This is a genomic window from Streptomyces sp. Ru62 (assembly GCF_002920615.1).
Lineage (GTDB): Bacteria > Actinomycetota > Actinomycetes > Streptomycetales > Streptomycetaceae > Streptomyces.
The window spans coordinates 115,343-198,940 of record NZ_PQSU01000019.1; the positions used below are offsets into that span (position 1 = coordinate 115,343).

Annotated in this window: 67 protein-coding genes and 2 pseudogenes (1 of these 69 running past the window's edge); 39 read left to right on the forward strand and 30 right to left on the reverse strand. The window is 72.0% G+C overall.

Features of this window, described 5'->3' with window-relative positions:
• Together C3492_RS25590 and C3492_RS25595 are read right to left on the reverse strand one after the other, a co-directional pair.
• A protein-coding gene (locus C3492_RS25590; protein ID WP_103814421.1) for a bifunctional salicylyl-CoA 5-hydroxylase/oxidoreductase crosses the window boundary here: on the reverse strand, nucleotides 1–902 show its 5' end (the start). Its footprint begins 1,366 nt before the window's first position; the window shows 902 of its 2,268 coding nt (coding positions 1–902); its start codon is at nucleotides 900–902; its stop codon lies beyond the left edge, outside the window.
• A 6-nt stretch (nucleotides 903–908) separates the two neighbouring features.
• A complete protein-coding gene (locus tag C3492_RS25595; RefSeq protein WP_103814423.1) occupies nucleotides 909–1,736 on the reverse strand; it encodes an enoyl-CoA hydratase family protein in 828 nt (275 codons plus the stop codon).
• A 310-nt stretch (nucleotides 1,737–2,046) separates the two neighbouring features.
• Between C3492_RS25595 and C3492_RS25600 the strand changes: the two genes are divergently transcribed.
• A complete protein-coding gene (locus C3492_RS25600) occupies nucleotides 2,047–2,499 on the forward strand; it encodes an ATP-binding protein (protein ID WP_103814425.1) in 453 nt (150 codons plus the stop codon).
• On the opposite strand, the gene C3492_RS25605 is transcribed toward C3492_RS25600, so the two are convergent.
• From C3492_RS25605 to C3492_RS25620, 4 genes are all read right to left on the reverse strand, one after another.
• Nucleotides 2,459–3,904, reverse strand: a complete 1,446-nt coding sequence (locus C3492_RS25605) for an amino acid permease (RefSeq protein WP_103814426.1) — start codon at nucleotides 3,902–3,904, stop codon at nucleotides 2,459–2,461. The genes C3492_RS25600 and C3492_RS25605 overlap by 41 nt on opposite strands.
• A gap of 111 nt (nucleotides 3,905–4,015) precedes the next feature.
• Entirely contained in the window at nucleotides 4,016–5,038 is a 1,023-nt protein-coding gene (gene argF, locus C3492_RS25610; protein ID WP_103814428.1) for an ornithine carbamoyltransferase, read from the reverse strand.
• A gap of 98 nt (nucleotides 5,039–5,136) precedes the next feature.
• Nucleotides 5,137–6,360, reverse strand: coding sequence for an arginine deiminase (locus C3492_RS25615; RefSeq protein ID WP_103814430.1), 1,224 nt, complete (start codon nucleotides 6,358–6,360; stop codon nucleotides 5,137–5,139).
• Between the two features lie 166 nt (nucleotides 6,361–6,526).
• Nucleotides 6,527–7,888: a macro domain-containing protein gene (locus C3492_RS25620; protein WP_258055885.1), complete on the reverse strand. Its 1,362-nt coding sequence runs from the start codon at nucleotides 7,886–7,888 to the stop codon at nucleotides 6,527–6,529.
• Between the two features lie 101 nt (nucleotides 7,889–7,989).
• Between C3492_RS25620 and C3492_RS25625 the strand changes: the two genes are divergently transcribed.
• Nucleotides 7,990–8,904, forward strand: coding sequence for a macro domain-containing protein (locus C3492_RS25625; RefSeq protein ID WP_258055886.1), 915 nt, complete (start codon nucleotides 7,990–7,992; stop codon nucleotides 8,902–8,904).
• Nucleotides 8,905–8,994: 90 nt separating this feature from the next.
• On the opposite strand, the gene C3492_RS25630 is transcribed toward C3492_RS25625, so the two are convergent.
• The 8 genes from C3492_RS25630 to C3492_RS25665 all read right to left on the reverse strand — a co-directional run bounded on the left by C3492_RS25630 (nucleotide 8,995) and on the right by C3492_RS25665 (nucleotide 19,785).
• Nucleotides 8,995–9,735, reverse strand: coding sequence for a TIR domain-containing protein (locus C3492_RS25630; protein ID WP_103814432.1), 741 nt, complete (start codon nucleotides 9,733–9,735; stop codon nucleotides 8,995–8,997).
• On the reverse strand, nucleotides 9,732–11,309 hold the full coding sequence (locus tag C3492_RS25635) for a hypothetical protein (RefSeq protein ID WP_103814434.1): 1,578 nt from the start codon (nucleotides 11,307–11,309) through the stop codon (nucleotides 9,732–9,734). The genes C3492_RS25630 and C3492_RS25635 overlap by 4 nt, the downstream gene beginning before the upstream one ends.
• Nucleotides 11,310–11,330: 21 nt before the next feature.
• Complete coding sequence (locus tag C3492_RS25640; RefSeq protein WP_103814436.1) at nucleotides 11,331–11,945, reverse strand: hypothetical protein; 615 nt, start codon at nucleotides 11,943–11,945, stop codon at nucleotides 11,331–11,333.
• Between the two features lie 156 nt (nucleotides 11,946–12,101).
• The gene (locus C3492_RS25645; protein ID WP_258055887.1) at nucleotides 12,102–12,668 is read right to left on the reverse strand and encodes a DUF5825 family protein; all 567 of its coding nucleotides are present in this window, start codon (nucleotides 12,666–12,668) and stop codon (nucleotides 12,102–12,104) included.
• Entirely contained in the window at nucleotides 12,665–14,512 is a 1,848-nt protein-coding gene (locus C3492_RS25650) for a RiPP maturation radical SAM C-methyltransferase (protein WP_103814438.1), read from the reverse strand. Before C3492_RS25650 ends, C3492_RS25645 begins: the two co-directional genes overlap by 4 nt.
• Before the next feature lie 193 nt (nucleotides 14,513–14,705).
• The gene (locus C3492_RS25655) at nucleotides 14,706–17,249 is read right to left on the reverse strand and encodes a polynucleotide kinase-phosphatase (RefSeq protein ID WP_103814440.1); all 2,544 of its coding nucleotides are present in this window, start codon (nucleotides 17,247–17,249) and stop codon (nucleotides 14,706–14,708) included.
• Nucleotides 17,246–18,718, reverse strand: coding sequence for a 3' terminal RNA ribose 2'-O-methyltransferase Hen1 (locus tag C3492_RS25660; protein WP_103814441.1), 1,473 nt, complete (start codon nucleotides 18,716–18,718; stop codon nucleotides 17,246–17,248). Before C3492_RS25660 ends, C3492_RS25655 begins: the two co-directional genes overlap by 4 nt.
• A gap of 125 nt (nucleotides 18,719–18,843) precedes the next feature.
• A complete protein-coding gene (locus C3492_RS25665) occupies nucleotides 18,844–19,785 on the reverse strand; it encodes a hypothetical protein (RefSeq protein WP_103814443.1) in 942 nt (313 codons plus the stop codon).
• Nucleotides 19,786–19,947: 162 nt separating this feature from the next.
• Between C3492_RS25665 and C3492_RS25670 the strand changes: the two genes are divergently transcribed.
• Together C3492_RS25670 and C3492_RS25675 are read left to right on the forward strand one after the other, a co-directional pair.
• Nucleotides 19,948–20,904 (forward strand): D-alanyl-D-alanine carboxypeptidase family protein, encoded by a 957-nt coding sequence (locus C3492_RS25670; RefSeq protein ID WP_103814445.1) that lies wholly within the window; start codon nucleotides 19,948–19,950, stop codon nucleotides 20,902–20,904.
• A 144-nt stretch (nucleotides 20,905–21,048) separates the two neighbouring features.
• The gene (locus tag C3492_RS25675; protein WP_258055888.1) at nucleotides 21,049–21,693 is read left to right on the forward strand and encodes a hypothetical protein; all 645 of its coding nucleotides are present in this window, start codon (nucleotides 21,049–21,051) and stop codon (nucleotides 21,691–21,693) included.
• Here C3492_RS25675 and C3492_RS25680 read toward each other — a convergent pair.
• Together C3492_RS25680 and C3492_RS25685 are read right to left on the reverse strand one after the other, a co-directional pair.
• Nucleotides 21,653–22,180, reverse strand: a complete 528-nt coding sequence (locus C3492_RS25680; protein ID WP_103814448.1) for a hypothetical protein — start codon at nucleotides 22,178–22,180, stop codon at nucleotides 21,653–21,655. The genes C3492_RS25675 and C3492_RS25680 overlap by 41 nt on opposite strands.
• Before the next feature lie 393 nt (nucleotides 22,181–22,573).
• Nucleotides 22,574–23,497, reverse strand: coding sequence for an LLM class F420-dependent oxidoreductase (locus C3492_RS25685; protein ID WP_103814450.1), 924 nt, complete (start codon nucleotides 23,495–23,497; stop codon nucleotides 22,574–22,576).
• 205 nt (nucleotides 23,498–23,702) lie between these two features.
• Here C3492_RS25685 and C3492_RS25690 point away from each other — a divergent pair, with 205 nt between their 5' ends.
• Nucleotides 23,703–23,885, forward strand: coding sequence for a hypothetical protein (locus tag C3492_RS25690; RefSeq protein ID WP_103814451.1), 183 nt, complete (start codon nucleotides 23,703–23,705; stop codon nucleotides 23,883–23,885).
• A 107-nt stretch (nucleotides 23,886–23,992) separates the two neighbouring features.
• On the opposite strand, the gene C3492_RS25695 is transcribed toward C3492_RS25690, so the two are convergent.
• From C3492_RS25695 to C3492_RS25705, 3 genes are all read right to left on the reverse strand, one after another.
• Nucleotides 23,993–24,478, reverse strand: coding sequence for a DUF6099 family protein (locus C3492_RS25695; protein ID WP_181140546.1), 486 nt, complete (start codon nucleotides 24,476–24,478; stop codon nucleotides 23,993–23,995).
• 167 nt (nucleotides 24,479–24,645) lie between these two features.
• The gene (locus C3492_RS25700; RefSeq protein ID WP_258055889.1) at nucleotides 24,646–25,059 is read right to left on the reverse strand and encodes a nucleotide pyrophosphohydrolase; all 414 of its coding nucleotides are present in this window, start codon (nucleotides 25,057–25,059) and stop codon (nucleotides 24,646–24,648) included.
• On the reverse strand, nucleotides 25,056–26,252 hold the full coding sequence (locus tag C3492_RS25705; protein ID WP_103814453.1) for an AAA family ATPase: 1,197 nt from the start codon (nucleotides 26,250–26,252) through the stop codon (nucleotides 25,056–25,058). Before C3492_RS25705 ends, C3492_RS25700 begins: the two co-directional genes overlap by 4 nt.
• A gap of 162 nt (nucleotides 26,253–26,414) precedes the next feature.
• Here C3492_RS25705 and C3492_RS25710 point away from each other — a divergent pair, with 162 nt between their 5' ends.
• The 3 genes from C3492_RS25710 to C3492_RS25720 are packed head-to-tail and all read left to right on the forward strand — an operon-like array spanning nucleotide 26,415 to nucleotide 30,938.
• Nucleotides 26,415–28,085, forward strand: coding sequence for a hypothetical protein (locus tag C3492_RS25710; protein WP_103814455.1), 1,671 nt, complete (start codon nucleotides 26,415–26,417; stop codon nucleotides 28,083–28,085).
• A 58-nt stretch (nucleotides 28,086–28,143) separates the two neighbouring features.
• Nucleotides 28,144–28,917 carry a hypothetical protein gene (locus C3492_RS25715; RefSeq protein WP_103814456.1) on the forward strand — a complete coding sequence of 258 codons (774 nt, stop codon included), beginning with the start codon at nucleotides 28,144–28,146 and terminating at the stop codon, nucleotides 28,915–28,917.
• Nucleotides 28,914–30,938 (forward strand): Hsp70 family protein, encoded by a 2,025-nt coding sequence (locus tag C3492_RS25720; protein WP_103814458.1) that lies wholly within the window; start codon nucleotides 28,914–28,916, stop codon nucleotides 30,936–30,938. The genes C3492_RS25715 and C3492_RS25720 overlap by 4 nt, the downstream gene beginning before the upstream one ends.
• Nucleotides 30,939–31,161: 223 nt before the next feature.
• Here the strand turns inward: C3492_RS25720 and C3492_RS25725 are convergent, their stop codons facing one another.
• Nucleotides 31,162–31,551 carry a cell division protein SepF gene (locus C3492_RS25725; RefSeq protein ID WP_014675566.1) on the reverse strand — a complete coding sequence of 130 codons (390 nt, stop codon included), beginning with the start codon at nucleotides 31,549–31,551 and terminating at the stop codon, nucleotides 31,162–31,164.
• A gap of 276 nt (nucleotides 31,552–31,827) precedes the next feature.
• On the opposite strand from C3492_RS25725, the gene C3492_RS25730 reads away from it, so the two are divergent.
• Nucleotides 31,828–33,567, forward strand: coding sequence for a hypothetical protein (locus C3492_RS25730; protein ID WP_103814459.1), 1,740 nt, complete (start codon nucleotides 31,828–31,830; stop codon nucleotides 33,565–33,567).
• On the opposite strand, the gene C3492_RS25735 is transcribed toward C3492_RS25730, so the two are convergent.
• Complete coding sequence (locus tag C3492_RS25735) at nucleotides 33,530–34,045, reverse strand: YceI family protein (protein WP_103814460.1); 516 nt, start codon at nucleotides 34,043–34,045, stop codon at nucleotides 33,530–33,532. The genes C3492_RS25730 and C3492_RS25735 overlap by 38 nt on opposite strands.
• A 125-nt stretch (nucleotides 34,046–34,170) precedes the next feature.
• On the opposite strand from C3492_RS25735, the gene C3492_RS25740 reads away from it, so the two are divergent.
• From C3492_RS25740 to C3492_RS25860, 25 genes are all read left to right on the forward strand, one after another.
• The gene (locus C3492_RS25740; protein ID WP_103814462.1) at nucleotides 34,171–34,668 is read left to right on the forward strand and encodes a MarR family winged helix-turn-helix transcriptional regulator; all 498 of its coding nucleotides are present in this window, start codon (nucleotides 34,171–34,173) and stop codon (nucleotides 34,666–34,668) included.
• A gap of 100 nt (nucleotides 34,669–34,768) precedes the next feature.
• Complete coding sequence (locus C3492_RS25745; protein WP_103814463.1) at nucleotides 34,769–36,583, forward strand: methylmalonyl-CoA mutase family protein; 1,815 nt, start codon at nucleotides 34,769–34,771, stop codon at nucleotides 36,581–36,583.
• Entirely contained in the window at nucleotides 36,583–38,757 is a 2,175-nt protein-coding gene (scpA, locus tag C3492_RS25750) for a methylmalonyl-CoA mutase (RefSeq protein WP_103814464.1), read from the forward strand. Before C3492_RS25745 ends, scpA begins: the two co-directional genes overlap by 1 nt.
• Nucleotides 38,758–38,763: 6 nt before the next feature.
• Nucleotides 38,764–39,771: a methylmalonyl Co-A mutase-associated GTPase MeaB gene (gene meaB / locus C3492_RS25755; protein ID WP_103814466.1), complete on the forward strand. Its 1,008-nt coding sequence runs from the start codon at nucleotides 38,764–38,766 to the stop codon at nucleotides 39,769–39,771.
• A 662-nt stretch (nucleotides 39,772–40,433) separates the two neighbouring features.
• Nucleotides 40,434–41,912 (forward strand): sugar transferase, encoded by a 1,479-nt coding sequence (locus C3492_RS25760; RefSeq protein WP_181140547.1) that lies wholly within the window; start codon nucleotides 40,434–40,436, stop codon nucleotides 41,910–41,912.
• Nucleotides 41,913–41,985: 73 nt separating this feature from the next.
• Nucleotides 41,986–43,311, forward strand: a complete 1,326-nt coding sequence (locus tag C3492_RS25765) for a nucleotide sugar dehydrogenase (protein WP_103814470.1) — start codon at nucleotides 41,986–41,988, stop codon at nucleotides 43,309–43,311.
• A complete protein-coding gene (locus C3492_RS25770; protein WP_103814546.1) occupies nucleotides 43,301–44,566 on the forward strand; it encodes a glycosyltransferase family 4 protein in 1,266 nt (421 codons plus the stop codon). Before C3492_RS25765 ends, C3492_RS25770 begins: the two co-directional genes overlap by 11 nt.
• Nucleotides 44,563–45,933: a polysaccharide biosynthesis protein gene (locus tag C3492_RS25775; protein WP_103814472.1), complete on the forward strand. Its 1,371-nt coding sequence runs from the start codon at nucleotides 44,563–44,565 to the stop codon at nucleotides 45,931–45,933. Before C3492_RS25770 ends, C3492_RS25775 begins: the two co-directional genes overlap by 4 nt.
• Nucleotides 45,930–47,450, forward strand: coding sequence for a Wzz/FepE/Etk N-terminal domain-containing protein (locus C3492_RS25780; RefSeq protein WP_103814474.1), 1,521 nt, complete (start codon nucleotides 45,930–45,932; stop codon nucleotides 47,448–47,450). Before C3492_RS25775 ends, C3492_RS25780 begins: the two co-directional genes overlap by 4 nt.
• 3 nt (nucleotides 47,451–47,453) lie before the next feature.
• A complete protein-coding gene (gene asnB / locus C3492_RS25785; protein WP_103814476.1) occupies nucleotides 47,454–49,409 on the forward strand; it encodes an asparagine synthase (glutamine-hydrolyzing) in 1,956 nt (651 codons plus the stop codon).
• Nucleotides 49,406–51,586 carry a bi-domain-containing oxidoreductase gene (locus tag C3492_RS25790; protein ID WP_103814478.1) on the forward strand — a complete coding sequence of 727 codons (2,181 nt, stop codon included), beginning with the start codon at nucleotides 49,406–49,408 and terminating at the stop codon, nucleotides 51,584–51,586. The genes asnB and C3492_RS25790 overlap by 4 nt, the downstream gene beginning before the upstream one ends.
• Nucleotides 51,583–53,526 carry an alginate lyase family protein gene (locus tag C3492_RS25795; RefSeq protein WP_103814480.1) on the forward strand — a complete coding sequence of 648 codons (1,944 nt, stop codon included), beginning with the start codon at nucleotides 51,583–51,585 and terminating at the stop codon, nucleotides 53,524–53,526. Before C3492_RS25790 ends, C3492_RS25795 begins: the two co-directional genes overlap by 4 nt.
• 14 nt (nucleotides 53,527–53,540) lie before the next feature.
• On the forward strand, nucleotides 53,541–55,076 hold the full coding sequence (locus C3492_RS25800) for a right-handed parallel beta-helix repeat-containing protein (protein WP_103814483.1): 1,536 nt from the start codon (nucleotides 53,541–53,543) through the stop codon (nucleotides 55,074–55,076).
• 1 nt (nucleotide 55,077) lies between these two features.
• Nucleotides 55,078–56,316 (forward strand): hypothetical protein, encoded by a 1,239-nt coding sequence (locus tag C3492_RS25805; RefSeq protein ID WP_103814485.1) that lies wholly within the window; start codon nucleotides 55,078–55,080, stop codon nucleotides 56,314–56,316.
• A gap of 2 nt (nucleotides 56,317–56,318) precedes the next feature.
• Complete coding sequence (locus tag C3492_RS25810) at nucleotides 56,319–57,542, forward strand: glycosyltransferase (RefSeq protein WP_103814486.1); 1,224 nt, start codon at nucleotides 56,319–56,321, stop codon at nucleotides 57,540–57,542.
• Nucleotides 57,543–58,802 (forward strand): class I SAM-dependent methyltransferase, encoded by a 1,260-nt coding sequence (locus tag C3492_RS25815; RefSeq protein WP_103814488.1) that lies wholly within the window; start codon nucleotides 57,543–57,545, stop codon nucleotides 58,800–58,802.
• Nucleotides 58,799–59,593, forward strand: coding sequence for a glucose-1-phosphate cytidylyltransferase (locus C3492_RS25820; protein WP_103814490.1), 795 nt, complete (start codon nucleotides 58,799–58,801; stop codon nucleotides 59,591–59,593). Before C3492_RS25815 ends, C3492_RS25820 begins: the two co-directional genes overlap by 4 nt.
• Nucleotides 59,590–60,237: a PIG-L deacetylase family protein gene (locus C3492_RS25825; protein ID WP_103814492.1), complete on the forward strand. Its 648-nt coding sequence runs from the start codon at nucleotides 59,590–59,592 to the stop codon at nucleotides 60,235–60,237. The genes C3492_RS25820 and C3492_RS25825 overlap by 4 nt, the downstream gene beginning before the upstream one ends.
• Nucleotides 60,238–60,240: 3 nt before the next feature.
• Nucleotides 60,241–61,266 carry an NAD(P)-dependent oxidoreductase gene (locus tag C3492_RS25830; RefSeq protein WP_103814494.1) on the forward strand — a complete coding sequence of 342 codons (1,026 nt, stop codon included), beginning with the start codon at nucleotides 60,241–60,243 and terminating at the stop codon, nucleotides 61,264–61,266.
• The gene (locus C3492_RS25835) at nucleotides 61,254–62,537 is read left to right on the forward strand and encodes a DUF4910 domain-containing protein (protein WP_103814496.1); all 1,284 of its coding nucleotides are present in this window, start codon (nucleotides 61,254–61,256) and stop codon (nucleotides 62,535–62,537) included. Before C3492_RS25830 ends, C3492_RS25835 begins: the two co-directional genes overlap by 13 nt.
• Nucleotides 62,534–63,862: a hypothetical protein gene (locus C3492_RS25840; protein ID WP_103814498.1), complete on the forward strand. Its 1,329-nt coding sequence runs from the start codon at nucleotides 62,534–62,536 to the stop codon at nucleotides 63,860–63,862. The genes C3492_RS25835 and C3492_RS25840 overlap by 4 nt, the downstream gene beginning before the upstream one ends.
• On the forward strand, nucleotides 63,859–64,806 hold the full coding sequence (locus C3492_RS25845; protein ID WP_103814500.1) for a glycosyltransferase family 2 protein: 948 nt from the start codon (nucleotides 63,859–63,861) through the stop codon (nucleotides 64,804–64,806). The genes C3492_RS25840 and C3492_RS25845 overlap by 4 nt, the downstream gene beginning before the upstream one ends.
• Nucleotides 64,803–66,026 carry a polysaccharide pyruvyl transferase family protein gene (locus C3492_RS25850; RefSeq protein WP_181140548.1) on the forward strand — a complete coding sequence of 408 codons (1,224 nt, stop codon included), beginning with the start codon at nucleotides 64,803–64,805 and terminating at the stop codon, nucleotides 66,024–66,026. Before C3492_RS25845 ends, C3492_RS25850 begins: the two co-directional genes overlap by 4 nt.
• Nucleotides 66,023–66,574: a dTDP-4-dehydrorhamnose 3,5-epimerase family protein gene (locus tag C3492_RS25855; RefSeq protein ID WP_103814501.1), complete on the forward strand. Its 552-nt coding sequence runs from the start codon at nucleotides 66,023–66,025 to the stop codon at nucleotides 66,572–66,574. Before C3492_RS25850 ends, C3492_RS25855 begins: the two co-directional genes overlap by 4 nt.
• A 7-nt stretch (nucleotides 66,575–66,581) precedes the next feature.
• Nucleotides 66,582–67,907 (forward strand): glutamate-1-semialdehyde 2,1-aminomutase, encoded by a 1,326-nt coding sequence (locus tag C3492_RS25860; RefSeq protein WP_103814503.1) that lies wholly within the window; start codon nucleotides 66,582–66,584, stop codon nucleotides 67,905–67,907.
• Between the two features lie 7 nt (nucleotides 67,908–67,914).
• On the opposite strand, the gene C3492_RS25865 is transcribed toward C3492_RS25860, so the two are convergent.
• The gene (locus C3492_RS25865; protein WP_103814505.1) at nucleotides 67,915–68,598 is read right to left on the reverse strand and encodes a phosphatase PAP2 family protein; all 684 of its coding nucleotides are present in this window, start codon (nucleotides 68,596–68,598) and stop codon (nucleotides 67,915–67,917) included.
• Between the two features lie 125 nt (nucleotides 68,599–68,723).
• The gene (locus tag C3492_RS25870) at nucleotides 68,724–71,216 is read right to left on the reverse strand and encodes a phosphatidylserine/phosphatidylglycerophosphate/cardiolipin synthase family protein (protein WP_103814507.1); all 2,493 of its coding nucleotides are present in this window, start codon (nucleotides 71,214–71,216) and stop codon (nucleotides 68,724–68,726) included.
• A 514-nt stretch (nucleotides 71,217–71,730) separates the two neighbouring features.
• On the opposite strand from C3492_RS25870, the gene C3492_RS25875 reads away from it, so the two are divergent.
• Nucleotides 71,731–72,468, forward strand: a complete 738-nt coding sequence (locus tag C3492_RS25875) for a hypothetical protein (protein WP_103814508.1) — start codon at nucleotides 71,731–71,733, stop codon at nucleotides 72,466–72,468.
• Between the two features lie 542 nt (nucleotides 72,469–73,010).
• On the opposite strand, the gene C3492_RS25880 is transcribed toward C3492_RS25875, so the two are convergent.
• The 5 genes and pseudogenes from C3492_RS25880 to C3492_RS44745 all read right to left on the reverse strand — a co-directional run.
• The gene (locus C3492_RS25880; protein ID WP_258055890.1) at nucleotides 73,011–73,436 is read right to left on the reverse strand and encodes a hypothetical protein; all 426 of its coding nucleotides are present in this window, start codon (nucleotides 73,434–73,436) and stop codon (nucleotides 73,011–73,013) included.
• Between the two features lie 67 nt (nucleotides 73,437–73,503).
• The gene (locus C3492_RS25885; protein ID WP_181140549.1) at nucleotides 73,504–74,193 is read right to left on the reverse strand and encodes a hypothetical protein; all 690 of its coding nucleotides are present in this window, start codon (nucleotides 74,191–74,193) and stop codon (nucleotides 73,504–73,506) included.
• 29 nt (nucleotides 74,194–74,222) lie between these two features.
• A complete protein-coding gene (locus C3492_RS25890; RefSeq protein ID WP_103814510.1) occupies nucleotides 74,223–76,574 on the reverse strand; it encodes a hypothetical protein in 2,352 nt (783 codons plus the stop codon).
• Nucleotides 76,575–76,595: 21 nt separating this feature from the next.
• A complete protein-coding gene (locus C3492_RS25895; protein ID WP_103814552.1) occupies nucleotides 76,596–77,024 on the reverse strand; it encodes a hypothetical protein in 429 nt (142 codons plus the stop codon).
• A gap of 257 nt (nucleotides 77,025–77,281) precedes the next feature.
• A pseudogene (locus C3492_RS44745) lies at nucleotides 77,282–77,419 on the reverse strand (IS5/IS1182 family transposase); the annotation flags it as partial.
• On the opposite strand from C3492_RS44745, the gene C3492_RS25900 reads away from it, so the two are divergent.
• Nucleotides 77,409–77,729 (forward strand): NIPSNAP family protein, encoded by a 321-nt coding sequence (locus C3492_RS25900; protein ID WP_181140550.1) that lies wholly within the window; start codon nucleotides 77,409–77,411, stop codon nucleotides 77,727–77,729. The pseudogene C3492_RS44745 and the gene C3492_RS25900 overlap by 11 nt on opposite strands.
• A gap of 67 nt (nucleotides 77,730–77,796) precedes the next feature.
• Nucleotides 77,797–78,108 carry an ATP-binding protein gene (locus C3492_RS44750; protein ID WP_103814514.1) on the forward strand — a complete coding sequence of 104 codons (312 nt, stop codon included), beginning with the start codon at nucleotides 77,797–77,799 and terminating at the stop codon, nucleotides 78,106–78,108.
• 83 nt (nucleotides 78,109–78,191) lie between these two features.
• On the opposite strand, the pseudogene C3492_RS25910 reads toward C3492_RS44750, so the two are convergent.
• Together C3492_RS25910 and C3492_RS25915 are read right to left on the reverse strand one after the other, a co-directional pair.
• Nucleotides 78,192–78,671: pseudogene (locus tag C3492_RS25910) on the reverse strand (MFS transporter); the annotation flags it as partial.
• Between the two features lie 394 nt (nucleotides 78,672–79,065).
• Nucleotides 79,066–79,719, reverse strand: a complete 654-nt coding sequence (locus tag C3492_RS25915; protein WP_258055891.1) for a TetR/AcrR family transcriptional regulator — start codon at nucleotides 79,717–79,719, stop codon at nucleotides 79,066–79,068.
• 245 nt (nucleotides 79,720–79,964) lie between these two features.
• Here C3492_RS25915 and C3492_RS25920 point away from each other — a divergent pair, with 245 nt between their 5' ends.
• Together C3492_RS25920 and C3492_RS25925 are read left to right on the forward strand one after the other, a co-directional pair.
• Nucleotides 79,965–83,186 (forward strand): bifunctional cytochrome P450/NADPH--P450 reductase, encoded by a 3,222-nt coding sequence (locus tag C3492_RS25920; RefSeq protein WP_103814517.1) that lies wholly within the window; start codon nucleotides 79,965–79,967, stop codon nucleotides 83,184–83,186.
• Nucleotides 83,187–83,302: 116 nt separating this feature from the next.
• Nucleotides 83,303–83,598, forward strand: a 296-nt coding sequence (locus C3492_RS25925) for an alcohol dehydrogenase catalytic domain-containing protein (protein ID WP_181140551.1), incomplete at its 3' end; no start/stop codon positions are given.

Consider the following 83,598-nt stretch of genomic DNA (forward strand, 5'->3'; position numbering starts at 1 on the left):
GGCACGTCCGGCTGTTCCGTCAGACAGGCGGCCAGGGCGAGGGCGTCCTCGACGGCGAGCTTTGTGCCGGAGCCGATGGAGAAGTGGGCGGTGTGGGCGGCGTCGCCGAGGAGGACGACGTTGCCGTGCGACCAGCGCTCGTTGACCACGGTGCGGAAGGTGGTCCAGGCGGACTTGCCGGAGCGCAGGGGGCGCCCGCCGAGCGCGTCGGCGAAGACCTTGGCGCAGCGTTCGACGGACTCCTGCGGCGTGAGTTCGTCGTATCCCGCCGCCCGCCAGACCTCCTCGCGCATCTCGATGATCACGGTGGAAGAGTCTGCCGCATAGGGATAGCCGTGCAGCTGCATCACGCCGTGTTCCGTCTCGGCGATCTCGAAGCGGAAGGCATCGAAGGGGAAGTCGGCGGCGAGCCAGATGTAGCGGCAGTGGTGATCGGTCACCTGGGGGCGGAACACATGGGAGTAGGTCTCGCGGGTGGTGCTGTGCACACCGTCGGCGGCGATGACGAGGTCGTGGTCCGCCGAGAGCCGGTCGACGGGTGGCGCCTCGGTGGAGAACCGCAGCTCCACGCCCAGGGAGCGGCAGCGCGTGTGGAGGATCTCCAGCAGCCGGTGCCGGCCGAGCGCGGCGAACCCGTGGCCGCCGGAGCGGTGCCGTGTGCCGCGGCGCACTATGTCGATGTCGTCCCAGCGCACGAAGTCGCGCCGCAGGGCTTCGTGGACGACGGGGTCGGCGTGTTCGATGCCGCCGAGGGTCTCGTCGGAGAGGACCACGCCGAAGCCGAAGGTCTCATCGGGGGCGTTGCGTTCCCAGACGGTGACGTCGCGGGCGGGGTCGAGGCGTTTCAGCAGGGCGGCGGCGTAGAGTCCGCCGGGGCCGCCGCCGATGATCGCCACGCGCACCGGGCCTCACCTCCCCCGCCACTTCGGCGGGCGCTTCTCCGTGAAGGCCGCGTGGAACTCCGCGTAGTCCTCGCCGTTCATCAGCAGGGCCTGGGTCGAGGCGTCCAGTTCCACCGCGGCCGCCAGGGGCATGTCCAGCTCGGCCGTGAGCAGCGCCTTGGTCTGGGCGTGGGCGAGGGCCGGGCCCTCGGCCAGGCGGCGGGCCAGCTCGGCGGCCGTCTGGTCCGCCCGGCCCTCCTCCGCGAGCTCGCTGATCAGGCCGATGCGCTCGGCCTCGGGGGCCCGCACCGGCTCGCCCAGCATCAGCAGCCGGGTGGCGTGACCGAGGCCGACGACCCGGGGCAGCAGGTAGGCCGCGCCCATGTCGCCGCCGGACAGGCCGACCCGGGTGAAGAGGAAGGCGAAGCGGGCCGAGGGGTCGGCGATCCGGAAGTCGGCCGCCAGGGCGAGGACCGCGCCCGCGCCGGCCGCCACGCCGTGCACCGCCGCGATCACCGGGAACGGGCATTCGCGGATCGCCCGGACGACCTGGCCGGTCATCCGGTTGAAGTCGAGCAGCTGGGCCGTGTCCATGGCCAGCGTGGCGCCGATGATCTCGTCGACGTCACCGCCGGAGCAGAAGCCGCGGCCCTCGCCGGCCAGGACGAGGGCGCGCACCGCGCGCTCCCGGGACAGCTCGGCGAGCAGGTCGCGCAGATCGGCGTAGGCGCCGAAGGTGAGCGCGTTGAGTTTCTCGGGGCGGGCGAGGGTGACGGTGGCCACCCCGTCGGCGATCCCGACCCGCAGGTGTGCCCAGTCGGCGGTGCGGGGGGCGGAGCCGGTGAAGGGACTCATGACGTGCGGCCTCCTAGCGCGGCGGTGCCGTACGTTGCTCTACCCCACGAAGTTATCACCTGTTCGTGACTGTCGTCACCAGAACGCGACATGCCCGTCGGCGCGCTGCCGCGACCGGCCGCGTCCCGTCGCATCGGTCACCGGTTGTCGACAGCGCCGTAACAGTGCGGACGCGCGGGCGAGGCGGGCCGTTCGCCTGGGTAGGTCGCCCGGTGCCGGGGCCCGAGGGGTCCCGGACGCAGCCCGGCGACGGCCTTCAGTGGCCGGGCCCGTACCATTCCTACAGTCGGAAAGCAGGACAGCCTGCTCCATGAACGGACTCGCCTTGCACGAACGCCCCGCCGAATCGGCCTCCTGGCGCATCGCGCTGCCGCACACCGCGGCGGCGGTGCCCGTGGCGCGCGCCCTGGTGCGCACGGCCCTCACCGAGGTGGAGCACGTGACCGACTGCGACACGGCGGAGCTGCTCACGGCCGAGCTGGTGGCCAACGCGGTGGAGCACACCGCCGGGCGCGGCCCGATAGAGCTGGTGGTGGAGCTGGCGCCGACCGGTTGCCAGGTCGAGGTGCACGACCCGGACCCGGCGCCGCCCGGGCACCTGACCCGGCCCGTGATCGAGGAGCCCGACGTCTGGCAGGAGGGCGGGCGCGGGCTGCTGCTGATCCGCGCCCTCAGCTCGTCCTGCGGGCACCGCCCCACCCCGTCGGGCAAGGCGGTGTGGTTCAGACTGCCTGTGGTTCCCGCTCAGCGCCGGCCGGCGTGACCTCGGCGGCCGGCCGCGCCAGCGTGGAGTGCCGGCGGCCGTAGCCGGCGTAGACCAGCAGGCCCACCCCGAGGAACACGGCGAACTGGATCCAGGTCCGCCAGCCGGTCTCGTACATCAGGTACAGGCAGAAGGCGACGCCGAGCAGCGGGGCCACCGGGTAGAGCGGCACCCGGAAGCTTCGGGAGAGGCCCGGTTCGCGGCGGCGCAGGGCGATCACCACGATGTTGACGACGGCCATGATGGCGAGCGTGCCGATGGTGCACAGGTTCATCACGGCGTCCAGGGAGGCGAAGGCCGCCGGGAGCGCGAAGACGACCGCGACGATCAGGGTGCCGGCGACCGGTGTGGAGGTCTTCGGGCTGACCTTCTCGAAGACGCGCGGGATCAGGCCGTCCCGGGACATCGACATCAGGATGCGGGTCTGGCCGTACATCACGGCGAGGACCACGGAGGCGATGGCGACGACCGCGCCGAAGGCGATGACACCGCCGCCGACGGCGGAGCCGGTGACCTCGTTGACGACGTAGGAGAGGGCGGCGGGCCGGCCGGCGACCTGGTCGCCGCCGATGGCGCCGATCGCGGCGAGCGCGACCGCGCAGTACAGCAGCGTCACGAGCCCCATGCACACCATGATCGCGACCGGGATGTCCCGGCGCGGGTTCTTCGCCTCCTCGCCGGCGGTGGTGATCGCGTCGAAGCCGATGTAGGAGAAGAACGCGGCGGTGGTGCCCGCGCCGATGCCGCCGAGGCCGGCCGGGGAGAACGGCGTGAGGTTGCCGTGCTTGAAGGCGCTGTAGCCGATGGCGCAGAAGGCGAGGAGGATCGCGAGCTTCACCGCGGCCATGGCGGCGGTGGCCCGGGCGCTCTCGCGCACCCCGCGCACCAGCAGCACGGAGGCCATGGCGATGACGAGCACGGCGGGGAGGTTGACGAGGCCGCCGTCGCCGGGTCCCGCGGACAGGGCGGCCGGGAGCTGGAGGCCGGTGAGGCTGTGCAGCAGCTCGTTGACGTACTCGCTCCAGCCGACCGCGACGGCCGAGATGGAGATGCCGTACTCCAGCAGCAGGCACCAGCCGACCAGGAAGGCGGTGGACTCGCCGAGGCCGGCGTAGGCGAAGGAGTACGAGGAGCCGGAGACCGGGATGGCACCGCCCAGCTCCGCGAAGGAGAAGGCGGTGAAGACGCAGGTCAGCGCGGCGAGGACGAAGGAGATGACGACGGCGGGGCCGGCCTGTGCCACGGAGTCGGACAGACCGACGAAGATGCCGGTGCCGACGATGGCGCCGACGCCGAAGCAGATGAGCTGGAAGAGGCCCATGGTGCGCTTCAGGCCGTGTCCCTCGCGGTCGGCTCCGGATTCGGCGACGAGCAGGTGCGGGGACTTGATGCGGGGAGCGGGCATGCGGGTGGTGCTCGTTTCTGGTGGTGCGGGCGCCCGTCATAGGGGCGCGGCGTCGGCTCCGAGAAGGGGTGGCTCGGGGCCGCCGGTCAGGATAAGGCCTGGTGAGGCGGGTCAGGCAAGGGTTTCCCGGCCGAGTGTGGCGACCAGCACCGCCTTGATGGTGTGCAGGCGGTTCTCGGCCTCGTCGAAGACGATCGAGTGGGCGGACTCGAAGACCTCGTCCGTCACCTCCAGCGACGCCAGGCCGTGGGTCTCGTGGATCTGCTGCCCCACCGTGGTGCCGAGGTCGTGGAAGGCCGGCAGGCAGTGCAGGAACTTCACGTCCGGGTTGCCGGTGGCGTGGAGCACGTCCATGGTCACGGCGTAGGGGGCGAGGGCCGTGATCCGCTCGTCCCACACCTCCTTGGGCTCTCCCATGGAGACCCAGACGTCGGTGGCGACGAAGTCCGCACCCAGGACGCCCTCGGTGATGTCCTCGGTGAGGGTGACGCGGGCACCACTGGTCGCGGCGAGCTCGTGGGCGCGGTCGACGATCTCCTGGGCGGGCCAGTAGGCCTTCGGGGCGACGATCCGTACGTCCATGCCGAGCAGGGCACCGGTGACCAGGTACGAGTTGCCCATGTTGAAGCGGGCGTCGCCGAGGTAGGCGAAGGCGATCTTCCGCAGCGGCTTGGCGCTGTGCTCGGTCATGGTGAGCACGTCGGCGAGCATCTGGGTGGGGTGCCAGTCGTCGGTGAGGCCGTTGTAGACGGGCACGCCGGCGTAGGCGGCCAGTTCCTCGATCTTGGCCTGGCTGTCGCCCCGGTACTCGATGCCGTCGAACATCCGGCCCAGCACGCGCGCGGTGTCCCTGACCGACTCCTTGTGCCCGATCTGCGAGCCCGAGGGGTCGAGGTAGGTGGTGTGGGCGCCCTGGTCGGCGGCGGCGACCTCGAACGCGCAGCGGGTGCGCGTCGAGGTCTTCTCGAAGATCAGCGCGATGTTCCTGCCCCGCAGGCAGGGGGTCTCGGTCCCGGCCTTCTTGGCGGCCTTCAGCTCGGCGGCCAGCTCGACCAGGCCGCGGAACTCCTCCTCGGTGAAGTCGAGCTCCTTGAGGAAGTGGCGGCCGGCGAGGGCGGTCGGGACTGTCGCCATGGGGGGCGCTCCAGATGTATGACTACAGGGGACGTTGGAAGTCTATACGACCCTTCACATTTCTATGCGATCTCATACTTCGATCTCATACCGCGATCTCATACGGGGTCCCGCTCCACCGGACAGCTCATGCACCGGGGGCCGCCCCTGCCCCGGCCCAGCTCGCTGCCCGGGATCTCGATCACCTCGATGCCCTGCTTGCGCAGATGCGTGTTGGTGGTGGAGTTCCGCTCGTAGGCGACCACGACGCCGGGTTCGACGGCGAGGACGTTGCAGCCGTCGTCCCACTGCTCGCGCTCGGCGGCGTGCACGTCCTGCGTGGCGGTCAGCACCCTGATCTCGCCGAGGCCGAGCGCGGCGGCGATCGCGCGGTGCATGTGCTCCGCCGGATGGTCGGTGACCTTCAGCTCGCGCTCGCCGACGCCCGGCTCGATGGTGTACGAGCGGAGCATGCCGAGGCCGGCGTACTGGGTGAAGGTGTCGCCGTCGACCATGGTCATCACCGTGTCGAGATGCATGAAGGCGCGCCGCTTCGGCATGTCGAGCGCGACGATCGTACGGGCGGAACCGGCCGCGAACAGCTTGTGCGCCAGCATCTCCACGGCCTGCGGGGTGGTGCGCTCGCTCATGCCGATCAGCACGGCGCCGTTGCCGATCACCAGGACGTCGCCGCCCTCGATGGTGGAGGGGTAGTCCGCCTGCCCCCGGGACCACACATGGAACGTTTCGTCACGGAACAGCGGGTGGTGGCGGTAGATCGCCTCGAAGTGGACGGTCTCCCGCTGCCGGGCCGGCCAGCGCATGGCGTTGATGGAGACGCCGTCGTAGATCCACGCCGAGGTGTCGCGGGTGAAGAGGTGGTTGGGCAGCGGGCGGAGCAGGAAGTCGTCCAGCTCCATGACGTGGAAGCGGACCGAGGTCGGTTCCGCGTGCTCCGCCAGGAACTCCCGCTTGGTCATGCCGCCGACCAGGGCCTCGGCCAGCTCGCCCGGGGTCATCCGGTCGAAGGCGGCGCGCAGGTGGTCGGTGGCGAGCGGGCCGTACTCCTTCTCGTCGAAGACCCGGTCCAGGACGAGCGCGCGGGCCTCGGGGAGCGCCAGGGTCTCGGCGAGCAGGTCCCCGAAGAGGTGCACCTCGACCCCCCGGTCGCGCAGTACGTCGGCGAAGCCGTCGTGCTCGGCGCGCGCCCGGCGCACCCAGAGCACGTCGTCGAAGAGCAGGGCGTCCTTGTTGCTGGGGGTGAGCCTCTTGAGCTCCAGATCCGGCCGGTGCAGGATGACGCGGCGCAGCCGCCCGGCCTCGGAGTCGACATGGAATCCCATGCCTCCATCCTGACCACCGGGGCCCCGCTTCACCCGCCCCTCGGCGGTTTCCGCGCCCGCCGGTTTCCGCGCCCGGTACCGGCCGGCGACTCCCGGAAGCGTTCCGGAAGCGGACGGTGACTGTCGGCGGAAGCGGGTGCGGGGCTTCGCTGGGGGTGTGAACAGCTCAGACCGTGCCGGCCGGCGGGAGCACCGGGCCCCGCTCGTCCGCGTCCCGCAGGAACGCCTCGACCGCCGAGAGGTCGGTCCGCTCCAGCTCCTCGTCCCGGACGACGATCCGCAGCTCGGGGCAGACGGCCGGGTCCTGGCGCAGGCTCTCGGTGAAGGTCTCGACGATCAGCGACAGCAGCTGGGTGTGGTCGAGTTCGACCAGGCGGGACAGGCCGGCGCCGATGAGCGGTATCGCCACCGGCCTGAACAGGCCGTGCCGGGCGACCGACGGCCACAGGCGTTCCAGGCTCAGCCGCAGGTCGGCCGGGGCGGACCGGGCACGCAGGTCGTTGCCCAGCCGGGAGTAGGCGAGGGCGAAGACCCGGCGTTTGCCCACCGGGACCGGCACGGCCGTGCCGATCGGGTAGCGGGTGCGCCGGCCGCGCGGCTTGGCCCGGACGCTCTCGGTGGCCAGCGGGGTGACCTCCCTCAGCCCCCGGCGCAGCTGGTCGTCGAGCAGCCGGTGCCGCCCTTCGAAGAGGCGGTCGACGAGCTGCCCCTGCACGCTCTCCCGGCTGATGACGATGTCGTCGGTGGAGGTGTCGAAGGTGTCGGAGAACCCCACGACCAGGTTGGCGTCCTCCTGGTCGAACAGGTCGCCGCGCACCACGACGACGTCCACCCGCAGCCCGCGCAGCGTGTGGCGCAGCAGTTCGTCGCCGTGCCGCTCGCGCAGCCGGGCGTTCAGACGGGCGAGGGCCGCGGCGGCCTCCGGGTCGTCCGGGCGTTCCCGGGCGGCCTGTTCGGCCACCGGCAGGGCGAGGTCGTAGCGGCCCAGCGCGGTGTGGCCGGCGATCAGTTCCCGCAGCGCGGTCTCCCTGAGCTGGGTCAGCCGCCGGACCGGCGCGCGCGCGAACTGCTCGTCCCGCACCTCGGTCAGCGGCCGGCCGCGCCACAGCCGCAGGGCGTCGGTGAGCAGCCGGACGGCCGAGGCCGGTGCCGCGCGCAGCGCGTCGCCCACCAGGCGTGTGAACTGCGCGCTGTCCAGTTCGTCGTCGGCGAGGTCGAGCCGGTAGGTGCTCTCGGCGCCGCGCGCGGTGGGCAGCCGGCCGGTGCGCACGACCCGGGCGCCGTGTCCGGGGCCGGCGCGGTCGAACGCGCGCCGCAGCTCCAGGATCCGTTTCTGCACCTCGTTGCGGTTGCGCAGGTCCTGGTGCGGCAGTTCCACGGTCGGCTGCCAGACGTCCAGGTACAGCCGGCGGGCGGTGATCGCCTCGCCGTCGGCGGCGACCAGCCGGAGCAGCAGCCGGGCGGTGAGCGGGGTGAGGCGCACGGCGGCGCCGTTCACGTCCAGCCGGACGGGGCCCAGAACGCTCACCCGTATGCACGGTGCACGGGTCTGCACGCGCCTCGCCCCCTCCGCCGCGTGACGTCCCGTCAACAGTGCGGTCAGCGTACCAAGGTGCCCCGGAGGCAAGCATGCGATTGACCGGTCCCCGCCCGTCGCCGCGGGCCGCGCGGCCGCGCCTCCTGCGCTCGTGGCGCGAACGGCGGGTGTTCGCGGGCAGCGTGCTGGCGGCCTTCGGCGGGGTGTCGGCCGTCGTGCAGTTCGCCGGCCAGCTGTTCCCGGACGTCGTGTCCCGGCCCGGGCTGGTGCTGGCCGGCTCCGTGACCCTGTGCCTGGCCTGGGGGCTCGCCCGGGCGCGTCCCCAGGCCGCCGTACGGCAGGAGTTCACCCGCCCCGGGATGACGGTGGTGGTCGAGGAGGGCGACCTCTTCGAGCAGCCCGGCCAGCTCGTGGTGGGGTTCACCGACACGTTCGACACCGTCGTGGACGACGGTGTCGTCATCAACGACGGCAGTGTGCAGGGGCAGTTGCTCGCCCGGCGCTACGCGGGGGACGCCCGGCGGCTGGACGCGGAACTGGCCGCCGCGCTCGCGGGGGTGACCCCGGTGGCGTGGGAGAGCGCGCGGGACAAGCCGCGGGGCAAGCGGGCCCGGTACCCGGTCGGCACGGTCGCCGTCCTCGGCACCCGGCCCGACCTCGTCTTCGCCGTCGCCTACAGCCGGATGGGCAACGACTGCGTCGCCTCCTCCAAGGTGCAGGACCTGTGGCTCGGCCTGGACCGGCTGTGGGACGCCGTCCACCGGCACGGCCAGCTCGAACGCCTCACCATGCCGTTGACCGGCGCGGGCCTGGCCCGGCTGCACGACCTGGACGAGGACAGTTTGCTGCGGCTGATCCTGCTGTCCTTCGTCGTGCACTCCTGGGAGCGGCCGGTCTGCCGCGAACTGCACGTGGTGGTCCGCCCCGGTGAGCTGGGGCGGATCGACCTGCCGGAGACCGGCGCCTTCCTGGCCGGTCTGGCGGCGGGCGCCCGGCGCCATGTCTGACGCCGGGCGACGCCCGCCCCGGTGACGGGGCGTTGAGCGGTACGGGCCCGTCCCCCGACTGTGGACGAACCACCGGGCCCGTACCGCGGCTCAGTGGGCCGGCGGTGTCGCCCGCCCGGTGCGGCCGTACGCCGCCAGATGGCGGTACGGCCAGGTCTGGAGCCAGTCGGAACGGGTGTCGTCGACCGCGCAGCCCGCCAGCTTCAGCCGCTCGGCGATCTTGCGCAGGGCGGTTTCCGTGCCGTCGAACCGGATGACGTTGCGGCCCGCGACGTCGGCGATCGGGCGCAGCTGTCCGACCTCCACCATCAGGGTGCGCTCCGGGTAGGCCATCAGCACCATGCCCAGCTCGATGAGCACGTTGGGCCGGGGCTGACCGGTGGGCTCGGTCTCGTACGGCGGCTCGTTGCGGCCGCGCAGGTCCGGGTGGAGCTGGACGACGTCGTCCGGGGTGAGCAGCACGAGGGCCGCCTGGGCCAGCTCGGGGGCCCCGGCGACGACCTCACCGAGGAACGGCGCCGTCTTGCCGGTGGCGTTGACCAGGTCCTCCCACTCCAGCGGACGCAGATCGAGCAGGCGCAGCAGGTCGAACATCCTCAGGCGCACCTCCTCGTCCCGGCCGTGGACGACGAAGACGTTGCGGCGGCGGTCCGGGGCGGGGCCGTCCTGGTCCGGGCCGGTGCCGTGGGCGGCGGCGGGAGGAGCGCCGTAGTAGTTCTGCGTGCCCGAGTTGGTGGTGTTGTTGTCGCCGGTGACGAAGCTGTTGTGGCGGCCGAAGTCGTTCCGGCTCCCGTAGTCGCTGCTGTTGCCGCCCGTGGAGGTGTGCGTCATGCGGATCCCGCCCCCTGACCGCCGTTCGGGCCGCCGAAGTTCTGCGTGCCCGAGTTGGTGGTGTTGTTGTCGCCGTGCACGAAGCTGTTGTTGTGCCCGTAGTTGTTGAGGATGTTGGTCTGGCGGGCCTCGTGCTCCGTGAGGTCCACGTTGTGCTCGTACAGGAAGTCACGGACGACGTGGAGGAACTGGCGCTCCACGATCTGCGTGTACTTGATGGTGTCGGTCTCCTGGAAGAAGACGTGGAAGTGGGGGCTGGTCGCCATCTCCCGGACGCTGGTGACCGCCCCGCGGTTGAGCAGGGCGTCCGCGTAGCGGCCGAGGCCGAACTCGCTGGTGTCGGCCGGCTGCGGCACCCGGATCTTCTCCTTGCTCCACGGCAGCCGCGGGAGCAGCTGGGCGCCCGCCGCCTTCGCCGCGGCCGACCGCACCGCGGAGTGGGGCGTGCCGCGCAGGGTGTGCCAGGCCAGCTTGAGCAGCAGCCGTTCGTCCAGGGCGGCGGGGAGCCGGTCCACCAGCTGGAAGCTCGCCCGGACCGGCGCCAGCACGTACGAGTAGAACTCGGTGTGCAGGGTGTTCCCCTTGAGGTCGAAGCCCACGAACGCCGTGGTGACCAGCTCCTGGTCCCAGGACCCCACCCGGATGCACAGATAGTCGCGCCCGGTGTCCTGGACGTCCCGCCAGTCGCCGTCGAGCTGCTCGGGGGTCGGCTCCGCCACACCCCGCAGCGTCGTGACGGCCGTGGTGAAGGTGCTGCGCTCGACGGCCAGGCCCTCGATCCGCTGCGCCGGGCGGGCCTGGGCGCGCAGCCGGGCGGTCATGCGGTCGGCGACGTAGGCGGTCAGCTCCTCGACGGTGAAGGGGACGACCTCCTTGCGCTTGGGCTCCTGGCCCAGGGCGCCGGGTGCCGCGGCCGGGCCCGCGCCGGGGCGGCCGTCGAACACCCCGAGCGGCGCGCCGATCAGCAGCTCCGCGTTGGACCAGCGGCGCACCTGCGTGCCCGCGCCGACGAACGGCTTGTAGCCGCCGTAGCGGATCACCGTGCCGTCCGAGGTCTGCTCCCGCCTGATCTTGTCGACCAGTTGGGGCGTCAGCTCCGGGTGCTCGGGGTAGGAACCGTCGAACCCCCGGCCCCGGCCTCCCTCACCGGCCGGCGGGGCGAGCCGGCGCGTCAGCGTCTGGAGGGTGACGACCCGCCGCAGGAAGGCGGTGACCCACAGCAGCCACAGCACGGCCAGCAGCGCGGTGAACCCGTTCAGCGCGCCGGCCGGTACGAGGACGAGCATGAGCGCGGCGCCCGCGGCCAGCACGGCCAGCCGGATGCGCTGGAGCCGGCGCGCCGCCAGGGCGTGCGCGAGCACGGGCACCGCGTCGTACCCGTACGACGGGGCCACCACCCGGTACCGGTGGGTCAGCAGCTCGCGGATGACACCGGCGCGGTAGACGGGGTCGAGGTAGGTGCCCGCGCAGAGCAGCCGAGTGGCGTTGCTCGTCGCGTCCGCGGCCGGGCGGGCCGCGGCCGGCCGGTCCGGTTCCGGCGACGGAGCGGGCACGGTGAGGAAGTCGCTCGCCATTGTCTTCTCGCTCCGCTCTGCTCAGCCGGTGGGGGTCATGGAGGCGTCGGTGATGACACCGTCGACCACGGTGTACCGGCCGCTGTACGACTTCTGCGTGCCGTCCGTCTGCCGGGCGAGGAGATCCACCCAGACCGTGTCGCCCTGCACGGACTCGATGGTGACGTCGTCCCGCTCGGTGGTGGCGAAGCCCGACACGAAGGAGCTGTAGGACGCGTCGAGGTTCTTGCCGCCCAGGTCCCAGGCGGTCCGGTAGTCGCGCTCGTTGATGGCCTCGAAGAAGGAGGTCACCGTGCCGGAGGGGCTGTCGCTCGCCTCGGGGCTCTCGGTGCCGGCAGGGGCGGAAGCGGTGTCCGTGGGGTCGGCGCTGTCGGTGGACGCCCAGGTCGGCGTCTCGTACGCCGTGGAGGTGTCCGGTGCCGGCGTGGCCGGGGACGGGTCGTAACCGCCGGAGTATCCGCTGGAGTAGCCGTCCGAGTAGCCGCCGGAGTAGCCGGCGTCGTCCTCCGGGCCCAGGTGGGGCGCGATGCCCATGAGCAGGATCAGCAGAAAGGGGACTCCACCGATGAGCAGTGCGTACGTCCGCTCCCTACCGCCGGCGGGTAAGAGGCTCGGCGGCTCGTAGGTGTGGTTCATGGGTCCTCGCAACTCCCGGCAGCCGGCCGGGGCCTCGCTCGTTCCGTCGGTATGACGACAGTCACTCTGCCCGACATCCGCCGGGCGGGCGCCGGTTTCACGCTTCCGATGCGCTTCCGATCCTCGACGCGCGGGGCGGGTGGGCCGGACCGGGATTCAGATCGCGGTGCAGGGCACCGGCCACTGCCGGATGCGCGGGGGCAGGGTCACGGCCCAGCCGCCGCCGGCGAGCACCAGCCGCTCGGCCGCGAGCAGTCCCAGCGCCTCCCGCGCGGTCGCGTCCAGCTCCGCGACGGGCGTGGGCTCCAGCAGCCGGAGGAACGTGGCGTGCAGCGCGGGGTGGTCCAGGGTCAGCCGGACGGCCGTGCCCCGCTGTCTGCGGTCCAGGACGGTGACGAAGTCCGGGCCGCGCCGGTGGTAGAGGATGCCGTACGCGTGAGCGGCCCGCCAGGACGGCAACACATCTGGTCCGGCGGTCAGTTCGGTGGGCGGTGGCAGGTGGTGCAGCAGACGGGGGTCGTACGACGGTGTGCCCGTCGCCCGCCAGCTCACGCCGAGGCCCAGGCCCTGGCACTCGCGCAGGAACCGCACCGCCTCCGCCGTCGCACGGCCCGTGCCGCTCATGTCGAGGGGTTCGTCGGCTGTCACCCGGCGCCCGGTGCGCCGGTGCGGAACGCGGCCGGGCAGCCCGCTCGCCCCGCCTTCCCCGGTCAGCCCGCTCATCCGGCCCCCTCGGGCAGCCGGACCGGCTCGCCCCAGGTCGGCAGGGAGACGTACGTGGCGCCGTCGCGGAACAGCAGGCCCAGGGAGAAGGCGTGGTCCACCCATGCGTCCAGGGCCCGTACCGGCACCTCGTGGCCGTCGGTGGTCAGCAGGCGGTGCAGCGCGGGAACGGTCCGGCCGTCCTCCAGCCGGCGCAGGGCCGCGGCCCGCCAGCCGGTGAAGCGGTGGGTGGCGGGCGGGCGGCCGTACCGGCGGTCGTGCACCAGCAGCTCCGCGCCGTCCTCCTCGAACAGCAGCCGGGAGTCCGCGTGCCCGGTCCGCCAGGCGGCCACGGCCTCCTTCAACCGCCGCTCGACCGGGCCCTCGATGCCCGCGGGCTCGGTGTCGAACAGGTAGACCAGATCGGTGAGTTCGTCCTCGGGCAGGTCGTAGACGTGCCGGTACATCGCGGCCGGGCGGCGTTCGCCGAAGCCGAGGCCGGGGTCGGTGAAGTGCGGGCTGAACCGTTCGAGCTGGATGCGGTGGGCGCCGCTCGGCGGCTGGAGGTGGACCAGCGCGGATACCTGATCGAGGACGGGGGTGTAGTCGTCCGCGGTCTCGCCGGGGAAGCCGTACAGCAGGTTCCAGGAGCAGGTCAGGGCGTGGTTCTCGCATTCGCGCAGGGTGCGGACGTTCCGGGCGCCGGTGACGCCCTTGTCCATGAGGTCCAGGACGCGGCTGCCCAGGCTCTCGATACCGGGCTGGATGTGCACGGTGCCGGAGGCACCGAGGAGTCCGAGCTGGGCGGGGGTGAGGTTCGACTTGACCTCGTAGTGCAGCCGCAGGTCCCAGCCGCTCGCGGTCACGCGGGGCAGGAAGTCGCGGAAGTAGGCCATGTCGATGATGTTGTCGACGGTGACCACGTCGAGGAGGCGGTGGCGGCGCACCAGCCGGTCGATCTCCGTCCACAGCCGCTCCCCCGGCTTGGCGCGGAAGGCCATGGCCGTGCCGTTCAGCCCGCAGAAGGTGCAGTGGTGCTTCTCGCCCCACCAGCAGCCCCGGGCTCCCTCCACGACGAGCTTCGGATGGATGTGCTCCTGGACCGGGGAGGCGTCCAGCGCGGCCTGCCACTGGTCGTAGTCGGGCGAGGGTATGTCGGCCGGGGCCACGGTCCGCCGGGTTTCCGTGTTGGCCCGGGACACCGTGCCGTCCCACCAGCACAGCCCGGGGATGTCCGCCGGGGCGGTCCGGGCGTCCAGGTGGCCCAGGAGCGCGGGGAAGGCGTACTCGGCCTCGCCGCGGACCACGTGGTCGACGAAGGGGTGGTTGCGGTGCAGGGCGTGACCCATCGGGCCGTCGCAGTTGCTGCCGCCGAGGACGACCGTCACCCCGGGGCGTCTTCGCTTGAGTTCGCGGGCCAGGGCGAGGGACGGCACGTTCTGCATGAAGGTGCTGGTGAACCCGACCACGTCCGGTCCGGCCGCCAGGATCTCGGTGGCGCAGGCGTCGATGAAGCCGGCCGCGTACGGGCGCATGGCGAGGGCCGTGTCGATGAACACGTCGCGGCCGGCCGCGTACTCCTTCAGCCGGGTCTCGCCCCAGCCGGGGTCGTCGTACAGGACACCGGAGAAGACCCAGTCGCCGAGGCCGTGGAAGATGGCGTCGCTGCCGACCTCGACGCAGTCACCGGGCAGGAGCCGGCCGCCGGAGCGCTCCAGCAGGTACTCCGCCCAGCGCAGCGAACCGTGGAACTCGGTCACCTCGTCGCCGGGGCGGGCCCGCCGGACGATCTCCTGGAGCAGGCCCAGTTGCAGCGAGGGCAGGTCGAGCGGGTGCCACGGCATCGTGACCAGGTGGACGCGCATGCTCAGCGGGTCGGCCGCTTCTCCAGGATCGCCGGCCGGCGGATGGTGCTCCGCTGGTCCTCGCGGACCACGGTCTTCTTGATCTCCACGCTCGCCACTCCCCTCATGGCACGCGAACGCCCTTGCGCCGCACGGCTGTCCACCATATGGACACAGGTGTGTGCGGCACAAGGGCGTCGTGTGACGGCCGTGCTCACAGGCGCGGGTCGACCGGTTCCGACTCCAGCGCCAGCACCCCGAACACCGCCTCGTGCACCCGCCACAGCGGCTCCCCGCCGGCGAGCCGGTCCAGGGCCTCCAGGCCGAGGGCGTACTCGCGCAGGGCGAGGGACCGCTTGTGGTTCAGGAACCGCTGCCGCAGCCGGGCCAGGTTGTCCGGCCGGGTGTACTCGGGACCGTAGATGATCCGCAGGTACTCCCGGCCCCGGCACTTGACGCCGGGCTGCGCCAGCCGTCCCTCGGGGGTGCGGACCAGCGCGCCGACCGGCTTGACGACCATGCCCTCACCGCCCCGGCCCGTCATCTCCAGCCACCAGTCGACACCCGCGCGGACCGACTCCGGGTCGCCGGTGTCGACGTACAGCCGCCGGGTGGTCTGCAGCAGTCCGGTGCCGTCGTGCTCCACCAGCCGGTCGATCAGGGCCAGTTGTTCGTCGTGCGGGAGCGCGGCGAGGCTGCGGCCCTGGACCGCCAGGAGCTGGAAGGGGGCCAGCCGGACCCCGTCCAGGCCCTCGGTGGTCCAGCAGTAGCGGCGGTAGGCGGCGGTGAACGCCCGCGCGTCCGCGGCGCGTTCGCGCTGCCGGGTGAGCAGGCCGCCCACGTCGGCCCCGCGCGCCGCCGCGGCCTCCAGGGCGACGAGCGCGCCCGGGAACACCGCGCCGGACGCGGCGCCGACGGCCGCGTACTGGCCGCGCAGCAGCCCCGTGGCCTTCAGCGACCACGGCATCAGCTCCGCGTCCAGCAGCAGCCAGTCCGTGTCCAGTTCGTCCCACAGACCGGCGTCGCCGATCGCCGAGCGCAGCCGCCCGAGGATCTCCTCGGTCACCTCCGTGTCGTCGAAGAACGGCCGCCCGGTGCGGGTGTAGAGCGAACCCGTGGGTCCGTCCACACCGAACCGCTTCCGTGCCGTCTCCGCGTCCCGGCAGACCAGGGCCACCGCGCGGGAGCCCATGTGCTTCTCCTCGCACACCACCCGCGCGACCCCGTCCCGCGCGTACTGCGCGAACGCCTCCTCGGGGTGCTCCAGGAAGCTCTCGATCCGCGAGGTGGCCGTCGGTGCCATGGTCGGCGGCAGGTACGGCAGCAGGCGCGGGTCGGTCGCGAAGCGGCTCATGACCTCAAGGGCCGCCGCCGCGTTCTCCTCGCGGACTGCCACCCTGCCCGCGTGCCGGGTCTCCACGGCCCGGCGGCCGTACACGTCCGCCAGGTCCAGCGGCCGGCCGTCCTGCCCGCCGGGCGCCTCGGAGTGCAGCGGCCTCACCGGCTCGTACCAGACCCGCTCGGCCGGTACGTCGACCAGCTCCCGCTCCGGCCAGCGCAGCGCGGTCAGCTTGCCGCCGAAGACGGCCCCGGTGTCCAGGCAGATGGTGTTGTTGAGCCATGTGGCCTCGGGCACGGGTGTGTGGCCGTAGACGACCGCGGCCCGGCCCCGGTAGTCCTCCGCCCACGGGTAGCGCACCGGCAGCCCGAACGCGTCGGTCTCGCCGGTGGTCTCCCCGTACAGGGCGTGCGAGCGGACCCGGCCGGAGGTGCGGCCGTGGTACTTCTCCGGCAGACCTGCGTGGCAGACCACGAGCCGGCCGCCGTCCAGGACGTAGTGGCTGACCAGTCCGTCGATGAACTCCCGTACCTCGGCGCGGAACTCCTCGCTCTCGCCCTCCATCTGCGCGATGGTCTCGGCGAGCCCGTGGGTGTGCTGGACCCTGCGGCCCTTGAGGTGGCGGCCGTACTTGTTCTCGTGGTTGCCGGGGACGCACAGGGCGTTGCCGGACTTCACCATGGACATCACCCGGCGCAGCACACCGGGGCTGTCCGGGCCGCGGTCGACCAGGTCGCCGACGAAGACGGCGGTACGGCCCTCCGGGTGCACCCCGTCCGCGTAGCCCAGCTCGGCGAGCAACGCCTCCAGTTCGGCGGAGCAGCCGTGGATGTCGCCGACGATGTCGAACGGGCCGGTGAGGTGGGTCAGGTCGTTGTAGCGCTTCTCGGTGACGACGGTCGCGTTCTCCACCTCCTCCGCACCGCGCAGCACGTGCACCTTGCGGAAGCCCTCGCGCTCCAGGTGCCGCAGCGACCGGCGCAGTTCGCGGATGTGCCGCTGGATGACCCGCCGGGGCATGTCGGCGCGGTCGGTGCGGGCCGCGTTGCGCTCGGCGCACACCTCCTCCGGCACGTCGAGCACGATGGCGATGGGCAGCACGTCGTACTGCTTGGCCAGGTCGATCAGCTGACGCCGGGAGTCCTGCTGCACGCTGGTGGCGTCCACGACCGTACGGCGGCCGGCGGCCAGCCGCTTGCCGGCGATGTAGTGCAGGACGTCGAAGGCGTCCCGGCTCGCGCTCTGGTCGTTCTCGTCGTCGGCGACCAGACCGCGGCAGAAGTCGGAGGAGATCACCTCGGTCGGCTTGAAGTGCCGCCGGGCGAACGTGGACTTGCCGGAGCCGGAGGCGCCGACGAGGACGACGAGGGACAGGTCGGTGACGGGGAGCTCCCGTCCCGGCTCGCGGCTCTCGGTCATGCGGCCTTCGCCTCCTTCTCGGTGTCGTGGCGGTGGAACACGGCCATCTGGGTGGGTGGGCCGACCTCGGGGTCGTCCGGGCCGACGGGGACGAACTCGACGTCGTAGCCGTGGCGTCCGGCCACGGTCGCCGCCCAGGCGCGGAACTCCTCGCGGGTCCACTCGAAGCGGTGGTCGCCGTGCCGGACGTGTCCGGCGGGCAGGCTCTCCCAGCGGACGTTGTACTCGACGTTCGGCGTGGTGACGACGACCGTGCGCGGGCGGGCGTGCCCGAACACGGAGTACTCCAGGGCCGGCAGCCGGGGCAGGTCGAGGTGTTCGATCACCTCGCTGAGCACGGCGGCGTCGTACCCTTTGAGCCGGTTGTCGGTGTAGGCGAGGGAGCCCTGGACGAGCTTCACGCGGGCCGCCTGCCGCTCCCCCATCCGGTCGAGCCCGATCCGCCGCGCCGCGATGGTCAGGGCCCGTACGGACACGTCGACGCCGACGATCTCGGTGAACCGGGTGTCCTTGAGCAGTGCCCGCACCAACTGGCCCTGTCCGCAGCCGAGGTCGAGGACGCGCGCGGCACCGGAGGCGTGCAGCGCGGTGAGGATCGCCGCCCGGCGCTGCTCGGCGAGCGGGGTCGGCCTCTCCTCCGCCTCGGTCTCCTGCGCGACGGCGTTGTCGATCTCCTCGACCTCGCTGTCGTCGGCCTCGGCCAGCCTCACCAGCTCCAGCCGCTCGCGCGCCTGCCGGGTCAGCGACCAGCGCCGGGACAGGTAGCGGCTGGTGATGAGCTGCTGCTCCGGGTGGCCGGCCAGCCAGCCGTCACCGGCGCGCAGCAGCTTGTCGACCTCGTCGGCGGAGACCCAGTAGTGCTTGGCGTCGTCCAGCACCGGCAGCAGGACGTACAGGTGGCGCAGCGCCTCGGCGAGGGTCAGCCGGTCCGACTCCAGCACCAGCCGGACGTACCGCGAGTCGCCCCATTCCGGGAACGCGGTGTCGAGCGGGACGGGGTCGGCGGTGACAGACCAGCCGAGCGGTTCGAACAGCCGTCGTACGAGGGCGGCTCCGCCGCGGGCGGGCAGCGCCGGGACCTCCACGCGCAGCGGCAGCGGGGCCGCCGCCCGCTCGGGGCGGGCGGTGCACACGCCGCGCAGGGCGCTGGAGAAGACGGTGCTCAGCGCGACGGCGAGGAGCGAGGAAGCCGCGTAGGGGCGGTCGTTGACGTACTGCGCGAGGGCCGCGTCGGGGGCGCCGCCGCGGCCCTTGCCCTTGCCCTTGCCCCGGCGGACCAGTGCGAGCGTGTCGGTCTCCAGCAGCAGGGCGGCCGTGCAGCGTTCGGCGTCCGCCTCGGGGTAGAAGACGTGCGCCGTGCCGTACGACGTGGAGAACGCCTGCGCCTTGTCGGGGTGCTTGTGCAGCAGGTACCCCAGGTCGGTGGCCGGGTCCGCGGCCGTGCCGGTGGTGGAGATCGTCACGAACATGCTGTCGAGTCTCCCTGGCCGGAACCTCGCTGACCACAGGTTTTCCGCGCGGCTGTGGCCGGCCGGACCCGTGCGACGGTGGTCTGCGGGCCCCGGCCCGGGGCCGCGCGGCCGGACCTGCCCGCTCAGGACTCGTCGTCGACGATCTTCCGCGCCTTCGCCATGGCCCGCTGGTCGTCGGCGCGGCGTGCGTCGAGCGCCTTCTTGTTCTTGCTGATGGCGGTCTTCTGCGCGCGGCTCTCGACGGCGTGCACGGCCTGGATGAAGCCGGTGTCGAGCTTGCACCGGGCGTCCGCGGCGGCGGTCTTCTTCTCCTTCTCCGACGGCTCGTCACCGCGGTACCAGTCGGAGTCGGTGGACGCCTGGTCCGGGTCGGAGTAGCGGAAGCCCTTGTCCTTCATGCACGTCGACCACTCGCGCTCGACCTTCTTCCAGGCGGGGTCCTTCCGCGCTTGCTTGTGCGCCTGGTACCAGTACTGCGCGGGGAGCGAGTAGTAGCCGCTGAGCCGTACGCCGCCGATCTTCGTCGGCTTGGGCTCGGGGCCGTAGATCTTCCGGACCGCCTCGCCCATGCACCCCTTCGCGGGGATGGGGTGGCCGTGCGCCTGGTGGCTGTCGCCGGACTCGAACGTGCCGGTGAGGGCCGCGTACTGGTCGGCGGGCCACTCCATGGGCTGGTCGTCGGACGCGTCCCGCACCGCGTTGTGGTAGCCGTGCTCGGCCGCCAGGTCGGGGTCGTCCACGCCGTACGGGCTGTCGTCCCCGACCTTGCTGCCGCCGGCGAGGGTGCCCTGCCGCACCGGGTAGGTCGACTCGACGGTCCTGATGTCGAGCGTCTTGAAACCGGTGAACCCGAGCCGGACCATGCACCGCTTGGCGAGGATCCACTGTGCCGTGCCGACGGCCTTGCCGTCGCGGGTCGTCGCGTCCGGTATGTAGGCGTTCAGCGGGAACGACTTCATGGTGTTGAGGCGGCGGGCCTCGTCGCCGGGGTCGTCGTCGCCGACGAACTGGCACGCCGACACGGCGAGCAGGCCGGTCAGGGCAAGGGGGAGGATTCTGCGCACGCGGTCATATGACCAGGCAGGGATCATGTGCGCTGTGATGGAAGCCACAGTTCCGGCACACGGTGTTCACAGAAGACCCCTGTGATCTCCGTTACGGCCGCCCCGGCCCCGCGTCTGATGGAGTGATCCCTCGTCAACTGACCACTGACAGAAGGGGGAACCATGACCAACGGCCAGGGAACCCGGGTACGCGGGAGAGCCGCCGTCGCCGTGGCGGCCGGTGTCGTCCTCGGGGCGAGCGTCCTCGCGACCGCTCCCGCCCAGGCGGCCACGGCGCCGGCCGCGGCCTCCGCCCAGCGCTCCGCCGCCGCGGCACCGCAGGTGTCGGCACAGGGCGCGTACGCCATGAACCCGGCGACGGGCAAACAGCTCTTCGGCAAGGCGCCGGACGGGCGGCTGCGGACCGGCTCCACGACGAAGATCATGACGGCGCTCGTGGTGCTGTCGCAGCGGAACGTCGACCTCGGGAAGAAGGTGAAAATCAAGAAGGAGTACACCGACTACGTCATCGACCCGGTGACACACGTTCAGCGCTACTCAAGCGCCAATCTGATCCTCGGCGACTCGATGAAGGTCGGCGACCTGCTGTACGGCCTGCTGCTGCCCTCGGGCTGCGACGCGGCCTACGCGCTCGCGGACACCTACGGCACGGGCTCGACGACGGCCCAGCGGACCAAGTCCTTCATCGGCAAGATGAACGCCAAGGCGCGCGAACTCGGTCTGAGGAACACCCACTTCGACTCCTTCGACGGGGTGTCCAACGGGAAGAACCACTCCTCACCGCGTGACCTGGCCAAGCTGGCCGGGGTCGCGCTGAAGAACAAGACGTTCAAGAAGGTCGTCGGCACGAAGGTCTACGACGACATGCAGTCGTACCGGCCGGGCGGCGGGACGCACGCCATGAAGCCGTGGAGCAACTCGAACAAGCTCCTCACCTCCTACCGGGGCGCGTTCGGCGTGAAGACCGGCTCCGGTCCGGAAGCGAAGTTCTGCCTGGTGTTCGCGGCCACCCGTGGTTCGAGGACGGTCGTGGGCACGATCCTCGCGGACACGTCGGCGGACCAGCGTTTCAAGGACGCGGCGAAGATCCTGGACTACGGCTTCACCCGGAGCGGCTGAGCCGGGCCGGGGGGACTCACGGGTCCCCCCGCACCCCCTGACCGGGTCAGGTCCGTCCGGACCGCGGGCAACCCTTCCGGCGCGAGGGGCCTCTCACCGAACGGACGCATCGGACAGGGACTTGAGGGGGGACTCACCGTGCTCGTGACCGACCGGAGGGGCGGGCGGCGGGCGTGGGCGGCGGCTGTACTGGCACTGCTCACGCTGCTCACGGTGTCCTGCGACACCGGCGCGCGGCGGCCGGCGTCCGCGGCGCGCCCGACCGCACCGGCCCGGGTCGCGGCATACGACGCCGGCTGGCGGACCGGCAGAGGGATCCATGACTCCGACGGCAAGGGCGCGGCGATCCGCGAAGTGGTCTGGGGCGGCTGTGTGCGCCGCTCGCTCACGGCCCGGCCGCGGGAGGTCGTGGACCGGGACCGCGGTGCCTGGGTGCTCGGCTGCCGGCACGGGGTCTCCGGCGCCCCGCACCGGCGCCCCTCCCGCCCCCTGACCCGCCGCGAGCCGGACCCCGGTCTCCTGGCCGGCTTCCGCTCCTGGGCCGCGCGGCACGGCGCGAAGGACTCCGCGTCGAGGGCGACCCGGGTCGTCCTGGTCCACCTCGGCGACCACGACTACGACGTCGAACTCACCGGCGCCTACCGTCCCGGTGACCGTGCGGCGGGCGCGGCGGACCTGGCCGACGCGTTCGCCGAGTGGTGGGACGGCGACGACGGGGAGAGCGGCACCGCCTGGAACCTGCTCGTGCTCACACGGGACGGCGAGCGTCTTCTGACCCGGGATCTGTGACCGGTCCACCCGGCTCCGGCCGGCGCTCGGAGATCGCCCCGGCGAGGACGCCGAGGGTCACGGCGGCGAGGCCGAGGCCGACGACGCCGGTGTTGACCCAGAAGTAGCCGGGGCTGCTGGGACGGGTGCTGCCGTCGGCCAGGACGCAGTCGAAGCGGAGCGGCACCCAGGACGCCTTCTGGCCGACGAGCACACCGGGCGGGAAGTCGTCGCGGCACTCGTGGGCCGGTGTGGAGTCCGCGCCGGAGGAGGACTCGTGCACGGAGAGCGCGACCGCTCCCGCGCCCAGGAAATAGAGGACGACCGCTGCCCAGCCCGCCATCCACGCCGACCAGCGCACCAGGTCCAGCCGCCAGTCCGGGCGCCTGCCGGGCATCGCCACGGACAGGAGCTTGACGATGACGGCGATCACCCAGGCGGGGATCGCCAGGACGGCCGGGAAGAGCAGAAAGCCGAAGAGGATGCCGAGCGCGGAGTCGTCGTCCATCGACTGATCCCAACAGGCCCCCGCCTCCCGGACCGTGACGGAAGCCACACCTCCGGTCACAGACTCGTCACAGGCGGGGTGAGGGGGCGGGCGCGGGGAGGGGGGCGGCTGTCGGGTGGGGCTCTGGGAGAGCGGGGGGCTACGGGCGGGGCCCGATGCCCGGGCGCCTTGGACTGGTGGGCCGATGTGCTGAACCCGCGGGCTCGGCACCGCGGCTGAGGGCGGACCGCCGGCCGGGAGCCGGGACGGGCGGGCCGATGGGCTGAAGCCCTGAGCCCGGACCGGCGGCCTGGGCCACGAGAGCGCGTGGCGTCGGCTCTCGGGGTGGCCCCAGGGCGAGGTCCCGGGGCTCATGGGGCCGGGCCCCGGGACCGGAGGCGGGTCGTCGAGTGGTTACGACAGCTGGGACTGGACCTGGCTGGAGATCAGCTCCAGGTGGTCCAGATCGCCGAGGTCCAGCACCTGGAGGTAGATCCGCTGGGAACCGATCTCTGCGTACCTGCCGATCTTGTCGACGACCTCGGCCGGGGAACCGGCCAGCCCGTTGGCCTTCAGCTCGTCCACCTGACGGCCGATCGCGGCGGCGCGCCGGGCCACCTCCTGGTCGTCCCTGCCGACGCAGACGACGAGCGCGTTGGAGTACGTCAGGTCGTCCGCGTCGCGGCCCGCCTCCACCGCGGCGGCCCGCACCCGGCCGAACTGCCGCTCACTGTCCTCGATCGAGGCGAACGGGATGTTGAACTCGTCGGCGTACCGGGCGGCGAGCCGCGGGGTCCGGGCCGCGCCATGGCCGCCGATCAGCACCGGGACCTTCTTCTGGGCGGGCTTGGGCAGCGCCGGCGAGTCGGTGAGGTCGTAGAACGTGCCGTGGAAGTCGAAGGTCTTGCCGACCTCGGTCGCCCACAGCCCGGTGACGATCGCGAGCTGCTCCTCCAGCCGCGCGAACTTCTCCTTCGGGAAGGGGATGCCGTACGCCTTGTGCTCCTCCTCGAACCAGCCCGCGCCGAGGCCGAGTTCGACCCGGCCGCCGGACATCTGGTCGACCTGGGCGACCTGGATGGCGAGCACACCGGGCAGGCGGAAGGTGCCGGCGGTCATCAGCGTGCCGAGACGGATGCGCTTGGTCTCACGGGCGAGGCCGGCCAGGGTGATCCAGGCGTCCGTGGGGCCGGGAAGGCCGTCCACGCTGCCCATGCGGAGGTAGTGGTCGGAACGGAAGAACGCGTCGAAGCCCAGGTCCTCGGTGGCCTTGGCCACGGCGAGCAGGGTGTCGTAGGTGGCCCCCTGCTGGGGCTCGGTGAAGATTCGAAGGTCCATACATCTATCCTGCACGGCGCCGCCCGCGTCAACCGCGCCGGTACCGTCCGGCACGGCGGTCCCCGGTCGGGTGAAATTGTCCCACCCCCCGCGCGGGCCCCGCTCCAGCCCAGTGACCGGCCCCGGCGGTGATCGTTGGGCCGTCGGAGCCGGACCGTCCGGCGCCCGCGCCGGCCCCGGCGGGCCGGGGGCCGAGGAGGCTGTCATGTCCGAAGAGTCCGTTCCCCGGCAGGGAGGGCCCGCCGGCCGGCCGAAGGGGCTGCTGGAGCAGATGGAGGAGCTGATGGCGGCACTGAACGCGGACCTGTCGGCCCTGGCGGACCTCCAGGCCGGGGGGCCGGCGCCGGGCACGGCCGACGAGACGGAAGGAGACGCACGGCTGAGGTGACGCGCGCGGTGACGCCGAGCCGAACGCGTCCTGCCCCGCATCGCCATCACCCGGCACCCGCCGTACGCACCGTCCCCTGGCCGCGCCGCCCCTCGCGGGGACGCCGCTCACACGCCCGACGGGCTGTCCTGGATGTCGCCCGGCAGCACCTCCTCCCGGGCCGCCAGTTTGCGCAGCATCTCCAGGACGCGGTCGCGGGACTCGTCGGCCGCGTCGATCGCCTCCATGCACTGCCAGTACGTGGTCTCGTCGGCCGCGGCGCTGGCCATGCCGACCAGGGCTATGCCGACCTCGCCGAGCAGGCCGCCGAGGCAGAGCAGGGTCTCCCGGGCGTCGTCCAGCTCGGTGAGCTGGGCGGCGCGCAGATCGCCGGGGTCGAGTTCGGGCGGGTCCAGCACTCCGCAGCCCCGGCCCGCCAGCTCCGTCAGCCCCAGTGCCTCGCCACGCAGTTCCGGCGGGCCGGAGACCGCGAGGCGGCTGCCGATCGCCTGCGCCAGGGCCTGTGCCTGCCAGACCTCCGCCATCATCTCCGCCGCGTCGGCGCCACCCGCCAGGGCCCGCCTGCTCGTGAGAATGAGCCGTACCGCGTCCATACAGTGCCCCCGTCCCTCCGCCGCGTCACCTCACACGGCTGCCCGAACTGCCTTGTTCACTACCCAGCGTGAGGGACCCTAGGTCGAAAAGCCAGAGGAAGACCGAAATCTGTGGACAACAATTCGGATTCGACCGGCGGTTTGACTTCGGAGAGTAATAACGGAGTTCATTCCTCCGATTGTTGGTCCCGGTCCCGGTCCCGGTGCCCATCCCGGTCCTGACCACCATCCGGATCCCTGTCCCCGGCACCGGGCAGCGGGAACCGGAGTTCGTTGCGGTCGATCTTCGCGGCCAGCGCGGCGAGCGGATCGACGCCGAGGACCTCGCAGAGCTGGAGCAGATAGGCCAGCACATCGGCGACCTCGTCCGTGACCCGGTGGGCCGTCCCGGGGTCGTCCATCACCCGGGCGGACTCCTCGGGCGTCAGCCACTGGAAGATCTCGACCAGTTCGGAGGCCTCCACCGAGAGGGCGGCGACGAGGTTCTTCGGCGTGTGGTAGGGCTGCCAGTTGCGCGCGGCGGCGAACTCGGCCAGTCTGCGCTGGAGTCGGGCCAGGCCGGGATCGGGATGTTCGGTCACGGGTTCAGGTGTACCACCGTGACACCGGGGGTCCCGGTGGCCCACGAGGCGTCGCTGACCGCGGCCACACAGCGGATGTGCCCCCGCTCGCCCATCAGCGCGGCCGTCCGCAGCAACTCCCCGCGCTGGCGCGGATCCAGACCGCGGTCGAAGCCGTCGGCGAGGACGGTGAGGGTCCGCAGCGCGTCGGGCACCTCGCCGGGGGTGTCCACGTCGAGCACGCCCGGCCCGGTCAGCAGCACCAGCGTCAGCGCGAGATAGCGCAGTTCGCCGTCGCCCAGCCGGGCGAGTTCGCTGCGGAAGCCGTCGCCGCGGTCGAGCAGTACCCGTACCGTGCCGTCGGCCAGCGGCTCGGCGACCAGGTCGGCCACCCGCCCGGCGCAGCCCGCGCGCAGCGTCTCGACCAGCAGGCCGTGCCGCCGGCCGCACTCCGCGCGCGTGCGCCACAGCACGTCGGCGAGGTTGTCGCAGCCGCGCAGCAGCCGGCCCGAGCCTGTGGGGACGGGGGCGCGCATGTACTCGGGGCGCGGATCGCAGGGGAAGACGGAGCGCAGGGCGACGATCATCTGCTCGGCCGCGGCGAGCACATGGCGCTGGCCGTCCGTCTTGCCGGCCACGCGCAGTGGCAGCAGGGCGGTGCCCAGGCGGTCGTCGGGGAGCGGGGCGCGGGTGACCGGGGCGGAGCCGGCGGTGTGCCAGGCGGCCTGGACGGTCCGGCGTCCGGGGTCGCGCAGGGCGGTCTCCAGCAGGACGACTCCGCGCGCGGTCAGCCGCTCCCCCACGATCCGCAGGTACGGTTCGGCCTGGACGGCGAGGTCGAGCCGGACCGGGCCCTCGGCGCCGTCGGCCGTGCAGCCGATCCGGAAGCCCCGCCGCCCCTCGGCGTCGGGGCGGGCCCGCTCCGGCACGCAGGCGACCGGGTCCGGGAACGCCTCACCGAGCGAGGCGCCGCCGCCGAGCCGTGCCAGCGCCTCGTACGCGGCGAGCGCGGTGGTCTTGCCGGCCCCGCTGGGCCCCGCGAACACGGTGACCGGGCCGAGCGGGAACCCTGCCCGCCGGTGCCCGGCGAAGGCCGACAGCCGCAGTTCGGTGATCCGGGAGCGGATGTCGAGGGGCGGACGGGAGTGCGCGGGGACGGTGGCGGCGGACGCGTCGGCCGCCGGCGGCTCAGCGGACACGGAGGGCACGGCCATATGCGGACCGTAGGACTCCGCCTGTGCGCCGAACCGTTTCACTGCCGGGACGTTCCTACGATCGGGGGACCTGACGGCAGCCGACATCCCGCGCAGACCAGGAATTTTGCAGAAGATGACGGTCTTGTGGTCGTTGTCGGTGCTCACCGTTACTCTGCCGGGGTGTACGAGGAGTTCGAGATGGGCGATCCCGCGGCGCGCAGGCGTGCGGCGATCGCCGCGGAGAAGAACCGGCTGGCCCGCGACCGTGAGCGGCGCGAGTCCCGCGACCGCACGGCGGTCAGCGGCTTCCTGCGCCGGAAGTGGGCCTGGCTGGGCGTGACCGGGGATGCCGTCACCGCCGTGCACGGCCTTCTGGACGAACTCTCGGCCGTACCGGATCTGCCCGACGAACCGCGCGCCGTGCTGCGGGCCGCGGCCGCCGGCGCCCCGGACCGCGAGGCGCTCCTCCCGGCGGTGCGCAGGGCGCTGGAACACGCGGCTCCGGAAGAAGTGCTGGCGCACATACGGGCCCTGTGGGAAGCGGACGTCCCGTGGCTGACCGACGCGGGAGCGGAACGCTGCCGGGTGATCTGCTCCAGCGCGCCGAGCCTGCTGCTGGTCAGTGGCCGGGCGCGCGGCGTCTCCGGCGGTCCGGCCTTCTCCCTCTTCGCCGCCGCCGCCACCCGTGGCGCCGTCCCCGTGCCGACGCGCCATCTGCCCGACATCCTGCCCTGGGCGCCGCTGCCCGTCCTGGACGACCTGGTGGACCACGGTGGTCTGCTGCCCGAGGACCGGCCGTGGGCGGACCGGGACCCCGACGAGGCGCTCTACCTGCGCGCGCGCCTCGTGCCGGACAAGGTCGCACCGCAGGACGTGGCCGCCCTGGAGTGGACCGAGCGCCTGCGGCGCGAGGCGTTCCTGGCCGGAGCGCGCCTGGAGCGGCTGGATCCCGCCGATCTGTGGGACCTGTTGTACGACGTCGTGGCCGACGGGGACACCACGCGGATCGACGAGCTCGACGCCCTGCTGCCCCGCGCCCAGCAGATCCAGCTCCGGGACCTCAGGTCCGGGGCGATCAACGGGGAATGGCCGCGCGAGACGGTCGCCGACACCGGGCTGTGGCTGCTGATGGCCAACCTGTGGCAGCCGCGGGAGAGCGTCAGCCCTCAACTGAGCCCGTTCCACGCGCTGGTGGCGCTGAACCGCGCGTACGACCTGCTGAAGGCGGGCCGACTGGAGGAGGCCGGGCAGCAGGCGGCACGGTTCGAGAAGGGCGGCACCGGCAGGAAGGCCGGCACCGGACTGCGCCAGGAGGCGCTCACCATCAGGGCGTACGTCGCCGCGGTGGAGGGCGACCTCGGGGAGGCCGAGGCGCTCGCGGAGGCCGCCGCCGGACTGGGTGAGCAGGCGCAGCCCAATCTGGCGCTGGTGCGCCGCTGGCGGGCCACGCCGAAGAACAGCCGCGACCGGGTCACCAACCCTTTCATCGAACTCGGCCTGGACCACGGCTCGTTCCGGTGGGAGAAGCACTGCCGGGAGCTGTTCCGCGAGGCTGAGGGCGACCACACCGAGCAGGCCCGGATCAACGACGCGGAGGAACGCATCCGCGCCGCGCAGGGCACCGAGGCCGGTCTGTCGGTCTTCTTCCGGATCCCGCTGGAGCCCGACCGCTATCTGATGCCGGACTCGGTTCCCGCCATGCTCGTACCGCCGCCGGCGGCGCTGCCCCGGCGCACGCCCGCGGTGAGCGGAGCGGAGCTGGAGGGGATCCGGGCGCGCGCCGCCGTGGAACTCCTCGACGATCTGCGCAGCACGCCACCGCGTCTCGACCGCCACGACCGACGGGCCTGATCACCGCCCGGCCGTTCTCCCCACCCGTCTCACCCTCTCTGCGAGGTAATCGTCTGCGATGTCCCCCAAGAACCCCTCTCGTTCGACCGGTTCCCGGGGCCGGTCAGCCGACCAGAAGGCCGCGCCGAGGAAGGCCGCCGCCAGGAAGAGGGTCGACAAGGCCGACCGTCCCGGGCGCATCTGCCCGGCGTGCGGCGGTGTGCAGCCCGGGGCTGAAGGGCGCGCCAAGAACCCCAAGCCCACCGGTCTGCGCATCCGCCAGGCCGGCCGCGCGGCCACCGCCCGGCCGGCACCGGCCGCGGCCACGAAACGACCGGACCCCGCCGGAGCACCCGCCGAGCCCACCGAACCGCCCGCGCCCGCCGAGGCCCCGGCGCCGGCGCCCGCCCGGGTCCCGGTGGACGCGCCCACGCTGATCAAGGGGATCGTCGAACGCGTCCCCGCCGCCCTGGCGGAGGCCGCGGCAGGCGACGCACCCCCGTCCAGCGCGCTCACCGCGGCCGTGCGCAAGGCGGTTCTGGACGAGTTCCGCACCCGCGCGGCCTTCACCGGCCGCGTGGCCGAGATGGACGCCCTGCTGTGGACACAGCCGGACCACGGTGGCCCGGCCGTCCGCACCTCGATGGCGGACCATCTGAAGGCCCTCGGGATCCGGCGGCTGGACACACCGGACCAGGCGGAGGCGTTCGTCGTCACGGAGGGGACGGGAGATGCCTTCGAGCTGCTCCGCCCCGCCTATGTCGACGAACTGACGGGCAAGGTCATCCTGGCCGGTCAGCTCCGGCGGATCGCGCCGGACGCCGCACAGCACACCACGGGAGAAGACGCATGACGGCCACCGGTATCGACTTCGGCACCACGAACTCGGTGGCCGCGCAGTGGACCGGTGGCGAGTTCGCCGAGGTGCTGGAGATCGGCGGCCACGGGCTGGACGCCACCTGGCGCCGTCCGGGCTTCGAGCGCCTGTACCCGTCCGTGGTCGGCACCAGTTCGCTGCGCGCCGGGACCCTGTTCGGCTGGGAGGCCAAGCTGCGTTCCGAGCGCGCCGTGGAAGCGTGCAAGCGGATGCTGCGCGAAGAGCCGCTCGTCACCATCGGGGGCGAGCGGTTCGCCGCCACCACCGCCGCGGCCGCGGTGTTCCGGTCGATGGTCGTCGCCGCGCAGGACGAGGCGGCCACGGACATCGACGAGGCGGTCATCACCGTACCGGCCAACGCCACCGGCGCGGCCCGGTTCCGTACCCGGGAGGCGGCCCGTGCCGCGGGCATCAGCGTGCGCGCCCTGCTGAACGAGCCGACCGCCGCGGCCATCGCCTACGCCCACTACCTGGAGGAGGAGGGCGAGTTCCTGGTCTTCGACTGGGGCGGCGGCACCATGGACGCCACCCTCCTGCTGCACGACGACGGCTTCTTCGACGAGAAGGCCAGCCGTGGTGTCAACCGGCTCGGCGGCCTGGAGATCGACGAACGGCTGCGCCGCATGGTCCTGGAGCGCTCCCCCGCGCGGCGGGCGTGGACGGAGTCGGAGAAGCGGCAGTTCCGGCTCGACATCGAGCGCAGCAAGATCCTGCTGTCCCAGCAGGAGTCGGTCAGCGTGCTGACCCCGGACGGCGCGTCGGTGGAGATCGGCCAGGACGAGTTCTCGTACGAGATCCAGGATCTGATCACCCGGGCGCTGGAGCCCGTCGAGGAGTGCCTCGCCCAGGCACAGCTCGACCCGGAGGACCTGACCGCCGTGCTGATGATCGGCGGCAGCAGCCAGATCCCCGCGGTACGCGCGGCGGTCGCCGAGGCGCTCGACCGGGATCCGGTGTCCGTGGAGGCGTTCGACCCGATGACGGCGGTTGCCGAGGGCGCGGCCATCTGCGCCGCCGCCATGGCCGGGGAGCTGAGCAGCATCATCCGGGTCGTCAACACGCACGCGCTCGGCACGGTCACGACCGGCAGCGACGGCAACAGGCGGTTCAGCACCCTGATCCCGCGCAACCTGCGGCTGCCCCAGCAGCGCGTGAAGTCGTACGAGCCCAACAAGGACAACGTCACCAAGCTGACGGTCGAGGTCTGGGAGGGGGCGCCGGACCGGCCGGTCGAGCACCCGGACAACGTCAAGCTGACCGAGCTCCAACTGACGTATCCGGAGCCCTGCCGTGACCGGAGCGAGGGTGTCTTCGACCTGGAGTTCACCTACAGCAAGGAGGGGCTGCTGTCGGTCGAGGCGACCCTCCAGCGGACCGGTGAGGTCGTGCTCAACGGTGAGGTCAAGGTGTTCGGCGACGGCGCGGTGGAGCCGGAGGTGACCAAGGAGCTCGAACGGCTGCTGGCCCTGTCCCCGGCTTCGCGGCCGGTGCCGAAGCCCACGCATCCGCAGGCCCCGGCGAGCAGGCCGCGGCAGCCCGGCGACTCGACCGAGCCGCTGGTCGTGGACGGTTCCAACCTCGCCTGGAACGGCAGGACGCCGCGTGCGCAGGGCGGCCGGCCGAGCTTCGCGGCGCTCCAGGCGGCGGTGACCGCGCTGCGGTTCAAGCATCCGCAGCGCGACATCCACGTGGTCGTGGACGCCTCCCTGCGGCACCAGGTCAGCGCGGAGGAACGGCCGCTGGTGGAGCAGGCGGTCGCGGAGCACCACGTGGTCCAGCCGCCGGCCGGCACGGAGGGCCGGGGTGACGCGTTGGTCATCAGCATCGCCGAGGAAGTGGGCGGCATCATCGTCTCCAACGACAACTTCGCCCCGTTCCAGAAGGACAACCCCTGGCTGCTGACCAAGGGACGCGTCATGGGCGCGACGCAGTCGCGCGGCGTGTGGGTGTTCACCGCCCGCACCCCGAATCCCGCGACGGGCTCGGTACGGCACTGACAACGCCCGCCTCACCGGCCCCGGCGCCACGCACCGCCGCGGCCGCGCCGCACCCCGTCGAAGCCGCATCGCGCGGCCGGGGCCACGGCGTCGCAGCCGGCGCTCCCGCGGCGCGACCGGGGCTCCCGCCGCGCGGTCGGCACTCCCACCGCGCGGTCGGCACTCCCGCGGCGAGTCCCGGTCACGGGGCGGGGGCCGCGAGGCGTAGTCGGGGGGCTGCCGTTCAGCCGCCCGAGATCGCCGCGCCCTCCATGAGTCCGCTGACCTCCGTCCCGGGCGGGGTGAGGAGGAAGACATTGCGGTCCACGCGGTGCATGCCGCTGCCCAGGCCGAAGACGACGCCCGTGCTGAAGTCGAGGACGCGCTTGGCGACGTCGCCCTCCGCGCCGGACAGGTCGAGCAGCACCGGCGCCCCGGCCATCAGGGTCTCGGCGACTTCCCGGGCGTCCGCGAAGACGTTGACACGCAGAACCACGAACCGGCGCCGGGTCTCGGTCTCGGCGTCGGGCAGCGAGCGGTGGTTCACCGCGGACGGCCAGGCGTCCCGGCCCCGCAGCGGCACGACCTGGGCGAGCCCTTCCCACTGTTCATCGGTGACGTCGTAACGGCTCACCGGCTCCCCCTGATCTGACTCGCACTCAATCCCTGCACCAGCCAATTCTTACGCCAAGTCACCCGTTCGGCCCAACAACGACACGGTGTGCGACCGGCCCGGCCGTATCTCGCGCGTCACATCCCGCGTCAGATGTACGGGTACGTCCGGTTCTTACCGGGCTCATACCCGACTCTTCATCCACCTCCGTGCCCCGCTCACTCCTCCCCGCTAGCGTCGCGTGCCGTGCACGTGGCAGAGACACACCAGGTGACACCCGGCCGGCGGACACCGTCGGTGGTGTCCGCCGATCCGGGCGTCCGCGCGGCGCCGCCGGACGGCCCCGCTCAGTGGCACCGCGTACTGACGCTCCTCGCCGCCGTGAGCCTGTTCATCGGGACGCGCTCGGTGTGGACCCAGGCGGCCACGCACCAACTGGTCCTCGCGGGGGTCATCTCGGTCTGCTACGCCTCGATCCTGGTGACCGGCGTGCTCGCCCTCACCGTCCGCCGGACGCGCTCGCTGGCCCGCCTGGACCTGGTGGTGCTGGCGACCGCCGTCACCCTCGCCCTGTGCGCCTGGGCGCTGAACCACGGCGGCGGCGACGAGGCGATCCTGACCACCCAGGCCGCGCGGGAACTCGTCGCGGGGCACCCGGTGTACGAGCAGCCCTGGCCCTGGCTGTTCCACGCCAAGGGCGTCGCGCTGACGCCGACCATGGACGGCGGGTACGACTTCACCTACGGCTATCCCCCACTGGCCCCGCTGCTCACCGCACCCCTGCTGTGGCTGGGCCACGGCGGCGCCCCGGCGACGGCGGCGGCGACGCTCGCGCTGGTCGCGGGCGCGGTGGTGCTGTGGCGGCTGCTCCCGGTGCCATGGCGCTCGGCGGCGACGATGGTCTGCCTCGGCTTCGGCTTCCTGCCGATGTACGCCCGCCAGGGTTATCCAGCGATCGTCGCTCTGGCCCTGCTGCTGCCGGTGGTGGTGCGCTGGCCCCGGCTCGGCGCGCGCGGCCGGCTGGGCGCGGCCGGGATCGCGCGGGCCGCGTGTCTCGGCGCCGCGTGTGCCGCCCAGCAACTGCCGTGGTTCGTCACACCGTTCCTGCTGGCCGGGATCTACGCCGTGCGGCGCGGGGAGCTGGGCGGCCGGGCGGCGGCGCTGGTGGTGCTGCGGATCGTGGGGACCGCGGTGCTCACCTGGCTGCTGATCAACGTGTACTTCGTCGTGAGCGAGCCCGGCCGGTGGCTGCGGGGCATCGCCCTGCCGCTGACCCAGGGTGCGGTGCTGCACGGCCAGGGACTGGTGGGCGTCTCGCTGTACTTCACCCGCGGCAGCGACCGCCTCGACTGGTACGGCCGGGCGAGCGTGCTGCTCGCCGCCGCCCTGCTGGCGGTGTTCGTGCTGTTCGTCCGGCGGCTCGGGCCGGCCGCGACCGTGCTGCCCTGGTGCGCGTTCTACCTGGCGACCCGCTCCCAGGACGGCTACTACCTGATGATGACCCCGCTGTGGCTGGCGGCGGCGGTCACCGCGCCCCTGCCGGAGTTCGCCCACGCCTGGCAGCCGCGGCCCCGCCCGTTCACCGGGCCGCGCCGCCGGACGGCACTGGCCGTGGCGGCCGTCGCGGTGATCACGCCCGCGCTGGTGAGCGCGGCCCTGGCGGCGACGGGGGCCCCGCCGCTGCGGATGGACGTCACAGCGGCCCGGCAGACCCCGGCAGGGACCCTGTCCCGGCTGACCCTGCGGATCACCAACACGGGCGGCACCGCGCTCACCCCGCACTACATGCTCAGCGCCGGCCAGGGCATGAGCCGGTACTGGTCGCTGATGCGCGGCCCGGCCACGGTTCCCGCGCACGGCACGGCGACCGTCGAACTCTGGGCGCCGTCCGGTGCCGTCCGGGTGCCGGCGAAGCCCGGTACCCGGCTCCGGCTGCGCGCCTTCACGGCGGACCCGCAGACGCTGTCCACCGAGGACGTGCGCCGGGCGGAGCTGGGCCTCAGTCCGCCGCCCGGGCGAAGCGGAGCGCGGCCGTGATCGTGGTCAGGCCGCGGATCATGCCGAGCTGGTTCCAGCCCATGCCGAACTGCCCGCGGTCGACGCCGAACTCGGTCTCCAGGGTCAGCGCGCCGGCGCTCACGCCGGTCAGGCGGGCGGTGAGGGACAGGGGCCGGCTGACACCCCGGACGGTGAGCTGTCCGGTGACCCGGACCGTGTCGCCTTCGAGCCGGTCCGCGCCGCGCACGGCGAAGGTGATCTCCGGGTGGCGGTCGGTGTCGAAGAAGTCGGCCGACCGCAGGTGCACGTCCCGCTTGGTGCTCTTCGTGTCGAGGGAGGCCGCGTCCAGGGTCACGGTGCCGGTGGCCGAGCCGTCGGGCCGGACCTCGCCGGTGCCGCCGACGCCGGTGAAGGTGCCCTTCACGGTGACCAGGCCCCACAGGGTCTTGTGGCGCAGGCCCACGGTGGACGCGGTCGGGTCGAGCTGCCAGAGGCCTGTTTCCACGGCGACGGTCATGGTCGTACTCCAGATGATTCAAATTTGGATGACTGAACGGCCTCACGCTAGCCCCTCATCCAAATTTGAACAACCCGTGTGCGGACCGCACTCGTACAAATTTGGATGACAGGTAGACTCGACCCATGTCCGCCTCCGACGCGCACACCGCCGACCAGCCCTCCTGCCCCCTCGCGCACGGCGACGGGCTGCTCCCGGACGAGCTGCGCGCCTGGATGCTCCTGCTGGCCACGACCGGCGCCGTGGAGCAGCGGCTGCGGTCGGTCGTGAAGGAGACCCTCGACGTCTCCCACGACGAGTTCCTGATCCTGTGCCTGCTGGCCGAACAGCCGCGCACCGGACTGCGGATGACCCAGGTCGCCGATCTCCTCGGCCGCCCCAAGACCCGCCTCACCTACCAGATCGCCTGCCTCCAGCGGGCCGGTCTCGTCAGCCGCAGGTCCGTGTGCGGCGACAAGCGGGGCGTGCAGGTCGCCCTCACCGACAAGGCCCGCGAGCTGCTGCGCGAGACCTCCGCCCTGCTCGCCGGAGCCGTCCGCCGGGCCCTCGCCGACTCCATGGGCCCCGAGCAGCGTGCGGCCATGTGCTCCCTCGTCCCGGACCTGGAGACCGGGACCCACTGAGCCGGCGGGCCCGGAGAGACACAGGTCACCACCGCAAGAAGAGAAACCTCACAGCCCGTGCTCCGCCCTGGCTCCGACACCCTGCCCTAGCATCCGAGCCATGACGGTCCTGCCTGACGACGGGCTCTCACTGGCCGCCGAGTTCCCTGACGCGACACATGAGCAGTGGCAACGCCTGGTCGAGGGCGTCCTGCGCAGGTCGGGCAAGGAACTGACCGGCGCGGCAGCCGAGGACGCCCTGTCCACGACGCTGGAGGACGGGCTGCGCACCCGGCCCCTGTACACCGCGCGCGACAGCGCGCCCGACCCCGGCCTGCCGGGCTTCGCCCCCTTCGTGCGGGGCAGCCGCCCGGAGGGCACCAGCACGAGCGGCTGGGACGTACGGCAGCGGCACACGGCACTCGCCGACGGCACGGCCGACGCCGTGCTCGCCGACCTGGAGAACGGCGGCACCTCCCTGTGGCTGGTGCTGGGCGAGGGCGGCATCCCGGTCTCCGAGCTGGGCCGCGCCCTCGACGGCGTCTACCTCGATCTGGCACCGGTCGCCCTGGACGCGGGCCGCGACACCGAGGCCGCCGCCGAGGCGCTGCTGCGGCTGTACGACGACAGGGGCGTCGCCCCGGAGGCCGCCCGCGGCAACCTGGGCGGCGACCCGCTCGGGTACGAGGCCCGCACGGGCACCGCCCTGGACTTCGCCCCCTTCGCCGCCCTGGCCGTCCGCTGCGCCGAGCGGTACCCGGGCGTGCGGGCGCTGACCGTGGACGCGCTGCCCTACCACGAGGCGGGCGGCTCGGCCGCGCAGGAGCTGGGCGCCTCGCTGGCCACCGGCGTGGCCTACCTGCGGGAGCTGACCGGGGCCGGGCTCGGCGTCGACCAGGCCGCCGCCCAGCTGGAGTTCCGCTACGCGGCCACCGCCGACCAGTTCCTGACCACCGCCAAGCTGCGCGCGGCCCGCCGGCTGTGGGCGCGGGTCGCCGAGGTGTGCGGAGCGCCGGCCGCGGGCGCGCAGGTGCAGCACGTGGTGACCTCGCCGGTGATGATGACCCGCCGCGACCCCTGGGTGAACATGCTGCGCACGACGGTCGCGACGCTCGCCGCGGGGGTGGGCGGCGCGGACTCCGTGACGGTGCTGCCGTTCGACCACGCGCTGGGCCTGCCGGACGCGTTCGCGCGCCGGATCGCCCGCAACACCTCCTCCATCCTGATCGAGGAGTCCCACCTGGCCCGGGTCGTCGACCCGGCGGGCGGCTCCTGGTACGTCGAGCGGCTGACGCACGAACTCGCCGAGGCCGCCTGGCAGTACTTCCGGTCGATCGAGCGCGACGGCGGCCAGGCGGCCGTCCTGCGCTCCGGCCGGCTGCGCACCGACCTGGCGACGACCTGGGCGGAGCGCTCCAAGCGGCTCGCCAAGCGACGCGAACCCATCACCGGGGTCAGCGAGTTCCCGCTGCTGGCGGAGAAGCCGGTGGAGCGCGCGCCCGCGCCCGAACCGCCGTCCGGCGGGCTGCCGCGCGTGCGCCGCGACGAGGCGTTCGAGGAGCTGCGCGCCCGCTCCGACGCCCATCTGGCGGCGACCGGCGCCCGGCCGCGGATCTTCCTCGCCACGATCGGCGCGGCCGCCGAGTACACCGCCCGCGCGTCCTTCGCCGCCAACCTCTTCCAGGCCGGCGGCATCGAGCCGGTCACCGAGGGCCGCTTCGAGGACAGCGGCGCCACCGAGGCCGTGCTGTGCTCCAGCGACGCGCTCTACGCCGAACAGGCCGAGGAGACCGCGAAGGCGCTGCGCGCGGCCGGTGCCCGGCACGTGTTCCTGGCGGGCCGGGGCGACTACACCGGCATCGACTCGTACGTCTTCGCGGGCTGTGACGCCGTGGACGTCCTGTCCGCGACCCTCGACCGCATGGGAGTGTCCTGATGGGAATCCCCGACTTCTCCGGCATCGAGCTGGGGACCCCGGTCGCCGACGCCACCGAGGGCGAGTGGCGCGCGGCCCTGAAGCGGGCCACCGGCGGGGCCGAGCCGCTGTGGGAGACCCCGGAGGGCATCGGGGTCAAGCCGCTGTACACCGGCCGTGACCTGGAGGGCCTGGACTTCCTGGGCACCTACCCGGGCATCGCGCCGTACCTGCGCGGCCCGTACCCGACGATGTACGTCAACCAGCCCTGGACGATCCGCCAGTACGCGGGCTTCTCCACCGCCGAGGAGTCCAACGCCTTCTACCGGCGCAATCTGGCGGCCGGCCAGAAGGGCCTGTCGGTCGCCTTCGACCTGCCCACGCACCGGGGTTACGACAGCGACCACCCGCGCGTGACCGGTGACGTCGGCATGGCGGGCGTGGCCATCGACTCGATCTACGACATGCGGCAGCTCTTCGACGGCATCCCGCTGGACAGGATGACCGTGTCGATGACGATGAACGGCGCCGTGCTGCCGGTGCTGGCGCTGTACATCGTGGCGGCGGAGGAACAGGGCGTACCGCCCGAGAAGCTGGCCGGAACCATTCAGAACGACATTCTGAAGGAGTTCATGGTCCGCAACACCTACATCTATCCGCCGAAGCCGTCGATGCGGATCATCTCCGACATCTTCGCGTACACCTCGCAGCGGATGCCCCGCTACAACTCCATCTCCATCTCCGGCTACCACATCCAGGAGGCGGGCGCGACGGCCGACCTGGAGCTGGCGTACACGCTCGCGGACGGAGTCGAGTACATCCGCGCCGGCCGGGAAGCGGGCCTGGACGTCGACGCGTTCGCGCCGCGGCTGTCCTTCTTCTGGGCGATCGGCATGAACTTCTTCATGGAGATCGCCAAGCTGCGCGCGGCCCGGCTGCTGTGGGCGAAGCTGGTGCGGCAGTTCGACCCGAAGAACACCAAGTCCCTCTCCCTGCGCACCCATTCGCAGACCTCGGGCTGGTCGCTGACCGCGCAGGACGTGTTCAACAACGTCACGCGTACGGCCGTGGAGGCGATGGCGGCGACCCAGGGCCACACCCAGTCGCTGCACACCAACGCCCTCGACGAGGCCCTGGCGCTGCCGACCGACTTCTCGGCGCGCATCGCCCGCAACACCCAGCTGCTCATCCAGCAGGAGTCGGGCACCACCCGGGTCATCGACCCGTGGGGCGGCAGCGCCTATGTGGAGCGGCTGACGTACGACCTCGCCCGCAAGGCGTGGGCGCACATCCAGGAGGTCGAGCAGGCGGGCGGCATGGCGCAGGCCATCGACGCGGGCATCCCCAAGCTGCGCGTGGAGGAGGCGGCGGCCCGCACCCAGGCCCGCATCGACTCCGGGCGGCAGCCGGTGATCGGCGTCAACAAGTACCGCGTCGACAGCGACGAGCAGATCGAGGTCCTCAAGGTCGACAACTCCTCGGTGCGCGCCCAGCAGATCGAGAAGCTGCGCCGGCTGCGGGCGGAGCGGGACGAGCGGGCCTGCCGGGACGCCCTGGACGCGCTCACCCGGGCGGCCGACGGCAAGGAGAACCTGCTGGAGCTGGCCGTGCGCGCGGCACGCGCCAAGGCGACGGTCGGTGAGATCTCCGACGCCCTGGAGAAGGTGTACGGGCGGCACGCGAGCCAGATCCGTACCATCTCCGGCGTGTACCGCAACGAGGCAGGACAGTCCCCGTCCGTGGACCGCACCCGGGCCCTGGTGGACGCGTTCGAGGAGGCCGAGGGGCGCCGGCCGCGCATCCTGGTCGCCAAGATGGGCCAGGACGGCCACGACCGCGGCCAGAAGGTGATCGCGACCGCCTTCGCCGACCTCGGCTTCGACGTCGACGTCGGCCCGCTGTTCCAGACGCCGGAGGAGGTCGCCCGGCAGGCCGTCGAGGCGGACGTGCACGTGGTCGGGGTGTCCTCGCTGGCCGCCGGTCACCTCACGCTCGTCCCCGCGCTGCGCGAGAAGCTCGCCGAGGAGGGCCGCGAGGACATCATGATCGTGGTCGGCGGGGTGATCCCGCCGCAGGACGTGCCGACCCTGCGGGAGATGGGCGCGGCGGAGGTGTTCCTGCCGGGGACCGTGATCCCGGACGCCGCCCACGACCTGGTGAAGCGCCTGTCGGCCGACCTCGGCCACGAGCTGTAGGCCGCGATGGCCGCGATCGATCTGGACACCTATGTGAAGGGTGTGCTCGACGGGAAGCGGGCCCTGGTGGCCCGCGCCATCACGCTCGTCGAGTCCACCCGGCCGCAACACCGGGCGCTGGCACAGCAGTTGCTCACCGAGCTGCTGCCGCACAGCGGCCGGGCGCGGCGCATCGGCATCAGCGGGGTGCCCGGTGTCGGCAAGTCGACGTTCATCGACGCGTTCGGCACGATGCTGACCTCGCTGGGCCACCGGGTGGCGGTCCTCGCCGTCGACCCCTCCTCCACCCGCACGGGCGGCTCCATCCTGGGCGACAAGACCAGGATGGAGCGCCTGGCGGTCGACCCGGCGGCCTTCGTCCGCCCCTCCCCCAGCGCGGGCACGCTGGGCGGGGTCGCGAAGGCCACCCGGGAGTCGATGGTGGTGATGGAGGCGGCGGGCTACGACGTGATCCTGGTCGAGACCGTCGGCGTCGGCCAGTCCGAGACGACGGTCGCCGAGATGGTCGACTCCTTCCTGCTGCTGACGCTGGCCCGCACCGGTGACCAGTTGCAGGGCATCAAGAAGGGCGTCCTGGAGCTGGCCGACGTGATCGCCGTCAACAAGGCGGACGGCCCGCACGAGCGCGACGCCCGGGCGGCGGCACGGGAGTTGGCGGGCGCGCTGCGCCTGATGCACGGCAAGGACGCCTTCTGGACCCCGCCGGTGCTGCACTGCAGCGCCCGCGAGTCGACCGGTCTCGACACGGTCTGGGAGCGCCTGGAGCAGCACCGCACCCTGCTCGACTCCACCGGCCGGCTTGCCGCCAAGCGCCGGGACCAGCAGGTCGGCTGGACCTGGGCGATGGTCCGCGACGAACTCCTCGGCCGGCTGCACGCCGACCCGGCGGTCCGCGCGACCGCCCCGGACCTCGAACAGCAGGTCAGGGAGGGCCGGTTGACGGCCACACTGGCGGCGGAACGCATTCTGGCGGCTTTCGAGGGCCGTACGGTGCCCATCGCCCCCACGGAATGAACTCCGTTGTTCATCCGGCGAATCAGGGGAAGGCGCAGAGCGAACAAGCGCGCGAACTTGTGAACATCAGTTCCTGAAGTTGCGTGAGGGGCCGCCGGGAACCAGTGAGGACCGGCCATACCGCGGCACGCGGATTTCGATCACGCCGGTCGGCCCCTCCCTCCCCAGCTGTTCATAGAAACCGCAGGTCAGCGGCCACAGCAAAGACGATCACGCCGCAGGGAAACCGCTTCCGGGGCCGGATGAACCGCTGGGGCGCGCGGTGGCGCAAAGGCGCCCGTGGGCGGTCACCGGTCGGCGGACCAAGCCCCAAAAGCTTGAGCACAAATTCCACACATCCTCTCTTCAGATCGGCCCCGATGGTCTAGATTGACCGTGCTTCAGCTGTTCGGACACGAGGCGACCAATAATGATCTTTAAGTCCGGCGCTACGGAAAGCCAGCAGTCGTGTCCCCGGCGCCAGACGTATTGATGATCGATTCCGGGAGCCCGAGACGGGGCCTTGGGTGCGGGGAGCACCCGCGGTTCCGAAACAGCCGGGACGGCATGCGCGGGGGGCGGGGGCCTCCCGGGGGAGGAACAGTACGGGAGGCGGGGGTCTCCCGAGGGGGCGGAACAGTGTTGGGCGAACACGTCGAACCACTGGGACCTGGGGGGGTTCTGTGCGGCAAGGGGGACTTGTCAGCCCGTTTCCGTCGGCGCGCGAGCGTCTGGCGAACGGGGCGATCAGCCGGCCCGCGAACGACTGGGAGCAGCGGTACCGCCGTACCGTGATCATCAGCGACACCCTGGCCACCGCCATGGTGGTGGCGGCGATCGGCAACTTCTTCGGGGCCCGGGACGCGGCCAACTGGCACGAGAAGTGGGGGATACTCGCCTTCGGCACCGAGCTGCTGGTGCTGGGCGCCCTCGCGGTGAGCCGGGCGTGGGCCCCGGCCGTGCTCGGTCAGGGAGCCGAGGAGTTCCGGCGGCTCGGACGCTCCCTGTTCATGGCGACCGTCGTGCTGGCGCTCGGCGGGATCGCCCTCACCTCACGCAACATCAAGCTCTGGATCTTCGTCGCGGTCCCCGCGATCGCGCTCGTCGCCATGACCGCGCGGTACCTGCTGCGGCTGTGGCTGCACAAACAGCGCAAGGAAGGACGGTGCCTGCGACCGGTGCTGGCCGCCGGGAGCGTGGCCACCGTGCGCGACCTGATCACCCGGACCCGCAAGTTCCCGCACCTCGGCTGGCGCGTGGACGCGGTGTGCACGACGGACGGTCTCGGTCTCGACGGTGACGAACTGGACGGAGTGCCGGTCGTCGGCCAACTGGCGGACGTCGCCAAGCACGTCCACCACGACGGCTACCGTGTCGTCGCGGTCACACCGGACCCGCACTGGTCACCGGACCGGCTGCAACGGCTGGCCTGGAACCTTGAGGGCAGCGACGCCGAGATGGTCGTGGCCCCCGTGCTGATGGAGGTGGCCGGCCCCCGGCTGCACGTCGACGCCGTGCTCGGCATCCCGCTGCTGCGGGTCAGCATGCCGACCTTCACCGGGGGCCGCCGGGCGGTCAAAGGGATCGTCGACCGACTGGGCGCGGCGCTCCTGCTGCTGTTGTTCGCACCGCTGATGGTGTTCGTCGGGCTGCTCGTGGTGGCGGACAGCCGGGGCGGGGCGTTCTACCGCCAGCGCAGGGTCGGCAAGGACGGCCGCGAGTTCACCATGTACAAGTTCCGGACCATGGTCGTCGGGGCCGACGGGGCACGTGCCGAGCTGGCCCACCGCAACGAGGGCGCCGGCCCGCTGTTCAAGCTCCGCCGGGATCCGCGCGTGACCCGGGTCGGAACCGTGCTGCGCCGGTACTCGCTCGACGAGCTGCCGCAGCTGTTCAACGTGCTCACCGGATCGATGTCGCTCGTCGGTCCACGGCCTCCGTTGCCGGAGGAGTGCGCCGCGTACGACCCGGACATCCGGCGGCGGCTGCTGGTCAAGCCCGGACTCACCGGGCTGTGGCAGATCAGCGGACGCAGCGACCTGTCGTGGGAGGAAGCGGTCCGCCTGGACCTGCGGTACGTGGAGGACTGGTCGCTAGCCCTGGACACAGTGATCTTGTGGAAGACGCTGCGTGCGGTGCTCTACGGGCAGGGCGCCTACTGATGCGCGGGGGCCGTCGTACGGCCGGACGCGCTGACCGCAGGCCACAGGGCCTGCCTGGGGGGAGGAACGGGTCATGAGAGTCAGCGTTTTCGGGCTCGGCTACGTGGGCTGCGTGTCGGCCGCGTGCCTGGCCAGCATGGGTCACGAGGTCATCGGGGTGGACGTCAACCAGGTGAAGGTCGACCTGGTCAACGACGGCAAGGCCCCGGTGGTCGAGGAGCGGATCGGCGAGCTCACCGCCGAGGTCGTGCGGAGCGGAGCGTTGCGCGCCACCAGCGACGTCCGCGAAGCGATCATGAACAGCGAGGTGTCGCTGGTCTGCGTGGGCACACCGTCGGAGCCCAACGGCAGCCTGTGCACCACGTACCTGGAGCGGGTCACCGAGCAGATCGGCGCGGCTCTGGCGGCTCGTCATGGGCGCAGCGGGCGGCACACCGTCGTGTTCCGCAGCACCATGCTCCCGGGCACCTGCCTGAACCTGCTGGTGCCGATCCTGGAGAAGACCGTCGGCGGCACGGCCGGGGTGGACATCGGGGTCGCGGTCAACCCGGAGTTCCTGCGCGAGGGCACGAGCGTGCGGGACTTCTTCGACCCGCCCAAGACCGTCATCGGCGAGCTCGACCCGGCGAGCGGTGACGCGGTGCTGGCGCTGTACGACGGCCTGCCCGGAGAGGTGTTCCGGGTGCCGGTCCCGACGGCCGAGGCGATCAAGTACGCGGACAACGCGTTCCACGGCCTCAAGATCGGGTTCGCGAACGAGCTGGGCGCGGTGTGCCAGGCGCTCGGGGTGGACTCGCACCAGGTGATGGACGTGTTCCTGGCCGACCGCAAGCTGAACATCAGCCCCGCCTACCTGCGGCCCGGCTTCGCCTTCGGGGGCTCCTGCCTGCCCAAGGACCTGCGCAGCCTGGTCCACGCGGCACAGCGGGCCGACGTCTCGGTGCCCATCCTCGCCCATGTGCTGCCCTCCAACTCCGACCATCTGCAACGCGCGGTGGACCTGGTCGAGCGCACCGGCAAGAGACGCATAGGCATGTTCGGGCTCTCCTTCAAGCCCGGCACCGACGACCTCCGTGAGAGCCCGCTCGTCGAGCTGGCGGAGAGGCTCTTCGGCAAGGGGTACGACCTGCGGATCTACGACGCCAACGTGAACCTCTCCCGGCTGATCGGCGCGAACCGCGAGTACATCGAGAACCGGCTGCCGCACCTCGCTCAGCTGCTCGCCAACTCCGTCGGCGAGGTGCTGGAGCACGCCGAGGTGTGCCTGGTCGGGACCCGGGACCCGGCCGTGCTGGCGGCGCTGCCCCAGGGTGGCGGCCCGGTGCTCGTCGACCTCGTCCGCCTCCCCGACGCCGAGGCGCGCCGGGCCGAACCGGGGTACGTGGGCCTTGCCTGGTGACGCGACCGGCGGCGCCGGGCCGGCCCGGCGCGCGCTGATCCTGGTGGAGAACCTGTCCGTGCCGTTCGACCGGCGGGTGTGGCAGGAGTGCACGACGCTGCGCGACGCCGGCTGGGAGGTGCACGTCATCTGCCCCCGGGGGACCAAGCGGGACACGGAGGCGGAGGCGGTGATCGACGGGGTGCGGATCCACCGCTACCCGCTGCGCGCGGCCACCGGAGGTCCGGCCGGCTACCTGAGGGAGTACGGATCGGCGCTGTGGCACACGCTCCGGCTGGCCCGCAGGGTCGGCCCGGTCGACGTGGTCCACGCCTGCAACCCGCCCGACCTGCTGTTCCTGCCCGCTCTGTGGCTGAAGCGGCGCGGGGCGCGGTTCGTGTTCGACCAGCACGACCTGGTACCCGAGCTGTACCTCTCCCGGTTCGACCGGGGCAAGGACCTGCTCTACCGCGCCGTGTGCGCGCTGGAACGGCTGACCTACCGGGCCGCGGACGTCGTGCTCGCCACGAACGAGAGCTACCGGGGCGTCGCGGTGCGCCGTGGCGGCCGGCGGCCGGAGGACGTCTTCGTGGTGCGCAGCGCGCCCGACACCGACCGGTTCCAGCCGGTGCCGCCCGAGCCGGAGCTGAAGCGCGGCAAGCCCCATCTGCTGTGCTACCTGGGCGTCATGGGCCCGCAGGACGGCGTCGACTACGCCTTGCGGGCCCTGGCGAAGCTGCGCGACGAGCTGGGGCGGACCGACTGGCACGCGGTGTTCGTCGGCGCCGGCGACACCTTCGACGCGATGGTGGAGCTGTCCCGGCGGCTCGGGCTCGCGGAGCAGGTGCAGTTCACCGGGCGCGTTCCGGACGCCGACCTGGTGCGCTACCTGTCCACCGCGGACGTGTGCCTCTCCCCCGACCCGCTCAATCCGCTCAACGACGTGTCCACCATGAACAAGGTCCTGGAGTACATGGTGATGGGCCGGCCGATCGTCTCGTTCGACCTGAAGGAGGCGCGGGTCTCCGCCGGTGACGCCGCCGTCTACGCCCGCGCCAACGACGAGGCCGAGTTCGCGGGGCTCATCGCGCTGCTGCTGGACGATCCGGAGCAGCGGGCCCGGATGGGCAAGCTCGGCCAGGAGCGGATCGGCGGGCCGCTCTCCTGGCGGAACTCACAGGCGTCGCTGCTCGCCGCGTACGACGCTGCCTGCCGTGACCACGCCCCGGTGTCGGCGGGCGACCCGGGCCGGGCAAGGAAGAGGCCGCGCCGTTGAGCGATGACACGATACGCCTGGTCACGATCGGGCGGATACTCCGTCGGCGCGGGCGGTTCCTCGCCGTCCTCGCCATGGTGGGGGCGCTCGTCGGCTACGGCGCCTCTGTGCTGTTTACGCCGCGGTACACGACGTCGGCCTCGGTCCTGCTGCCCGGACAGTGGGAAGAGCGCGAACTGCTCACCCAGGTGGACATCGCGACCAGTTCGACGGTGGTCGACCGCGCCGCGGCCGCGCTCGACTGGCCGGGCGTGAGCGGCGCCGAGCTGCGGGACCACGTGTCCGCCAAGGCCGCCGACGGGAACATCATCAAGATCTCGGGCACGGCCGACACCCCGGAGCGCGCGCAGCGGCTCTCCGACCAAGTGGCCGACCAGTTCGTCAAGTTCGCGGCGCGGATCGCGGGCGGCGCCGGCGGCGCCAAGGCGGACACGGCGCCCGAGGCGCTGCGGAAGAAGGTCGAGGAGACCAACCGCCGCATCAGCGAACTGGCCGACGCGGCCGATCCGGGGCAGACCGTCGAGAGCGTGCAGGCCCGCACCGAGCTGGAGAAGCTGCGCACGTCGCTGGAGGAGGCCATGACGAAGCTGGAGCAGGCCGACCCGGCGGACACCGTGGCCGGCATGGTCGTCATGGGGCCGGCCGCCCGCCCGACCGGCGAGGCGCCGCCGACCAGGGTGCAGCTCGTCGTCGCCGGGGCGCTGCTGTTCTTCCTGCTCGCGGTCATCGGCCATCTCGTCGCCGCACGGGCGAACCGCCGGCTGCGCACCGAACCGGAGATCGCCGCCGCACTGGGCTCGGCGCTCCTCGGCACCGTCGACGTGCCCGCCGAACGGCGCGGCAGGCGCCGGCCGGAAGACCGCGGCCCACGAGCCCGGATCCGCCGGCTCCTCGGCGTCGACACCCGGTGGGACCTCCCGGTCCCGCGGACATCCGGCGACGAGGCTCGCCGGCGGATCCGCTACCGGCGGGTGTGCGCCCGGCTCCGCACCCAACTGCCTTCTCCACGGCGGCTGCTGGCGGTCGTACCGGACGGCGACGAGATCGCCCGCCGGGCCGCCGAGCAGCTCGCCGCCGAGGCCAAGAGCGACCCGCAGCTACGGGTGGTCGGGGTGTCGGTGGACCGGCCGGTCGTGCCGGACAGCGACACCGAGTCCGGCGCCCTGGTCGTCCTCAGCACGGGGAGCTGGACCGCGGAGGAGCTCGCCGGCATCGCCGAGGCGTGCGCGGACGGCCGGCACGAGGTCGTCGGCATCGTCGTCGCCGGCATGGTCCGGACCCGTCCGGCGAAGACGGACGGCCGTCCCTCGGACGAGGCCACTCTGGCGCTCGCGGTCCCCGGCCACGCGACGGGAGGTTCAGCGTGACGACGAGCACGACACCGGAGTCGTCGGCCACCACCCCGCTCCTCGACCTGCAGGCGCTGGTGGTCGCGGTCCGCAGGCGCCGCCGCCTCTGGTGCGCCATGGCGCTCCTCGGACTGCTGGCCGGCGCGGCCGTGGCGGTCCTGATGCCGCCGCCGCCGACCGCGGTCACCAAGGTGCTGGTCGCGCACAAGGAGGACCAGCCGAACGACACCGGAACGCTGATCCGCACCGATGTCGAGGTGTTGGGAACCACGCGCATCGCCGAGAAGGCCCTGCGCTCCCTCCACTCCGCCGAGGACCCCGAAGACTTCATGCGGGACTACCGGGGCGCCGGCGTCACCAACAACCTGCTGAAGATCACCGTGACGGGTGACAGCGACACGGAGGCGGTGGCGCGGGCGAAGGCCCTGGCCGACGCGTTCGTCGCGGACCACGTGCGCAGGATGCGAGCGACGGCGAACGCCGAGGCCAAGGCCCTGCTCGACCAGCGTGACCGTATGAAGGACGAACTCGCCCAGGTCAACAAGGACATCGGAGACCGGTCACCTCAGACGGCGACCGACCCGCAGGAGTCGGCGAGCATCGAGTCGCTCTTCGCCCGCCGGGCCGAACTCACCACGCGGATCGCCGACTTCAACCAGCGTGCCGAGGAGGCGCGGGTCGGCACGCCCCAGGTCGTCGCCGGCACGGAGATCGTGGACGCCCCGCGCCCGGTGAAGCACTCGCTGCCCAGGGCCGCCGCCACCGACGCCGCGATCGGGCTCGTCCTCGGCCTCGTCCTCGGGCTCGCCCTCGCCGCGGTCGGCGTCGTGGTCGCCGACCGCCCCGTGCTGCGCCGGGACATCGCGGCGCACCTCGGCGCCTCGGTCATCGCGGAGCTGCCCCACCGGCCGGACAGGCGCCGGCAGCGCCGACGGACCCGGGTGGCACGCGAACGGCTCACCGCCCACCTCGCGCGCACCGTGCGCGGCTCCACGGAACCGGTGTCACTGCTGGAACTCGGATGTGCGCGCGGCACGAGCGTGATCGCCCTCGACCTCGCCAGGGCGCTGGCGGCGGACGGGGCGGTGACCGTCATCGACGGTCTGCCCGGCCCGCAGCTCGCGGACCGCCGCCCGAAGCCCGGAGACCCGGCCGTGGTCAGCGGCGAGCGCGCCGCGGCCGTGCCGCCTCAGGAGCGCCGGCTCGGCGTCGGCTCGGTGGCGCCCGGCACGGCGTGGACCGACCTCCAGTACCTCGGCACGCAGACCGTGCTCGTCGTCCGTGCCGGCCACGGCAGCGCCGCGTGGCTGCACACCGTGGCGCGGCAGCTCGCGGACCAGCACATCGCGGTGATCGGTGTGGTGCTGATCGACCCCGATCCACGGGACCGGACCGACGGCACGTTGTGGGACGGGCTGCACACCGCGCTCCGCGGCCGGAGCGAGCGGCCGGCCCAGCAGAGCGGCTGGCGGCGGACGGAGCGGCAGCCGATGTGGGCCGCACGGGGCGCGGACAACGACCAGGAGGCGCGGTAGGACATGTGTGGCATCGCGGGTACGTACCGCTGGCCGGACGGCAAGATCATGACCGACCGGCTCACCGACATCCTCGCCCACCGCGGTCCGGACGGGGCGGGCCGGTACAGCCACCGGGCCGGTGACGGCGAGGTGCACCTCGGGCACCGTCGGCTGGCCATCATCGACCTGTCCGAGACCGGCGCCCAGCCGATGGTCTCGGGCGGCCTCGCCCTGACGTACAACGGCGAGCTGTACAACGCGCCCGAGCTGCGTGCCGAGCTGGCGGCCGCCGGGGTGCGCTTCCGCGGCACCTCCGACACCGAGGTGCTGCTGGAGGCCTGGCGGCGCTGGGGCACCGACTGCCTGCCCCGGCTGCGCGGCATGTTCGCGTTCGGCGTCTTCGACGAGCGCACCGGCGAACTCGTGCTGGCCCGTGACCAGTTGGGCATCAAGCCGCTGTTCCTGCTCCGGCGCGGCGAGGGGCTGGTGTTCGCCTCCGAACTCAAGGCGCTCGCCGCCGTGACCGGTGGGCCGCTGGAGGTGGACCACGCGGCGCTGGTGGCCTCGCTGCTGTACTACTGGGTGCCGGACTCACGGTGCGCGTTCCGCGAGGCGGAGAAGCTGCCGCCGGGGAGCTGGCTGCGCTGCCGGGCCGACGGCTCGGTGGAACGCGGCCGGTTCTGGAACCTGAAGGACGTCGCCGCCGAGGGCCGGGAGCGGGCCCGGGCCGGTGAGCGGCCGGACATCGCCGCCGTCGTCGAGGAGTCCACCCGGCGCCACCTGCTCTCCGACGTACCCGTGGCGACCTTCCTCTCCGGCGGGCTGGACTCCAGCTATCTGACCGCGCTGGCGGCCCGCCGCCAGCCCGGGATCTCGGCCTACACGATCGGGTTCCGCGCCGAGGACGCCAGGTTCGAGGCGATGCCGGACGACCTGCGCCACGCCCGGCAGGTGGCCGAGCGGTTCGGCGTGGATCTGCATGAGATCGAGATCGCTCCGAACGTGCTCGACCTGCTGCCGCGGATGACGTACCACCTGGACGAGCCGATCGGCGACCCCGCCGCGATCAACACGTTCCTCATCTGCTCGGCCGCCCGGGAGGCCGGGGTCAAGGTGATGCTCTCGGGGATGGGCGCCGACGAGTTGTTCGCCGGGTACCGCAAGCACCTGGCCAACCTGCTCGCGCTGCGCTACCAGCGCGTCCCGCGGCCCCTGCGGCGCGGGGTGTCCGCGGCCGTGGACCGGCTGCCGGTCGCGACGAGCCGCCGGGGGTACCGGTCGGTGCGCTTCGCGAAGCGGTTCCTCTCCTTCGCCGATCTGCCGGAGGAGACCGCGTTCCGGCGCAGCTACACCCTGTACGACCAGGAGGAGCTGCTCGCCCTTCTCGATCCGGACCTGGCGGGGACGGTCGAGGAGGTGCTCACCGAGCACGCGGACACCTACGAGGACAACGACCTCGACGACTTCGTCAACCGCATGTGTCTGACCGACGCCCGGATGTTCCTGCCGGGTCTGAACCTCGCGTACACGGACCGCTCCAGCATGGCCGCGTCGACCGAGGTGCGGGTGCCGTACGTGGACGTCGAGGTGGTCAGGGCGGCGTTCGCCGTGCCCGGCGACCGCAAGATCGCCGGACGGCAGGGCAAGGCGGTCCTCAAGGAAGCGGCCACCTCGGTCCTGCCCCGGGAGATCGTGTACCGGCCCAAGGGCCTGTTCAGCGCTCCCCTGCGGGCCTGGATGAGCCGGGATCTGGCCCCGCTGGTGCGCGAGGTGGTCAACGACGGGGAGCTCGTCCGCTCCGGGTTCCTGCGCCGTGACGCGCTGGCGCGGATGGTCGCCGAGGACGCCGCCGGGCAGCGGGACTTCTCCAAGCATCTGTGGCACGTACTGACGCTCGAGTACTGGTATCGCGACGCGACCTCTGGGTCCGGCCAGAGCACTCGGTCGACGGCTCAGGAATCAGAGGAGTTCAAGTGAAGCAGGTAGTGCAGAACTACAAGAGCGGCGAGCTGGCGGTGCTCGACGTTCCGGTGCCGGGGTGCAAACCGGGCGGTGTGCTGGTCCGCAGCGCCTTCTCGCTGATCTCCACCGGCACCGAACTGATGAAGGTGTCCGAGGCCGGCATGTCGATGCTGGGCAAGGCCCGCTCCCGGCCGGACCAGGTGGCCAAGGTCATGCAGAGCGTGGCCACCAACGGGGTGCCCGCCACCTACCGCAAGGTGATGGGCAAGCTGGACTCCTACACGCCGCTGGGTTACTCGCTGTGCGGGGTGGTCGAGCAGGTCGGCACCGGCATCGACGACGTGAAGGTCGGCGACCTCGTGGCCTGTGCCGGCAACGAGCACGCGCTGCACGCCGAGCTGAACTGGGTGCCGAAGAACCTCTACGTCCCGGTGCCGGACGGTCTCGCCCCCAGGCACGCGGCCTTCGGCACCGTCGGCTCGATCGCGCTGCAGGGCGTGCGCCAGGGCGAGTCACGACTCGGCGAGGTGGCACTGGTCATCGGCCTGGGTCTGATCGGGCAGCTCGTGGTGCAGCTCCTGACCGCCTCGGGAGTGCGCGTCGTCGGCGCCGACCCCGACCCGGCGCGCTGCGAGCTGGCCGGGCGTCTGGGCGCCGCGGCCTGCGGAGACCCCGCGTCCGCGGCCGTGGAGACCGCCGTCGCCGAACTCACCGGCGGACACGGCGTGGACCAGGTGTACCTGGCCGCCGGCGGCGGCAGCAACCAGCCCGTCGAGCTGGCCGCCCGGCTCTGCCGGGACCGGGGCCGGGTCGTCGACATCGGCAAGTGCCGCCTGGACCTGCCGTGGAACGCGTACTACGAGAAGGAGCTCGACGTCCGGTTCTCCCGCAGTTACGGCCCCGGTCGCTACGACCCGGAGTACGAGCTGGAGGGACGGGACTACCCGATCGGCTACGTGCGCTGGACCGAGCGCCGCAACCTGGCGTGCTTCCTCGATCTCCTCGCCCGCGGCAGCGTCGACGTCGAGCCCCTGATCTCCCACGTCGCCGACTTCGACGACGCCGTCGAGACGTACCAGCGCCTGAAGGACGGTGACCTGAAGGCCGTGGCCGTGCTGTTCGAGTACCCCCGGCAGGAGGGGGAAGCGCGGGAGGCGGCGGCCCCGGCGGTGGCCGTCCCCGCGGTGAACATCGGACGCGGTGCGGCCCGGGCCGGCAACACGCCGGTGCGGCTCGCGTTCGTCGGCGCGGGCAACTACGCGACGTCGATGCTGCTGCCGCACCTGGCACAGCGCGACGGCGTGAAGCTGTCGACCGTCGTCACCACGACGGCGCTGTCCGCCACCAACGCGCAGCGGAAGTTCGGCTTCGACCGGGCGACCACCGATCTGGACGCCGTGCTCGGCGACACGTCCGTCGACGCGGTGTTCGTCGTCACCCGGCACAGCTCGCACGCCGAGCTGACCCGGAGGGCGCTGCTGGCCGGCAAGACCGTGTTCGTCGAGAAACCGCTGGCGCTCACCGAGGAGGAGCTGGCCGGGGTGCTCGCGGCGGTGGAGGAGTCGGGCAACGACCGGCTGCAGGTGGGCTTCAACCGCCGGTTCGCGCCGCTGCTGCGGGAGGCCAGGCAGCGGTTCGGCACCCGGACCGGTCCGGCGAACCTGCGTTACCTGGTCAACGCGGGCCGCCTCGACCACGGCAGCTGGTACCTCCAGCAGGGCACCGAGGGCTCGCGGTTCGCCGGCGAGGGCGGGCACTTCATCGACACGGCGAGCTGGCTGCTGGGCGCCGACCCGGTCTCGGTGTACGCGGTCGCCTCGTCCGGCAACGAGGACCTCCAGGTCGTACTGCGCTACCCGGACGGGTCCACGGCCACCATCAGCTACGTCACCAGCGGCCCGGCCGGCTTCCCCAAGGAGACGCTGGACCTGGTCGCGGACGGCAAGGCGCTGCGGCTCGACGACTTCGTCCGCGCCACGGTGTACGACCGCAAGCGGTGGGTCAGTTCGCGGCTGCCCAAGGCCCGTGACAAGGGCCAGAACGCCGAGCTGGCGGCGTTCGTCAGGGCCGTGCGGACCGGCGGGCCGATGCCGGTGCCGCTTGAGTCGCTGGTCGCCACCACGGCGGCCACCCTCGCCGTCCGGACCGGCCTGGCCTGCGGTGCGCCGGTGACGCTGGAGCGGGCACGATGACCATGAGCGCGGGCTGGTACCTGCGGCGGCTGTCCCGGATGGGACCGCGGGAGGTCGCGGGCCGGGCGGGCGACGCGGTGCGCAGACGGCGGTGGCGCTCGGCGCCGCCGGACTGCCCGGTCGTGACCGGCGCCCGGTTCACCGCCGTACTGCCCGCGGGGACGATCGCCGCGGTACCGCCGGACGCCGCCAAACGTCTCGTCGCCGAGGCGGACCGGCTGATGGACGGGCACGCCGAGTACTTCGGGGTGGTCCGCGACGACCTGGCCGACCCGGACTGGTCGTACGACCCGAGGACCGGGCGCCGCGCTCCGCGGGACTACGCCTTCGACGTGCCCTACCGGAACGAGGACGCGGTCGGGGACATCAAGCAGATCTGGGAGCTGTCCCGGCACCAGTACCTCACCGTGCTCGCCGCCGCCTACGCGATCACCGGGAACGAGCGGTACGCCGAGCGCGTGGCCGGGCACCTGCGGTCGTGGTGGGCGGCCAACCCACCGCTGCGCGGGGTGCACTGGACCAGCGGCATCGAGCTGGGCATCCGGCTGCTGTCCTGGGTGTGGATCCGCCGGTTGCTGGACGGCTGGTCCGGCGCGGCCGCCCTGTTCGAGGGCGACCCGGTGGCGCTGCACCAGATCTGGCACCACCAGCGCTGGCTGGCCGCCTTCCCCAGCCGGGGCTCGTCGGCCAACAACCACGTCATCGCCGAGGCCGCCGGGCAGTTCGCCGCGGCCTGCGCGTTCGACTGGTTTCCGGCGTCGGGACGTTGGCGGGCCGACGCGCTGCGGTCGCTGGAGCGGCACCTGCGCGGCAACACGTTCCTCTCCGGTCTCAACCGCGAGCTGGCCTCCGAGTACCACGGGCTGGTGCTGGAGCTCGGTCTGGCCGCGGTGGCCGAGGCGGACGCCGCGGGCGTGCCGGTCCCCGCGACGGTCCGCCTGGTGCTGCTGCGGATGACCGACGCGCTCGCGGCCGTCGTGGACAACCGGCTGCGGCCGCCGCGCCAGGGGGACGCGGACGACGGGTACGGCCTGGTCGTGGACGGCGCGGGCACCGACCGCTGGGGCTCGCTGCTGGCCACCGGGGACGCCGTGTTCGGCCGGCTGCCGTGGTGGCCCGCGGTGACCGGCACCGATGTGCGCACCCCGCTGCTGGCCGCGCTCATCAAGCGCACGGAACCGTCCGTGCGCCGCCCGGCGGACCGGCCGGCGCACTTCGCCGACGCGGGGCTCACCGTCCTGCGCGGGCCGGAGGAGATCTGGTGCCGCTGCGACGGCGGTCCGCACGGCTTCCTGTCCATCGCCGCGCACGCCCACGCGGACGCGCTGTCCGTCGAGGTCCGGCACGACGGGGTCGACGTGCTCGCCGACCCGGGGACGTACTGCTACCACGGGCAGCCCGAGTGGCGGCAGTACTTCCGGTCGACCCTCGGCCACAACACCCTGCAACTGGACGGCGGTGACCAGTCCGTCTCCGGCGGCCCGTTCCTGTGGACCCGGCATGCCACCAGCCGCGTCCTGGTCGCGGACACCTCCGGCGAGGGCGTGGCCCGCTGGTGCGCCGAGCACGACGGTTACCGGCCCTCCGTGCACCGCCGCAGGGTGGAACTGACGCCCTCCGAGCGGGAGTTGAAGGTGGTCGACGAGGTGCGCGGCCCGCGCCGGGCCGTGCGGCTGGCCTTCCACCTCGGCCCGGCGATCACCGCGGAACTGGTGGGGAACCGGGCACGGCTCAGCTGGACCCGGGACGGCGAGGACCGCTCCGCGGTGCTCGTCCTGCCCGGGGAACTGTCCTGGCGCGCGCACCGCGGCGAGACCGAGCCGCCGCTGGGCTGGTACTCCGCGGGATTCGGGCGCAAGGAACCCACCACCACGCTGGTCGGCACCGGTGTCGCCGACGGCGTGCGGGGGTTCACCACCGTACTGACGTTCCGCGGCTAGGGGGGAGGGGACCCGTGGGGATCACGTGCCGGCGTTGGGCGTTGCCGGCGGCACCGCTGGCGCTGACCCTGCTGGCGGTGACCGGCTGTACGAGCTCGTCGGACACACCGGCGAAACCGGCCGCCGCGCCCTCCGGACCGGGGGCCGCGTCAGCCGTGGCCCGGGTGTGCGCCGAGCCCGGGGCCCGGCCCGCCAAGGCTCCGGCGGGCGCGGTGACGGTCGACCCCGGCGTGGTCGGTGACCTGGCCGAGAAGACGAGGAGCAGTCCCCCGGGCACCACGTTCTGGCTGCGACCGGGCACGCATCGGCTGGAGCCGGAGCGCTACGCCCAGGTCATGCCCAAGAAGGGGGACCGCTACCTCGGCGCTCCGGGCGCGGTTCTCGACGGCGGGAGGAAGAACGCGTATGCGTTCAGCGGCACCGCCCCCGACGTCACCATCCGCTTCCTGACCGTGCAGCGCTTCGTCGCACCGACCGACGAGGGCGTGGTCAACCACGACATGGCCGACGGGTGGGTGATCGAGCACACCACGATCCAGGACAACGACGGCGCCGGGCTGATGGCCGGTGCCCGCCAGCAGGTCCGCGGCAACTGCCTGCGGGGCAACGGCCAGTACGGAATGAACGCGTACAAGACCGGCAACACCATCCGCGGCCTGGTGGTCGAGGGCAACGAGGTGGTCGGCAACAACACCGGTGACTGGGAGCGGCGCAGGCCCGGCTGCGGCTGCACCGGAGGCATCAAGTTCTGGGCCGTCGACGGCGCCGAGGTACGCGGCAACTGGGTGCACGACAACCGCGGGGCCGGGTTGTGGGCGGACACCGACAACAACGACTTCCGCATCGAGGACAACCTGATCGAGAAGAACGACGGCGCCGCGCTGATCTACGAGATCAGCTACAACGCGGTCATCCGGAACAACACGATCCGGCGGAACAACTGGGTCGAGGGCCGCAGGGCCGCCGAGCGCGGCGACGACTTCCCGTTCGCGACGGTCTACCTGTCCGAGGCCGGCGGCGAACCACGGGTCGAGGCCCGCACGGACAAGATCGACATCTACCGGAACGTGCTGGAGGACAACTGGAACGGGATCACGCTGTGGGAGAACGCCGACCGGTTCTGCAACAGTCCGGCCAACACCTCGTCCGGTGACTGCACGCTGCTGGTGAAGGACAAGAAGCGTTGCGTGAGACCGGCGATCGCCGTGGCACCGCTGTACGCCGACTGCCGCTGGAAGACGCAGCGGGTGGACATCCACGACAACCGCTTCGTCCTGGACAGGTCCGTCGTCAAGTGCACGGAGAAGTGCGACCGCATGGCGGTCCTCGCCAACTACGGCACCTATCCGGACTGGTCACCGTACAAGGGCAAGCGGGTGGCCGAGGCGATCACCCTCAGGCAGCACAACCGCTGGCACGACAACACCTACCGCGGAGCGTGGCAGTTCGTCGTCCAGGACCCGAGCAAGGTGCTCGACCCATGGCAGTGGCAGGGCCCGCCGTACCGGCAGGACGCGGGCAGCACCTTCCCGGAACAGGCAGGTGGTTGAGATGGACCGTGCCCCCGCCGCCCCACCGAAGGCCGTCGGGATCGTCTGGCTGCTGCTGGGCCTCAACACGCTCGGCTCCACCGGCGCGAAGACCATCGTCCCGCTGCCCCGCTCCCTCATCCAGCTGGTCACCATGGGCTCGCTGGTGGTCGCGTTCGCGCTGGCACTCGCGCTCAATGTGCGGCTGCGCGTCAGACCCAGCGCCTTCGTGTTCCTGCTCACCCTGCTGCTGGTGCCGAGCGTGATCTCCAGCGTGCACCTGGAGTCCGGGTTCGGCGCGCTGTTCCGCTGCACCCGGCTGGCCCTCTTCGTCGGCACCCTGTGGCTGGTGAGCCGCTGGTGGGACGGCAGTGTGACGTTCGTCCGCTACCACATCCGGATGTACTTCGCGGTGCTCGTGTCGGTGGCCGCGGGCCTGGCCATCTCACCGGGCGCGGCCATGCCCGAGCTCTACGGCGGACGCCTGGTCGGCGCGCTGTGGCCGCTCACCCCGCCGCAGATCGGACAGTACACGGCGGTGATCACCGGGCTGACCGTGCTGCTGCTCCTGGGCCGCCAGGTCGACCGGGCCGGTGCGGCGATGGTCATCGTCCCGTCACTCGTCCTCCTCGCTCTCACCCACACCCGGACGGCCACCGTCGGCCTGCTCGCCGGGCTGGCGTTGGCGATCGGCTCGCTCCTGCTGACCAGCGCCGCGGCCCGCCGGTTCTTCACCTGGGCGGTGCTGGTCGCCGCAGTTGCCGCGGTCGGGTTCGCCTCCGCGCTCCAGGCGTGGTTCCTGCGCGGACAGAGCAAGGAGAACTTCTCCAGCCTCACCGGCCGGGCCAAGGTCTGGGACGCCCTGCTGGCAGCGCCCCGGACGACCGGGGAGCGGTTCTTCGGCGTGGGCCTGGGCGACAAGTCGTTCGGCGGGCTGCCGATCGACAACAGCTGGCTGGCCGTCTACAACGAGCAGGGCCTGATCGGTGTCGCCCTCGTGGCGGCCGTCATCCTCGTGCTCGGCGGCGTCGCGCTGCTGCGCCCGCCGTCACTGCCGAGGGCCTGCGCGATCTTCCTGATCAGCTACGTCGCGATCTCCTCGTACACCGAGGCCGGCCTCGGCGACGCCTCGCCGTATCTGCTGCACCTGGCCCTGGCCGCGTCGCTGCTCGCGGCCCCCGCCACGGCCGCACCGCTGCCGACGCCCCCACTCCCACGACCAGGTGTCCCGCGCTGGGCCCGGGACCGGGAGGTGAGCTGACCATGCGCGTCCTCGTGGTGCACAACCGCTACTCCTCGGCGCAGCCGAGCGGCGAGAACCGGGTCGTCGACGAGGAGGTGGAGCTGCTGCGCGCCGCCGGCCACCGGGTCGAGGTGTTCGAGCGGCGCAGCGACGACATCGCCGGCCGGTCCCTGCTCGGCAAGGTCGCGGTGCCGCTGCTCGTACCGTGGAACCCGGCGGTCCGCCGGGAGCTCACCGCCAGGCTGCGCGCCGAGCGGCCGGACGTGGTGCACGTCCACAACGTCTTCCCGCTCCTGTCGCCCGCGGTCCTCGCCGCCTGCGCCGACGCCGGCGTGCCCGTCGTCGCCACGCTGCACAACTACACCCAGGTCTGCCCGCCCGGCACGCTGCAACGGGACGGCCGGCTGTGCACCGAGTGCGTCGGCTCGGCGGCGCCGCTGCCCGCCGTCCGGCACGGCTGCTACCGGGGGTCCCGGCTCGCGACGGTGCCGCTCGCGGTGAGCCTGTCGGTCAACCGGCGGCGGTGGTGGTCCGGTGTGGAGCGGTTCTTCTGCATCTCCGAGGCGCAGCGCGACGTCCTGGTGCGGTCGGGCATGCCGGCCGAGCTGCTGACGGTGAAGCACAACTTCGTCCCCGACCCCGGCGTCTGCCGGGTGGGCGACGGAGAGCAGTTGCTCTTCCTCGGCCGGCTCGCGGAGACCAAGGGGGTGCGGCTGCTCATGGCCGCGTGGGACGAGATCGCGGCGGCCGGCGGTGTGGGCGTGCCGCTCGTGCTCGCCGGCGCGGGGCCGCTGGAGCGGGAGGTGACCGCGTGGGCGGCGGGCCGGGACGACGTGCGCCACGCCGGTCTGCTCGACCCGGCCCAGGTCCGGCAGGCCGTCGCACGGTCGGTCGCCGTGGTGGCCCCGTCGATGGCCATGGAGACGTTCGGCCTGGTGGTCGCGGAGGCGATGGCGGCGGGGGTGCCGGCCGTCGCCGCCGGCCACGGCGCCTTCGTCGAACTGGTCGAGGACGGGGTGACCGGGCTGCTGCACCGGCCGGGCGATCCCGCCTCGCTCGCGTCCTGCATACGCCGGATCGCGACCGGACCGGACGGCAACCGGCAGATGGGCGAGGCGGCCCGGCGCCGTTACGAGAAGGGCTTCAGCCCGGCCGTCGGGCTGGAGCGCCTGGAGGAGGAGTACCGCGCCGCGATCGCGGGGCGGGCGCATTCGAGGGGGGACGGAATCAATGGGGGGCACTAGATGACACGATGCCGACTCTGCGGCTCGGCGACGCTGGCGAGCGTCGTCGACCTGGGGGCGACGCCGCCGTGCGAGAGCTTTCTCGCCGCGGACCAACTGGACCGGCCGGAGACCGCGTACCCGCTGCACCTGCGGGTCTGCACCGACTGCTGGCTGGCGCAGATCCCGCCGCTGATCACGCCGGAGGAGACGTTCCAGGAGTACGCGTACTTCTCCTCGTACTCGACGTCCTGGGTGGAGCACGCGCGCACGTTCGTCGCCGATGCCGTGCGGCGGGTGGGGCTCGGCACCGAAGGCTCGGACGCCTTCGTGGTCGAGGTCGCGAGCAACGACGGCTACCTGCTGAAGCACGTCGTGGACCGGGGCATCCGCTGCCTGGGCATCGAGCCGTCGGTGAATGTCGGCGCCGCGGCGCGCGATGCGGGTGTGCCGACGCTCACGGAGTTCCTGAGCCCGGACACCGGCGCGGCGGTCCGCGAGAAGCACGGCCCGGCGAACCTGGTCGTGGCCAACAACGTGTACGCGCACATCCCCGATGTCGTCGGGTTCACCCGGGGGCTGCGCGCCCTGGTCGCCGACGACGGCTGGGTCTCCATCGAGGTGCAGCACCTGCTGACCCTGATCGAGGAGAACCAGTACGACACGATCTACCACGAGCACTTCCAGTACTACACGGTCGCCTCCGCGATCCGGGCGCTGGCGAGCGGCGGACTCGCGCTCGTGGACGTCGAGCTGCTGCCCACGCACGGTGGTTCCGTCCGGCTGTGGGCCCGGCCCGCCGAGGTGGCGGGCGAGCCGACGCAGCGGGTGGCCGACGTACTGGCCCGGGAGAAGGCCGCCGGGCTCCAGGAGCTGGCCGGGTACACCGAGTTCTCCGCCCGGGTGTCCAAGGTGCGCCGGGACCTCCTCAAGTTCCTCATCGAGGCCGCCGAGCGCGGCGAGACGGTCGTCGGCTACGGCGCCCCGGGCAAGGGCAACACCCTGCTCAACCACTGCGGCATCCGGCCCGACCTGCTCGCGTACACCGTCGACCGCAACCCCTACAAGCACGGCAGGTTCACCCCGGGCACCCGCATCCCGGTCCTGCCGCCCGAGCGGATCGCCGCCGACAAGCCGGACTACGTGCTCGTCCTCCCGTGGAACCTGCGGGCCGAGCTCGTCGAGCAGCTGTCCTACGTGCACGACTGGGGCGGCCGGCTGGTCTTCCCCATCCCGGAACTGAGCATTGTCGACGTCGCGTCCCGAGAGGTCACAGCATGAAGGTCGTCCTGTTCTGCGGCGGTTACGGGATGCGGATGCGCAGCGGCGCCGCGGACGACGTGCCCAAGCCGATGGCGATGGTCGGCCCCCGGCCGCTGATCTGGCACGTCATGCGCTACTACGCGCACTTCGGCCACACGGAGTTCATCCTGTGCCTCGGGTACGGGGCCCACCACATCAAGGACTTCTTCCTCAACTACGAGGAGACGACGTCCAACGACTTCGTGCTGCGCGGCGGGCGGACCGAGCTGCTGTCCACCGACATCTCGGACTGGACGATCACGTTCGCGCAGACCGGCATCGAGTCGCCGATCGGGGAGCGGCTGCGCCGGGTGCGGCACCACCTGGACGGGGACGAGATGTTCCTCGCCAACTACGCCGACGTGCTCACCGACGCGCCGCTGCCGGAGATGATCGAGAACTTCGCCCGGCGCGACGCCGGTGCCTCGATGATGGTGGTGCCGCCGCAGTCGTCGTTCCACTGCGTGGAGCTGGGCGAGGACGGCCTGGTGGGGGGCATCACCGCGGTGAGCGAACTGCCGCTGTGGGAGAACGGCGGCTACTTCGTGCTCCGCCAGGAGGTCTTCGACCACATCCCCGAGGACGGGGACCTGGTCGCCGACGGATGCGCCCAACTGGCCAAGCGCGGCCGGCTGGTGGCGCACCGGCACCGCGGCTTCTGGAAGCCGACCGACACCGTGAAGGAGCGGGCCGCGCTCGACGCCGCCTACGCCCGGGGCGACCGTCCGTGGGCCGTGTGGGAGCGGGACGGCGCGGGGGTGAACGCGTGATCCGGCTCGGGGCGGGGCGCCTGGAGGGGATCGTCGCGGTGGGCGCGCACTGCGACGACATCGCCATCGGCGCCGGCGGCACGCTGCTGACGCTGTGCCTCGCGCGCCCGGGCATCCGGGTCGACGCGCTGGTGCTCTCCGGCGGGGGCAGCGAGCGTGAGCAGGAGGAGCAGGCCGCGCTCGCCGCCTTCTGCCCGGGCGCCGACCTGCGGCTGACCGTGCACAAGCTGCCGGACGGCCGGCTGCCCGCGCACTGGGAGGAGGCCAAGTCCGCCGTCGAGGAGCTGCGCGAGCGGACCGACCCGGATCTGGTCCTCGCCCCCCGCACCGAGGACGCGCACCAGGACCACCGCGGCCTGGCGCGGCTGGTACCGACCGCGTTCCGCGACCACCTGGTCCTCGGCTACGAGATCGTCAAGTGGGACGGCGATCTCGGCCGGCCGGCCGCCTACCAGCCGCTGTCGCCGGAGATCGCCGAACGGAAGGTACGGCTGCTGCAGGAGCACTACCCCTCGCAGCGGCACCGGCCCTGGTACGACCGGGAAGCCTTCCTGGGCCTCGCCCGGATCCGCGGCATCGAATGCCACGAGCGCTACGCCGAGGCGTTCGCCGTCACCAAACTCACGCTCGACCTGGGGGAATGAACCTTGCGCGTACTGCTCACCGGGCACCAGGGCTACCTGGGCACCGTCATGGCCCCGGTCCTCACGGCCGCCGGACACGAGGTCGTCGGCCTCGACGCCGGCCTGTTCGCCGACTGCGTCCTCGGCCCGGCGCCCGCCGACCCGCCCGGACACCGGGTGGACCTGCGCGACGTCACGGCCGACCACCTGGCCGGGGTGGACGCCGTGATCCACCTGGCCGCGCTCTCCAACGACCCGCTGGGATCGCTGGCGCCGGAGCTCACCTACGACATCAACCACCACGCGTCCGTACGGCTGGCCCGGCTCGCCCGCGACGCCGGGGTGCGGCGCTTCCTGTACGCGTCGACCTGCTCCGTCTACGGCGCCGCCGGCGGCGACGACCTGGTGGCCGAGGACGCCCCGCTGCGCCCGGTGACGCCGTACGCGGAGTCCAAGGTGCGCGTGGAGGACGACCTGCACAACCTGGCCGACGGCGACTTCACCCCGGTGTACATGCGCAACGCCACCGCCTTCGGCTACTCGCCCCGGCTGCGCGCCGACATCGTGCTCAACAACCTGGTGGGCCACGCGCTCCTGTCCGGTGAGGTCCTCGTGCTCTCCGACGGCACCCCCTGGCGCCCGCTGGTGCACGCCGCCGACATCGCGCGGGCCTTCACGGCCGCGCTGGGCGCGCCGCGGGAAGCGGTGCACGACCGGGCGTTCAACATCGGCAGCGAGACCAACAACGTCACCGTCGCCGAGATCGCCGGGCAGGTCGCCGAGGCGGTGTCCGGGGCGAAGGTGGTGATCACCGGGGAGACCGGCGCCGATCCCCGGTCGTACCGGGTGGACTTCTCCCGCTTCCGCGCCGCGGTGCCCGGCTTCGACTGCGAGTGGACGGTGAAGCGGGGCGCGCTCGAACTTGCCGACGTGTACGGGAAGTTCGGCCTGACCCGGGAGGACTTCGAGCAACGCTTCACCCGCCTCGCCGTGCTGCGCGCGGCGTCCGGGTCCGGCGCCGTCGACGACACCCTGCGGTGGCGCCCGTGACCGGGATCGGCGAGGAGATGTACGCGCTGGTGGAGCGGATGTACCCGCTGTGCCGGAGCATCACCGGCGACGGTGTGCGCGCCACCCTGGACATCGTCGGGGAGTACATCCCGCTCCGGAGGCACGAGGTGCCGACGGGCACGCAGGTGCTCGACTGGACCGTGCCGCAGGAGTGGAACATCCGCGACGCCTACATCGCCGACGCCGACGGGAAGAGGGTCGTCGACTTCGCCGCCTCCAGCCTGCACGTGCTCGGCTACAGCGTGCCGGTGTCGGCGACCATGCCGCTGGCCGAGCTGCGCGGACATCTGCACACCCTGCCGGAGCACCCGGGCTGGGTGCCGTACCGCACCAGTTACTACAAGCCGGAGTGGGGGTTCTGCCTGGCCCAGGAGACGCTGGACGCGATGGAGGACGGCGACTACGAGGTCCGCATCGACTCCACCCTCGCGGACGGCCACCTCACCTACGCCGAGCACGTGGTTCCGGGGCAGGTTCCCGACGAGGTGATCGTCTCCTGCCACGTCTGCCACCCGTCGCTGGCCAACGACAACCTCGCCGGCATCGCGGTGGCGACGTTCCTGGCCCGGGCGCTGGCCCGGCGGACGCCCTACTACACCTACCGGTTCGTCTTCGCGCCCGGCACCATCGGGGCGATCACCTGGCTGGCCCGCAACGCGGAGCGGGTGGACCGGGTCAAGCACGGCCTGGTGCTCGCGTGCGCCGGCGACCCGGGCCGGCTGACGTACAAGCAGAGCCGGCGCGGCGACGCGGAGATCGACCGGGTGATGCGGCACGTACTGACCGCCTCCGAACGCCCGCACGACGTCAACGAGTTCACTCCGTACGGTTACGACGAGCGGCAGTACTGCTCCCCCGGGTTCGACCTCGGCGTGGGCTCGCTGACCCGGACCCCGTACGCGGGCTACCCCGAGTACCACACCTCGGCGGACGACCTGGACTTCGTCTCCCCGGAGGCGATGGCCGACACGCTCGCCGTCTGCCGCGAGGCGTTCGCCGTCCTCGACCGCAACCGGCGGTACGTCAACCTCAGCCCGTACGGCGAACCGCAGCTGGGCCGACGGGGGCTGTACGACGCGCTCGGTGGCCGCAGCGACACCAAGCAGGCCCAGATGGCCATGCTCTGGGTGCTCAACCTCTCCGACGGCGAGCACAGTCTGCTGGACGTCGCCGAGCGGTCCGGGCTGCCGTTCGACACCGTCGCCGCCGCGGGCGACGCCCTGCTCGGCGCCGGGCTGATCAAGGCATGACGCCGATGACCACCGAGGGGGAGAATCCGCGGACAACGGCGCCACCGGCGGCCCGGGCCGGACACGCCCGGCGGTCCGGCCGACGGGCCGTCGCCGGCCGGCTGTCCTGGGGGCTCGCCGACCAGGCGGCCTCCAGCATCAGCAACTTCGCGGTGGGCATCTACGTGGCCCGCTCGCTGGGGGTGACCGCGTTCGGCGTGTTCAGCCTCGCCTGGGTGACCTACGGCGTGGTGCTCAACGTCTCCCGCGGCCTTGCCACCGACCCTCTCGTGGTGCGCTTCAGCGGCGTGCCGGAGGCGTCCTGGCGTGGCGCGGTGGCCCGGTGTTCGGGTACCGCGCTCGGGGTGGGGGCCGTCATCGGCGCGGCGTGTCTGGTGGCCGGGCTCGGTCTCGGCGGCCGGGTGGGGCCCGCGTTCGCCTGCCTCGGCGTCCTGCTGCCGGGGCTGCTGCTGCAAGATGCCTGGCGGTTCTCGTTCTTCGCCGCCGGTACCGGGCGGAAGGCCTTCGTCAACGACCTCGTGTGGTGCGTCGCGCTCGTCCCGGCCATGGTCGTGGCGGCCCACGTGGGCAGCGTGGCCGCGTTCGTGCTCGCCTGGGGCGCCTCCGCCGCGGTGGCCGCCGTGTACGGCTGCTTCCAGTCCGGGATCCGGCCCGAGCTGGGCGGAGCACGCGAGTGGCTTCGCGAGCACCGCGACCTCGGCTACCGGTACCTGGCCGAGAACGTCAGCCTCAGCGGCGCGAGCCAGCTGCGGGCGTACGGGCTCGGCGCGATCGTCGGCGTCGGCGCGGTGGGCGCGGTGCGCGGCGCCGAGCTCCTGATGGGCCCCTTCCTCGCCGTGCTGATGGGACTGTCGCTGGTGACCGTCCCGGAGGCGGCGCGGGTGCTGCGGCAGGCCCCGCACCGCCTCGGCACGTTCTGCCTCCTGCTGGGCGGCGGGCAGGCCGCCGCCGCGCTGGCCTGGGGCGGGTCGCTGCTGCTGCTGCCGGAACGGCTCGGCGACCTCGTGCTGGGCAGCGTCTGGCACTCCGCCTCGCAGCTCATCGCGCCGATCACCCTCAGCGTCGCGGGGGCGGGCCTCGGCACCGGCGCCGCGGCCGGGCTGCGCGCGCTCGGCGCGGCCCGGCGCAGCCTGCGCTCGCAGCTGTTCGCCTCCGCCTGCTACGTCGGCGGCGGGCTCGGCGGGGCGGCCGTCGCGGGCACGGTCGGCTCGGCCTGGGGCGTCGCCGCCGCGACCGTCAGCGGCTCGGCCGTGTGGTGGCTGCAGCTGCGGTCCGCCCTGCGCGAGCGCCGCCACGACTCCGTTCCCGAAGTGAGGACCTCATGACCGACCGACCCAGGCTGAGCATCGGCCTGCCCGTCTACAACGGCGAGGAGTACCTGGCCGAGTCGCTGGACGCGCTGCTCGGCCAGACCTACGAGGACTTCGAGCTGGTCATCTCCGACAACGCCTCGACCGACGGGACCGAGGACATCTGCCGCCGCTACGCCGCGAAGGACTCGCGCATCCGGTACCTACGGCTGCCCCGGAACGTCGGCGCCACGCCGAACCACAACCACGTGTTCACCCAGTGCCGCGGCGAGCTGTTCAAGTGGGCCTCGCACGACGACCTGTACGCCCGGGACCTGCTGCGGCGCTGCGTCGAGGCGCTGGACGAGCGGCCGCACGTGATCCTCGCGCACGCCGACCAGGCGGTCATCGACGGCGACGGCCGGGTGAAGGTCCCGTACGAGTACACGCTCGCCACCGCCTCGCCGCACGCGCCGGAGCGCTTCCGCAGCATGCTGTTCGAGCCCGGCGGCGACGACTTCTACGGGGTGATCCGGGCCGACGTGCTGCGCCGGGTGAGACCGATGGACAGCTACCACCACGCGGACCGCACGTTCGTCGCCGAGATCGGCCTGCACGGGCCCTTCCACCAGGTGCCGGAGCTGCTGTACTTCCGCCGCGACCACCCCACCCGCGCCGAGCGGGCCAACCCGTCCAAGCGCTCCCGGTGCGTCAACCTGGACCCGCGCCGGGCCGGCCCGCTGCACCCGACGCCCCGGCTGCTCGCCGAGTACGTGTGGGGTTTCGTCTCGGCGATCCGGCGGGCGCCGCTGTCCCCGGCCGACCGGCGCGCGTGCTACCGCCACCTGGCCGCCTGGATGGCCAGCCGGGCCCGGCCGGGCGCCGGCGAGCGGGTCGAGGACCGCGCCCCCGTCGACCCGGCCAAGCTCACCGTCTCGGTCGACGCCCTGGTCGCCGGGCGTGAGGGGAGGCCGGCATGAAGGCCGAGACACGCGTGGGGCTGTTCGGCCTGCTCGGCTCCGGCAACCTCGGCAACGACGGGTCGCTGGAGGCCGTGCTCGGGTACCTCCGCGCCGAGCACCCGGAGGCGGTCGTGGACGCGCTGTGCGGCGGACCCGAGGCCGTCACGGCCCGGTTCGGCATCCCCGCGACGCGGCTGCACTGGTACCGCGGCGAGTACCGGACCGCGTCGCGTGCGGGCGCAGTCGCGTCGAAGGGCCTGGGCAAACTCGTCGACGTCTTCCGCACCGCCGCCTGGGTGCGCCGGCACGACGTGGTGATCGTGCCGGGCATGGGTGTCCTGGAGGCCACGCTGCCGCTGCGGCCGTGGGGCTTCCCGTACGCGCTGTTCCTGCTCTGTGCGAGCGGCCGGCTGCTGGGCACCCGGGTGGCGCTGGTCAGCGTCGGCGCCGCCGAGATCGCCAGCCGGCCGACCCGGGCCCTGGTGCGCTGGTCGGCACGGCTGGCCGCGTACCGGTCGTACCGGGACGACCGGTCCCGCGACGCCCTGCGGGCGATGGGCGTGGACACCGCGTGCGACGAGGTCTACCCGGACCTCGCGTTCGCCCTGCCGACGCCGGGGACGAACGCGCCCTCGGACCCGCCGGGCCCGGTCTGCGTCGGGGTCATGGACTTCCACGGCGGCAACGACGACCGCGCCCGGGCCGAGGAGATCCACCGGCGCTACCTGGACGGGACGATCCGGTTCGTCCGCGCGCTGGTCGAGGAGGGCCGGGCGGTCCGGCTGCTCACCGGGGACGACTGCGACGCGCCGGTGGTCGCCGCGATCCTCGACGCGGTGGACTCGCCGCTGGTCACCGCCGCCGACGCGGCCTCGCTGGCCGACCTGATGAAGGAGACGGCGGCTGCCGACACCGTCGTGGCGATCCGGTACCACAACCTGATCTGCGCGCTGAGGACCGGGACGCCGACGCTCGCCGTCACCTACGCGGCCAAGAGCGCCGCGCTCATGGAACGGATGGGCCTCGGCGCGTACCACCACCCGGCGCGCGAGCTCGACCCCGACCGGCTGCTCGCACAGTTCCGGGAGCTGGAGGAGCGATCGGCCGAGCTGCGGCGGACCCTCGCCGAGCGGAACCTGGCCGCCGTCCGGCAACTCGACGAGCAGTTCACCGCGTTGACCACGGCCCTGTTCCCGGCGGCCGGCCACGCCCGCACCCCTGTCCCGGAGGCTCCATGAAGGCGACCGAAGTTCCCCAGATCGCCGGCGCGTACCTGTTCGAGCCGACGCCGTACGCCGACGAGCGCGGCTTCTTCTGCCGCACCTTCGACGCCGAGGTGGTCCGCTCGGTGGGCCTCGACCCGGGCGCCTTCGTCCAGGACAGCGTGTCCCGCTCGGTCCGGGGCGTGCTCCGCGGCCTGCACCTGCGCTCCGGCGCCGGCGAGGCCAAGCTGGTGCGGTGCTCGTACGGGAGGATCTTCGACGTCGTCGTGGACCTGCGGCCGGACTCGCCGACGTACCTGGGCCGGGCCTTCTTCGAGCTGTCCGGCGACACGCAGGCGACCCTGTACGTCCCGGCGGGGTGCGCGCACGGCTTCCAGGCGCTGACCGAGACCGCCGACACCTCGTACCGGATCGACCGCCCGCACGATCCGGCCGAGGACGTGACGATCGCCTTCGACGATCCGGAGCTCGCCATTCCATGGCCGCTGCCGGTCACATCGATGTCCCAGCGGGACCGGGAGGCGCCGAGCCTCGCCGAGGTCCTGAAGCACACGGAAGGGTGAAGCCGGCTTGGACACGGAAGAGTTCCACCTGCCCCGGTCGCGGGCCATGAACGAGCGGCTGCACGCCCTGGTTCCCGGGGGCGCGCACACCTACGCCAAGGGCGACGACCAGTACCCCGAGGACCTGGCCCCGGTCATCAGCCACGGACGCGGCGCCCATGTGTGGGACGTCGACGGCAACCGCTACGTCGAGTACGGCTCCGGCCTGCGGTCGGTCAGCCTCGGCCACGCCCACCCCCGCGTGACCGAGGCGGTGCGGCGGGAGATCGACCGCGGCGGCAACTTCGTCCGGCCGTCCGTCGTGGAGGTGGAGGCCGCGGAATGCTTCCTGGCGACGGTGCCGACCGCCGAGATGGTGAAGTTCGCGAAGAACGGCTCCGACGTCACCACCGCCGCGGTGCGCCTCGCCCGCGCCGTCACCGGTCGCCCGCGGGTGGCCCTCTGCGCAGACCATCCGTTCTTCTCCGTCGACGACTGGTTCATCGGCACCACACCGATGTCCGCGGGCATCCCGGAGTCGACCAGCGAGCTCACCGTGACGTTCCCCTACGGCGACCTGGCCGCCACGGAGGAACTGCTCACCCGGTACCGGGACGAGGTCGCCTGCCTGATCCTGGAACCCGCGACCCACACCGAGCCGCCGCCCGGATACCTCGCCGGCCTGCGCGAACTGGCCGACCGGCACGGCTGTGTCCTGGTCTTCGACGAGATGATCACCGGCCTGCGCTGGTCCGAGGCGGGCGCCCAGGGCCTGTACGGAGTCGTCCCCGACCTGTCCACGTTCGGCAAGGCGCTGGGCAACGGATGCGCCGTCTCCGCGCTGGCCGGGCGCCGGGAGCTGATGGAGCGGGGCGGGTTGCGCCACTCCGGCGACCGGGTGTTCCTGCTGTCCACCACGCACGGCGCGGAGACCCACTCCCTGGCGGCCGCGACGGCCGTGCTCACCACCTACGTCGAAGAGGGCGTCACCGCGCGCCTGCACGCCCTCGGCGAGCGGCTGGCCGCCGGAGTCCGCGAGGCCGCGGCCGCCATGGGGGTCGGCGACCACGTCGTCGTCCGGGGCCGGGCCAGCAACCTGGTCTTCGCCACCCTCGACGGCAGCGGACAGCCCTCGCAGGAGTACCGCACCCTGTTCCTGCGCCGGCTCCTCATGGGCGGGGTGCTGGCCCCGTCGTTCGTGGTGAGCAGCGCGCTCAGCGACGCGGACATCGACCACACCGTCGACGTGGTGGCCCAGGCGTGCGCGGTGTACCGGAAGGCACTGGACGCCGGTGATCCCACGCCCTGGCTGGGCGGACGCCCGGTGAAGCCCGTGTTCCGCCGACTGGCCTGACCCAGGGTCAGTCGCCCTCTCGCCGGCCGGCGCCGGCCGTCCGCCGGGACGGCCGGTCGGCCGTGCGGTCGACCAGCCACGCGGTCACCGGTGTCACCGCCAGCGCGGTGCACCAGCCGCCGAGGGCGTCGGTCGGGTAGTGCGCGCTCAGGGCGACCTCCGCCCAGCCCATGGCGGCGCCCGCCACCAGCGCCGCGGCGAGCACGAGTGACGCGCCGGCCGCCCTGCCGAGGCCGGGGCGGCCGGCCACGAGCAGCGCCACCGCGTAGGCGAGCGCGGTGGCGAAGGCGGTGTGCCCGCTCGGGTAGGACAGGTTGTCGTCGCCGTGGATGGTGCGTCCCACCACGTGCTTGAGCATCGTCGTCGTCCCTACGGCCACACCGACGCCGACGACGACGAGCACCGCCCCCCGAGGACGCCGGAGCAGCAGGCAGCCGGTCACGGTGGCCACGACCAGCATCACCGCTCCCCCGGGCTCTCCCAAGGAGTCCAGGGTCAGGGCGACGTAACGCCACGGCGGCCGCACACTGTCCGCCGTCGGCCGGACGACCCACCCGTCCACCGTGCCGGGCTCGCCGTGGCCGGCGTACAGGATCCCGAGCACGACGACCACCAGCGCGGCGAGGGCCGCGACCGGCCCGAGCGACACGCGCAGCGACGGGGGCAGCACGGGCGCCGACCGGTCGGCCACACGCCCGGGCTCCTGCCGGCGCCAACCCCCCACCAACGACCCCCCGTCGTGTCCGACCCGGCCCGCGCGGGAGCCACCGGCCACACTACCGCGCGGGCCTTCGGGAGCGATGGCTCCCCGGGGACTCAGGAGTTGCTGAAAGCGTCCCGCAGCCGCATCTCGTTGAAGCCGTTGCCGTCGTAGTCGTCGGAGTACGTCAGCGCGAGCCGGCCGGTCGGGGCGAGGGTCACGGCCGGGCCGCCCTGGCCGCCGCCGGTCACCACGTTCATCCGGTAGGCGGGGAGCCTGCCGGTCGTCGTGCCGTCCGCGTTGAAGCCGCGGGCCCACACGTCGTCCTTGCCCGGGTACACGGTCCCGCCGATGTTCACGTCGAAGGCCTCCTTCCACGCGACCACGAAGCTGCCGTTGTCGGCGACCGCGACGTCGGCGACGTCCTGGTCGGAGATCGGCCGCTGGCCGTCGACGTACGGGCCGCTGCCGGTGCCGTCCTCGGTGGTGCGCTGCTCGGCCGTCGCGGCGCTGCCGGTCGCGGAGAACACGCGGTGGTAGATCCGCTGCGGCCGCACCAGCGTGCCGGTGCCGGTGGTGTACTCGTCCGTCCACGCCACGACGAACCGGCCGTCACCCGCCGACGCCACCGCGGTGACGGTCTGCTGCCCGTCGGTGAGGGAGTTGGCCACCTTGCGGGCCACGGCGAAGCCGCCCGAGGTGTTCAGCTTGGCGAGCCCGATGTTGAGGCCGCCGTTGCCGTCCGCGTCCTCCTCCCAGACGATCGTGGTGTTCCCGGCGTCGTCGATCGCCGCGTCGGGGCGGCGGTTCGACCCGGCCGCACCCGAGTTGATCGTGCTGACCTGGACGTCCTGGTAGCGCAGCGCACCGGTCCCGGACCAGCTGCTGGCGTAGACCTGGTTGAGCGTGGAGCCGTCGGCCGTGCTCTCCCAGGCGACGGTGTAGGAGCCGTCACCGGCCACCGCGACCGTCGGCCGCAGCTGGTCCCCGCTGCCGGAGGCGTGCGGGCGCGGCAGGGCGGTCACCGTGCCGTCCGCGGCCACCTTGACCACGGCGATGTCGGCGTACCTGTTGCCGTCGTCGTCCTTCGCCCACGCGACGATCGCGTTGCCCTGGTCGTCCACGCCGACGTCGGGCTTCTGGTGCGACCAGGTCGTGTTGCCGGCGGTGCCGCCGTTGCTCAGCAGCTTCTCGTTCCACAGCGCGACGCCGTCCTTGTACATGCGGATGTACACGTCGGTGCCCAGCTCGGTGTCCGAGGAGTCGTGCCGGTCGCCCTGCTCGTACACCACGGCGGTGTAGACGGACGAGGTGCCGCCGGAGGCGATGGCGCTGTAGTGCTGGTCCCCGTCGGCCTGCACGTTGACCCGCGAGTAGTGCTGGGACGTCGAGCCGTACTTCGAGGCGTCGATGTCGACCGCACCCGAGCGCACCTTGTTGAAGTTGGCGACGTAGGCCTGGTAGACCGCCGGGTCGTCGATGCGCAGCAGCGTCTCGTCGTTCGTCTTCAGCGAGCCCGCGGTCCAGTTGTGGGAGCCCGTGTACACGTGCTGGACCTTGGTGCCGTCGGCCTTCGTCCACTCCGTCAGCAGGTACTTGGAGTGGGTGGTGCCGTGGTTGCAGGAGGCGGTCGCCGAGGACTTGTAGCGGCACCCGCCGGGGCGGTTGCCGTAGGCGGCGACGTCGAGCGCGGTCAGGTCGTTGACGCCGTCGTTGCCGCCGCCGTTGCTGAGGTCGCGGACGTTCGCGTCGACGCTGCACCCCTGGGACCGCTTCGCCTGGAGGGCGTCGTAGACGGCCGGGCGGGTGGATCGCTGGTCGAGCTCGGCGGCCGAGATCCTGATCTTGCCGTCGATCGAGCAGTCGACCTTGTCGATGAACGAGGCGAGGATGTCGGCGTTGCCGTAGTGGCCGGCGTCCGAGGCGGTGTCGCGGGGGAAGAAGAACGCCTCGACGGGAGAGTTCGGGTCGCCCGTGGTGTAGTCGTACGTGGTGTGCGAGCTGTCGCCGGCGTGCTTGATCTGGTCGTTGAAGTGCGCGCGGTACCGGGAGGCGAGGGCCGCGTTGTCGGACACGACGACCGCGTTGTTGATCTCGCCGTCCTGGCCGCCCGCGAGGTTCTGCGAGCTCTGCCAGACCACGTTCGTGCGTCCGTCGGTGAGCGCGTCGAACACGATGTACTTGTCGTGGTCGATCGCGTTCGTGTCGCCCGAGCCGTTGCCCAGGCAGCCGCGGGAGCACCAGGTGAGGCTGGAGTTGCCCGTCAGCGTCAGACCGTCCAGGTTGCTGCCGGCCCGGTTCGCCGACTCCGAGATGATGCGCAGCGTGACGCCGCGGCTCTGCGCGGCGGAGAGCTTCGCCGCCAGGTCCGGGCTGTTGAACCAGTACATGCCCATGTACAGCGTCGAGTTGGGCGCAGCGAGATCGATCAGGCTGCCGACCGACGTGTTGATCGAGGAGTCGTACGTCGTGGGCGTGGGGTAGTTGAACACCGCGGTGTAGTTGCCGGAGACGACGGTCTCCGCCTGGGCGGTGGCCGGAGCGAGCAGTGCCGCACCGAGCGCGAGGGGGGCGGCGAGTGCCGCCAGGCGCTGTATCTGTCTGCCCATCTGTTTCCTTCGGTTCACCATGAGTTGGGGACGGGCCATCCTATGGCGCGTTCATCCAGGTCCCTGACCGGTGGCCGACGCCCCGGCGCTCGGCGAGCTCGGCGACGGGGAACAGGCCGCGTCCGTCCTCGTGGGTGGTGCGAGCGCGGCGCGGACGACCGATCAGCCTGCATACACCGCCTCATGAAAGCGCGCCGTTTTCAGTCAGCCGGGGGCCCCTAGGATCAGGTTCGGCAAGTGACGGCGCTTCTCCGCGGCACGCGGGGCGACCCGCTCCGCCCGCACCGCACGGACGCGTCCCCGCGGTGCGAAGTGCCGCGCCGCATCCGGCGCAGCGAGGCGGGCCTCCTTACCCGGCGGGCGGGTCGACGCGCGCCCCCAGAGGATAGAGTGCGCCCGTGCGTTGATCTTCGGGGCGGCGGCCATGCGCAGCCGCAGAGGGTGCAGGGCGCCTCCCTTCTCAGGGGGCGCCTCAGCAGGCATACCCGTCGTCACGTCATCGGAGATTCACGCCATGACTGCCCAGCAACTCCTCACCTACGACGCGTTCGTCAGGAACGCCGCAGCTGATCCGGCCGTTGTCGGCCTTGTTCTCAAAGGCTCCCAGGCCCACAACGGCACGGTCACCCGGTACTCCGACCACGACCTGTACGTGGTCGTCGCCGATGACGCCAGGACCGATCTGACCCGGTTCGCAGGCCATCGCAGCGCCGACCTCGACCTCGTCATCGTCACGCTCAGCGAGTTCCGGGGGGCCGGAGTGCCCGAATGGGAACGCTACGCCCTCGCCCGCGGCCAGGTCGTGCTCGACCGGCTCGACGGGGGCATCGCCCGCGTCCTCGCCGACTGCGCTCGGCTGGACGCCGATGAGGCGTTCCGGGCATCGGCCGAATGGCTCGACGCCTACGCCAACTCCCTGTTGCGTTCCCTCAAGAACGACCGGGACGCCCGGGTTCTCGCCGCCCGACTCGACGCGGCCGACAGCATGCGGTTCCTGCTGGAGCTGCTCTTCGCACTCGACCGTCGCCCCCGGCCCTACAACAAGTACCTGGAGTGGGAACTCGCCCGGTACCCGCTGCCGGGCTGGGACACCGGCGCACTGCTGCACGCCGTGGACCGTATCTCGGCCACCGGTGACGTCTCCCTGCAACGGCATCTGTTCACCCTCGTAGAGGACGCGGCTCGGGCCGCCGGACACGGCGATGTGCTGGACGCGTGGGGCGACGACCTGGCCGTGATGCGACCGCAGTGAGCCATTTCTGCCGCGCCTCACGGCAGTTGCCGACCAGCACGCTCTGAAGCCCTCTGTCGGTCCCGTGACCGCATGGGGGCCAAGAGCGTCGACCACGCTCGTTCACCGCGACGACGCCCGGTTTCGGAGTGGCCATCGATGGCATGCCTTCACCTCACGTGGAAGATCACCCTTCTGCCCCCAGGGAGCCCAGGTCTACGACGTCGACCGAGACATCCTGCTCTCCCAGGCAGAGCTGGACGGCCCCGGTACGACGGCACGGACCGATGGCTGGGCAAGGCCATGGCCGTACGCGATCCCGCACGCGCCCGTGCACGCAGCGTCGGTTCCGACGGGCTCCAGTTCGACGTTCCGGCACTGAACGGGCGGCCGAACGGCCCCTCGAAAGGAGAACGACGCCTGCGGACATCGACGAGCGAGCGCTGAGCGACTGGTGCCTCGAGCACCTGGGCTCCCCCGTCGCGGAACCCACCTTCACCACGGGGAACCTGTCTGTGGTCCTCGGCCTGCGTCTGGCGGACGGCCGCGGGGTGAGTCGCCGATCACCGCGGACCTCGGCTGTTCCTGGCGGCCGGACAAGGCCGTGTCGGCGTGGTGGTTGGCGTGGTAGAGACGGGAGTTGAGGGTCCCGTCGGTTCCACGCGTCTCGACGTCGTGTCGTTGGAGTCGCGCCGGCCGGCGCTGCGGTGCGCGTCGTAGTAGGTGAAGCGGGTGAGTGCGCCGACGGCGTTGATCACCTCGGTGAGGTTGCCTCTCTCGTCGTACCCGTAGGCGCGCAGCCGGAGCGGTCCGTCCTCGGTGACGGCGTGCAGGCCGGTGACGCGGTGGCTGTCCGGGTCAGCGGTGATCGTCAGGCGGTAGCCGCCGGAATGGGCGACCTCCAGCAGCGTGTCGTCCTCGGCGCGCTCGGCGGTGACGTGGTTGTGGTTGCGGTCTTGGACACGTACGTCAGATGCAGCCGTTCGCACGGCGGGCAGCCCTCCTCCGGACAGAGAAGGGCCGCCCGATCATGCTCGTTTCCGCGTTCGTCAGCGGCTACGCGGGGTTCAGCACGGGCTTCGCGGGAAGCCCGCCGTTCTTCTCGCAGCGCAGTTCCTTGGCCAGGGCCAGCGAGAAGGAGTGGGCCACGGTCGCGTAGGCGTCCTTCAACGCCTCCACGTCGCCCTCGGGTGGCTTCGGCATGCCTCCGCGTCTCACGCCGATGTCGATATGGGCCGCTCCCGACGACTGAGACAGCCTGTCGCTCTTGCATGCAAACCGGACGTACGCCACGTCCGCCGCTGCCAGGGCCTCCTCACCCATCTTCAGCACGGTGAACTTCGGGGCCGCCGGCTCGTCCGTCGGGGCGCCGTCGGCCAACCTCCAAGTGATTCTGAGCTCAAAATTCGGCGTACCGATGGGCGTGTAGACACGGCAGGCGTCCTCTTCCACGGTGGGGACCGGGAACGCCTCGACCAGGTCCGCCGCGGTCTGCGCGACGGTGTACTCCTTCGCCGACGCCTCGAACCGCGACGACCCCGTGATCACTTTCAGCGCCCGGGACGCATCGGCGGACATGGCACCGCCACCGCAGAGTTTCGTCCCCGCAACGACCTTGTAGTCCTTGGGAACGCCGCCCTCGTCCCCGTCCCCCCCACAACCCGCGGCCCCAAGAAACAACGAGCCGGCCACGGCCGCGGCAAGGAGTCCCCCGCGTACCGACCCACGACTGATCACTGTCCGCATCCTCATGTCTCCTCGGCCGCCCACCGACATCAGCCGGTCTCCGGGGCGTTGCCCTGCTGGTTCTCCCGGTCGTTGCCGACCCCGTAGCCGATCAGCATCGATTCGTGCAGGTCCTGCGCGAACACGTTCTTGCCCGGGTCGACGCCGTGATGCACTAGGAACTCCTCCATCGGCGCCTCGGCCATACTCTCACCGGCGGAGTAGATCTTCTTCTTCTCTTGGTCGGTGAGCTCCTCCATCTTCTCCTTGTGCTCATCCACCGAGTTGTCGGAGACATCGCCGACCATCTGGCCGATGAACTGTTCGGCGGCACCACTGGCGGTATCGGTCGCCAGCGGAATGAGCACCGCGGCCGTTCCCACGGCCGCGGTCGCCGGCAGGAAAGCGACGCCCGCCGCGATGCCCGCAGTGGCCCCGAACTCGACCCAGCCCGATCGCTTGGCGACCGCCTTCTCGTAGTCCTCGTGGGTCTTGAGGTTCGTCGCCTCCACCTGGTCGGCCCGGGACTGGTCGAGCATGCCCTGCACCTCGGCACCCACGCGCACGGTCGCCCTGGCAGCGCCCTCGTGAATCTTTCCGTCCGGGCCCACCGTCTCTTCCAGCGCGCTACGGGTGTAGACCTGCTCCGCGGTCGAGACCGTCGCGTAGGCGTCGGGGTGCTGGCCCAGGGTGCTGAGGAAGCCCCGGACGACGCTCCGTCCGTTCCCGTCCGCGGTGTCCGCGAAGTCGAGGTGCCCATCCGGATTCTTGCCCGGCGCGAACACGCTGTCCGGATCGTTCTTGTCCAGCGCCCAGTTGATGTCGTCGATGTAGCCGGCGCCCATGACGCCCAGGCTGTCGGCCATCGCCTCGTGGTGCTCCTTGAGCAGACCGGGGTCCGCACCGTACTTCTCCATGACCTTCTGCATGACCGCGGCGTTGTCCGCGTCCCGCACCACGCCGGCGTCCGGGTGCCCGGCCGGGTAGCCGAGAGTCGCTGCCTCCAGGGCGTGGCCGAGGGCGTCGGGCATCTGGTCGAGCGACGCCTTCTGCTCCTTCGGGTCGAGCGAGTTGACGTCGGGGAAGGACTCCCACTTCTCGTTGCTGAAGAAGTCGAGGTAGTTGTCGATCGCCTTGCCGTCCTTGTCCTTGCCGAGGCCGGCCGTGGCGCCGTGGTTCACCGTGCCGTCCTCGTTGTACGCGGTCGGGGGGTCGGTGAAGAACTTCTTCGCCGCTTCGGGACTGTTGCCGAGCGCTTCCAGCATGGCGGTGGCCGGGTCATAGCCGGCTCCGTTCACGCCGGAGGGGTTGAACGGGTTCTTGAACGGACTGTTCACCACCTTGTTGTCGGCGAACATGTACGGGTCCTTCGCGTGCAGCTGCGCCACGTGTTCGGCGATCGGGTTGAGGAACTTCGCGTCGTAGTTCCCGTACCGCATGATCCCGCCGAGCAGCTGGTATCCGAACGGCCCGCCGTAGTCGTTCTTGGCCAGCGGAATGCGCTCCGTACCCAATTTGCGGAGTTCCGGACCCCACTTGTCGGTGAAATCCTTGTCGTGGGAGGCGGTGGCCAGGTTGAGGCCGAGGTTCTTCTGGAGCTCCTGGACGTCCTTGAGGCGCTCCGGGTCGACCTTGCCGTACTCGTACGTGTCCGTGGAGAGCTGGCCGAAAAACGCGAGCGACTTCTCTGGGCCGAGCTTCTCGTAGAAGTCCTTGGAGAACTCCACCGACGAACTGTTGTCCTTCAGTAGCTCGTTGAGCTGCTGCAGTTCGGCGTGGGTGATGTCCCGGCCCTTGGCCGCCAGAGCGGCGGCGCGGGCGGCCTCCTCCTGGTCCAGCTTCGTGTACGTCGGAGCGTCGAAGTCCTTACGGTCGGTGACGTTGGCCTCGAGGGCGTTCTTGAGGGCAAGGTCGGTGTCGTTGCAGTTGTCGACGATGAGGTCGATCCTCTTCTGCCACGACTCGATGTTCCGCCTCTCCTGCTGCAGCAGTTCGCTGTAGTCGGGGTCGTGCCGCGCCGCGGGGATCTCGGACAACGGCTTCCGCGCCGTGACTCTGCCCTTGCCGTCCACGTGGATGCCGGCCGCGGGCCCCTCGTGGTCCCGGATGTTGACCAGGTCGTCCTTGGCCTTCTTGATGGCCGCGTGACCCTCTTCCAGGATCAGCTTCACACCCCTGGCCTCGGCCGCGGCGTCCGCGAACTCCTTGGCCGTCTTGTCGATGAACGCTCTGGTGACCCCTGCGTTGACGCCCTCCCAGGCCGCCCTGTCCGCCTTCGCCTTCATCCCGTCGGCGGCGTCCGCGGCGAGCTTGTCCAGCTTCCCCGCCATCTCCGACCAGTCGTCGGCGGCGGCCTTCAGCTTCGCCACCGGGGCGTCGATGATGTCCTCGTACTTCAGCATGTGGTGCGCCTCCCCCGAGCCCTATTTCAGGTATTCCGTCAGCACGGAAACCCGCATCAGATCTCCCTCGATCTTCGCCTCGTCCTCGGCGTGCCGGGCCTTGCTGTAATCGAGGTGGTTCGAAATCTGCGCGCAGGCGTCCAACAGTGTCTTCACGTGCGTCTGCCAGAAATCGTGCACCTTCAGCACGGCCGAACCGCTCTCGAAGTTTCCGTTGGTCAGTGCCGTCGCCGCGTCGAACGTGGAGGAACGGGCGATGTCGCCCTCCTTACCCAGCCGGCCCAGCAGGTCGTACGCGTCATTGCCGATAGCGCCGAGGTCGTCCCGATTGACCACCAGGTCCCCGACGCCACCACCTCCGCCACCATCGGCCGGAACGCTGTCGATCCGCAGGGCAGTTCGTTCGGCCGCCGCCGCGCGCATTTCGGCCCACTCTTGCTCGAACGTCATGAATTCCCCCAAGTCCATCCGGGTAGGCCATTCCACCGTACTCGCGCGGCCACCGACCTGATCGCCTGTCTCTTGTACCATCGCCGACCCACGGAGCGGCCGGCAGTTGCTCCTCCGAAGCCCGGACGCGACACCGAGCGGGCCACCGAAGCGCGCTGACCGAACACGCCTCTTCTACCTGCCTCATACGCCGGAGCTGGTCGTCAAGATCGCCGTCCGGCCGATATCCCCTCGACTGCCTTGGGGGTCCGTCAGGTCCCTTTCATGACCCGTATGTTCACCGAGTCGATCGCGCGGCGGGACCGCTCGTGCGCGCCGCGGGAGCCCAGTTCGTCCAGGCCCAGGCGATGGAGCTTGGCCCACACCCTGGCTTTGGTCCACTCGGTGAAGCGTCGCGTCTACACCCTGCACAGCTCCGACGCACTCGCCGCCTACGAGAAGATCTGGGCCCGGCACATTCCCGGTATGGCCAAGCACCGGATCACCACCCACGGCGTCTGGACGGTGCCCGCGGCGCCCGGAAACGACACCCCCCGGCTGTACGCCCTCGTCTCCTACAAGGACGCCGACGACGTGCAGGAGCGGCTGGAGACATACCTGTCGAGTCCTGAATTCCGCGCGGACGTGGAAGGCTTCGACATCAGCCAGATCGTCGGCCTCGACGAAACCCTCCTGACGCCCACCGTGGACTCACCCTTGCGCTGACGGTCGGCCTGCGACGAGCGACGCGGCCAGAACGGCCGGTATCCGGCGGCCCTGCGATGATGCTGCGGTGTCATCGATGGTGACGCGCCAGTGGTGGCCCCGGCCGGCATCGATACCGACCCATACGCAGGGCACCTGCGTGGTCATGGGCGTCTCCTGGGACTCGGACAGCGTGCCGTTCCGGCCCAAGGCCACCCTGCCGTCAGCTCACCTGCGTCGGGCCGGCACCCACGACGAGCTGGGACGGGGCCTGCTCCTGGTCGCTCGGTTCGCCGAGCGCTGGGGAACTCGGCACGTCCGACAAGGCAAGACGGCCTGGGCCGAGCTGAGCGAGAAGGAGTCCGCTGGGTTCCGGGCATGGGATTCCCCGGAGGAGTGACGCACCCCGGACCGCGGTGCTGCTGTGACGACCGCGGTCGTCAGACCCACGTGCTCACGGCCGTTCCTTCAGGTCGGGCGGTCACCGTGCGTGGTGAAGGCCCTGGCCCGTTCGCGCGGATCGGTGAAGGTGGTCATCAGGACCGAGAGGGCGGAGGGGGCCAGCAGCGCGGCGAACAGCCCCTGCACGGCACGCGCGATGACGAGCGCGGCGAATCCGTTCGCCGCGCCCGCAACCACGGAAGCGGCCGCGAAGCCGGCCAGACCCACCAGGAAGGTCACCTTCTGACCGGCCAGGTCGGCGATGCGGCCGCCGAGCAGCAGCAGGCTGCCGAAGGCCAGCGCGTAGGCGGTGACCACCCACTGCCGGTCGGCGTCGGAGAAGCCCAGGTCGTGCTGGGCGGACGGCAGGGCGATGTTGACGATGGTGCCGTCGAGGACACCCATCAGCATGGACAGGGAAACGACCAGCAGGATCCACCAGCGCCGCTGGTGCGACAGCTCGGGCACATTCTCAGGTGCGGTCTCGGCGCCGCGAGGAGCGGCGGTGGCGTTCTGGGACATGGGGGCAGCCCTCCGGACAGCGGATGGGGATGGCGGAAAGAGAAAAGAACCGGTCGAGAGCAGCTACGGCTCGTCCGACACGGGACGCCACCTCGCGCTCACGGGGGTAGTACTGGGCGGGCACGGCCGCCTCGGTGAACGGATGGGTGATGCAGCTCGACGGGGCCGGAGATCTCCCGCTTCGGGAGGGGATCGGGAACAAGCCGACGACCATGGTCATTTCACGGGTCGGCACCGTACGGCTGTCGTGCAGAGGCTGTGGAGCCACCCCGCCGGACGGCGTTCCCCGATGTCACGGGGGGGGTGGCTCCCGCATGTCGCAGCCTGGGATCGTCCGGCTGCGGGCGCGGCTCAGGGGCCAGTGCCTGCGGCGCAGCGCCTCAGAAGGTGTGACTCAAAGGCCGGCGTCCCGGCCGTCCCGATCACCGGTGAGCCGGCTTTCCAGACCCGTGATCAGCGTGTCCATCACGAGGCGGAACATGTGGTCCTGGTCAGGGCCTTCAGGGGCTGTGTCCGCAGAGTCAGGGTCTGCATCCCCGTCACCGTCTCCACCATCGTCGAAGCCGGGGGGCTTGAGGGTCGACCACTGGCGGAGCGAGCCGTTGAGTTCGGCGGCGAGGACGCCGATGACGACGGCGACCATCAGCGCCGCGATCTCCGAGACCTCTGACCGCGGAACCCCGGCAGCCTCCACGATCGCGGTGAGCGCGGTCCAGAACGGGTCGTCGGACTGGATGAAGTCGGGCTGGTGGCTGAACGAGTAGGCCATCAGCTCGGGGTGACGGTGCGCCAGGGTCCGGAAGTCCGTTGCGAGCAGGCGGATGCGCTCCTGCCAGGGAGCGTCCTCCAGCGTCACGGTGCGGAACTGGGCGCCGACCATTCTCGTCACGCCGCGCAGCACGGCTTCCTTGTTCGGCACGTGGTGGTACAGCGACATCGGGTTCGCGTCGAGCGCGGTGGCGAGTTTGCGCATGGTGAGCGCCTCGACGCCGTCCGCGTCGATCAGCCGCAGGGCGGCGGCGTAGATCCCGGCCTCGGTCAGAGGCACGTCCCTCTTCCTCGTTCCCCGCGGGGGACGCCTCGCCTTCTTTTCCATACGCCATACGGTAGCAGTTTCGTACGTCGTATGGAAATGACCTGGATCACGGCGTCCAGCAGGGCGACCGAGCTTGCCTCGTGCTTCCATACGTCGTACGGTTTCAATTCCATACGGCGTATGTTTCGTATGGCGCCGCGGCATCGCCCTGAGCAAGCGCGCCCTTGCCCATCCCCCTCCACGCAGAGGAGCACGTCATGACCACGCACTCCGCGAACGACCTTCGCCCCATCCGGTCCCCGCGCGGGCTCCCCCTCCTCGGTCACACCCCGCAGATCCCCAGCACCAACCCGGTGGAGTACTTCGGTGAGCTGGCCAAGCAGTTCCCCGAGGGCATCTACGGCATGGACATCGCCGGTATCGAGCAGGTCTTCGTCTACGACCCGGACCTGGTGGCCGAGGTCAGCGACGAGACGCGGTTCTTCAAGCAGATCGACAAGACGCCGCTGACCCATGTCCGGGACTACGCGGGCGCGGGCCTGTTCACCGCCCACCAGTACGAAGAGGAATGGGGCATGGCCCACCGTGTCCTGCTGCCGGCGTTCAGCCAGCGGGCCATGAAGGCGTACTTCGGGCAGATGCTGGAGATCGCCCAGAACCTGGCGGGCAAGTGGGAGCGCCGGGAGGGTCGGCCGGTCAACATCACCGACGACTACACCCGTCTGACGCTGGACACCATCGCCCTGTCGGGGTTCGGCTACCGGTTCAAGTCCTTCGACAAGGAGGAGCTGCACCCCTTCCTCAACGCGCTGCTGGAGGCGTTGATCGAGTCGCTGCGGCGCTCGCAGGAGCTGCCGATGATGACCAGGCTGCGCAAGGCGGACGACCGGAAGTACCGCGAGAACATCCGGCTGATGCAGGACCTGGTCGAGAGTGTGATCAAGGAGCGCCGCGAGGGGAAGGGCGGCGGTGAGGAGGACCTGCTGGGTCTGATGCTGGAGGCCACGGACCCGGAGACCGGCAAGGCGCTGGCCGACGACAACGTCCGTGACCAGGTGCTGACGTTCCTGATCGCCGGCCACGAGACCACCAGCGGCCTGCTGTCGTTCGCCACGTACTCGCTGATGCGCAACCCGCACGTCCTGGCCCAGGCGTATGCCGAGGTGGACCGCCTGCTGCCCGGTGACACGGTGCCGGACTACGACACGATCATGCAGCTGGATGTCATCCCGCGGATCCTGGACGAGACGCTGCGCCTGTGGGCTCCCATCCCGGCGTTCGGCAAGGCGCCGCTGGAGGACACCGTCATCGGTGGCCGCTACGAGCTGAAGAAGGGCACGCGGGTCAACATCCTCGAAGGTCCCCTGCACACCCACCCCAAGGCGTGGGAGCGCCCCGAGGAGTTCGACATCGACCGGTGGCTGCCCGAGAACCGGGCCAAGCAGCACCCGCACGCCTACAAGCCGTTCGGCAACGGTGTGCGTGCCTGCATCGGCCGGCAGTTCGCGCTCACCGAGGCCCGTCTGGCCCTGGCGCTGGTGCTGCAGAAGTTCAAGTTCTCCGACACGGCCGACTACAAGATGGACGCCAAGGAGGCGCTGACCCGCAAGCCCGGCAACTTCGAGCTGGTCGTGCGCCGCCGGCAGGAGCACGAGCGGACCGTCTTCGGCGTCGCGGATGTGCAGACCGGTGACACGCAGGCGCAGGCCGCGGTCAGCGGTGTCGGGGTGAACCTGACCGTCGCCTACGGCTCCAGCCTCGGCTCGTGCGAGGACCTGGCCCGCACCATCGCCGACCGCGGCGAGCGCTCCGGCTTCGGCACCACCCTGGTGAGCCTGGACGAGCTGGGTGACAACCTGCCCTCCGAGGGCCTGCTCGCCGTCGTCGCCGCCAGCTACAACGGCAAGGCTCCCGACAACGCCCAGCGCTTCGACGACCTGCTCGCCGCCGGGCTGCCCGAGGGCTCACTGTCGAACGTGCGATACGCGCTGCTGGGCGCCGGCAACACCCAGTGGGTGGCCACCTACCAGGCGTTCCCCAAGCGGATCGAGGAAGGTCTGCTGGCCGCCGGCGCCACCCCGATAGTCGAGCGCGGCATCGCCGACGCCGCCGGTGACTTCGACGGCATGGCCACGCGGTGGATGGACAACCTCTGGGCCACCCTGGCCGAGGAGTACGCCGCCGACACCTCCCAGGCGAGCGGCCCGCGCTACCAGGTCGAGCTGCTCACCGAGTCCGACGTGCGCCCCGCCATCGTCTCCGAGCAGGCGTACCCGCTCACGGTGGTGGCCAACGAGGAGCTGGTGGCGGACGCGACCGGCCTGTGGGACTTCGCCATCGAGCCGCCGCGCCCGTCCGCGAAGTCCATCACCTTCGAACTGCCCGAGGGCGTCACCTACGACACCGGCAACCACCTGGCCGTCTTCGCCAAGAACGAACTCGCCCTGGTGGAACGCGCCCTGAGGCGGCTCGGCGTCGACTACGACCAGGTGCTCCGGCTGGAGCAGCCGGCCGGTGGCCGCACCCACCTGCCGGTCGGCACGCCGGTCACCGCCGGCATCCTGCTCACCGAGTTCCTGGAGCTGCAGGACGTGGCCACCCGGTCCCAGATCCAGACGCTCGCCGAGTACACCGAGTGCCCGTGGACCCGGCCGCAGCTCCAGGCGTACACCGCCGACACCCAGGAGGCCGAGGAGCGCTACAGCAAGGAGATCCTCGGCAAGCGCGTCTCGGTGCTGGGCCTGCTGGAGCGCTTCGAGGCCATCGAGCTGCCGCTGGCGGTGTTCCTGGAGATGATGGGCCCGATCCGGCCCCGCTTCTACTCCATCTCCTCCGCCCCGCAGGCCAACCCGCGCCAGGTGCGCCTGACCGTCGGCCTGCTGGAGGGCCCGGCCCTGTCCGGCGACGGCCAGTACCGCGGCACCTGCTCCTCCTACATCGCCGGCCTCGAACCCGGAGACGTCGTCTACGGCTACGTCCGCGTGCCCTCCCCCACCTTCGCACCGCCCGCCGACCCCACCACGCCGCTGATCCTGATCGGCCCCGGCACCGGCATCGCGCCGCTGCGCGGCTTCCTGGAGGAGCGGGCGACACAGCACTCCAACGGCACCCAGGTCGGCCTGTCCCAGGTGTTCGTCGGCTGCCGCCACCCCGAGCACGACTACTTCTACCGCCAGGAGATGCAGGACTGGGAGCAGGCCGGCATCGCCCAGATCCACACCGCCTACTCCGCCGTGACCGGCCACCCGGCCCGGTTCGTGCAGAACGCCATCGCAGGCGCCGCCGACACGGTCTGGCAGGCCATCGAAGACGGCGCCAACATCTACGTCTGCGGTGACGGCCGCCGCATGGCCCCCGCCGTCCGCGAGGCACTCGCCGCCATCCACCGCCAGAAGACCGGCAGCGACGACGAGAGCGCCCAGCAGTGGCTCGCCCAGCTCGAAGCGGACGAGCGCTACCAGCAGGACGTCTTCGCCTGACCGGCCCGGCCGCCCGCCTGACGCCGGGCGGGCGGCCCCAGCACCAGCCGGGTCCCGGCTCCACGGCCGGGCCCCCCTCGATACACACACCACTGCATGAAAGTCAGATGATCACCATGGACACCATGCTCGCCGGACGCTTCCACCTGGACAGCAGGAAGTTCGCCGTGGAAGAGGTCCCGATCCCCGTGCCGGGCCCGGGCGAGGTCCTTATCGAGGTCAAGGCCGCCGGCGTCTGCCTCTCCGACGTCCACCTGCTCGACGGCTCCCTCGTCCCCCTGTTCGCCACCTCCGACACGGTCACCGTCGGCCACGAGGTCTCCGGCGTGATCCACACGCTCGGCCCCGACCTCAAGCGCGGCCTGCCCGTCGGCGCGCGCGTCACCCTGGAGGCCGGCAAGACCTGCGGCAC

Excerpts from the sequence above, each read along its gene's own strand:
- C3492_RS25595 (WP_103814423.1), bottom strand. The coding sequence starts at position 1,736 with ATGAGTCCCTTCACCGGCTCCGCCCCCCGCACCGCCGACTGGGCACAC.
- C3492_RS25600 (WP_103814425.1), top strand. The coding sequence starts at position 2,047 with ATGAACGGACTCGCCTTGCACGAACGCCCCGCCGAATCGGCCTCCTGG.
- C3492_RS25605 (WP_103814426.1), bottom strand. The coding sequence starts at position 3,904 with ATGCCCGCTCCCCGCATCAAGTCCCCGCACCTGCTCGTCGCCGAATCC.
- argF (WP_103814428.1), bottom strand. The coding sequence starts at position 5,038 with ATGGCGACAGTCCCGACCGCCCTCGCCGGCCGCCACTTCCTCAAGGAG.
- C3492_RS25615 (WP_103814430.1), bottom strand. The coding sequence starts at position 6,360 with ATGGGATTCCATGTCGACTCCGAGGCCGGGCGGCTGCGCCGCGTCATC.
- C3492_RS25625 (WP_258055886.1), top strand. The coding sequence starts at position 7,990 with ATGCGATTGACCGGTCCCCGCCCGTCGCCGCGGGCCGCGCGGCCGCGC.
- C3492_RS25630 (WP_103814432.1), bottom strand. The coding sequence starts at position 9,735 with ATGACGCACACCTCCACGGGCGGCAACAGCAGCGACTACGGGAGCCGG.
- C3492_RS25635 (WP_103814434.1), bottom strand. The coding sequence starts at position 11,309 with ATGGCGAGCGACTTCCTCACCGTGCCCGCTCCGTCGCCGGAACCGGAC.
- C3492_RS25640 (WP_103814436.1), bottom strand. The coding sequence starts at position 11,945 with ATGAACCACACCTACGAGCCGCCGAGCCTCTTACCCGCCGGCGGTAGG.
- C3492_RS25645 (WP_258055887.1), bottom strand. The coding sequence starts at position 12,668 with ATGAGCGGGCTGACCGGGGAAGGCGGGGCGAGCGGGCTGCCCGGCCGC.
- C3492_RS25650 (WP_103814438.1), bottom strand. The coding sequence starts at position 14,512 with ATGCGCGTCCACCTGGTCACGATGCCGTGGCACCCGCTCGACCTGCCC.
- C3492_RS25655 (WP_103814440.1), bottom strand. The coding sequence starts at position 17,249 with ATGACCGAGAGCCGCGAGCCGGGACGGGAGCTCCCCGTCACCGACCTG.
- C3492_RS25660 (WP_103814441.1), bottom strand. The coding sequence starts at position 18,718 with ATGTTCGTGACGATCTCCACCACCGGCACGGCCGCGGACCCGGCCACC.
- C3492_RS25670 (WP_103814445.1), top strand. The coding sequence starts at position 19,948 with ATGACCAACGGCCAGGGAACCCGGGTACGCGGGAGAGCCGCCGTCGCC.
- C3492_RS25680 (WP_103814448.1), bottom strand. The coding sequence starts at position 22,180 with ATGGACGACGACTCCGCGCTCGGCATCCTCTTCGGCTTTCTGCTCTTC.
- C3492_RS25685 (WP_103814450.1), bottom strand. The coding sequence starts at position 23,497 with ATGGACCTTCGAATCTTCACCGAGCCCCAGCAGGGGGCCACCTACGAC.
- C3492_RS25690 (WP_103814451.1), top strand. The coding sequence starts at position 23,703 with ATGTCCGAAGAGTCCGTTCCCCGGCAGGGAGGGCCCGCCGGCCGGCCG.
- C3492_RS25695 (WP_181140546.1), bottom strand. The coding sequence starts at position 24,478 with ATGGACGCGGTACGGCTCATTCTCACGAGCAGGCGGGCCCTGGCGGGT.
- C3492_RS25705 (WP_103814453.1), bottom strand. The coding sequence starts at position 26,252 with ATGGCCGTGCCCTCCGTGTCCGCTGAGCCGCCGGCGGCCGACGCGTCC.
- C3492_RS25715 (WP_103814456.1), top strand. The coding sequence starts at position 28,144 with ATGTCCCCCAAGAACCCCTCTCGTTCGACCGGTTCCCGGGGCCGGTCA.
- C3492_RS25720 (WP_103814458.1), top strand. The coding sequence starts at position 28,914 with ATGACGGCCACCGGTATCGACTTCGGCACCACGAACTCGGTGGCCGCG.
- C3492_RS25735 (WP_103814460.1), bottom strand. The coding sequence starts at position 34,045 with ATGACCGTCGCCGTGGAAACAGGCCTCTGGCAGCTCGACCCGACCGCG.
- C3492_RS25740 (WP_103814462.1), top strand. The coding sequence starts at position 34,171 with ATGTCCGCCTCCGACGCGCACACCGCCGACCAGCCCTCCTGCCCCCTC.
- C3492_RS25745 (WP_103814463.1), top strand. The coding sequence starts at position 34,769 with ATGACGGTCCTGCCTGACGACGGGCTCTCACTGGCCGCCGAGTTCCCT.
- scpA (WP_103814464.1), top strand. The coding sequence starts at position 36,583 with ATGGGAATCCCCGACTTCTCCGGCATCGAGCTGGGGACCCCGGTCGCC.
- meaB (WP_103814466.1), top strand. The coding sequence starts at position 38,764 with ATGGCCGCGATCGATCTGGACACCTATGTGAAGGGTGTGCTCGACGGG.
- C3492_RS25765 (WP_103814470.1), top strand. The coding sequence starts at position 41,986 with ATGAGAGTCAGCGTTTTCGGGCTCGGCTACGTGGGCTGCGTGTCGGCC.
- asnB (WP_103814476.1), top strand. The coding sequence starts at position 47,454 with ATGTGTGGCATCGCGGGTACGTACCGCTGGCCGGACGGCAAGATCATG.
- C3492_RS25795 (WP_103814480.1), top strand. The coding sequence starts at position 51,583 with ATGACCATGAGCGCGGGCTGGTACCTGCGGCGGCTGTCCCGGATGGGA.
- C3492_RS25805 (WP_103814485.1), top strand. The coding sequence starts at position 55,078 with ATGGACCGTGCCCCCGCCGCCCCACCGAAGGCCGTCGGGATCGTCTGG.
- C3492_RS25810 (WP_103814486.1), top strand. The coding sequence starts at position 56,319 with ATGCGCGTCCTCGTGGTGCACAACCGCTACTCCTCGGCGCAGCCGAGC.
- C3492_RS25815 (WP_103814488.1), top strand. The coding sequence starts at position 57,543 with ATGACACGATGCCGACTCTGCGGCTCGGCGACGCTGGCGAGCGTCGTC.
- C3492_RS25820 (WP_103814490.1), top strand. The coding sequence starts at position 58,799 with ATGAAGGTCGTCCTGTTCTGCGGCGGTTACGGGATGCGGATGCGCAGC.
- C3492_RS25840 (WP_103814498.1), top strand. The coding sequence starts at position 62,534 with ATGACGCCGATGACCACCGAGGGGGAGAATCCGCGGACAACGGCGCCA.
- C3492_RS25845 (WP_103814500.1), top strand. The coding sequence starts at position 63,859 with ATGACCGACCGACCCAGGCTGAGCATCGGCCTGCCCGTCTACAACGGC.
- C3492_RS25850 (WP_181140548.1), top strand. The coding sequence starts at position 64,803 with ATGAAGGCCGAGACACGCGTGGGGCTGTTCGGCCTGCTCGGCTCCGGC.
- C3492_RS25855 (WP_103814501.1), top strand. The coding sequence starts at position 66,023 with ATGAAGGCGACCGAAGTTCCCCAGATCGCCGGCGCGTACCTGTTCGAG.
- C3492_RS25870 (WP_103814507.1), bottom strand. The coding sequence starts at position 71,216 with ATGGGCAGACAGATACAGCGCCTGGCGGCACTCGCCGCCCCCCTCGCG.
- C3492_RS25875 (WP_103814508.1), top strand. The coding sequence starts at position 71,731 with ATGACTGCCCAGCAACTCCTCACCTACGACGCGTTCGTCAGGAACGCC.
- C3492_RS25885 (WP_181140549.1), bottom strand. The coding sequence starts at position 74,193 with ATGCGGACAGTGATCAGTCGTGGGTCGGTACGCGGGGGACTCCTTGCC.
- C3492_RS25890 (WP_103814510.1), bottom strand. The coding sequence starts at position 76,574 with ATGCTGAAGTACGAGGACATCATCGACGCCCCGGTGGCGAAGCTGAAG.
- C3492_RS25895 (WP_103814552.1), bottom strand. The coding sequence starts at position 77,024 with ATGACGTTCGAGCAAGAGTGGGCCGAAATGCGCGCGGCGGCGGCCGAA.
- C3492_RS25920 (WP_103814517.1), top strand. The coding sequence starts at position 79,965 with ATGACCACGCACTCCGCGAACGACCTTCGCCCCATCCGGTCCCCGCGC.